Raw genomic sequence first — 114995 nt, 5'->3', positions numbered from 1 at the left:
CAAGGCCAAACAGGGTCTGTGAATCAGCGTTAACGGCGCGTCATCAAAAACCCCGGCCACGTGCCGGGGTTTTTGTGGGCGTTCATTCGATGCGCAACTCGCGCTTGATCAGGTTGAGCAACTGATCGGTATCAATGGGTTTGAGCAGAAAATCCACCACGCTCAAATGCATCGCGGCGATGGTGTCGCGCACCTCGGCATCGCCCGACATGATAATCACCGGCAAATTGGCCCATTGCGACCTGCGCACCTTGCGAACCAAGTGCAAACCGTCGCGCTCGGGCATGCGTAAATCGGTGAGGATCAAGCCAATGGTTTTTTCCGTCATCAACGCGCGAATGGCTTGTCGGGCACTGGCCGCCTTGATGGAGGGGATGCCATGCATCTGCAGCAATTCACTGAGCAGATCGCGTGCAAACTGATCGTCTTCGACAATCAATACACACTGCACAGGCTGTACCGGAGCAGGCGCTTTCATGACCTCACTCAGGGCCTCCCGCTCGGCGTCACTCAAGATGTCGTGTTCGGTCATAGGGTTCTCAAACGCGTTGTGAAAGTCGTTTATCCCACCGGTGCAGTCAGCTTTCCCTAAGCTCTGCGCCCAATGTGCACTCGCAGAGCTGTAATTCCAAGTTTTGCAACACAATAAACGGACCTGTTTTCTGTGAGGTGATTCAAAAATATTAATAGGCCATTACCCTGTAAGGCCTGCCATAGACTTACGTCCAATGGGCACGTGAGCACAGACAACCGAGCATGAAGCGCATCAAGACGACAGGGGGCACGACCCCGCCATAACAACAACGGTCAGACATGCGGTAACGGTCAATGAGTAAATCGGATGCGTTTCTCCAGGCAGGAAAAACCGCGGTGTTGCAGAACATTCACGGCACCATGCAGTTTTTGCAGCGATTCCCGCCCTTCAACCAAATGGAAAACACTCACCTGGCGTTTCTGGTCGAGCAGTGCCAACTGCGCTTCTATGGCCCCGGTGAAAGCATCATTCGACCCGCCGATGGCCCGGTCGAACACTTCTACATTGTCAAGCAAGGCCGCGTGGTGGGCGAACGTACCCATGTGGGGCGTCAGGAGGCCGAGACCACGTTTGAAATCACGGCCGGCGAGTGTTTCCCCCTCGCCGCGTTGCTGGGCGAGCGCGCCACGCGCACCGAGCATCGCGCGGCCGAAGACACGTTTTGTCTTCAATTAAACAAGCCTGCGTTTATCAAGTTATTCGCCCTGTCCGAAGAGTTCCGTGACTTCGCCCTGCGCGGGGTCAGCAGCCTGCTCGACAAGGTCAATCAGCAAGTTCAGCAAAAGGCCGTCGAAACCCTCGGCACGCAATACTCGCTCAACACCCGCCTGGGCGAACTGGCCATGCGCCATCCCGTGACCTGCCTGCCAGGCACAGCCCTGCGCGAAGCCGTGCGGCTGATGCACGAACAACAGGTGGGCAGCATCGTGGTGGTGGACGAGGACAAAGCACCGCTGGGGATTTTCACCCTGCGCGATTTGCGCCAAGTGGTGGCCGACGGTACGCAGGATTTTGAGCAAGCCATCGAACTGCACATGACGCCCGGCCCGTTCTACTTGTCCCCCGACCACAGCGCGTTCGATGCCGCCATCGCCATGACCGAACGCCACATTGCCCACGTGTGCCTGGTCAAAGAACACCGCTTGTGCGGCGTGGTGTCCGAACGTGACCTGTTCTCCCTGCAACGGGTCGACCTGGTGCACCTGGCGCGCACCATTCGCCATGCCCCGCGACTGGACAACCTGATCAACCTGCGCGGCGAAATCGGTCAACTGGTGGAGCGCATGCTGGCCCACGGTGCGTCATCGACCCAAATCACCCACATCATCACCCTGCTCAACGACCACACCGTGTGCCGTGTCATCGAGCTGGTGCTGGCCGAAAAAGGCGACCCCGGCGTGCCGTTTACCTGGCTGTGCTTCGGCAGCGAAGGGCGACGGGAGCAGACACTGCACACCGATCAGGACAACGGCATCCTGTTCGAAGCGGCCGATGCGGCGCAGGCGGCCGAGATACGTCAGCGCTTGCTGCCCATCGCCCAGCTCATCAACACGCACCTGGCGGCCTGCGGTTTTACCCTGTGCAAAGGCAACATCATGGCCGGCAACCCCGACCTGTGTTTATCCCGAGCCGAATGGGCGCGCCGCTTCGCCGCGTTTATCCGCGAAGCCACGCCCGAAAACCTGCTGGCATCGAGCATCTATTTCGACCTGCGCGCGGTGTGGGGCGACGAAAGCGGCTGCCGGCAACTGCGGCGCGGCATCCTTGAGCAGGTGGCTGACAATCGCCTGTTCCAGCGCATGATGGCCGACAACGCCTTGCGCCATCGCCCGCCCGTGGGGCGCTTCCGCGAATTTGTGTTGGAACGCAAAGGCAGCGACAAGGCCACCCTCGACCTGAAAGTGCAGGGCCTGACGCCCTTTGTGGACGGTGCCCGGCTACTGGCGCTGGCCCATGGCGTCGAGGCCATTAATACGCTGGAGCGTTTGCGCCAGCTGGTGACGCTCGGCGTGATCGAAACGCTGGACGGCGCGGCCTACGAAGAGGCGTATCACTTCATTCAGCAAACGCGTATGCAACAGCACCAATTGCAAACGCGGGAAAACCGCCCGTACTCCAACCGGGTCGACCCGGACAACCTCAACCAGCTTGACCGACGCATCCTGCGCGAAGCGCTGCGTCAGGCCCAGCGTCTGCAAAGCAGTCTGGCGCTGCGGTATCAGCTATGAGCCTGTTTTCCTGGTTGCTGCCACGCAAGACCCCGGTCTTGAGCCTTGAACAGCAACAGCGCCTGCTGCAACTGCCGCCCGCGCCGGGGCTGGGTGAGGCGTCATTGCGCCGCCAGCGTTGGGTGGTGGTGGATCTGGAGACCAGCGGGCTGAACCTCAACCGCGACCAAGTGCTGTCGATTGGCGCCATGGTGATTGAGGATGGCGCGATTGATCTGGGCCAGGCGTTTGAGCGCACTTTGCTGCGCACCCACAACCCGCTGAACCCCAGCGTGTTACTGCATGGCCTGGGCCCCGAAGCGATTGCCGCCGGGTGCGACCCCGCTGATGCCCTGCTCGACTTCATGACGTTTGTGGGCGACAGCCCGCTGCTGGCGTTCCATGCCCCGTTTGACCAGCACATGCTGGGGCGGGCCTTGAAAGACAGCCTGGGGTATCGCTTGCAGCACCCGTTCATGGACGTAGCGGCCCTGGCGCCCCTGTTGTGCCCGCACGCCGACATGCGGGATGCGGGGCTGGACCACTGGGTCCGGCACTTCAACTTGCAGGTTGAAGACCGCCATAACGCCAGTGCCGATGCACTGGCCACCGCCGAGCTGGCGCTGATCCTGTTCAGCCGCGCCCGCGCTCAACACCTCGACAGCCCCTTGGCCCTGCAACAGCGGCTCAATCAGTGGCAGCGGCGCAAGCAGATGCACAGCTTCTAACCCCCCTGCCCAAGCCTGATGTCGGGGGCGCTTGCACTGACGCCGCCTCTCTTCTTTCCCGTTGCGCGAAGGTCAGCGTGAGGGCGTTCATCCGATGAGCGTCAATTGCGCATGGCTTTTGGCTCTGACACAATCGCGAATAATTATCGTTAGTTAAAACTTGCATTCGGTGATGCCTTTGTCGTCAGTCCAAAATCCCCACAGTGAGCTGGTTGGATCGCTTTATCGCGACCATCGCGGCTGGCTGCTGGCGTGGTTGCGGCGCAATGTCGCCTGCCCGCAGCGGGCTGAAGACTTGAGCCAGGACACCTTTGTGCGCCTGCTGGGCCGACCCCAATTGCAAGCCCCCCGCGAGCCGCGCGCCTTTTTGGCGGCCATCGCCAAAGGCCTGCTGTTCGATTACTTCCGGCGCGCCGCACTGGAACAGGCCTACCTCAACGAATTGAGGCTGATTCCCGAAGCCGAGCAGCCTTCGCCTGAAGAACAGCAATTGATCCTCGAAGACCTCAAGGCCATTGATCGCTTGCTGGGCAAGCTGTCGAGCAAGTCCCGCGCCGCCTTCTTGTACAGCCGCCTCGACGGCCTGACCCACGCCGACATCGCTGAGCGCCTGGGCGTATCGGTACCCCGGGTGCGCCAGTACCTGGCCCAAGGCATTCGCCAGTGCTACATCGCGCTGTATGGCGAACCGACATGAGCCAGGCCAACAGCAAGCCGGTGTCCGCTCGCGTGCTCGACGCCGCCATTGCCTGGCAGTTATGCCTGGACTGCGGCAACGGCAGTGAGGTTGAACAGGCCGAATTCGCCAAGTGGTACGCCGCCAGTGAAGAACACGCCCGCGCATGGCTGCAGTTGGGCATGCTCGACCACCGTTTTAGCACCGCCAGCGTCCCGGCGCGCAATGCCTTGCTCAAGGCCCGTGACAGCGCCCACCACCGGATGCGCAAAATCGGCAGCGGGCTGGCCAGCCTTGCGCTGGTGGTCGGGTTGACCTTACTGGTGGGCAAAAACCACCTGCCGATGGATTACTGGATGGCCGATCAACGCACCGCCACGGGCGAGCAACGCGTGGTAACACTCGCCGACGGCACCCTGCTCAACCTCAACACCCACAGCGCGGTGGACGTGCGGTTTGACGAAACCACGCGCCTGATCGTGCTGTACGAGGGTGAAATCATGGTGCAAACCGGCCACAACGACGCCCGCCCGTTTATCGTCAAAACACGAGATGGCAGCCTGCGCGCCCTGGGCACCCGGTTTATGGTCAAGCGCGAAGACGACGGCACCCGCCTCAGCGTCCTGCAATCGCGAGTGGCTGCGCACCCCGAACACACCGCCGACGAGACTGTCTACGCCGAAGGCCAGCAAGTGGTGATGCACCGCGACGGTCTGGGCCAGCGGCTGGCGCTCAACCCCGGCGCAGACGCCTGGACCCGCGGCATGCTGGTGCTCGACAACGTGCGCCTGAGCGACATGGTCAGCGAGCTCAACCGCTACCGGCGCGGCCACCTGGGGGTTGACCCGGACGTCGCTGACCTGCGCATCACCGGCAGCTTCCCGTTGAACAACATTGAACTGGCACTCAACGCACTGCTGCCGACCCTGCCGGTGCAAATCACCCAACGCACCCCGTGGTGGGTCACGGTCAGCGGCAAACCGGAAGCCCGGTGATCGGGTAACGGCTACCGGCTATCGCCCCAAGGCCACGCGTTAGAGCAGGTTTCGCCTCTGCGGCTAAGCGCGTGCGCGCTGTTGCTCACCCCGGACACCGGCACCGCGCTGCCTTACGGGCTCAAATAACTGGCCCTACCCAAAACGCCCTTGACCTGCGGTCCGATCCCTCACTTGAACCATAGGCACACCCGCTGGCGCAGATTCTTTGCAGCCTGCGCCAACCGGTGCGCGCACACGCGATGCACATTTATTTCACTTAGCCCTATCACTTTTCCAGACTCGTTCGGCATACAGGCATTGAGAAACATTTCCATTCAGGAATCTGCCGAATGTCCCGTACCCTCGACACGTTGTTGCGCCCCAGCCTGCTAGCCGTCGCCATTGCGTTCAGCGTCCCGTTGACCAGCAGCGTGCTGGTGGCCGCCGAACACAGCACAACCGCCCGCAGCTATAACCTGCCCGCCGGCCCACTGGCCTCGACCCTGAACCAGATCGCCAGTCAGGCGGGGATCACGCTGGCCATCGACTCGTCCTTGCTTGCAGGCAAAACCTCGGCGCCGGTCAACGGCCAGTTCGAGCCGACCACCGCACTGCGCGAGGCCTTACAGGGCAGCGGTTTGCAGTTGGTGCCCGGCATTAACGGCAGTTTTACCCTGATAGAACTCCCCCAAGGTACGTTAGCCCTTGATGCCACTACGATTTCAGGTCAAGGAGGCTACGAAACGGCTTGGGGGCCAACAAGTGGATATCTTGCCCAACGTACGGCTTCAGGAACAAAGACAGACACTGCCCTGCGTGAAGCCCCGCGCTCAATATCGATCGCCACACGCAGTCAGATGCAAGACAGGGCAGTGCAAAACCTTGACGATGCAGTGCGTTACATGCCGGGAGTTACTGCAAGTAGTTATGGTAGCGATAGCCGTGCAGAGTGGTTAAAGGTACGCGGGTTTGAACCGACCCAGTTCCTTGATGGGTTGCCTTTACCAAAAGGCACATATGCCATGCCAAAACTGGAAACCTGGGACTTGGAACGTGTAGCGCTTTTGCGCGGGCCAGCGTCTTCGGTTTATGGCCAGACGCCGGCTGGAGGGCTGCTCGACATGGTCAGCCGTCGTCCTGAAGACGCTCCGGCTCATGAGCTCCAAGTTCAAATCGGCAGCTATCAACGTAAGCAAATCAGTTTTGACACTACGGGTCCAATCGATGATGAAGGCCATTTTCTGTATCGCGTCAGCGGTGTAGTACGAGACAGCAACACGACCATTGAGCATAACGAAGACAAGCGATACAACATCGCGCCCAGCCTGACTTGGAATATCAATGAAGACACAAAGCTGACATTCCTCAGCCAGTTCAATCGTGACGATACAGGTATCACCAGCCAATTCCTGCCATTGCAAGGGACTCAAGTAGCCACACCCGCTGGCCAAGTGAAATATCACAAGAACTTGGGTGATCCGACGTGGGAATTCTATGACAAAACTTATTACGCCTTGGGCTATGCGTTGGAACACAACTTTAATGACGTGTGGCAGTTTCGACAAAATGTGCGCTACACCAAAAGTGATTTAGCTTTTCAGGGCATAACGGCTGGCGGTTTTTATGGTTCTGTGGCGGACGATGGAACATTACAGCGCGGGGCGAATGTGGTTGATGAGGATATTAGCCAATTTGCTGTGGACAACAACTTTCAGGCTGATTTCAATACCGGGCTAATCAAGCACACACTGCTGATCGGGCTGGATCATCAACGCATCAACACTAATTACAAATGGGATTACGGAGCGGCGCCGACCAGCAACATCACTAATCCTATCTACGGGCAAGACTTCAGCAACGTCCAGTTCACGGCTTATAACGATTACAACCAAAAAACCCGTGACACGGGTATTTATCTGCAAGATCAGATGGCTTTAGATAACTGGCGTTTAACCTTGGGTGGCCGTCAGGACTGGCTGCATACCAACACAATTTTTTATAACTATAGCAATGCCCAAGACAAACGCGATGATAGTGCATTTACGGGCAACGCCGCACTCAGTTACGTGTTCGACTCAGGTTTTACGCCTTATGTGTCATATGCCGAGTCATTTCAGGCTGAAGCAGGGGGATTTCAGGGCAAGGCGTTCAAACCCGGCACCGGCAAACAATATGAGTTAGGCATCAAATACCAGCCTCCCGGCAGCGAAATGCTGTTCACAGCCGCGGTCTATGACCTGACTCGCAAGAATATTGTGCTAAATGACACTCTTGGCGTCAGCCGTCCTCTGGGGGAGGCAAACGTGCGAGGACTGGAGTTAGAAGCTGTAGGTAAAGTGACCGACAACTTAAAGCTGACGGCTGCTTACACCTATGCCAATAGCAAAATGACCAAAGTAGGCGATCCGCTGGACAAAAATCGTCCATTGCCACTTACTCCAGAACATCAAGCCTCCCTTTGGGCCGATTACACGTGGCATAACGGCGTGCTCGAGGGCTTTGGCGTCGGCTTCGGCGCTCGTTACATTGGTGAAACAGACAACATTGCTATAGGGAGCATGGCGTTTGTTCCAGACAAGTCCTACGGCCATAGTGAGGCTTACACTGTCTACGACGCAGCCGTCCATTACGACTTGGGGAAGTTGAACAAAAGCCTCAACGGAGCATCGGTTTCTCTCAATGCTAATAACGTTTTTAATAAGGAATACATCTCTACCTGTGATGGATTCTACTGTTATTACGGTGATCGCCGAAGCATACTCGCCAGCGTTAATTACAAGTGGTAACCACTTGTAATCGCTGCCGCAGGCTGCGAAAGGTTGTTCAGCAATTTTTATATCGGAACCGCAACCCACCCCTCGCAGCCTGCGTCATTTTTGGAATGTCATGAAAAGCAAAACCATCCGTCGCTGGTCCTTTATCCACACGTGGACCAGCCTGATTTGCACCGCGTTTTTGCTGTTGCTGGCGCTGACCGGTTTGCCGCTGATTTTTCATCATGAAATCGATCACCTGCTGGGTGACAGCCCGCAGCTTCGGGAAATGCCCGCTGATACCCCGCGCCTGAACCTGCAACAACTGGTCAAGGCCGCCGAGGCACACCGGCCCGGCGAGGTCATGCAGTACTTCGGCAGTGAAGACGACGAACCCAACGCGGTGATCGCCATCATGGCCCCCACGGCGGGCACCGAGCCTAATGCCTCGCACACGTTCATGCTCGACGCTCGTACCGGCGAAGCCCTGGAAATGCCGTCGGCCAATGGCGGCCTGATGATGGTCATGTTGCGCCTGCACGTGGACATGTTCGCCGGGCTGCCGGGCAAGCTGTTGCTGGCCTTCATGGGCATTCTGTTCGTGCTGGCGATTGTCTCGGGCGCGGTGTTGTACCTGCCGTTCATGCGCCGACACACCTTCGCCACCGTGCGCACCGACAAATCCACGCGCCTGCGCTGGCTCGACCTGCACAACCTGATTGGCGTCGTGACGCTGACCTGGGCCTTGGTGGTCGGCGTCACAGGCGTGATCAGCGCCTGCGCCGACTTGATCATTGCCGCCTGGCGCACCGACAGCCTCACGGCCATGGTCGAGCCGTACCGCAACGCACCCCCGTTGACCCAACTGGCCCCGGCCACGCACCTGCTGGACATCGCCGCCACCGCCGCCCCCGGCATGCGCCCGGACTTCATCGCCTTCCCCGGCACGCGTTTTTCCAGCGAGCACCATTACGCGGTGTTCATGAAAGGCAGCACGCACCTGACCTCGCACTTGCTCACGCCGGTGTTGATCGACGCCAGCACCCTGCACGTAACGGCCGTGGGTACGCGACCGTGGTACATGGACGCCATGGGCATGTCCCAGCCTTTGCACTTCGGTGACTACGGCGGCATGCCGATGAAAATACTCTGGGCGGCCCTCGACGTCTTGACCCTCATCGTGCTCGGCAGCGGCCTGTATTTATGGTGGGTTCGGCGCACCGCCGCGAAGGAGAACACGTGATGAAACCGCGTCAGTCGAGTTTCTGGAAAGTCTTCTCCATCCCGCTGGCCATCGGCCTGCTCAGCGCCATGGGCCTGTTCAGCGCATTGCTGGACGACGGCGCGTGGGATGCCCTGAGCTGGATCGGCCTGGGCATACCGGTGTGGCTCAGCGTGCGCGGGTTGCTTAAGCGTTGAAAGGCGTATTTTCCGATCAGAGGTCTGAAACCTATTCGTTCTGAGAGTATCCGCCTGCCCGTTAGACCTTTATTAATCACCTGAACCGGTGAAATGAGAAAAGGGTTAACGCCATGTCAAAAAAAAAGAAGACACAGACTCACAGCTATGCGTACGACCCGCTGGACCGTCACGTAATCAGTCAAGGCGCGAACGCAGATAATACCCAGCTGTTCTATTGTCGAGACCGTGTCGCAACTGAGCACCGAGGTAACGTAGGGCTTCGGATCTTCGAATGTGAAGAGGCTGTATTGAGTTATCAGGTACACCAGAACGGCACGCCTAAGGCATTACTTATTGCAGGTGAAGAAAATCGATCAACGCTAACTGTATTGAACAACAGCCAACAACATTTAATCGCCTACACACCCTATGGCCATCATCTGCAAGAAGCTGATACCCCACAGCTGCTCGGCTTTAATGGCGAACGCTTTGACCCGTTCACCGGGTATTACTTACTCGGTAATGGCTACCGGGCGTTTAACCCGGTTCTGATGCGTTTTAACAGCCCCGACAGTTGGAGCCCGTTTGGTGAGGGTGGGATTAATGCGTATGCCTATTGTGCGGGCGATCCGGTGAACCGGGAGGACCCGACCGGGCACATGCCTTGGAAATGGCTAAGACGCCTATTTCACCGCACCCCCAGTACACCGGGGTCGCAAAAAAACTTATCAGTTCTCCCCGACAAGAATAACGTGCAGCCCAAACAATCGCGTCCCTCGCGTTCTCATCAAACAAATAGCCCCCACTCAAGACAGCCTGCGCAACCCACTGAAAAGAGTGGCTGGGTTGTGGATCCGTTAAATCCAGACAGAATAATCGATGTATCGCCCGCTACCGCCAGAAAAACCTTAGGTGGCAGCGTGGAACTCAAAGAGGGAACCTGGACACTTACCTCGACTCAACCCGTTAAAAGAATGGGTCTCGTAGCTAACCCCAACGATCCAGATTGGGTATTCCGCGTAGGAGAAAGTGAAGCTAAAAAAATTTTGCGTGGCCCCGTGACATTGAAAGAAAACTCCTGGGTACTCGCTCCCCGCACCAGCACAGCCACTAAAATAGCTGCCGTTATCCGAAAGAATTAGATCAAGAGTGACGCCCCCTTAACACCCCGGCTTGTCCGCCGTATACCGGCGAGCCGGGTTGACCGCCGCGCCGAACTCACGCAGGGCCTTGGCGCCGATCAGCAGCGGGTAGTTGAAACTGCTGCGGTCGGTCAGGTTGACCTCCACGGTGCGCTTGACGTTACCCAGGCACATTTCAAGGTCAACCACCGGGCGCTTGGCGCTCGCGGGCTCTTGCTTATCGTCGTCTTCATCGGCGCGGTTTTTGATTTTGCTGATGCGCGCCACTTTGTGCTCGTACACCTTGTCGCTCGCGCCTTTGGTCGCGAGCTGGAAACGCACCCATGACTCGCCATCGCGGGTGAAGGTTTCGATGTTCTTGGCCGACAACGACGCCGTCAGCGCGCCCGTGTCCATCTTGGCCTGCAAGGTTTCACCGATTTCCGGGAGCTTGATGTATTCATAACGCCCGTACAGCGTGGGCTCGGCCGCCATCACCGGCAAAGCCAGAACGGACAACAAAACGAAAACGGATTTCATGGTGGCAGTTTCCTGTAGAGGTTGCGGGTTAGACCCCGGTTTGCGCCTTGGTTCCCGCGGGCAAAGGGCATCCGGTCGTTGGGCGTGGTCGCTGGCGATCGCACGCAGCGCGTTTGGGCGGCACGTGTTCAGGTGTGCGCGCAGCTTATTTCATCGCCTGTGAAACATTTGTCCACACTCCAATTTGGCGTTCTATGGCGTGCTGCTTATCATTGGCGACCCTCACATCGTCAAGAGTCGCTTATGCGCCGCCTGCTCACCGGCTGTTTGGTCACGTTTTTGCTGCTGTGCAACACCCTGGTTTTATTTGGTCCGCTGATGCTGTTTGCCCTGCTCAAGCTGATCTCGCCAGGGCGTCTGCGCGATTACAACTCGCGGGCGGTCATGTGGATCGCTGAAACGTGGTCCGACATCGACAAGCGCATTTTCGCCCTGTGCCTGCCCACGCACTGGGACATCCGCGGCGCCGAGGGTTTGAGCCGCGACACCTCTTATCTGGTCATCAGCAACCACCAATCGTGGGTCGACATCCCGGCGTTGATGCAGGGCCTGAATCGCCGCACGCCGTTCTTCAAATTCTTTTTAAAGAAGGAACTGATCTGGGTGCCGTTTCTCGGGCTGGCCTGGTGGGCGCTCGATTACCCGTTCATGAAGCGCTATTGCAAAGCGTTCCTGGCCAAGCACCCCGAGCTCAAAGGGCAAGACCTGAAAATCACCCGCGCCGCCTGCGAACTGTTCAAGCGCCAGCCAGTGACGGTGGTCAACTACCTGGAAGGCACGCGCTTCACCCCGGCCAAAAGCGCGCTGCAACACTCGCCCTACACCTACCTGCTCAAGCCCAAGGCGGGCGGCGTGGCGTTTGTGCTGGCGGCGATGGGTGAACAACTGGATGCCGTACTCGACGTGACCGTGGTGTACCCACAGGCCAGGATTCCGGGGTTTTGGGAGTTGATCAGCGGGCAAGTGCCCAAAGTGATTGTCGACATCCAGACCCGTGAGCTGGACCCGGCGTTGTGGCAGGGTGATTACGAAAACGACCCGGTGTTTCGTGAGGTTGTCCAGAGCTGGGTCAACCAGCTCTGGATCAAGAAGGACCAGCGCATCAGCACCTTGCGTGCCGAGCGCAACTGACCTTTAAGCGCCCCACAGCGCACTCAACGTGGTCAACAGCGGGCTGGCTACGCCCTGTTGGCCCAAGTACTGAGTGATCAACGGCGCGAACTCCTGAATCAGGCTGCTGTTCATGCCCAGCGCTTCGAACGCGCTGTTGAGCTGCGACTGATTCGTCACGTTGCTCACTGCCACTTTGGCATCTTTGCTGACCGGGTTGATCTGCCCCACGAGGGCCTGAAGCTGCGGGTTCTTGGCGCTGAACTGGCTCAGTTGGGTCAAGGCACCGGCCCCGGTGACTTTGTTGATGCCCGGCACTTGTTGCGTCAAGGCTGCGTAATCATTGGTGGTGAGCTGGTTTTTGGCCAGGCTCAACATCGCGCCCACGCCACCGGCTGCCTGCTCAGGCTTAACACCCATCTGTTGGGCTTTATTCAGCAGAGCCAAGGCCTGAACGGTCTGGTCGGACTTCGCGCTGTTGCCGCCCTGAACCTGATTCAAAATGCCTGCGGCATCGTTCAGGCTAAAGCCCCCTGCAAACACCGGGCTCGCGGCCACGGTCATCCATGTTGCCAGTGCTACGGCGCTCAACTTCTTCATTGCGTCCACCTCTTAAAAGCCAAAGACCACTCCCGGCGGAGCAGTGAAACTGTGTGTAAGACCTGCCGCCCCGGCCGTTGTTCCCAACGCCCGTCGCCGGTCCAACGGCCGGCAAGCTTAATGCAAAAGCGCTACGGCCTACAGCAATTGAGGTTTGCCGGTTGCGGGCCAGCGGCTTATAGTCCGCCGGTCGTCCTCATGACGACCGGGTTTGGCGACCTGACTACCACCATGCGAAAACTCTTGTTTAATTGCAGGACTTTTTGCACCCGCAAAGCTGCTTTATGGCAGCTGCGCGTGGGAGACCTTCGGGTCTGCCGGTGGTGTGTTTCCGGTTCGCCAACCTGCGCGCAGCTGCCACCTATTCGTTTGGCGACGGATAGGTGGGAGTTTTATCAAACACACAAAGAGCATTGTCCATGAACCGCTACATCCCGCTGACCGCCATCGACTGCCTGATCCCCAGCCTGCTGATAGACACCCAAAGCCCGCCCGACGTGCTGCATGCCAATGCGGCGGCGCGCATTCTGGCCGTGACCCAGGCGCTCGAAAGCCTTGACCGGCTCGAACTCAACGACGCTGACAGCGTCGACCTCAAACACCTCACCCACGCCTGCGCCCTCTTGCTGCGCGACGGCTGCGACCTGCTGGACGTACTGGGCCGGCGTTTGCACGTGTCAACCTGATTCAAGACAGGCCGTGACTCACGCAGTGCCCGGCAACGGGCGCTGCTGACCTATCACTTCTGCCAGCTATACACCCCCCGAATACGTATGGATGCTTGAATCGTATCCAACCACTGATTCGGCATTCACGATGAAAACATCACCCCCCACGCTTGAAGGCACTTACCAGTACGATGCACTGGACCGCCTGACCACCCGCAACGCCACGCGTCGGTTTTATCAAGATGAGCGCATTGCCACCGAGGTTGAAGGGGCCAACACCCGCCGCTTCATGGCGTTCAACGCACAGCCCTTGGCCGTACAACAAGGGCAAACCACCACCCTGCTGGCCACCGACCTGCAAACCTCGGTACTGCAACACGTCAGCGCGGCCGGCACACAAGCCTATGCCTATACCCCCTATGGCCATCACCCGGCCGAAAATGGCATCACCCGGCTACTGGCTTTCAATGGCGAGCACCCGGAAGCCGTCACCGGGCATTATCTGTTGGGTCAGGGTTATCGGGCTTATAACCCGGTATTAATGCGCTTTAATAGCCCGGACAGTTGGAGCCCGTTTGGGGAGGGGGGGGATTAATGCGTATGCGTACAGTAATAAGCCGCTTGACGAAGTGGACCCCTCTGGGCACTTCCCATTTAAATCGCTGCTAAGGGCTTTGGGCTTCGTGGAAAAATCAAAAACCAAAACCGCCAGACTATTTTTAGAACATAAAAAGAACTGGCTAAGCGCAGTAGAATTAGAAAAACAAGGCATACAACGGCCAACGTCACCTGAATACCTTCCCCATAACTTTAAGGGGGGTACTGAGAGCGCCATAAAAAATTACAAAAAACAAGTGGCCGACACTCGAAATCAGATAAGAATCCTGACATACCAAGAACCCAAAATAAAAGCCCCCCCATACTAAGAACTACGACTATGATGGTATAACACCAAAGGAACAAGCAGCACTCAATAATTACCGTCGCGACTACAACGCCCAATTTGAGCGCATTAGATTCGAGAATAAATCTGATATAAGAAACTTGAAGACCGAAGAATTAAATTACAGACACAAACTAGGTTTAGCATATGATTCCATATTAAGTCACCGCATTGCAGGAAAAGGCGATCAGTATACAGCTATACGGAAAGCAATCAGCGACATCAGACAGTCATTCTACGGTCATTAAACAAACTCATTCCTCAGCCCTCGATCAGCAAGCGCTGAACGACGAATAGTCCAGACGATGTATATAACTGCCACCGCCGACTGGGGTGGTGCGCACGGGTAATAGGGGATGTCCGCTGCTCGCCCGAGGGTGAGCAGCGCACGCGCCTGTAGCACTTGAGCCCCCCCGTGAGGCCTCATACCTATCACTTCTGCCAGCTATACAACCCCCACGCGCGTGTGGATGCTGAAAACGTATCCAACCACTGATTCGGTATTCAGCATGAAAAAGTCCCCCCCCACGCTTCAAGGCAGTTACCAATACGACGCACTGGACCGCCTGAGCAGCAACACCACCACGCGTCGGTTTTATCAAGATGAGCGCATTGCCACTGAAATTGAAGGCGAACGTAAAACCCGTTTTTTTGAAACCGACTCCCAACCGCTAGCCTTGCAACAGCATGGCAGCGGCGTGAGCACCACGTTGTTGGCGACCGATCAACAAGCGTCAGTGCTCAGTGGCGTTAGCCCCGACGGTACTCAGCACGCGCAGGTGTATACGGCCTTTGGGTATCACGTCCACGACGCTTTACTGAGCGCTATAGGGTTTAACGGCGAACGACCCGAGCTCGAGACCGGGCATTATTTATTGGGCCAAGGCTATCGAGCGTTTAATCCGGTATTGATGCGTTTTAACAGCCCGGACAGTTGGAGCCCGTTTGGCGAGGGGGGGATTAATGCGTATGCGTATTGTGATAATGAGCCGATGATGAGGCAAGACCCAACCGGGCATATGTGGCAATGGGTGAAAGCGTTTGGAAGGGGGCTAGGGATTATGAAAACGTCAAAACAAACTAATAAAATAATTATCGATCTCCAAAATACAGTGGTTACAACAATGAACAACATAAATAAAAATCACACATTCGATTTAGTAATGGGGAGCAAGGCATTTGATCAAGCAAATAATCTATCCACTGGCCAATTAATTAAGCGTAGCCGCGCCAACCTTGCAAAAGCCGATGATCTAATATCAGAGAGCAGGCAATTCATGCAAAGACAGTACATGTCTCCCAAGAGAAACTTTTTTTCTCCACCGAACCTTAAGAAGGGTAGAGGAACCGCAAAAAATCCACGCATAGATGTCGACCCTATTCAAGAGGCTCGGGGAGCTACTGACCTAAAAACATTATCAAAAGAAAAAAGTTGCAGGCAGTAGATTTGTTAGAGTCAACCTATAAGGTTTTAAGTATAACGGCGACACATCGCGGCATCAGAACTCAGTAATAGCATTAAAAATAACGCCAATTAAAACCACCTCCAAGGCGTCGATTGAGGCATTGGAGGTGTGTGTCACTCACACGTCACTAAACAACCGATGCGGATCAATCACAAACTTCTTCGGTACACCCGCATCAAACTCGCCGTAGCCGCGAGGTGCCTCATCGAGGCTGATGACTTCGACCCCGACAATGTCGGCAATTTTGATCCGGTCCCACATGATCGCTTGCATCAATTGGCGGTTGTATTTCATCACCGGGGTTTGCCCAGTATGAAAGCTGTGGGATTTAGCCCAGCCCAGTCCAAAGCGGATGCTCAGGCTGCCCATTTTGGCGGCGGCATCCACAGCGCCGGGGTCTTCGGTCACGTACAACCCCGGAATACCGATTTTGCCCGCCACCCGTACCACGCCCATCAGTGAGTTCAGCACCGTGGCCGGGGCTTCGTGTTTTACGCCGTCGTGCCCGTGGCCTCGGGCTTCAAAGCCCACGGCATCGACCGCGCAATCCACTTCGGGCTCGCCCAGCAAGTCGGCGATTTGTTCATGCAGCGGGGTGTCTTTGGACAGGTCGGCAATTTCAAAGCCCTGCGCCTTGGCGTGCGCCAAGCGAATCGGGTTCACGTCCCCCACGATCACCACGGCGGCGCCGAGCAAACGCGCGGACGCCGCCGCCGCAAGCCCTACCGGCCCTGCGCCTGCAATGTAGACCGTGCTGCCGGGGCCAACGCCCGCCGTGACGGCGCCGTGGTAACCGGTGGGCAGGATGTCGGAGAGGCAGGTCAGATCGCGAATTTTCTCCATCGCGGCGTCGCGGTTTGGGAGTTTGAGCAGGTTGAAATCCGCATAAGGGACCAATACATATTCCGCCTGACCGCCGACCCAGTCGCCCATGTCCACGTAACCATATGCGCCGCCGGGACGGGCCGGGTTGACGGTCAGGCACACGCCGGTGTTTTGCTCTTTGCAACTGCGGCACCGCCCGCACGCCACGTTGAACGGCACCGATACCAAATCCCCGACCTTCAAATGTTCCACGTCACGCCCGGCCTCGATCACCTCGCCGGTAATTTCGTGCCCCAATACCAGCCCGGTTTGCGCCGTGGTACGGCCGCGCACCATGTGCTGGTCTGAGCCGCAAATATTGGTCGACACCACGCGCAGGATCACGCCGTGGTGGATGGGCTTGCCTTGAGGATTTTGCATCTTGGGAAACGGAATGCTCTGCACTTCAACCTGGCCGTTGCCCAGGTACACCACACCGCGATTGTCCGCCATTGAGTTCACCCTTGTTGTTATGGAGCGGGATGACCGGCCAGCCGCCCGCCGATCTGCTTGCAGCTTAGTGGGCGCTGGCGTGTCACAGCACCACGGTACGACCTCCATTTAGGAAAACGCGCCGCTCTATGTGATAACCCACACCCCGGGCCAATGTCTGGGCTTCAATGTCGCGGCCTCTGGCAATCAAGTCTTCGGGGTAGTAACTGTGGTCCACGACCTCGACGCCCTGAGCGATGATCGGCCCTTCGTCGAGGTCGTTGTTGATGTAGTGCGCCGTGGCGCCCACCAGTTTCACGCCTTTCTCGTAGGCCTGGTGATACGGCTTGGCGCCTTTGAAGCCGGGCAGTAACGAGTGATGAATGTTGATCGCCTTGCCATCGAGCTTGCGGCACAGCTGGGGCGAGAGCACTTGCATGTAACGGGCAAGGATCACCAGTTCGGCACCGGTGTCTTCGATCACGCGCCAGACCCGCGCCTCTTGCGCGGGTTTGTCGTTGGGGTCAAGGGCGAAGTGGTGATAGGCGATACCGTGCCACTGCGCCAGCGGCTCCAGGTCCGGGTGATTGGAGACCACGGCCACCACGTCCATCGACAACTGCCCGATGCGCTGGCGATACAGCAAATCGTTCAGGCAGTGGTCGGACTTGGACACCATGATCAGCACTTTGGGCCGGTAATGCGGCGGGGTGAGTTCGAAGGCCATGCCGAAGGATTGACCGCGCTCGCTGAGCCCGCGGCGAAAGGCCGGTTCGTCAAAACCTTGTGGCTGACGAAATTCGACCCGGATAAAGAACCGGCCGGAACGTTGATCGTCGAAGGAGTGATGCTCGGTGACATAGCACTGGTGTTCAAACAGGTGACGCGTCACGGCGTCGACCGTGCCCAGCCTGCTGGGGCAATCGGCGGTGAGAATCCAGGTGTCCGGGGCGCGGCTCATGAAGGGCTCCTTTTAGTGTTCTGATGTGAAAAGCAAAAGCCCCTCACCCTAACCCTTTCCCCACAGGGAGAGGCTTAGGGTGAGGGCCAGCCGCGACTCAGGCCTCAACACTCAACCCATATTGCGCCGCAGCATCCTGCAACCAGAGCCACCAATAATCCGAGAAGCTGCGGCGGATCAGCAGTTCCCACGTGTCCTCGGCCGTATGCCGGATCACCAGCTGCGATTTCGCAAACACCGTGCCCACCGCTTTGCCCACCGGGAAGTTGTCAGGGTGGACGTCGTAGCTGGTGGATTTCATCAGCACCTCGCGCACGTTCGGCCCGCGCAGCTCCAGCAGTTGTTGCCCGCCGCTGACGTTCACCACGGCAATGTGCTGACCCGCCAACGCCTCGCGCAACGCCTGTTCCACCTTGAACTCTTCACCGCCCGGCACGATCAGCAGCCATTCGTCCGGGCCCATCCATTGCAAGGACGTTTCGCCGCTGGCCACCAGGCTCAGCGCCACCGGCAGTTCGAGGCCCAGCGCCTGGTGTACGCCTTCGCTGAACGCCGGATCGCGCGCGTCGCCACGCAAGGTCAGGTGGCCCAGCAGTTTTTTCTCACGCACCGTGACGCCGGGGTTTTGCCGACCCTGGCCGATGAGCGCCGACAACCGGGCGTGGTGCAAGGATGACTCAGCTTTAGCGCCCGACTCCGGACGCTGTTGGTATACGTTTGCGCTCGTCATGTGATCACCCATCAAATGTTCTGCCGTTCGCCTTTGGGGTCGAAAAACACCGAAGACACGATTTCCGCTTCGATCACGCTGCCATCGGCCAACGGGGCGAATACCCGTTCACCCATACGCTTGAGACCGTCCTTGACCACGCCCATGGCGAATGAATACCCCAGCGAGCCGCAGGTGTAACTGGAGGTCACGTGGCCGACCATGCTCATGGGGATCGCCTGCGTGGGGTCGAACACCAGTTGCGCCCCTTCAGGCAGCCATTGAGTCGGGTTCACCGGTTTGAGGCCCACCAGTTGTTTACGCGCCTCGCGCACGCAGTCTTCGCGGTTCATGCCGCGCCAGCCAATCCATGAAAATGGCTTGTTGCGGCCCACGCACCAACCCATGTTCAGGTCATCCGGGGTCATGGAGCCGTCGGTGTCCTGGCCGACGATGATGAACCCCTTTTCGGCCCGCAACACGTGCATGGTCTCGGTGCCGTAAGGGGTCAGGTTGTAGGCTTTGCCGGCCTCGACGATGGCTTCCAGCACGCCCATGGCGTAGTCGGCCTGGATGTTGACCTCGTACGACAATTCGCCGGTAAACGAGATGCGGAACACCCGCGCCGGCACGCCGGCCACCCGGCCTTCTTTCCAGCTCATGAACGGGAAGGCGTCGCGGTCCAGGTCGATGTCGGTCACTTCGCTCAGCAGTTTGCGGCTGTTAGGGCCGGACAAGGTCAGGGTCGCGTAGTGGTCGGTGACCGAGGTGAAGTACACCTTCAGCTCCGGCCATTCGGTCTGCTGGTACAGCTCCAGCCATTGCAGCACCCGCGCCGCGCCGCCCGTGGTGGTGGTCATCACGAAATGGTTGTCGGCCAGGCAGGCGGTCACGCCGTCGTCGAAGACCATGCCGTCTTCTTTGCACATCAGCCCGTAGCGCGCCTTGCCCACGTCCAGTTTGGTCCAGGCGTTGGTGTAGATACGGTTGAGGAACTCCCGCGCGTCCGGCCCCTGAATGTCAATTTTGCCCAGGGTCGAGGCATCCAGCATGCCGACGCTGTCACGCACGGCCTGGCACTCGCGCTTGACCGCTGCGTGCAGGTCTTCACCGGGGCGCGGGAAGTACCACGGCCGCTTCCACTGCCCGACGTCTTCAAACGCTGCGCCCTGTTTGACGTGCCACGCCTGCAACGCGGTGTAGCGCACGGGCTCGAAAATGTGCCCGCAATGACGCCCCGCCACCGCGCCAAAGGTCACGGGCGTGTAGTTGGGGCGGAACATGGTGGTGCCCATTTGCGGGATGCTGACGTTCAACGAACGCGCCGCAATGGCCAGCCCGTTGACGTTGCCGAGCTTGCCCTGATCGGTGCCAAACCCCAGCGCGGTGTAGCGTTTGACGTGTTCGACCGACTCAAACCCTTCGCGGGTGGCCAGTTCGATGGCGGCCGCCGTGACGTCGTTTTGCAGGTCGACAAATTGTTTCGGCGCCCGTGCCGTGCCTTTTTCGTGGGGCACGTGAAACAGCGCCAGCGTGGGTTCCTGGTGATGATTGAGGGCTTTGGGCAACACGCCTTCCACGGCTTTGAACCCGGCTTCACAGGCCGCACGCACGCCGCCTTCAAAGCCGTCCGCCAGGCTGTCGCCCAAGCGATAGACGCCATTGATCCCGCCCACGCACACGCGTTTTTGCGGTGCGTCACCGGGCACAAACCCGAGGATGTCTTCGCGCCAGACCGGTTTGCCGCCCAAGTGCGACGCCAAGTGCACCACCGGGCTGTAGCCCCCCGAGGTGGCAATCAGGTCGCAATCGAGCAGTTCGCCGGGGCTGGTGACGCGGTGGGTGTTGAGGTCGATCGCCGCCACCCGGGCACCGGTCACGTGTTTGCTGCCACGGGCTTCAATCACGGCGCTGCCGGTCAGAATGCGGATGCCCTTGGCGCGGGCTTCTTCCACCAGCGCACCACGCGGGTTGCTGCGGGCATCGGCAATGGCCACCACTGGCAGGCTGGCGTCGAGCCAGTCCAGCGCCACGCGATAGGCATGGTCGTTATTGGTGCTCAGCAGCAACGTGCGCCCCGGCGCCACGCCGTAACGCCGCACATAGGTGGACACGGCACCGGCCAGCATGTTGCCCGGCACGTCGTTGTTGCCATACACCAGTGGCCGTTCGCAGGCGCCCGTGGCCAGCACCACACGTTTGGCCCGCACCCGGTGGATGCGTTGACGCACCAGGCCAATCGGTGCGCGGTCGCCCAGGTGGTCGGTCAGGCGTTCGTGAATCGTCAGAAAGTTGTGGTCGTGATAACCGTTGACGGTGGCCCGTGGCAGCAACACCACGTCCGGCATGCCGCGCAGCTCGGCCACCACGCTGGCGACCCAGTCCATGGCCGGTTTGCCGTCCAGGCTTTCGCGGCTGTCGAGCAGGCTGCCGCCGAACTCTTCCTGTTCATCGGCCACGATCACCCGGGCACCACTGCGCGCCGCCGCCAGCGCTGCCGCCAGCCCGGCAGGCCCGGCGCCGACAATCAGCACGTCACAGTGACGGTTCATGTAGTCATAGGTGTCGGGGTCGTTTTGCGTCGGTGAACGGCCCAACCCGGCCGCCTTGCGGATGTACTTCTCGTAGGTCATCCAGAACGACTTGGGGTACATGAAGGTTTTGTAGTAAAACCCCGGCGGCATCAGTTGGCCGCCCACCTTGCCCAAGATGCCCATCATGTCGGTGTTGACGTTGGGCCAGCCGTTGGTGCTGGTGGCCACCAGCCCTTGGTACAGCGCTTGTTGTGTGGCGCGCACGTTAGGGATTTGCGTGGCCTCGGTCGCCCCGATTTGCAGCACGGCATTGGGCTCTTCGGCGCCTGCGGCATAAATGCCCCGTGGCCGGGAATATTTGAAACTGCGGCCGATGATGTGTACGCCATTGGCCAACAACGCGGCCGCCAGGCTGTCGCCTTCATAACCGGTGTAGGTGTGCCCGTTAAAGGTGAAGGTCAGCACGCGCGTGCGATCAACACGGCCGCCATGGGCCAAGCGATGGGTCTGGCTCATACCTTTTCTCCCAGCTCGCGGGGGGCCGTTGTCGAGGCTGGCGCAGGCGACTGTTCAGTGAACTGCGGCTGGCTGCCGATGCGGTAGGTCTCAAGGATTTCGTACGTCACGGTGTTGCGGGTCGCGTTGAAAAACTGACGGCACCCGGCCACGTGGTTCCACAACTCGTGGTGCAGGCCGCGCGGGTTGTCGCGAAAGAACAGGTAATCGCCCCACTCGGCATCCGTGCAGCTATTGGGGTCCAGCGGGCGCGGGATGTGTGCTTGCCCTGAGGCGTGGAACTCTTCTTCAGAGCGCAACTCGCCGCAATGGGGACAGAAGATATGCAACATAGGTCTTTCTCCTGTTAGTGAGCGACGGCAGCAGCGCCGTGTTCGTCGATCAGCGCGCCGTTGTGGAAGCGCTCAAGGGAAAACGGGGCGGCCAGCGGGTGCATCTCGCCCTTGGCCAGACTGGCGGCAAACACGTTGCCCGAGCCTGGGGTGGCCTTGAAGCCGCCCGTGCCCCAGCCGCAGTTGAAAAACAGGTTGGGCACCGGGGTTTTGGAGATGATCGGGCACGCGTCGGGCGTGGTGTCGACGATGCCGCCCCACTGGCGGTTCATGCGCACGCGGGACAACACCGGGAACATTTCCACAATCGCCTGGATCGTGTGTTCGATCACCGGGTAGGAGCCGCGCTGGCCGTAGCCGACCCAGCCGTCAATCCCCGCGCCGATCACCAGGTCGCCTTTGTCGGACTGGCTGATGTAGCCGTGGACGGCGTTGGACATGATGACGCTGTCGATGATCGGCTTGATCGGTTCGGACACCAGCGCTTGCAGCGGGTGCGACTCGATGGGCAGGCGGAACCCGGCCTGACGCGCCATGTGCCCCGAATTGCCCGCCGTGACCACGCCCACGCGCTTGGCGCCGATAAAGCCTTTGCTGGTTTCGACGCCGATGCACACACCGTTTTCCTTGCGAAAGCCCAGCACTTCGGTTTGTTGAATCAAGTCCACGCCCAACGCATCGGCTGCCCGGGCAAAGCCCCAGGCCACGGCGTCGTGACGCGCCACGCCGCCGCGACGTTGCACGGTGGCGCCCAGGACCGGGTAGCGGGTGTTTTTTGAGCAATCAAGGTACGGGATTTCATCGGCCACCTGCTGCGTGTTGAGCAGTTCGCCGTCCACGCCGTTGAGGCGGTTGGCGCTGACCCGGCGTTCCGAGTCGCGCATGTCTTGCAGGGTATGGCACAGGTTGTAGACGCCGCGCTGGGAGAACATGACGTTGTAGTTGAGGTCCTGGGACAGGCCTTCCCAGAGTTTCATCGCGTGTTCATACAAGTGCGCCGACTCGTCCCACAAATAGTTGGAACGCACGATGGTGGTGTTACGCGCTGTATTGCCGCCCCCCAGCCAGCCTTTCTCGACCACGGCCACATTGGTGATGCCGTGTGCCTTGGCCAGGTAATACGCCGTGGCCAACCCGTGCCCGCCGCCCCCGACGATGACCACGTCGTAGACCTTTTTCGGCGTCGGTGTGCGCCACATCTTCTGCCAGTTTTCGTGGTGGCTGAGGGAGTGCTTGAAGAGGCCGAAGCCTGAATACCGTTGCATAGGATCTACTCCAAAACCGCGCTCAGCGATAAACCGGGAAGTCTTTGCACAGCGCCGTCACTTGCCGCGCCACGTCCGCCTCAATGTCGGCATCGCCGAGATGATCGAGGATGTCGCAGATCCAGCCAGCCAGCTCGGTGCATTGCGCCACTTTGAAACCGCGGGTGGTGACCGCCGGGGTGCCGATGCGCAACCCCGAGGTCACGAACGGCGACTGCGGGTCATTGGGCACTGCGTTCTTGTTGACGGTGATGTGGGCGCGGCCCAGCGCGGCATCGGCGTCTTTGCCGGTCAAGCCCTGACGGATCAGGCTGACCAGAAACAAATGGTTGTCCGTACCACCGGACACCACGTCATAGCCGCGTTTGATAAACACCTCGGCCATCGCCTGGGCGTTGTCGATCACGTGCTGTTGATAGGTGGTGAACGCAGGCTCCAGGGCTTCCTTGAAGCACACGGCCTTGGCCGCAATCACGTGCATCAGCGGCCCGCCCTGCCCGCCGGGGAACACGGCGGCATTGAGTTTTTTCTCCAGAGCTTCATTGCCACGGGCCAGAATCAGCCCGCCCCGTGGCCCGCGCAGGGTTTTGTGGGTGGTGGTGGTCACCACGTCGGCGTACGGCACCGGGTTGGGATATAAGCCTGCGGCCACCAGCCCGGCGACGTGGGCCATGTCGACAAACAGATATGCGCCCACCTTGTCCGCAATCTCCCGAAAGCGTGGGAAATCCAGGGTTTTGGAGTAAGCCGAAAAACCGGCAATGATCATTTTGGGCTGGTGCTCGACGGCCAGCCGCTCCACGTCGTCGTAGTCAATCAACCCGGTCGCGGTGTCGATGCCGTACTGCACGGCGTGATAGAGCTTGCCGGAAAAACTCACACTGGCGCCGTGGGTCAAGTGGCCACCATGGGCCAGACTCATGCCCAGCACGGTGTCACCGGCATTGAGCAAGGCCAGGTAGACCGCCGCGTTGGCCTGGCTGCCCGAGTGTGGCTGGACGTTGGCGTAATCGGCGCCGAACAGTTGCCTGGCGCGGTCGATGGCCAATTGCTCGACGTTATCCACATGCTGGCAGCCGCCGTAATACCGCTTACCCGGGTAGCCCTCGGCATACTTGTTGGTCAGGCCACTGCCTTGGGCCTGCATGACGCGCTGGCTGGTGTAGTTTTCGGACGCGATGAGCTCGATGTGATCTTCCTGACGCTGATCTTCGGCATTCATGGCCGCTAACAAGGCGTCGTCGTACCCCTGTATCTGATCCTGCTTGCTGAACATCGCGTTCTCCCGGCGCCAGCGCGCCATTGGTCTGGATGAGGGCTTGCCCTGTGAGACCGATGGTAGGGCCGGCGCGGGGCGATCAAATGCCCACGCGCGCCACGCAGTGGTGCGTTTACGACATGCCGGTGAGATTGCCTGGCGAACCCGCGACGCACCGTGCAAGGCAGGCGTGCTCCTACAAGCCTGACCGGTCATTCGCCGGTTTTGGCGTAAGAGATTTCCGCGACTTAAGCAGTGCCTGTGCACCCGCAGATTTCTTGGCTAAAGTGCACGACAACTTTGACCATGGAACCGGGAAATGACTGACAAGAGCCAACAATTCGCCAGCGACAACTACTCCGGTATCTGCCCCGAAGTCTGGTCTGCGATGGAAAAGGCCAATCACGGCCACCAGCGTTCCTATGGCGATGACCAATGGACCCTGCGCGCGGCGGACGACTTTCGCAAACTGTTCGAAACCGACTGCGAGGTGTACTTCGCCTTCAACGGCACGGCGGCCAACTCGCTGGCGCTGTCGGCGTTGTGCCAAAGTTTCCACAGCGTCATCTGCTCCGAAACGGCCCACGTCGAAACAGACGAATGCGGCGCCCCGGAGTTCTTCTCCAACGGCTCCAAACTGCTGATCGCCCGCACTGAAAACGGCAAGATCACCCCTGAATCCATCCGCGAGATCGCTCTCAAGCGCAAAGACATCCACTACCCCAAGCCCCGCGTGGTGACCATCACCCAGGCCACTGAAGTGGGCAGCGTCTACACCCCTGAAGAAATCCGTGCCATCAGCGCCACCTGCAAAGAACTCGGCCTGTTGCTGCACATGGACGGCGCGCGTTTCTCCAATGCCTGCGCCTACCTGGGCTGCACCCCGGCCGAGCTGTCGTGGAAAGCGGGCGTGGACGTGCTGTGTTTTGGCGGGACCAAAAACGGCATGGCGGTGGGCGAAGCGATCCTGTTTTTCGACCACGCCCTGGCGGTGGACTTCGATTACCGCTGCAAACAGGCCGGGCAACTGGCTTCGAAGATGCGCTTTTTGTCGGCGCCGTGGGTCGGTTTGCTGGAAAACGGCGCCTGGCTCAAACACGCCAAACACGCCAACCACTGCGCGCAATTGCTCAGTGAACTGGTGAGTGACATTGACGGGGTTGAGCTGATGTTCCCGGTGCAGGCCAATGGCGTGTTCCTGCAACTGTCGGAACCGGCCGTAGCGGCACTGACCGCCAAGGGCTGGCGCTTCTATACCTTCATCGGCAAAGGCGGCGCCCGCTTCATGTGCTCGTGGGACACCGAAGAAGCCCGCGTACGGGAGCTGGCGGCGGATATTCGGGAAGTGATGGCGGGATAAGCGCCGCGGCTGCGACGCAATCGATCGCAGCCTCGTGTCTCGGGACGGCTACAGGGTCAGGAATGCCTGTGGTCGTGCACGAGTGCCGCGAGGCTGCGGTCGGCGACGTAACCCTCACCGGCAGCTCAGGGGTTACGAGCGCTGTGCACAGCATGGCGAATCGTCAGGATTGCCCGAGTGTTCGCTCTATCACATCGACCGTGGCGCTGACTTGCTCTTGATAACGGTCGAGCTCCTGTTTGTGGCTCAGTTGCAGTTCGATCTGTTGCGAACACAGATTCAAGGCTGCCAGCACCAACAGTTTGTCCCCGATCAGGCTCGGGTACTTGCGTTTCGTTTCGGCCAGGGCGGCTTTCAACATCACGGTGGCGGCCATCAGGGTTTGTTGCTCCCCTTCAGGTGCCTTGATCGTGTAGTCGTTACCCAGAATCGAGACGACATTTACACCGTCTCTGTCCACGCTCATGCGTTGACAGGGCTCACGCTCGCGCGCTCAACCAGTGCCTGAATGCGTGCTGCGGTGGCGCCTTGCTTCTCTTCGTGTTCCATCAGGCTCAGTTGCAGGCTTTCGTTTTCGTCTTTGGCCTGGGCCAGTTCAGCCGTCAGCTGAGAGTTGGCGTCCAGCAGTTCTTGCTTTTGCTGAACCAGGTCGCTGACCAGTTGTTCAAGTTTGCTAAGGGATGACTCAATCATGGGGAAGGTCTCAAGCAGTTTCAGAGGGCGCGTACGATAAAGAAAAGTCACCCTCTAAGCCAGGGTTATTCAGGCCCAAAGGCCCGATTTAGCTAGGGGCGCCGTTCATTTAGCCCCCTAAAGACTGTGGCAGGCCAACTAGGTTCCCGCCCCCGGTCGGCAAAGCCTGCGGCGCAACAATTTCGCGGACGGCATTCAAGACTTTAGTCTTATGACCGATAGGTCATATACACCCCGCATTGACGTCGCACGGACCGCGCCTCATCCCTCAGGAAACATCATGTCTTTACGCAATATGAATATCGCTCCGCGCGCCTTTTTAGGGTTTGCGCTGATCGGCACACTGATGCTGATTCTGGGGGCTGGCGCACTGCTCCAGATGGGCCAGATCCGCTCGGCAGCCGAGGACATCAGCACCAATAGCGTGCCGAGCATCCAGAACCTGGATGAGTTCACCCAACTGACGCTGCGCCTGCGCGTGTTGTCGTACCGTTTGCTGATCAACCGCGAGCCTGACGTTCAGCAAAAAACCATGGAACTGCTGGACCTGCGCAACCAAGAGATCCGTACAGCGCAAACCGAGTACGAAAAGTACATCAGTAGCCCGCAAGAGCGGGCGGTGTACGAGCGCTACCAGCAACTGATGGGCAATTACCGTCAATTGGAGGACCGCATGCGCAGCCTGTCGCGCAATGGCGACATTGATCAATTGCGTGCGTTGCTCAATACCGAGCTGCTGGAAAACTCCGAAGCGATCAACAAAGAACTCAACAGCCTGATGCGTATCAACGGTCAGCAAATTGCAGAAGCCAACCAGCTTGCCAGCGACATGTATTCGGCCGCGATCAAGCTGGTGGTGTTTTTGCTGTTACTGGCCACTGCACTGACCATCGCGTGCGCCCTGCTCCTGACCCGCAGCATCACTCAGCCCATCGCGCAGGCACTTGAGGCGGCCGAAGCGATTGCCGAAGGCAACCTCACTCGCCCGATCAAGGTCGATGGCAGCGATGAAGCCGGTCGTCTGTTGCAAGCGATGGCCAAGATGCAAGGCAAGCTGCGTGACACCCTGCAACGGATTTCGGGCTCGGCCACGCAATTGGCGTCTGCGGCTGAAGAGCTGAACTGCGTCACGGACGAAAGCGCCAAAGGCCTGACCCAACAGAACAACGAGATCGAGCAAGCCGCAACGGCCGTCAACGAAATGACCAGTGCCGTAGAAGAAGTGGCACGTAACGCCGTCAGCACCTCCGAAGCCTCGAAAAATGCCACCGCCTCGGCCGGTGATGGCCGCGACCTGGTACTGGAAACTGTCAGCGCCATCGAACGCATGAGTGGCGATGTGCAGAGCACCGCGACCCTGATTGGCAACCTGGCCGCTGAGTCGCGGGACATCGGCAAAGTACTGGATGTGATTCGCGGCCTGGCCGATCAGACCAACCTGCTGGCCTTGAACGCGGCCATCGAAGCGGCGCGTGCCGGTGAGGCTGGCCGCGGGTTTGCGGTCGTGGCCGACGAAGTGCGGGCACTGGCACATCGCACGCAGCAGTCGACCAGCGAAATTGAACGCATGATCGGCAGCATTCAGGGCGGCACCGAACAGGCCGTGGACTCGATGCGCAACAGCACCGAGCGCGCCGAATCGACGCTCAACATAGCCAAAGGCGCGGGCCTGGCGCTGGACACCATCAACACGGCGATTGTGGAAATCAACGAGCGCAACCTGGTGATTGCCAGCGCCGCCGAAGAACAGGCCCAAGTGGCCCGCGAAGTGGACCGAAACCTGGTCAACATCCGCGACTTGTCGGTGCAATCGGCGACGGGTGCCAGCCAGACCAGCTCGGCGAGCAATGAGCTGTCGCGCTTGGCGGTGGACCTGAACAGCATGGTTTCGCGCTTCAGTTTGTAAGCCAGACGCCAAAAGCCCCTCTCCCAAAGGGAGAGGGGCCTAGCCACCCTAAAACTCGATGCGCACATCCCCCTTCGGCACACTGCAACACGACAGGATGTAGCCCTCGGCCACGTCTTCATCGGTGATGCCGCCGTTGTGCTCCATCTCCACGTCCCCACCCAGCTTCAACACTTTGCACGTCCCGCAGATCCCCATCCCGCATGCCTTGGGAATCATCAGCCCCAACTTGGCCGCCGCCGCATGCACGGTTTCCGCCGGGCCCACGCGGATGCTTTTGCCCGACGCCGTGAACTCCACCTGATTAAGCTCGGACGCGTCCAGTTCAGGGGCATCGGCCGCCTGCTCGGCCTGCTCTTGCGCATCGGCCCGCACGCCGGGCGGCGTCGCGCCGAATGACTCTTCGTGGTAACGGCTCATGTCAAACCCGTTGGCTTCAAGCAACCGTTTGACCGCCGTCATGTACGGCGTGGGGCCGCAGCAGAACACTTCACGCTCCAGAAAATCAGGGGCCATCAGTTCCAGCATTTTGTGATTCAAATACCCGCGATACCCCGCCCAGGGTTCGCCCAGGCCGTGCTTTTCGCAGATCAGGTGCAGGCTGAAATTGTCGATGCGCGAGGCCATGTGCTCCAGCTCGCGGTGGTAAATGATGTCTTTGGGGGACCGCGCGCTATGGATAAACACCATGTCGACATTGGCATTGGTGTCGTAAAACCAGCGCGCCATCGACATCACCGGGGTAATCCCCACGCCGCCACTGAGGTACAGCACTTTGGGGCTCGGCGCATCGATGGCGTTGAACAGGCCCACCGGGCCATGCACGGCCAGCTCCTGACCTTCCTGCAAGGTGTCATGCAGCCAGTTGGACACCCGCCCGCCGGGGACGCGCTTGATGGTGACGGAAAAACTGTACGGCACCGAGGGTGAGCTGGAGATGGTGTACGAGCGCATCACTTGCTCGCCGTCGATGTCCAGTTCCAGCGTCACGAACTGCCCCGGCTTGAAAAAGAACAGGATCGGCTGGTCGGCCATAAAACAGAACGTGCGCACGTCCCAGGTTTCCTGAATCACTTTCACGCAGCGAACGGTGTGGCGGCCGTTGGCCCAGGTCTGGGTGGTTACCGGGTTCAGAAAGCTGTTGGACATGCGCTTCTCCACGGCCGACTGCCGGCCTCTTGCTGGCGATTCTGCGCATGCACCGTGAGCGCCATTTATCTATTCGCGACATTCACATGCTTATCGCGACCAGCCCCTGAAAACGGGCGCCCGGGCGTCGGGAACAGATTGGGCCATGTCGCTCACAGACAGGGCCGCCGCGCGCTTGAAACGCACACTCAGCGCCAATGGCTTGACCTTGCGTCGCACCCTTGACCCGCCACTTGAAGGCCGCCTCCCATGGCCATGAGGACCACACGATGGACGTCACCGCAACCCTGAGCCTGGGCGATCCACTGGAACCCGCACGCAAGGCCACCGCCGAAATGCTGCACACCCGCGAACGGACGTTTTCCCTGCCCCAGCCGTTCTACAACGATGAGCGGTTGTTCGCCATCGACATGCAGGAGATTTTTCAGAAGGAATGGCTGATCGCAGGCATGACCTGCGAGATCCCGAGCAAGGGCAACTTCCTGACCCTGCAAGTGGGCAACAACCCGATCATCGTGATTCGCGGCGCCGAAGGCCAGGTGCATGCCTTTCATAACGTGTGCCGCCACCGGGGGTCCAGGCTGTGTACCAGCGAGAAAGGCAAAGTCGCCAAGCTGGTGTGCCATTACCACCAGTGGACCTACGAGCTGGACGGGCGCCTGCTGTTTGCAGGCACTGAAATGGGCGCTGACTTCGACATGAAGCAGTACGGCCTCAAACCGGTGAACGTGAAAACCGCGGGCGGTTACGTCTTTATCAGCCTGGCCGAGCACCCGCCGGCCATTGATGAGTTCCTCGCCACGCTCGATCACTACATGGAACCCTACGACATGGAAAACACCAAAGTGGCGATCCAGACCACGCTGGTGGAGAAAGCCAACTGGAAACTGGTGCTGGAAAACAACCGCGAGTGTTACCACTGCAACGCCTCGCACCCGGAACTGCTCAAAACCTTGCTGGAATGGGACGACGTCACCGACCCGCGCGCCGATCAGGCGTTCAAGGACCACGTTGGCGCCTCGGCCGCTGCGTGGGATGCCGAACACATCCCCTATGCCCACCAAAGTTTTGGCCTGCGCAACCGCATCGTGCGCATGCCCCTGCTCAAGGGCACGGTGTCGATGACGCTGGATGGCAAACAAGGCTGTGCAAAACTCATGGGGCGCATCAAAAACCCGGACTTGGGTTCAATGCGCATCCTGCACCTGCCGCATTCGTGGAACCACTGCATGGGCGACCACATCATCGTGTTCACCGTCTGGCCGATCAGCGCGCAGGAGACCGTGGTCACCACCAAATGGCTGGTGCACAAGGAGGCAGTCGAAGGTGTGGATTACGACGTGCAGCGCATGCGCACCGTGTGGGACGCCACCAACGATCAGGACCGGCGACTGGCCGAAGAAAATCAGCGCGGGATCAACTCCACCGCTTACCAGCCGGGGCCATACTCCAAAACGTACGAATTTGGCGTGATCAACTTTGTGGACTGGTACAGCGAACGGATGCTCAGCAACCTCGGTGCCGCGCCTGCGCCTTACCTTAAAGAAGTGAGCGCGCCCTGACGCCCGCCTTCGACAGCCTCGGCGCACGCGCCGTCGAGGCTGTCGATCCAGCCCAAAGCAACCGTTACCGGGCAACAGGCCTACTCATCAGAAAGGCCTTCCCCGTCACGCGAATCAGCGGATGAGGCGTTATCTGGCAGGTTTTGACAATGCTAAAACCGTGGCGCTCATAAAAGCGTCGAGCCCCGGTATTGGCGGCGTAATCGATCAGGCTCAGGCCTTTGAGCCCCAGCGCCTCACAACGCGCCTGGGCCGCTTGCAAAAATGTCGCCCCCAGCCCTTTGTTGCGCCAGCCATCGTCCAGCGCCAGGCTTGAGATATAGAGCGTGTCCGGTATTTCCATGTCGGCATAGGGCGCTAACACGGGGTCCGTCACCGGCTCGGCGTGCGGGTCGTGGCGCGTCACGTAGCTGTGCATCATGCCGATCACGCGCCCCTGTTGCTCCGCGATCAGGCAGTTCTCGTACGAAAAGTTCACCCCCTCACGGGCGTAACGCGCCGCGCCCACCTCCAGTAAGTCCTCACCGGGTTGTGCAATCAGGCTCCAGATGTAATCCGCCCCACCTTCGGAGCTGATCTGGAAAAAACGGGCAATTTCGCGCGCGTCGTCACGTCGAGCCGGTCTGAATAAAACAGTCATGGGTGTCTCTTGCGCCTGGAGTGGACCGTTTTTTTAGCCCACGACGTTTGCTGTCACAACGGCTGCTTGCAGGCTATGTATAACGAGGTATTTCCATCCAGTGATCATTATTTGATCAAGCGCACGCACCCCGTGCCTACAAAGGCGCGTAGCCAAGCACGAACACGTTATCCACAGGCACACCCACAGCAATTGTGGGGAAGTGGACACATCATCCACCCAACGGCCATTGATCAATTTTTGTACAAAATCCTGCACGTCACGTCCTGCGTGGCCTACAGCGGAAAGCGAACACGTTATCCACACATCCGCCAACAGAGAATGTGCGCAACTTATGCACGGTGCCTGCGGCTGTGGAAAAGCCCTTCAAAGCGCCGATATTCAAGGCTTTAGCGAGCGAGCCGTGGATAAACCCGATATTTGGCTATTTTTTGACCAAAATCCTGCAAGCCACGTTTTGCAAGGCTTGCAGCGGATAGCGAACATGTTATCCACACAAGCGCTAACAGACTTTGTGGGCAAGTCTCACCGCACCACCCCTTCTTCGATCAGCAACGTCAAAATCGCTTGCGCGCCTTCTTCAGCACTCACGCCGCTGAGGACGCGTCCGCTGCCGCCTGCGGCCTTGGCTGTCGCGGCTTTCATGCGGTCGGCGCCGCTCTTGGCCTTGATCACCTTGAGGCGTTTGGGTCGGGGCTTGGCAGGCGATAACGTGGCTGCTGTGGATAACTGATCGTCAACCACCTCAACGTCTTGCGCGTCAATCTCCCCCCGCATGGCCGGGCCATAAGCGCTTTGTCGGCCAGTGGGTGCGGCATTATCCACAGTGGCCATAAAGGGCAAGCGCACGTGCAGGCGTCGACGCTGCCCACTGGGCAAGGCTTGCAACACGCTGGCCACGCCGTCGTGGACAGACTCGATCTGCGCCACCCCTGCCACCAGCGGCCAGCCCAGTTGCTCAGCCAACAGGTACGGGAGCATGCCGGAGCCCTCGCCGGTTTCTGCCTGATTGCCGGTGAGCACCAACTGCACACCCGCCTCACGCAGATAGTCGCGCAGCACGGGCACGGCATCGGCCTGTGGGGGTTGTTCGAGCACCTGCAACTGCGCCAGCCCCATGCCCAGATACGCGCGCAATGCGGGCTCATGGGGGTTGCCCGCGTGCAGCACGTGCAGGTCATCGCCGGCCAGTTGCAGGCCCATTTCTACCGCGCGGGCATCTTGTTCGGCGCGGCGTGGGCGCTGTGAGGCGGGGTGGATACCGATGGATACCAATACGACGGTGGGGATGGTCATGAATCACACTCCAAATCAAAAGCCCTCACCCTGGCCCGCTCGCAGAGGGAGAGGGTTGGGGGTGTGGGCGCGGTTAAGCTGCATCCCGCACGTTGTCTTGCCGCCACTTATCCACAGCCGCCAGCAACGCCTCAAGCACTAACGCCGCATCCCCAATCACCGACAAGTCGGCGCGTTTGATCATGTCGCAAGCCGGGTCGAGGTTGATCGCCACGACTTTGTCGCACGCCCCCATGCCTTGCAGATGCTGAATGGCGCCACTGATCCCGACCGCCACATACACGCGGGCGGTCACCCAAGTGCCGCTGGCGCCAACTTGCCGCTCACGCGCCATAAAGCCTGCGTCCACAGCCACCCGGGATGCACCTTCAGTGGCGCCCAACGCCGCAGCGGTCCTGTGGAAAAGCCCCCAGTCTTTGACCCCATTGCCGCCACTGAGAATGAACGGCGCTTCAGCCATCGGGATCACCGACGGATCGACTTCAACCGGCCCCAAGTCTTCTATGCGCGGCAAGTTGGCGACAACGGGTGTGGATAACTCAACGACCAACGCTTGGTGGCGGGTCTCGCTCACCGCATCGGCGCATTCGGCCGCCGCCAAAATCAACCGGGGCACGGGTTGTTGCAGGTCTTGCACACCCGCGCCCGCACGGCCGATGCACAGACCGTCCTTGACCTGCCAGACCCGTGTTGCAGGACGCTCACCGATGCGCGCGGCAAACCGCCGACCCCGCTCACCGCCCCCTTCGCGGCTGTCGGGCAACACCCAATGCCGGGGGGAAAATTGGTTATCCACAGCCTGGAGCGCCAACACTAGCTGCTCCGGTGCATAACCTTGATGGTCGAGCATCAGCAATCGATCCACCCCGGCCTCTGCAAAAGCACGCTCCTTATGCTCCCCGAATACCACGGCCAACACCGCGCCTTCGCTGCCTGCCAAGACATGCGCCAAGCCAAGCACGTCGCGATCGTGAGCACTCAACCGGCCGCCAGGCAGGTCGGGCACGACGGCGATGTAGAACGCAGGACTCGGCACCTGATGCAACGGCCGTTGAGCCTGCACACTGACCGCACGCCGGGTCGACCCGCCTTGCTGGCCGCCACTGCGGTCAATGCGCTTGAGCCCCTGCGGGCCGATAAACCCCACGCCGTGGACATTTTTGCGCAGCACGCCGTTGGGCCCCATCCAGCGTTCAGGTCGCGGTTGCAAGGCCGCATGCAGCGGGTGCAGACGATTACGGGCAATCCACTCGGCACGCGGGTCACGACGAAGCACGTCACTCATGCGATCACCTCCTGGGTGTTGTGCTTCGCGAGGCGGGGCGCTGTGGCTCGCTCCACCAATGCATCGGCCACCAGTTCGGCCAGGTCTTTGATCTGCGGGCGCGGCGCGACCACCCCTTCGAGCATGGCCGTGCATTGCGGGCAGCCCACGGCCACCCGTTCGACGCCGGTTTCGCGGATGTCGGCCATGCGCATGTCAGGGATGCGCTGTGTGCCGGGGATGTCGGTAATCGGCGCCCCGCCCCCGCCGCCGCAACAGCGGGAACGGAACCCCGAACGTTGCATGTCCTGAACCTCAAGCCCCAGTGCACGCAGCACCTGACGCGGAGCCTCGTATTCGCCGTTGTAGCGGCCCAGGTAACACGGGTCGTGGTAGGTCACGCGGCCTCCGGTGTCCGGTTTAAGCTCAAGCAGCCCGCCCTCGATCAACTCGGCCATGTAGGTGCTGTGATGCTGCACCCGGTAATCACCGCCCAAGGCGCCGTATTCGTTTTTCAACACGTGAAAGCTGTGGGGGTCGCAGGTGACGATGCGGCTGAAGGCGTACTGCGCCAGGGTCTGGATATTGCGCGTGGCCAACGCTTGAAACGTGGCTTCGTCGCCCAGACGCCGGGCCACGTCGCCACTGTCGCGTTCTTCAAGCCCCAGGACGGCGAAATCAACACCCGCCGCCTTCAGGACGCTGACAAAAGCACGCAGGGTGCGTTGATTGCGCAGGTCGAACGCGCCGTCACCGACCCAAAACAGCACGTGCGCCGAACGCTTGTCGCGCATCAGCGGCAGGTTCAAATCGGCGGCCCAGTTCATGCGCCCGCCTGGTGCGAACCCGCCGGGGTTGTCCGTGGCGATCAGGTTGTCCAGCACCTGCGCACCGGTATTGGGCGTGGCGCCTTTTTCCAACGTGAGAAAGCGCCGCATGTCGACGATGGCGTCCACGTGCTCGATCATCATCGGGCACTCTTCGACACAGGCTCGGCAGGTGGTGCAGGACCACAACGTGTCAGCGTCCACCAAGCCGTTGACGATGGGCTGATGCGCAGTGCCCCCGTGCTCACCGAGGGGCTTGCCGGGGTAAGGGCTGCCTGCAAAGTGAGCATCGGTGCCCCCCGCCATGCCCACCACCATGTCTTGAATCAACTTCTTGGGGTTCAGCGGCTGGCCTGCAGCAAAGGCCGGGCACGCGGCTTCGCACTTGCCGCATTGCACACAGGCGTCAAACCCCAGGAGCTGGTTCCAGGTGAAGTCTTCAGGTTTTTCTACGCCCAAAGGGGCGCGGCGATCGGACAGGTCCAGGGCTTTCAAGCCGGTGGAACGCCCACCGCCAAATCGCTCGGGGCGGCGGTGCCAGGCCAGGTGCAAGGCGCCAGCAAACGCATGCTTCATCGGCCCGCCCCAGGTCATGCCGAAGAACAATTCACCCAGGCCCCAGACCACGCCCACGCCCAACAGCGCCGCCAGCGACCACCCCCCAAAGCCTTCAGGCAAAACCCCCGCCACGGGCAGGGTCAGGATGAAAAAACTCGCGGCAAACACCAGCAGGCTTTTCGGCAGGCGCATCCACGGGCCTTTGGACAGACGGCTCGGCGGGTTGAGGCGACGTTTGAAGACAAACAGCGCCCCCACACCCATCAGCGCCGTGGCGCACAGCAAGGCGTAGGCAAGGACGCGCTGATGCACGCCCACCCCATGAACCAGAATCGCCAGCACCGCCGCCAGCACAAAGCCGCCCGCCGTGGCCACGTGGGTGTTGGCCATGTAGCGGTCGCGGGCCACGACGTGGTGCAGGTCGCTCATGTAGCGCTTGGGCATGGCCAGCAGGCCGCCCAACAGATCGACGCGGGATGGGCGGCCCTGACGCCAGAGGTGGATTCGCCGAAACGCGCCGATGAGGGTCAGACCCAGTGCCGCGAAGATCAGGAGGGGAAGAAGGATGTTCAGCATGGGTGGCTCCCATCAAGATTCGGTTTGAGCACATGCCCTCACCCCCGACCTCTCCCTCCGGGGGAGGTGGAGGCCCGGGGGTTTACCTCAGAAGTCCTTGCACAACCTGAGCGCGTCATAGATCGCCGCATGCACATTGCGTTGCGCCACGCAGTCGCCAATGCGGAACAACAAGTACCCATCACCCGCCTCGCTCAGGCACGGCTGCGGCTGGATCGCGAACAACGCTTCAACGTCGATCTGCCCTTTATTGCGCGAACCGGGCTTGAGCGCGTAGTACAACGCTTCGTCCGGGCGCACGCCGTTTTCCACCACCACCTGGTCCAGCACGCGCTCTTCCCGGGCCCCGGTGTATTCGTTTTCCAGCACGGCAATCAGCGTGTCGCCTTCGCGGTACACCTGCTCCAGCATCATGTCGCCGGTCATGATGACTTCTTTGGGGTACAGGCTGCGGTAGTAGGTGGGGAACGAGGTGCCGCCAATCGCCACGCCGGGTTTGATGTCGTCGGTGACGATCTCGACCTGCGCGCCTTTCTCGGCCAAAAAGTCGGCTACCGACATGCCCGTGAATTCGCAAATGGTGTCGTACACCAGCACGTTTTTACCCGGCGCCACCTTGCCGTCCAGGACGTCCCAACTGCTGACCACCAACCCTTGGGCGGCGCCCCAGTGTTCGTTCTGTTCCACATACGCGTGCCCGCCCACGGCCAGCACCACGATGTCAGGGCGCAGGTCTAAAATCGTGGCCTCATCGGCCGCCGTTCCGAGCCGCACGTCTACGTTCAGGCGCGCCAGTTCCAGCTGAAACCAACGCGTGATGCCGGCCATCTGGTCACGCTGCGGGGCTTTGGCGGCCAGGCTGATTTGCCCGCCCATGGCCTCGCGTTTTTCAAACAGGGTCACGTGGTGCCCGCGTTCGGCCGCCACTCGCGCCGCTTCCATGCCCGCAGGGCCAGCGCCCACAATCACCACACTGCGTTTGGGGCCGGTGGACTTCTGGATGAGGTGCGGCACGCCCATGTATTCACGGGAGGTGGCGGCGTTCTGGATGCACAGCACGTCCAGCCCCTGGTACTGACGGTCGATGCAGTAGTTGGCACCCACGCATTGTTTGATCTGATCGACCTGGCCCATTTTGATTTTGGCGATCAGGTGCGGGTCAGCGATGTGGGCACGGGTCATGCCGACCATGTCCACATAACCGCCTTCCAGGATGCGCGTGGCCTGGGTCGGGTCTTTGATGTTTTGTGCGTGCAGCACCGGCGCCTTGACCACCTCCTTGATGCCCGCCGCCAGGTGCAGGAACGGCTCCGGCGGGTAGCTCATGTTCGGGATGACGTTGGCCAGCGTGTTGTGGGTGTCGCAGCCCGAGCCAACCACGCCGATGAAGTCCAGCATGCCGGTGTCGTCGTAATATTGTGCAATCTGCTTCATGTCCTCGTGGCTCAGGCCATCGGGGTGAAACTCGTCGCCGCACAGGCGAATGCCCACACAAAAATCCGGGCCGACTTCGGCACGCACCGCTTTGAGCACTTCAAGGCCAAAACGCATGCGGTTTTCAAAACTGCCGCCCCATTCGTCGGTGCGTTTGTTGACGCGCGGGCTCCAGAACTGGTCGATCATGTGCTGGTGCACCGCCGACAGCTCCACGCCGTCCAGCCCACCTGCCTTGGCCCGGCCCGCGGCGCTGGCGTAGTTGCCGATGATGCGCCAGATTTCTTCGGGTTCGATGGTTTTGCAGGTGGCGCGGTGCACCGGTTCGCGCACGCCTGACGGCGACATCAGGGTCGGCCAGTTAAAACCGTCCCACCGCGAGCGACGGCCCATGTGGGTTATCTGGATCATGATTTTGGCGCCGTGCTTGTGCATCGCATCGGCCAGGTTCTGAAAGTGCGGGATGATGCGGTCGGTGCTCAGGTTGACCGAACTCCACCACGCTTGCGGGCTGTCGATGGCCACCACCGATGAACCGCCACAAATGGCCAGCCCGATGCCGCCCTTGGCCTTTTCTTCGTAGTACTGCACGTAGCGCTCGGTGGTCATGCCGCCGTCGGTGGCATACACCTCGGCATGGGCCGTGCTGAGCACACGGTTACGGATGGTCAACTTGCCGATTTGAATCGGCTCAAACATCGCTTCGAACGCCATATCCCGATCCTCGACTTACAACGGCTTGACGGTAAACAGGCCGTGGTCATGGCCTTCTTGCGATCCGCTGTAGACCTGCTCGGCCACGGTGCGTAACTGACTGCCCCGCGCGTGCAGAATCTGGTCCATCGCCCCGGCAAACCAACCGGTGAACATGTAGTCGACCTTGCGCCCGACCTTGCCGTACACGTACACGAAGCACGAGTGTTGGAGCGCGACCGTGGCCGTCCCCGTGTCGAGGTCAATGGCCTGGATGTTGAACAGCCCCCAGCCGCGCTGCGACAGGCGTTTCATGTAGTGCTCGAACACCGCGACGCCTTCAAGGCCGTGGCATTGGGCTTCTTTTTCGCACCAATGCCAGGCGGATGTGTAACCGGCCTTGTAGAGAATATCGGCGTACGCCTCGGCCCCCAGCACGTCCTCAATGCCCCGGTGGTTGTTGACGAAAAAATGGCGCGGCACGTACAGCATCGGCAAGGCGTCGGAGGTCCAGACGCCGGTTTCGCTGTCGACTTCGATGGGCAGTTGCGGGGCGATTTTAGCCATGGGTACCACTCCAGAAATTGATTCACAGTGTTGCGTGGCGCTGGCGCCTTTACCGGTGAGCGCAGCAGGTGTGAGCGCGCGTCACTCGCCCCACACGTCCTTGAGCACGTTGACCCAGTTTTCCCCCATGATCTTGCGCACCAGGCGTTCGCTGTGGCCGCGCTTGAGCAGTGTTTCGGTGAGGTTGGGGAACTCGCCCACGGTGCGGATGCCCAGCGGGTTGATGATTTCGCCGAAGCGGGTCAGGCGCCGGGCGTAGCCTTTGTCGTGGGTCAGCATTTCGAAAAAATCCTGCCCATGGCCCTGGGTAAAGTCGGTCCCGATTCCGATGGCGTCTTCGCCCACGAGGTTGAGGGTGTATTCGATGGCCTCGGCGTAATCGTCGATGGTCGAATCGATGCCCTTGGCCAAAAACGGCGCGAACATGGTCACGCCGACAAAGCCGCCATGGTCGGCAATGAACTTGAGTTCTGCGTCGGATTTATTGCGCGGGTGTTCTTTAAGACCGGACGGCAAGCAGTGCGAATAGCAGACCGGTTTGGTGGAGGCCATGATCACCTCTTCAGAGGTTTTGGCGCCCACATGGGACAGGTCGCACAGGATGCCGGCGCGGTTCATTTCGGCCACCACTTCATGCCCGAACCCCGACAGCCCGCCATCGCGTTCGTAGCAACCGGTGCCCACCAGGTTCTGCGTGTTGTAGCACAGCTGCACCACGCCGACGCCGAGCTGCTTGAATATCTCGATATAGCCCAGTTGGTCTTCGAACGCATGGGCGTTCTGGAAGCCGAAAATGATCCCGGTCTTGCCCTGCTCCTTGGCGCGGCGGATGTCGGCCGTGGTCTTGACCGGGATGACCAGGTCACTGTTCTCGCGGATCAGCGTCTGGCTGGCGACGATGTTATTGATCGTCGCCTGAAACCCTTCCCACACTGACACGGTGCAGTTGGCCGCCGTCAGGCCGCCCTTGCGCATGTCTTCGAACAGGTCGCGGCTCCATTTGGCAATGATCAGCCCGTCGATAACGATGCTGTCGGCGTGCAACTCGGCTGGGCTCATCAGGCGTCCCCTTGGTGGCGATTGCGGCGCCGAATCGTCTGCCGGCGCTGTGGGGCCAGCATAGGCCGGGGGTTGAAAGCGGCCGGGTGCAAAAGCGACAGCGCGATTGCCGAAAGCGTCAATCCACGACAAAGCGCATCGCCGCCGCTTGATGGCCTATGCTGCCTGACTGTTATTTAGGGGGCGGTTCAGCCAGAATCGGTCCCAACTCTGGATTAGGAAGGCGCAATGAAATCGATTCTCCTGGCCTTGGCGTTGATCACAAGCGGCGCCTACGCGGCCGATGATGCCGACTTCAACCCCTGTGACGCGGTCGAAAACGACCAGCAAACCCTGGCGTGTTCGGTGTTCAGCCGCAACGCTGCCGAGCAGTTGCTGACCGATAACTACGAAGCCCTGCAAGCTCGCATGACCTCGTTGTATGGCAGCAACCCGACCCAACTCAACAACATCACCAGCAAAATCAAAACCGCCCAATCCTTGTGGTTGCACCAGCGCGACGCCGATTGCGCGGTTGCCGTGTTCCCGGCCACGGCAGGCACCGAGGCGTTCAACATTGCGCAGAACGACTGCATTGCCCGCGTCAGCGATGATCGGTCGGAGTTTTTGGAATCGATTGGGCAGGAGTGAACAACAACAGCCAACCCCTTGGCCACAGCGCAAAGGCGCAAGCTGTAGCGAGAGCCTTAGTCAACAATCTCGATGTTCAGTTCAGCCGATTTTTCTTGACCGACCGTGTACATCACCGTTGCCTTTTTGCCTGAAAACTCGCTGTACCAGCCTGACTCCAGACGTAGCCTCAGTGGCGTAGTGCCGCTCGTCGTGTCTTTAACAGACCGATCATGCCCTTCTACCAGAAAGTGGGCGGTCAGCTCGGTTTTGTCGGGCAGACCCGCGATGACCACATTCACATGGGTCCCGTTGCCTTTTATGGAAATTTCCTTCAGTTCAATATTTTGAGAGTTTTGAACGGTGGGCGCTGGCAGATTTTGACGTTTAGAGCTCATATCAATACATCCTTTGTGTTGAGTTAATACATCAGGAAGTTCAACGTGCACGCTGACACTCACGCACTGCTCAGCACTTATCCGTGAATACGGCCCCCTTAAATACTGTCAGAAATAACAGTCTCGACGACTGGTTCACGTCACTCACTCAACACAGGTTTTTTATGACTATTTGCGGCATTGATATCAAAGGCAGTGAAGCCATTTTCGCCGTGGCCACCCAAGGCGCCCACGGTCTGGAGCACGTGGCCATTGCCACTAAAAAGATTGCCCTGGACGACGATGAAAACGCCGCTCATGTCAAAGCGTTTGCTGCCTCGATCGCGGCCTTCGTGAACACCCACGCCATCACGCGCATCGCCATTAAAAAACGCAGTAAAAAAGGCGAGTTTGCCGGTGGCCCGATCACGTTCAAAATCGAAGGCATCATCCAGTTGCTGAACAACTGCGAGGTGCAATTGCTCTCGCCGCAAACCCTGAGCGCCCAATTCAAAAAACACGCGTTCGACCTGCCCGCGTCGCTCAACAAATACCAACATGATGCTTACAAAACCGCGTGCGCCGCCTTGTTAAAAGCCTGAAAACGACCTGCTTTTAGGCAAACCAGACATCCGCTCAGCGTGCGCTTGCCCATCGCTATGAGCACGACCAGACTCTGTTCACGTTCATGCCCTGCACAAGGATAAAAATATGATGCACGCAGACTTGATTGATGAAGTGGACCTGGTCAACCAGTTGCGCTCGCTGGGGTTTGAGGTGTCGGGCAGCGCAGAGCAGGCCTGCAAGAGCGCGGTGTGCGGTTTGAGTGAAACCGGCGCGCAGGCACTCAAGCAGATGGTCGAAAAACTCTACACCGGCAACGCCACACTCTTGCCAGCGGTGCGCCAAGCCATCGACCAACAACTGCTACCGGGGCTGGTGCGTTTCAAACGCACCTGATTGCCCCCGACCCAGGCGTGCGGTTACAGCCGCACGCTGGCAAACGTCGATTCATTGCGCGCCTGGTTCAACGCCGACAGCGGCCCCGCCAGCGGGCTGAGCAGCAACGACTGCGGAATCGGCACCAGCGTGGTCTGTTGCGCGGTGTTGGAGCCTACTCGCTCATCGCGCGGCGGAATGCCAAAATACTCGCGGTAACATTTCGAAAAGTGCGGCGTTGATACAAACCCGCACACCGCCGCCACTTCGATAATCGACATCGGCGTTTGCTTGAGCAGTTGCCGGGCCCGGACCAGCCGCAGCTTGAGGTAATAACGCGACGGCGAACAATGCAGGTATTTCTGGAACAGCCGCTCCAGTTGGCGACGCGACACCGTCACGTACTCGGCCAGCTCGTCAAGGTCGATGGGTTCCTCAAGGTTGGCCTCCATCAACGCCACAATTTCCTGCAACTTGGGCTGATTGGTGCCGAGCATGTGCTTGAGCGGCACGCGCTGATGGTCTTGCTCGTTGCGAATACGCTCGTACACAAACATCTCGGAAATCGCCGCCGACAACTCGCGGCCATGATCGCGGCTGATCAGGTGCAGCATCATGTCCAGCGGCGCCGTGCCGCCCGAGCTGGTAAACCGGCAACGGTCCAGGGTGAACAAACGGGTGCTCATCGACACCCGCGGGAAGGCTTCCTGCATCGACGCCAGGCACTCCCAATGCACGCTGCAATCAAACCCGTCGAGCAAACCGGCGTACGCCAGCGCCCAACTGCCGGTGCACACCGCGCCCAACCGGCGCGACTGACGCGCCTGACTTTGCAACCATGAAACGTGTTCGCGGGTAACAGTGCGTTGAATACCGATACCGCCGCACACAATCACCATGTCCAGCGCCGGGGCCTTGTGCATGCTGGCATCGGGCGTGACTTGCAGGCCGTCACTGGCCCACACCTGGCTGCCATCGGCGGTGAGCGTGGACCAGCGATACAACTCGCGGCCGGACAACTGATTGGCCATGCGCAAGGGCTCTATCGCGGAGGCCAGGGAAATGAGCGTGAAATTGTCCAGCAGCAAAAAGCCGATGGATTGAGGCGCACGGTTCTGGGGTTGAGCCCCGGAGTTGAACGACGTCATCGCAGTATCTCCTCACACAATGCAGAGAATGGCCCAGGCGCAGGCTCTTGTTATTGCCCACTTGGCTGGGGGCTTGGCGAAGACAACGCAAATGCCATGCCTAAACTTGAATAGCCATTCAATAAAGCCTGAAAACGACGTCGCAATGAGGCTGGGCGGGCGGTGACGCAAACGGGGTGAACAGACGTGGCGCAACGCGAACTGTGGTCTTGAGCAAATCGGTAGCACGTGCGCGAAACACCAAAGACGAAGCCATGCCAACCAAAATGCAGGTGAGGGATGTGCGCTGAAACAGGGCGGGTGCCCTTAAACCATGCACACCGCTCCCCTACGGCTCAAGAATCGCGTATTCGTGAAGAGGCAGATGCTTGGGGAAAGAACACTTCGCGGTGATAAGTCAGCTCACTTTCAGGTACTAGTGTAATCAAGCCAGGTTTCTTGACACGGTTTACCGTGATTTTCGAGCCGACATCGCCTTTAAAGCCCGCACTTTTTAAAGCTAGACCAACATCTGAAGACCAGATCATGCCTTTGTAAGCTTTGACAGGCAGCCCTGTTAAATTAGCCATTTGCTGAGGAAATGCACCCTCCGCCAAGTGACAACTTATCAACTCAACCTCATCGAACTTCCGAAAATCAACTCCACGTCCCTCCAACTTCCTAACCAGATCCTCAGCACCGAAATGGTTTTTACCTGAAAACATAGCTGTATCACCGTTCGGAAGTTTATCCCCATGCGCTTGTACTACCAACGTAGCGCCCCGCTTAGACGGATATTCATACTGATACATTCCCTCGGCCAACTTCTGCACATTAAAAGCCCGTTTCACTTTAGCTCCCATTATCCTGAAAACCCTCTTGTCCAGGGCAAACGTCAGGTTTTTAATCAGGGAACCCAAGCCAAAAAAATGCCCATTACGATCTACTCTATTAATGGGTTCCCCCCCACAATACCCGTAACTATTAATCCCGCCTCTTCCAAATGGGCTCCAACTGTCCGGACTATTAAACCGCATCAATACCGGATTAAAGGCCCGGTAGCCATTGCCCAATAAATAATGCCCGGTCACCGGGTCAGCACGCTCGCCATTAAACCCCAATAGACTGACCACGCCATTTTCTGCCGGACGATGGCCATAAGCGTTATAAGCCATCGAATGATGTTTATCGGCACCCACTACGTGCAACACCGACTGCTGTAAATCCGTGCCCAATAAGTGGCACTCATCTTTCGTAGGGTCATGTCGCCGTTGAGCCAATAACCGCCCGTCCTGTTGGAACACGCTATAACGCTGCGTGCCGTCAATCTCCGTCGTCATTCGCGATTGATTGTAGAAGCGTTGAATACCCGCCGTTTGGATCAGGCGATCAAGGGGGTCGTAGTGGTAATGGAAAATAGTCATTTTTATTTCCTATTGACTCTGGCACGAACCTAGCGATTGAACGGTTACATTCAAACTTCCTACGGGCCGATCTGCGACGCCATCACCCTTAAGTTTGGCTTATCCGCATCGTCTCATCGCAGGCATTGTCGCCCCCACTTTCATGCACGCCTGATATCTATATGTTTGGCCTGACGGGTGGGGAAAAAGGTCACAGGATCGTAATTTCGCCGAAGTTCTGGAATCATCCTAAGCATGCCGGTATTACGATAAACAGCCATTTCAACGGTTGGCTGATAAATCTTATTGATCTCCATATTAGGGATTAACGCATGAAGATGGCTTGCTGCCACCGTCCCTCTAAATCCTTTAGTCTTAAGCCCTGTCAAGTTGGCTACTTGTTGAGCAAAATCCCTCTCTGCACTGCGACAGATCATTAATTTTACTGAGTCGTACAATTCAAATTTAACGCCACTTTCACGCGCCAAGTTAACTAACCGCTCAGAATCAACAGGATTTATTTTTGACCCCACCATCAACTTACTATTTACGAAGAAAGAATGAGCATCCAGCACGATTTTACGTTCACCTTTTTTTGTAAATAGGTCATACGCATACACATCAAGGTCAGCCATGATCTTCTTCACGTTAGAAATCGACTTGATATGCCTTCCTAATAGTGCATTTTTATGCCCCCACATCATGTTCGCAACCCCCCTCAACGCAGCCCAAAAAAAATGCCCACTGGGATCTATTCGATTAACGGGGTCCCCGCCAACATACCCATAACTATTTACCCCCCCTCGTTCAAATGGGCTCCAACTGTCAGGACTATTAAACCGCATCAATACCGGATTAAAGGCCCGGTAGCCATTGCCCAATAAATAATGCCCGGTCACCGGGTCAGCACGCTCGCCATTAAACCCCAACACACTGATTAAGCCATTCTCTACCGGGCGATGGCCGTAAGGGTTGTAAGCCATTACGTGCCGTTTATCGGCACTCACTGCGTGCAACACCGACTGCTGTAAATCCGTGCCCAATAAGTGGCACTCATCTTTCGTACGGTCACGTCGCTGTTGAGCCAATAACCGCCCGTCCTGTTGGAACACGCTATAACGCTGCGTGCCCTCAATCTCTGTCGTTATTCGCGATTGATTGTAGAAGCGTTGAATACCCGCCGTGTGGATCAGGCGGTCGAGGGGGTCGTAGTGGTAATGGTAGGTTGCCATCGGCTTAGGCTCGGTTCAGGGAGACCATCAGATTGCGCTCGCTCGCCCACGTTGAACACTGGCAACGTTGACAGGTTGGCGGGGGTTGCTGGCGGGTGAAATCAGGCGATTCGTACGACGCATCCCTTTCATTCCGAGGAAACTTCCGAGAAAATCCCGCTCGCTTGCGCCGCTCACATTCGGGGTCTAGTCTCGCCCCGTCGCTGCCAAATCAGCGACCCGGTTTAGTAGCCTGAATATCACACGGCGCAATGCGCCACCTCCGCGAGGCGCTTTTTTTCGGCCTCCGCTTTATGGTGGCCGTGCGCAGGGCGCCTTCGGGCGCGCCGGTTTCCGTGTGCTCCGGTCTACTAACCTGCGTACGGCTGCCACCCATTCGTTTAGTAGCGAACGGTGACAGCTCCACTAATGCACACGGAGTTGTTCATGAAAAAAATTGTTCCCGATCCGCCCGCTTTCACCCTGCCGGATGCGGCTGGGTGCACGCCCGAGTCACTGGACCGTGCAGCCGCCAATCGCGCGCTCGACTACTACCTCACCGACCATCGGCCTGTTCGTATTGCGGGCAGTTGCACGTATGCCATCCCCAGCGGCGTTAATTTAGAAGCGGCTTTGGCCCAAGCGTCAGACTTGTTGCGCTGCATGGGGGCAACGGCGAACGAGGCGGGGAATGGTTTGCACGGGGCGCAGCGCGATGTGGTGCTGTCGATTGTGCACCTGGCGGAGCTGGCCAGAGCGTATGTCGATAAATCGCTGGATTGTCTGGTGACGCACTAAGCCGCACGCGCCTGCTTGGCGACAGGCGCGTCAAACCGTCCTTGGCCCCGCCGCCGGGGCATTCAGCACTCCACGGCACTCACCGCCAGCCCGCCGCGTGAGGTTTCTTTGTATTTGTCGTGCATGTCGGCGCCGGTGTCGCGCATCGTGCGGATCACCCGGTCCAGTGAAATAAAGTGCTGGCCATCCCCGCGCAAGGCCATTTGCGCCGCATTGATGGCTTTCACCGCCGCGATGGCATTGCGCTCGATGCACGGCACTTGCACCAACCCGCCCACCGGGTCGCAGGTCAGGCCCAGGTTGTGTTCCAGGCCAATTTCTGCGGCATTGCACAGTTGCTCGGGCGTCGCGCCGAGGATCTGCGCCAGCCCCGCCGCCGCCATGGCGCAGGCCGAACCGACCTCTCCCTGGCAGCCCACTTCGGCGCCGGAGATCGAGGCGTTCTTTTTGCACAAAATGCCGATGGCCGCCGCGCTTAATAAATAGTCGACCACGTGGGCCTCGCTGACGTCCTCGCTGAATTTCATGAAGTAGTGCAACACCGCCGGGATGATGCCCGCCGCGCCGTTGGTGGGTGCCGTGACCATGCGCCCGCCTGCGGCGTTTTCTTCGTTGACCGCCAGTGCAAACAGGTTGACCCATTCCATCGCGCTGAGGGTTGAGCCGATGACGTTGGGTTTGCCCAGCTCCAGCAGGCTGCGGTGCAACCGCGCGGCGCGGCGGCGCACGTTTAACCCGCCGGGCAGGATGCCTTCGTGGGTGAGGCCCTGTTCGACACAGTCTTGCATGGCGCGCCAGAGGGTCATGAGCCCGCAGCGGATGTCGTCTTCGCTGCGCCATGTGCGTTCGTTGGCCATCATTAGGGCGGCCACGCTCAGGTGGTGCGTGCGGCACAGCTCAAGCAACGCCACGGCGCTGTCAAAGTCATAGGGCAATTGGCTGCGGTCGGCATCGGCCAGGCCGCTGGCGGCTTGCGCTGCGTCCACCACAAAACCGCCGCCCACCGAGTAATAGGTGTCGCGGTGCAGTTCGCCGTGGTGGGTAGACGCGATCAGGGTCATGGCGTTGGGGTGAAACGGCAGGTTCTGCTCGATCAAGCGCATGTCCCGCGTCCATTCAAAGGCAATGGGTAGGTCGCCGTTGAGCAACAGGGTGTTGCAATCGCGCACGTGCGCGATGCGCGGGGCGATGCAGGCCGGGTCTATGGTGTCCGGCCATTCGCCCATCAGCCCCATGATGACGGCGTTGTCGCTGCCATGGCCCACGCCGGTGGCGGCCAACGAGCCGTACAACTGCACTTCGACGTGTTGCACCTGTTGCAGTTGATCGCGCTCGCGCAGCCCTTGCACGAACAACGCCGCCGCCCGCATCGGCCCTACGGTGTGGGAGCTGGAGGGGCCAATGCCAATCTTGAACAGGTCAAACACGCTGATAGCCATGTGCACAAACCTCGGGGGATGAGTGCGCCCATCATCAGCCCTCTTGCGCCGCGCAAAACGTCCACCTGCGACCCACGGTTGCCCGCCAGCGCCTTCGCCGTTTTAAACGCGGGCGCGGCGCCAAAGACGCGGTTTTCAGGCGATAAATTTCCAGATACGACCTCGCAGGCATCAGATACGACCCTCCCTGTACTGGATGCGACGCTCCCTGTAGGCGTTTGAATTTGACTGTTACATGATCGTTCTTGACTCGATTGCACGATGCCCGGTCAGCCCGGCATTGCCCAACCGCAACTGATACGTACGGTTTCACGCTCGAAACCGCCCCACGAACGCCAGGAGTCGAACCATGAACCACACCCGATCAGTGTTGTTGGCTGCACTGTTGAGTCTGCCGGTCATCACCCACGCCGCCGAACCTGCGCAATGCGCCACGGTGAACTTCTCGGATGTCGGCTGGACAGACATCACCGTCACCACCGCCGTCGCCAGCACGTTGCTGGACGCACTCGGTTACACGACTAAAACCACCATGATTTCGGTGCCGGTCACCTACAAGTCGCTGGCGGACGGTAAGAACATGGACGTGTTTTTGGGCAACTGGATGCCGACCATGGAGAACGACATCAAGCCGTATCGCGACGCCGGGACGGTGGAGACCGTGCGCGCCAACCTGGAGAACGCCAAGTACACGCTTGCCGTCCCTGAAGCGCTCTACAACAAGGGCTTGAAGGACTTTGCCGACTTGCCGAAGTTCAAGCAGGAACTGGGCGCGAAGATCTATGGCATCGAGCCCGGCAATGACGGCAATCGCATGATCCAGACCATGATCGACAAGAACGCGTTCGGCTTGAAAGACGCCGGGTTCAAAGTGGTGGAATCCAGCGAGGCGGGGATGCTGTCGCAGGTCGACCGCGCGCAGCGCCGTGGCACTGACGTGGTGTTTCTGGGCTGGGAACCGCACCCGATGAACACCCGTTTCAAAATGAAATACCTCACCGGCGGTGACGATTTCTTTGGCCCCAATTATGGGCAGGCCACCATCTACACCAATACCCGCAAGGGCTATTCCGAGGAGTGCAGCAACGTGGGTCAGTTGCTGAAAAACCTGGTGTTCAGCCTGGACATGGAAAGCACCTTGATGGGCGAGGTGTTGGATAACAAGATCAAGCCAAACGTGGCCGCCAAGGCGTGGCTCAAACAGAACCCGCAGGTGCTCGACACGTGGTTGGCGGGCGTGACAACGCTGGATGGCAAACCGGGTCTGGAGGCCGTGAAAGCCAGCCTTGCGCAGTAACTGCGGGCGCCGGGCAACGGGTTTGCCGGGCGCCGTTTCCATTCCCCCTGCATGCGGACGTTCACTACCATGCTGATCGATCAAAAAATCCCTTTAGGCCAGTACATTGCGGGCTTTGTCGACTGGTTGACGCAACACGGCGCCAGCACGTTCGATGCCATCGCGACGTCGCTGGAAACGATGATCCACGGCGTGACGTTTGCGCTGACCTGGTTCAACCCTTTTGTCTTTATCGGGCTGATCGCCCTGCTGGCGCATGTCATCCAGCGCAAATGGGCGCTGACGGTGTTTGTGGCGCTGTCGTTTCTGCTGATCCTGAACCTGGGCTATTGGCAGGAGACCATGGAGACCCTGGCGCAGGTGCTGTTTGCCACGTTCGTGTGCGTGATTATCGGGGTGCCGCTGGGGATTCTCGCGGCGCACAAACCCATGTTCTACACTTTTATGCGACCGGTACTGGATCTGATGCAGACCGTTCCTACGTTCGTTTACTTGATCCCCACCTTGACCCTGTTTGGGCTCGGGGTAGTGCCGGGGTTGATTTCAACCGTTGTGTTCGCCATTGCGGCGCCGATCCGCCTGACCTATCTGGGCATTCGCGACGTGCCACACGAACTGCTGGATGCGGGCAAGGCGTTTGGCTGCTCGCGACGCCAACTGCTGACCCGCATCGAACTGCCCCATGCCATGCCGAGCATCGCGGCGGGCATCACGCAATGCATCATGTTGTCGTTGTCGATGGTGGTCATCGCCGCGCTGGTCGGGGCTGACGGCCTGGGCAAGCCGGTGGTCAACGCGCTCAACACCGCTGACATCGCGCTGGGCTTTGAAGCCGGGCTGGCGATTGTGTTGTTGGCCATCATGCTCGACCGGATCTGCAAGCAGCCGGACGCCAAGAAAGGAGCCGACGCATGAGCATTATTCGCTTCGATAACGTAGACGTGATTTTCGCCAAAGACCCGCGTGAGGCGCTGGGTTTGCTGGATCAGGGGATGACCCGTGACCAGATCCTGAAAAAAACCGGTCAGATTGTGGGCGTCGAAAAGGCCAGCCTGGACATCGACAAGGGTGAAATTTGCGTGTTGATGGGCTTGTCCGGCTCGGGCAAATCCAGCTTGCTGCGCTGTATCAATGGCCTGAACACGGTCAGCCGTGGCCATTTGTACGTGGAGCATGAAGGCAAGCAAATCGACATCGCCTCGTGCAGCCCGGCCGAGCTGAAGATGATGCGCACTCAACGGATTGCCATGGTGTTTCAGAAGTTCGCGTTGATGCCGTGGCTGACCGTGCGCGAGAACATCAGTTTTGGGCTTGAGATGCAGGGTCGCCCGGAGAAAGAGCGGCGCACGCTGGTGGATGAAAAACTGGAGCTGGTGGGCCTGACCCAATGGCGCAATAAAAAACCGGATGAGCTGAGTGGCGGCATGCAGCAGCGGGTCGGGCTGGCGCGCGCCTTGGCGATGGACGCCGACATTTTGCTGATGGATGAGCCGTTTTCAGCGCTCGACCCGTTGATCCGCCAGGGGTTGCAGGACGAACTGCTGGAGCTGCAACGCAAGCTGAGCAAGACCATTGTGTTTGTCAGCCATGACCTGGATGAAGCGCTGAAGCTGGGCAGCCGCATCGCGATCATGAAAGACGGGCGCATCATCCAGTACAGCAAACCTGAAGAGATCGTCCTCAACCCGGCGGATGATTACGTGCGCACCTTCGTCGCCCATACCAACCCGCTGAACGTGTTGTGCGGGCGCAGCCTGATGCGTTCGCTGGACAACTGCAAACGGGTCAATGGTTCGGTGTGCATTGATCCGGGGGATGATTCCTGGATTGACCTGGCGCAGGGCAACACCATCAAGGGTGTGCGCCAGGGGGCGACGTCACTGAATTTGCAGCAGTGGCAGCACGGGCAGGCCGTGGAAGGACTGGGCCGCGGCCCGACGCTGGTGGACAGCAACATTGGCATGCGTGACGCATTGCAGATTCGTTACCAGACGGGCAACAAACTGGTGCTGCATGACAATCAGCAAGTGGTGGGGATTTTGGGGGATACGGAGCTGTATCACGCGTTGTTAGGCAAGAATTTAGGTTAGACGCGGGCCTTCACCCCCAGCCCTCTTCCAAAGAGAAAGGGCTGGGGTGGCCAGACGATTTAACTGAATGAACGGGCTCTCGCGAACGCCTCAATCAGCCCCCTCTCCCTGCGGGAGAGGGTTGGGGTTGGGGTTGGGGTGAGGGCCAACACGGCCGACCCTGCCTTGCACCCCGCTCCACTCAGCTATACACCCGGCCAAGGAGTTGGCGATGGCTTTCGAACTGGTCGAGCACGTCACGGGTGATCTGGTCATCCGTGAAGCCCATCAAGTCGTACTCCTGACTGCCGTTGTGCAAATACACTTCGGCACGGTAGTAACGGCTGCGCACTTCTTCGCTGCTCGCCGCGTTTTGCTCCGACTCGCTTGGGGCCGCCAGGTAGCCGTCCAGGCTGACTTCGTAAACGAACGGGTTGCCCTCGTCCATTTCAACCCGCACACCCATGCAACGCTTGGCTTTGCCCAGCAGGGTTTGTACGTCCAGGCCCTGACTGCGCAAATGCACGGCCGCTTCTTCCAGCGCGGGCGTCACGTGTTTGTCCATAAAGCGCTGAACCACCGCTTGGGTCGGTTGCAGCTCTTGGGCGGTCAAGCGCTCGCTGAAGAAACCACGACGTCCACGCGCCGCCAGTTCGGCCTGTTCCAGTTCCATTTGGGCGTCCTGACGCATCGCTTTGTGCAGGCCGAACATGAACAGGATCAGCACCACCGAGAACGGCAGGCCCGCCAACACCACCATGGTTTGCATCGCCGCAAAGTTACCGGCGAACAACAGGCCGATGGTCACCAGCGTAATCACCACCGACCAGAAGATTCGCAGCCAGTGCGGGGCGTCTTCGTCGACGTCGCCGCCTTTGCAGGACAGGTTGGCCATCATCACGGCGCCCGAGTCGGCGGGTGTCAGGAACAACACAAAGCCGACAAAGATCGACACGCCGATCACGATTTTCGACGCCGGGTAATGCTCAAGCAGTTGGTAAATCGCCATCGAGGGCTGTTCCAGCGCGGTTTTGCCCAGTTCCACTGCGCCCTGGTTGACCACCAGATCCAGCGCCGAGTTACCGAAGATCGACAGCCATGCCAGGGTGAAGCCCAGCGGGATCAGCAGCACGCCCGCCACCAGCTCACGCACGGTGCGGCCACGGGAAATACGCGCGATGAACATGCCGACAAACGGGGCCCAGGAAATCCACCAGGCCCAGTAGAACAGGGTCCACAGGCCCAGCCAGCCTTCGGTTTTGCCGGTGTCGCCTGCATACACGTACAGGTCGAAGGTTTTCATGATCAACCCGTTGAGGTAGTCACCGGTGTTCTGCACAAAGCCGTTGAGCAGGTGCAGGGTCGGGCCGAACAACAACACAAAAATCAGCAAGCCACTGAACAGCACGATGTTCAGGTTCGACAGGCGACGAATGCCGTTTTCAACACCGGAGACCGCCGCGATGGTGGCCACGGTGCTCATCACGATGATGACGATCAGCAGGTTGGTGTTGCTGTGTTCCATGCCGAACAGGTTTTCCAGCCCGGAGGACACTTGCATCGCACCAATGCCCAGGTTGGTCACCAGGCCGAGCAAGGTGACGAACATGCCGAAACCGTCCACCGCGTGGCCCGCAGCGCCTTTGACCCAACGCTCGCCCATCAACGGGTACAGCGCCGAACGCAAGGCCAGTGGCTGGTTGTGACGGTACGCAAAGTACGCCACGGCCAACCCGACCAACGCGTAGATCGCCCAGCCGTGCAGGCCCCAGTGCAGGAAGGTCAGTTGCAGCGCCTGACGCGCCGCTTCATGGCTGCCCGACACGCCTTGCGGCGGATTGAAGTAGTGGTCCAGCGGCTCGGAGGCGCCGAAGTACAGCAAGGAGATGCCGATGCCCGAGGAGAACAGCATCCCGGCCCAGGCGCCGTAGCTGAAATCCGGGGTGTCTTGCTTGGTCCCCAGTTTCAGTTTGCCGTACGAGGAGAACGCCAGCCCGACCACAAAAATCAGGTAAGCGGCGATCACCACCATGTAGTACCAACCGAAGGTCCGCGACAGCCACTCTTGGGCAACGCCCAACACGCGGCCGGCTTCTTCGGGAGCGGCGATCAGGATGGCAGTCAACAACAGTATCAAGGCAGTGGAGGTGTAAAACACCCAACCGTTGACCGTCACCTTTTGCGGTGGGGTCTTTATAAGAGAGGCAGAACTCATTGCACGGATGCTCCAGGCAGTGCGAGAGAAGAACGATCAACAACGCACCACCCGACTATTCGCTTAGATAGCGACCAACGGTCGGGTGATATAAAGACACCGCAAAAAAACCGGCCCCTGTGAACACAGCCTTTGTCGCAGCACGCAGGCTGGCGAAAATCCCAAGAGCGCCGCGCCTGTGCCTCTGGCGCGTCTATCGGTCATGACCTTCGCGAGCCGGTGTGCTCCAGCAAAATCAGGGGGTTTGGTGATGTTTGCCGTGCCGAATTGCGCCATTCATGCGTAGGAAACCGGCATCAATCGCGACGAATTGTCGCAGATAGTATTCTTTGTTGATTGAACGTTCAATCAAAACAAAATAGACTGGCCGCCGTTCAGTGAGCTTCCCTGCACTGTCCGCCGGCCCAAGGAGATGAGCAAAAATGCCCAAGGTCGGTATGCAACCCATACGCCGTCAGCAGTTGATTGAAGCCACGTTACAGGCCGTCGATCAGGTTGGTATGGCGGATGCCAGCATTGCGCTGATTGCCCGTTTGGCCGGCGTGTCGAACGGCATCATCAGCCACTACTTTCGAGACAAGAACGGTCTGATTGCCGCCACCATGCGGTACTTGATGAACGTCTTGATCGACAACGTCACCGAGCGCCGCCAAGCGTTGGGTGACGACAGCCCCAGGGCGCACTTGCAGGTCATCGTTGAAGGCAACTTCGACGCCAGCCAGGTCAGTGGCCCGGCAATGAAAACCTGGCTGGCCTTTTGGGCCGCCAGCATGCATCAGCCGTCGTTGCGCAGATTGCAGCGGATCAACGATCACCGCCTGTATTCCAATCTGTGCTGCCAGTTCCGTCGTGTATTGCCGTTGGCGCAAGCCCGCTCGGCAGCCCGCGGACTGGCGGCTCTCATCGATGGTCTTTGGTTGCGGGGTGCCCTGTCGGGAGACGCTTTCGACACCGAGCAGGCGCAACGCATCTGCTACGAATACATGGATCTACAACTGGCGAAACAGGTGAGTTAGGCCTCAATGACTGCTTAACCCCTGAACTGTCGTGAATCTGAGTTGCCCCAATCAGATGGCATCCAGTGACACGATCAACGCCAACCACTTATGCACTTGCGAGGATTTTATGGCCCGTTTCGAACTGCAAAAACTTTACATCGACGGCGGCTACACCGACGCCAGCAGCGATGCAACCTTCGATGCCATCAACCCGGCTAACGGCGAAGTCCTCGCCCAAGTGCAGCGTGCGACCAAAGAAGACGTCGAACGCGCCGTTGTCAGCGCTGAAAAAGGCCAGAAGATCTGGGCCGCCATGACCTCCATGGAGCGTTCGCGCATCCTGCGCCGTGCCGTGGACATCCTGCGCGAGCGCAACGATGAACTGGCCGCACTGGAAACCCTGGACACCGGCAAGTCGTACTCCGAAACCCGTTACGTCGACATCGTGACCGGCGCCGACGTACTGGAATACTACGCAGGCCTGGCCCCAGCCATTGAAGGCGAGCAAATCCCGCTGCGTGACACCTCGTTCGTCTACACCCGTCGCGAGCCGCTGGGCGTTGTGGCCGGTATCGGCGCGTGGAACTACCCGATCCAGATCGCCCTGTGGAAATCGGCTCCGGCATTGGCCGCGGGCAACGCGATGATTTTCAAGCCAAGCGAAGTGACGTCGCTGACCACCCTGAAACTGGCTGAAATCTTCACCGAAGCCGGCCTGCCGAACGGTGTGTTCAACGTTCTGACCGGCAGCGGCCGTGAAGTCGGCACCTGGCTGACCGAGCACCCGCGCATCGAGAAGATCTCGTTCACCGGCGGCACCGACACCGGCAAAAAAGTAACGTCCAGCGCCACCAGCTCTTCCTTGAAGGAAGTGACCATGGAACTGGGCGGCAAGTCGCCGCTGATCATTTTCGACGACGCCGATCTGGACCGCGCTGCCGATACCGCAATGATGGCCAACTTCTACAGCTCGGGTCAGGTCTGCACCAACGGCACTCGCGTGTTCGTACCGACGGCGCTCAAAGCCGCCTTCGAAGCCAAAATCCTGGAGCGCGTTGCGCGCATCCGCATCGGTAACCCGGAAGACGAGAACATCAACTTCGGCCCGCTGGTTAGCTTTGCTCACATGGAAAGCGTGCTGGGCTACATCGCCAAGGGTAAAGAAGAAGGCGCCCGTCTGCTGTGCGGCGGCGCACGTCTGACCGAAGGCGCACTGGGCAAAGGCGCCTACGTGGCCCCGACCGTGTTCTCCGATTGCACCGACGAGATGACCATCGTTAAAGAAGAAATCTTCGGCCCGGTGATGAGCATCCTGACGTACGACACCGAAGAGGAAGTCATCCGTCGCGCCAACGACACCGAGTTCGGTCTGGCCGCCGGTCTGGTGACCAAGGACCTGAACCGTGCGCACCGCGTGATTCATCAGCTGCAAGCCGGTATTTGCTGGATCAACGCCTGGGGCGAGTCCGACGCAAAAATGCCAGTAGGCGGCTACAAGCAGTCGGGCATTGGCCGCGAAAACGGCATCAGCTCGCTGGCGCAGTACACACAGATCAAATCGGTACAGGTCGAGCTGGGCGATTACGTTTCGGTGTTCTAAGCCTGGCACAAGGCTGCGAGCACGCCTGTACGGCCTCTGCAAAAACGGGTTGGCGCACAACCCTTCGCAGCCTTGGGCAGCGACTTCGGTTTATCTATTTCAAAGAGGGTGCATTTTATGTCCCAAGAATTCGACTACATCATTATTGGTGCCGGTTCTGCCGGTAACACCCTGGCGACCCGTCTGACGGAAGACCAGGGCGTCACCGTGCTGCTGCTTGAAGCGGGCGGCCCGGACTACCGTTTCGACTTCCGTACCCAGATGCCTGCGGCACTGGCGTACCCGTTGCAAGGCCGTCGCTATAACTGGGCGTTCGAAACCGATCCAGAGCCGCACATGGACGGTCGCCGCATGGAATGTGGCCGTGGCAAGGGCCTGGGCGGCTCGTCGCTGATTAACGGCATGTGCTACATCCGTGGCAACGCGATGGACTACGACGGCTGGGCGAAAAATCCGGGCCTGGAAGACTGGAGCTACCTGGATTGCCTGCCGTATTTCCGCAAGGCAGAAACCCGTGACATCGGCCCGAACGACTACCACGGTGGCGACGGCCCGGTGAGCGTGACCACGCCAAAAGCCGGTAATAACGTGCTGTTCCACGCCATGGTTGAAGCCGGTGTGCAAGCGGGCTACCCGCGCACCGAAGACTTGAACGGCTATCAGCAGGAAGGTTTCGGCCCGATGGACCGTACCGTGACGCCGAACGGCCGTCGCGCCAGCACCGCACGCGGCTACCTGGACACGGCCAAACAGCGTTCGACGCTGAAAATCGTCACCCATGCCCTGACCGACAAAATCCTGTTCGAAGGCAAGCGCGCAGTGGGCGTGGCGTACATGGTGGGCGACAGCGATACGCGCATTGAAGCCAAGGCACGCAAAGAAGTCCTGCTGTGCAGCGGCGCCATTGGTTCCCCGACCGTGTTGCAACGTTCCGGTGTGGGCCCCGCCGAGCTGTTGAACAGCCTCGACATACCCGTGGTGCATGACCTGCCGGGCGTTGGCCGCAACCTGCAAGACCACCTTGAGCTGTACCTGCAATACGCGTGCACGCAGCCGGTTTCGCTGTACCCGTCGCTGTTGTGGTGGAACCAGCCGGCGATCGGTGCCGAGTGGCTGTTCATGGGCAAAGGCATTGGCGCGAGCAACCAGTTCGAAGCCGGTGGTTTTATCCGCACCCGCGAACATTTCGAATGGCCGAACATTCAGTACCACTTCCTTCCGGTCGCGATTAACTACAACGGCAGCAATGGCGTGAAAGAACACGGTTTCCAGGCACACATGGGTTCCATGCGTTCGCCAAGCCGTGGCCGGATCAACGTGAAGTCCAAGGACCCGCGTGAGTACCCGAGCATCCTGTTTAACTACATGTCCACCGAGCAGGATTGGCAGGAGTTCCGCGACGGCATCCGCCTGACCCGTGAAATCATGCAGCAGCCGGCACTGGACGCGTACCGTGGCCGCGAAATCAGCCCCGGTATCGACAAGCAGACGGACGAAGAGCTGGACACGTTCATCCGCGAACACGCCGAGACCGCGTTCCACCCGTCGTGCTCGTGCAAGATGGGCACCGACGAGATGGCGGTTGTAGACGGCGAAGGCCGCGTGCACGGCATGCAAGGTCTGCGTGTGGTCGATGCCTCGATCATGCCGCTGATCACCACCGGCAACCTGAACGCGCCAACGATCATGATCGCCGAGAAAATCGCCGACAAGATCCGTGGCCGCGCACCGTTGCCACGCAGCACCGCCGATTACTACGTGGCAGGCGACGCACCAGTGCGTGGCAAGCCGCTGCGTGACGTGAGCCGTACGGCGCAGTAAGCAAGCCTGAACCTGCAACCGCTGGCGCAACCTGTGCCAGCGTTTGCAGGTTTTTTCCCGCATGTGTTTCATCTTCCCCCGCTTGCCCCGGCCTCAACGCAGGCCTACTCTAGTGCCTCGTTTCGCGCCACACCCCCCCGCCCCACCCGACATGCCAGCACCTGCCTGGCCACGAGGTTTTCTATGTTTGATGTTGTTTCTTCGAGCAAATGGCCAACCGGCTTCCTGATTAATCCAAACGCAGAACCTCTCGATCCGAAGTGGCTGACCGAGTTCAGCAAAATCCCTGCCGCCGCCGTGAGCGACTGCCTGGGCCGCAATGTCGGCGGTCTGGGCCTCAAGTCTTTCCACGGCAACCGCCCGATGCTGGGCAGCGCGTTGACGGTGCGCGTGCGCCCCGGCGATAACCTGATGATCCTCAAGGCCATGCAAATGGCGCGTCCCGGCGATGTGCTGGTGATCGACGGCAGCGCTGACCTGACCCGCGCCGTGTTCGGCGGCATCATGCGCGCCATGGCACTCAAGGCTGGCATCGTCGGGGTGGTCATCAACGGCGCCCTGCGTGACCTGGACGAGTGGCAAACCGGCGAATTGCCCGCCTACGCCATCGGCGGCGTACACCGTGGCCCGAGCACCGACGGCGGCGGCGAAATCAACGTGCCGATCTCGTGTGCCGGGATGCTGGTGATGCCTGGCGACCTGATGATTGGCGATGGCGACGGTGTGGTTGCCGCGTCGCGCAGCGAACTGCCTGAACTGCTGATCCGCTGCCATGACCTGCTGGCGCGTGAGCAAGCCACGCTCAAAGCCATCGAAGAAGGCACCCTGGACCCGGACCGTTTCGACGCCATCCTGCGCGCCAAGGGCTGCCCGGTTTAAAACGCTACGCTGCGTTGTCCTGACCCTCGCCGGCGCGAGAGGGTCGGGGTGAAGGCCGGTTCGCGCTCAGTCAGGAGTTCTGTGCATGTTCGATTTCTACCCTCAGCTCAAGCGATGCTTTGCCGCGTTGCACACCCGGGCCGAGTTCCATTCGTTGCGGTATGTGCGCGAATCCGGGCAGTTTTTGTCGGTGCGCAAGAATGTCGCAGAACCTCCTTACTTCAGTCAGGACCAGGGCGTGATGCTCACGGCGCGGGTCAACGGGGTCGAGGCCTATGCGGCCACTCATGACTTGACGCCCGCCGGGTTGCAGGCAGCGCTCGAACGCGCCGAGCAACTGGCGCGCCTGATCGCCAGCCACGCCCTGCTCGATTTGACGCAGGAGCCGGTTTCCAGCGAGTGCGCCGATTACTGCTCGCCCGACCTCCATCAGCCCTTCCCTTCCCTGAGCGATTGCTACGCGCTGCTGGGCGCCGAGTCCGCTGCGGTGCCGAAGGACGAGCGACTGGTGAGTTGGGACGTCAGCCTGGGGCTTACCCACGTCGAGCAGATCTACCTCAACAGTGCGGGGGCCGAGGTGCGCCAGGCGCAGCGGTTTGTCTATCCGGGGATGTCAGTCACGGCGTTCGACGGCCACGACAGCCAGACCCGCAGCCTGGGCCGCGAGAACTTTGGCCAGCAGGGCGGCGCCGATGTCATCCACCGCAGCGGGCTGGTGGGCGCTGCGCCCAACGTGGCGGATCAAGCGCTGCAACTGCTGTTGGCACCCAACGCGCCTCAAGGCAAACGTGACCTGCTGCTGATGCCAGACCAAATGATCCTGCAAATCCACGAATCCATCGGCCACCCGCTGGAACTGGACCGCATCCTGGGTGACGAGCGCAATTACGCGGGCACCAGCTTTGTCAAAACCAGCGACTTCGGGCAACTGCAATACGGCTCGCCGTTGTTGAACGTGACCTTCGACCCCACCCTGGCGGAGCAACTCGCCAGCTACAGCCACGATGACGACGGCACCCCGGCTCACAAGGCATTCCTGATCCGCGAAGGGCTGTTGCTGCGCCCGCTGGGCGGTGCGCTGTCGCAGTTCCGCTCCGGGCTGGAGGGCGTGGCCAACAGCCGCGCTTGCAGCTGGAACCGACCGCCGATTGACCGCATGGCCAACCTCAACGTGGAGCCCGGCGACCAAAGCCTGCCCCAACTGATTGGTGGCATTGAGCGCGGCATTCTCATGGCCACCAACCGCTCGTGGTCGATTGACGATGCCCGCAACAAATTCCAGTTCGGCTGCGAATGGGGCCAGTTGATCGAAAACGGCGAACTCAAGGGCGTGGTGAAAAACCCCAACTACCGGGGCATTTCCGAACAGTTCTGGCGCAGCCTCAGCGCGGTGGGCGACCTCAGCACATTCAAAGTGCTGGGCACCCCCAACTGTGGCAAAGGCGAACCCAATCAGGTCATCCGCGTCGGGCATGCTTCGCCAGCGTGTGTATTCAGTGATATCGATGTCTTTGGAGGGGATGCCTGATGGATCAATCAATGCGTGAAGCCGGGCATTTCGAAGGGCTGGTCGACGGGTTACGGGCAGCGTTGCGCGGCCCTGAGCGGTTCACCCTGAACTACAACGCCGAAACTTCGACGTTCATCCGTTTCAACAAGGGCAAGGTGCGACAGGCCGGAAACGTGCAACAGGCCAGCCTGAGCCTCAAGTTGATTAACGACGGCCGTCATGCCGATATCCGCGTGACCCTCAGCGGTGAGGCCGAGGTTGACCAATCGCGTCTGGCCCTGGCGTTGCAGCAACTGCGCGAGACCTTGCCGCTGCTGCCGGTGGACCCGTATTTGCTGCTCAGCGCCGAGTCCTGGCAGAGCCGCAACGTACAAGACTCGCCTTTGCCGGACACCGCACAGGTGCTGGACGAAATCCGCAGCGCCTCGCACGGTGTCGACCTGGTGGGCTTCTACGCCAGCGGGCCGATCAGCTATGGCTATGCCAGCTCCGAAGATGCGTTTGGCTGGCATCAGGCCAACAGCTTCAATTTCGACTGGAGCCTGTTCCACAGCAACGGTCAGGCGGTGAAAGCCAGTTACGCGGGCGCCCAATGGGACAGCCAACGCTTCGCCCGGCGCATGCAACTGGCGCGCGAGCAACTGGCGTTTCTTGGCCGCCCGGCCCACGTGTTGGCCCCCGGCCAATACCGTGCCTACCTGGCCCCGGCGGCGCTGGAAGAAGTCATGAGCATGCTGAGCTGGGGCGGGTTTTCGGCGCAGGCGTTGGCCAGCAAGGCCAGCCCGCTGCAAAAGCTCTACGCCGGTGACGCCCGCCTCAGCCCGCTGGTGTCGCTGGACGAACAGGTGAGCCAATCCCTGAGCCCGGCGTTTTCCGGGGAAGGGTATCCGCGCCAGGACTTGTCACTGGTCAGGCACGGCATGGCCGATCAACAACTGGTGGGCTCACGCAGCGCGGCCGAGTATGGCTTGCAGGTTAACGGTGCACTGCCGGGCGAGTCCCCGAGTGCGCTGACGATGGCGCCGGGCACGCTGGAACAGGCCGATATCCTCACGCAACTGGGCACCGGGCTGTACATCAGCAACCTGTGGTACTTGAACTACTCGGACCAGCCTGCCGCGCGCATGACCGGCATGACCCGTTTCGCGACGTTCTGGGTCGAAGACGGCCAGATCATCGCCCCGGTGAACACCATGCGTTTTGATGACAGCGTCTATAGTCTGCTGGGTTCGCAACTGGAAGCGCTGACGGTGGAGCGCGAATGGCTGGTGTCGGCCAGCACGTACGACCAACGCCAGACGGCATCGAACCTGTTGCCCGGCGCACTGGTCAAAACACTCACGTTGACGTTGTAACCTTCCGCGCCATCGCTGCCGCTGGCCCATGCCGCCTGCGGCAGCGACGAAACCGCTGACTTTTCACACGACGAGGTCTTATGCCCGCTCGCCCGGTTCTCAGTCCTGAAACATTGCGCTGGTTGCCGTGGGTGGTCGCCATCGCGTTCTTCATGCAGTCACTCGATGGCACGATCCTCAACACGGCGTTGCCCGACATGGCCCGCGACCTCGATGAGAACCCCTTGCGCATGCAGGGCGTGATCGTCGCCTACATGCTCACGGTGGCCTTGCTGATCCCGGCTTCCGGCTGGATTGCCGACCGCTTCGGCACCAAGAAAATCTTCTTCAGTGCCATCCTCCTGTTCAGCCTCGGCTCTTTGCTGTGCGCGTTGTCCGGCACCCTCAATCAACTGATCGGCGCCCGCGTGATTCAAGGGCTGGGCGGCGCCCTGATGCTGCCGGTGGGGCGGCTGGTGGTGCTTAAGGCGTATCCGCGCTCGGAGCTGGTGCGGATCATGGGCTTCATCACCATTCCCGGCCTGCTCGGCCCGTTGATCGGTCCGACCATGGGCGGCTGGATGGTGCAGTACCTGAGCTGGCACTGGATCTTCCTGATTAACCTGCCGGTCGGCGCGTTCGGCTGTTGGGCGGTCTGGCACTTCATTCCGGATTTGCGCGGCGACGAACGCACCCGCTTCGATGGCCTGGGCTTTTTGCTGTTTGGCGCGGCAATGGTGTTCATCACCATTGCCATGGAGGGGTTGGGCGAACTGCACATGCCGCACTTGCGGGTGATGTTGCTGCTGTTCGCGGGCATGGCGTGTCTGGCGGCGTATTGGCTGCGCGCCGGTAACATCGCCAACCCGCTGTTTTCCCCCAGGCTGTTCAAGACCAAGACCTTTGCCGTGGGCATCCTCGGCAACCTGTTTGCGCGTCTGGGCAGTGGCGCGCTGCCGTTTCTGGTGCCGTTGCTGCTGCAAGTGGCGTTGGGGTATTCGCCTTCTCAGGCCGGGATGAGCATGCTGCCGCTGGCAGGCGCCGCGATGCTGGCCAAATGGGTCGCGCGGCCGCTGATCGAGCGCCTCGGCTATCGCAAAGTACTGACCTTCAACACCTTCGCGCTGGGCATCATGCTGGCCAGCATGGGGTTGGTGACGGCACATACGCCGTACCCGCTGTTGCTGTCGATGCTGGCTGTGCTCGGGGCCATCAACTCGTTGCAGTTCACGGCCATGAACACCGTGACCCTGATCGACCTCGACGACGCCAGCGCCAGCAGTGGCAACAGCTTGCTGTCAGTGGTGGCGCAATTGTCGCTCAGCCTGGGCGTGGCCTGTGCCGGCGCGCTGCTCGGCGGTTTCACGGGCGATGGCGGCGGGGATGGGGTCGACACGGTGCTGGGGGCGTTCCAGTTGACCTTCCTGACAGTGGGCATCATGGCCATGCTGGCGGCGGCGATCTTCCTGCAACTGTCGCCTCAGGATGGCCGTAAGCCCAAAGCCCACTCCGAGCACGAACTGGAACACTGATCGTTGCCGCAGGTTCTGGGCGACAACTCGTCCAGAATCTTCAGGCGAAGGGCCTTGGGCTGTTACACTGCGCGACATTTTGTTTTGCAGGCCAGTCCCGTGACCACCATCGCCACCGCTTTTAATACTTTGCCCTTGTCCGCCGCCATGTTGGCTAACCTCGACTCCCTCGGTTATGCCCAGATGACGCCGATTCAGGCGCAGAGCTTGCCGGTGATCCTCAAAGGCATGGACCTGATCGCTCAGGCCAAGACCGGCAGCGGCAAGACCGCCGCCTTTGGTATCGGCCTGCTGAACCCGATCAACCCGCGCTTCTTCGGCTGTCAGGCGCTGGTGATTTGCCCGACCCGCGAACTGGCTGACCAGGTCGCCAAAGAAATCCGCCGTCTGGCCCGCGCCGAAGACAACATCAAAGTGCTGACCCTGTGTGGTGGCGTGTCCTTCGGGCCGCAGATCGGTTCGCTGGAGCACGGCGCGCACATCATCGTCGGCACCCCGGGCCGCATCCAGCAGCACTTGCGCAAAGGTTCGCTGGTCCTCGACGGCCTGAACACGCTGGTGCTGGACGAAGCCGACCGCATGCTCGACATGGGCTTCTACGACGCCATCGAAGACATCATCGTGCAAACCCCGGAGCGCCGTCAGACCTTGCTGTTCTCGGCCACGTACCCGGTTGGCATCAAGCAGTTGTCGTCCAAGTTCATGCGCAACCCGCAGCAGGTCAAGGCCGAGGCGTTGCACACTGACAGCCAGATCGAGCAGCGTTTCTACGAAATCTCCCCTGAAGAACGCATGAGCGCCGTGACCAAGGTGCTGGGCCATTTCCGCCCGCAATCGTGCGTGGCCTTCTGCTTCACCAAGCAGCAGGTTCAGGAAACCGTCGACCACCTGACCTCCAAAGGCATTTCGGCGGTCGGCCTGCACGGCGATCTGGAACAGCGCGACCGCGATCAGGTACTGGCCATGTTCGCCAACCGCTCGACGTCGGTGCTGGTGGCCACGGACGTAGCCGCCCGTGGTTTGGACATCGATGCCCTGGACATGGTCATCAACGTCGAACTGGCGCGCGATTCCGAAATTCACATTCACCGTGTAGGGCGTACCGGCCGTGCCGGTGAAAAAGGCATCGCCATCAGCCTGGTCGCCCCGTCCGAAGCGCACCGCGCCCAGGCCATCGAACAATTGCAGAAAGCCCCGCTGAACTGGGACACCCTCGACACCCTCACCTCGCAGGGTGGCGCGCCGCTGCTGCCGGCCATGAGCACGTTGTGCATCGGTGCCGGTCGTAAAGACAAAGTGCGTCCGGGCGATATTCTTGGCGCGCTGACAGGCGACGCCGGAATCCCGGGCGCTCAGGTCGGCAAAATTGCGATTTTCGACTTCCAGGCGTACGTGGCCGTGGATCGCACCATCGCCAAGCAGGCCGCTCAGCGCCTGAGCGACGGCAAGATCAAAGGCCGTTCGCTGCGCGTTCGGGTGTTGTAAAACGCTTTAAAAAACTCCCTCGCCCCAACCCTCTCCCGGAGGGCGAGGGGGCAGAATTCAAGATCGTCTCATCTCAGGCCTCCCCCACCGGGAGAGGCCGGGGTGAGGGTAGCTTTTAGTGAGGACTGCGCTGTGCGTTCTACCGACGTTGTAATCATTGGCGCTGGCGCCGCAGGCTTGATGTGCGCGCTGACCGCTGCCGGACGTGGGCGCAAGGTGATGTTGATCGACCACGCCAACAAGGCGGGCAAAAAAATCCTCATGTCCGGCGGTGGACGTTGCAACTTCACCAATATGTACACCGAACCCAACAATTTTCTGTCGCAGAACCCGCACTTCTGCAAGTCGGCATTGGCCCGTTACACGCAGTGGGATTTCATCGCGATGGTGGCCAAGCATGGCGTGCCGTACCACGAGAAAAAACTCGGCCAACTGTTTTGCGACAACAAGTCCAGCGACATCCTTGAGATGCTCCTGGACGAATGCCAGCACGCGGGGGTCAGCCTGCACCTGGACACGTCCGTCGAGCAGATCGAGAAAACCGAAGCCGGTTACACCGTGAACACCACGCTCGATGCGTTGCAGTGCCAATCGCTGGTGATCGCTACCGGCGGCTTGTCGATCCCGACCCTCGGTGCGACCGGTTTCGGCTATCAAGTGGCCAAGCAGTTCGGGCATACCCTGCTGCCGACCCGCGCCGGGCTTGTGCCGTTTACCATCACCGACCAGTTGAAAGCAATCTGCACCGAACTGTCCGGCACCTCGGTGGATTGCCTGGTGAGCTGCAACGATCAGAGCTTTCGCGAGAACATCCTGTTCACTCACCGTGGCTTGAGCGGCCCGGCGATTTTGCAGATTTCATCGTTCTGGAACCCTGGCGATACGGTTGAAATCAACCTGCTGCCCGACCTCGACGCCCTCGACTGGCTGCACAGCCAGCAGGCCGAACGCCCGAACAGCGAGCTGAAAACCCTGCTGGGCGAGATTTTCACCAAGAAGATGGCCAACCTGCTGGCCGAACACTGGTTTGTGTCCAAGCCAATGAAGCAATACACGCCCGGTGAGCTGGCGGACGTGGCGGACAAACTGGCGAGCTGGAAGGTCGTACCGGCGGGCACCGAAGGCTACCGCACCGCCGAGGTGACGCTGGGGGGTGTGGACACGCGCGAAGTGTCGTCCAAAACCATGGAATCGCTGAAAAGCCCTGGCCTGTATTTCGTGGGCGAGGTGCTGGATGTCAGCGGCCACTTGGGCGGCTTCAATTTTCAGTGGGCCTGGGCTTCGGGCTACGCGGCAGCGCAATACGTCTGACCGCGTTGACAGCCCCTGAATTTTTTTGGGGGCGATGTGAACAGTGTCATTGCACTGTCGTCATAACTGGCTCAATTTAGCGAAACGACTCGCAAGGCAACGCCACTTCAATGTCATCGAAAACCGTTCGACAGTCTCTGCGCCGCCTGTGGGCACAGGACAAGTTCAGTTACAGCGTGCGGGTGTTTATCGCCCTGACCGGCAGCATGGCCTTTTGCTGGTATCAGAATGAAATGAAGCTGCTGATCCCGCTGTTTTTGGGGATCATCGCCAGCGCCCTGTCCGAAACCGATGACAGCTGGCAAGGCCGTCTGAATGCCTTGCTGGTGACGCTGGTGTGTTTCACCGCCGCTGCGACCACGGTTGAACTGTTATTCCCCTACCCGCTGTTGATGGTGTGCGCGCTGGCGTTGGCCAGCTTTGGCCTGACCATGCTCGGGGCCTTGGGTGAGCGCTATGGCGCCATTGCCTCTGCCACGCTGATTCTGGCGGTGTACACGATGATCGGTGTCGATCAGCGTGGCGGCGAAGTGACCGACTTCTGGCACGAACCGCTGCTGCTGGTGGCGGGCGCCGCCTGGTATGGCGTGCTGTCGGTACTGTGGCAGGCGCTGTTTTCCAATCAGCCGGTGCAGCAAAGTCTGGCGCGGCTGTTTTGGGAATTGGGGCTGTACCTCAAGCTCAAATCGTCGTTGTTCGAACCGATCCGCACGCTGGACGTGGAAGCCGGCCGCCTTGAGCTGGCCCGTCAGAACGGCAAGGTGGTGGCAGCGCTGAACACCGCCAAGGAAATTATCCTGCACCGGGTCGGCAACTCGCGGCCGGGCTCCACCCTCAGTCGCTACTTGAAGCTGTACTTCCTGGCCCAAGACATTCACGAGCGCGCCAGCTCCTCGCACTACCCTTACAACGCGCTGGCCGATGCCTTCTTCCACAGTGACGTAATGTTCCGCTGTCAGCGCCTGCTGCGCCAGCAAGGGGTCGCCTGCCAGCGGTTGTCCGAATCGATCAAGCTGCGCCAAGCCTTTGTCTATGACGACAGTTTTGCCGAAGCGCTGGGCGACTTGCATGCCTCGCTCGAACACTTGCGCATCCAGAGCAATCCGGCCTGGCGCGGGCTGTTGCGCTCCCTGCGGGCGCTGGCCGCCAACCTCGGCACCCTCGACCGGTTGCTGAGTGACGCCAGCAACCCCGACACCTTGGCGGACGCCACCGACAGCAGCTTGCTGGACCGCTCGCCGCGCAACCTGAAGGATGTGTGGTCGCGTCTGCGCCAGAACCTGACGCCCACGTCGCTGATTTTTCGTCACGCCCTGCGCCTGCCGTTGGCACTGTGCATCGGCTTTGCCATGGTGCACTGGATTCACCCGACCCAAGGCTACTGGATCATCCTGACCACATTGTTTGTGTGCTCGCCCAGCTACGGGGCTACGCGGCGCAAGTTCAGCCAGCGCATCATCGGCACGGCCATCGGCCTGGCGGTGGGCTGGGCGCTGTTCGATCTGTTTCCCAACCCGCTGATCCAGTCAATGTTTGCAGTGGCGGCCGGGGTGGTGTTCTTTATTAACCGCACCTCGCGCTACACCTTGAGCACCGCGGCCATCACCTTGATGGTGCTGTTTTGCTTCAATCAGGTGGGCGACGGCTACGGGTTGTTCCTGCCACGCCTGTTCGACACCCTGGTGGGCAGCGTGATTGCGGCTGCCGCCGTGTTCCTGTTCCTGCCCGACTGGCAAGGGCGGCGCCTGAATAAAGTGCTGGCCAACACCTTGAGCTGCAACAGCCAGTACCTGCGCCAGATCTTGCAGCAATACGCGCAGGGCAAGAGCGACGACCTGGCCTATCGGCTGGCCCGACGCAACGCCCACAACGCGGATGCCGCGCTGTCGACCACGCTGGCCAACATGCTGATGGAACCGGGGCACTTCCGTAAGGATGCGGACATGGGCTTCCGCTTTCTGGTGTTGTCGCACACGCTGCTCAGTTATCTGTCAGGGCTGGGTGCGCACCGCGACACGCAGTTACCGGCCGAGGTGCGCGAACAGTTGATCGAAGGGGCCGGGCGCACGATAGCCGACAGCATTGACCTGATCGCCCAAGGGCTGGTCAACCGTCAACCGGTGGCGGTGCAGAGCGATGACGAGGAAGCACTGGCCAGCGCGCTGGAGCAGATGCCGGATGACATCGACGAAAGCCAGCGACTGGTGCAAACCCAACTGGCGCTGATCTGCCGCCAGCTCGGGCCTTTGCGCACACTGGCCGCGCACTTGATCAAAACCCCGTAAAGCCGTTTAGCGCCTCGGGCGATTAATACGGCCTACATGCCATGGGCTTTGAGCAGGCGTTCAAAACTGCCGTCGGCTTTCATGGCAGTGATTTCACGGTCGAAATCCGAGACGATTTTGGCGTGATCGGGGTTTTGCAGGCTGACCAGAATATGCAGCTGGTTTTCGCTCAAGGCCTTGGGCATGAACTCCACCGCGTTGCGCACCCGCGCCGATTCGCGCGACAGCCGATAGCGCGCCACATACTCGTCTTCCAGCGTCAGGCTCACCCGGCCCGCCACCAGCATGCGCACGGCCATCGCAAAGTTATGCACAGGGACTTTGTTGAGCTGGGTGCTGTTGTCGAACGCGGGGGTATAGGCGTAACCGGGCACATAGGCGATGGCATAACCGGTCAACTGCCCTAGCGTGTCGTATTCAACGGGGGAGTCTTTGCGGCGGATAAAACGCAGGCGGTTTTGCAGATACGGCGCTGAAAACTGCCCGATTTTCTGACGATCTTCATGGAACCAGGCGTTAACCAGCACGTCGTAACGACCGTTTTGTATCCCTTGCAACGCCCTGGCCCACGGCACTTGCTCAAAAGCGCTGGGGTACCCGGCCCGCGCAAGGGCTGTGCTGACCAGATCGGTGGCCAGCCCGCCATTGACCAGCGTGCCATCGGTAAACGGCGGCCAGTGATCGCCCACCAGACGCAGCGTGTCGGCGCTGGCGTGATGAGCCCATAAGGTCAATCCGGACACAATCAAAGCTCTGCGCAAGCGAGACATGCAAGATCCTTAAGGGGCTGCCCACTATTATTTAGCTGCCATTTATTGGGGCCCATCCTGATCAGCGTCAAGGGATGAAGGCCCGGGCCACTTAAAGATAACTCCCAATCGCAGTAGGTTGATATCAAAAAGCCTTATCTGCTGACACTTTTACGCTTGGCCTGCTTTGCCATTCGCGCCTAGTATCTGGCGATCGCCACTCTTTCAGGACAACACCGTGACCACTGACTGGATCTGTAAACACCACTCTGACCTGGGTAAAGAACAGCTGTACGCCATTTTGAAGCTGCGCTGCGAAGTGTTCATCGTTGAACAGGAATGCGCCTATCTGGACATCGACGGACAGGATCTGGAAGGTGACACGCTGCACCTGATGGGCTGGCAAAACGATCAACTGGTGGCGTATGCGCGCTTGCTCGACCCAGAGTCCCATGCCGGGGACGTGGTGATTGGCCGGGTGATTGTTGCACCGCAGGCACGTGGGCATAGCCTGGGCCATGATTTGATGGACCAAGCGCTGCATAACATCAAAGAAAACTGGCCGCAGGAGCCTGTCTTTCTGTCCGCCCAGGCGCACCTGCAATCGCTGTACGCCAAGCACGGTTTTAACGCCGTGGGCGAGCCCTACTTCGAAGACAACATCCCGCATATCGGCATGCGCCTGAACGTAGACGCTCAGGGGTAATTCAATACCTGCTTGATCTGCTCCACATGCCGGGCGACCCAACTTTTATCAATCGGGCCCCAACTGCGGATCACATAGCGCCCAGCGTGATTGCGGGCGCCGTCCTCTTGTTCGAATTCGCACAGGATGTCCAGGTCAGCGAGCGCTGCAAGGGTGTCCTGCGCCGTGCGACGGGGCATGCCGGTCACTTCGGTGAGCGCCGGCACATTACTGGCCCGTTGGGTATCAATCAACCAGGCCACATACAGGCGCCGGTAAAAGCTGCTTTTGGTTTTACTGACGTCCATTGATCACTCCTGTCACACGTTGGATTGCCGACTGCGCGAACCGGTGCGCGGCCGCCGGTCAAGTCAGGGTTTGCCCTGCATGTCACGCCACGTCAGGTACACCCGCAAGTCGAATTCCAGCTGGTGGTAGTCGGGCAGCATGTACTCGCACAGCTTGTAGAACGCTTTGTTGTGGTCCGATTCCTTCAAGTGGGCCAATTCGTGGACCACGATCATCTTCAGGAATGCGGGTGCGGTGTCCTTGAACAAAGAGGCCACGCGCAGCTCTTTCTTGGCCTTGAGCTTGCCGCCCTGCACCCGTGAAATGGTGGTGTGCAAGCCCAGTGCGCGGTGGGTCAGGTCGAGGCGATTATCGAACAGCACCTTGTCGAAGGACGGCGCATTGCGCAGGTGTTCCTGCTTGAGTTCAAGCGCGTACGCGTACAGGGCCTTGTCGCTCTGCACGGCATGTTTACCGGGGTAGCGTTCGTTCAGGTACGCGCCTAACTGATCGCGTTCGATCAATTGCCGCACTTGATCCTGCAAGGTCTGAGGGTATGCCTGGAGGTATTTGAGAACAGTCATGGGGCCCGCGCGACGCGTAAAAGTGCGCCAGTGTAGCGGCGCACCAGCCCTTACTTCCAGTGAACAGGGCTGAGCAGCGCCTGGGTGCTGATCAGCGCGTCATAAAAACGGTACTGCTGACGCCCTGCCCGCTTGGCTTCATACATGGCCGCATCGGCTGCGCGCATCAGGGTTTCAAGGCCGGTGCCGCCGCCGGGGTCAACCGCAATGCCGATGCTGACGCCGAGGCTGACATCCAGCCCCTGGATGAGCTGATGCACTGCGATACGCTCGATCAGTTGCTCTGCGATCTGCGCGGCTTCCTGCGGCTCATCGACGCTCAACAACAGGGTGAATTCATCCCCGCCGATGCGCCCCAGAATATCGCCGGGGCGTGCGCACTGCTCCAGCTGTTCGGAGACCCAGCTCAGGGCGTGGTCCCCGACCTCATGCCCAAGCGAGTCGTTGATGCGCTTGAACCCATCCAGGTCCAGGTACAACAACACGCGCAGTTGCGCATCGACGTCATCGCGCATCAGTAACGCTTCGACGGCCCGTTGAAAGCCGCGCCGGTTCAACAACCCCGTCAGCGAATCGGTGATGGCTTGCAGTTCGAGCTGCTGATGCAGATGGCACACTTCGGACATGTCCAGCACCGTCACCACCATGGCGTGTTGTTGCCCGGAAAGCGGCGCACAGGACAAGGTCACGGGGAGCAACTGGTCGTGGGCCGAACGCAGGATGGCGTCATGCACCCGGTAGGTTTCGCCCCGCTGATAACCGTGATAAATGGCAGATTCATACCAGCGCGGCACGTGGGGCTTTTGCAGAAAATCCAGCAAGGGCACGCCTTCGAGCCCGGCCACCGAAACCTTGAGCAGGCGCGAAATGGCCGGGTTGGCAAAGCGGATGCAGCCGTCTTCGTTGACCACCAAAATCCCTTCGGCCGCGTTTTCCAGCACTGAGGCATTGAACGCTTGGGCAATTTCCAGATCGCGGCTCAGGCGACGCAACGCCCTGGCATTGCTTTGATGCTCCAGCAGCGCCTGCACTTTGGGTTTGAGAATTTGGGAATCAAAAGGCTTGAGCAGGTAGTCCACGGCACCGCATGCGTAGCCCTCCAGGACGGCATCCCGGGATAGCGCGTTGGCGGTCAGGAAAATGATGGGGGTAAAACGCGTGCGCTGGCTGCCGCGCATAAAACGTGCAACTTCAAACCCGTCCATGACGGGCATCTGAACGTCCAGCAACACCAGGTCGACCTCGTGGCGCAGTAACATATCCAGGGCTTCAACACCTGAAGCGGCGGTCAGAATGTGCCAGTCGGGGCGCTGCAACAACGCCTGCATGCTGATCAGATTTTCAGGGTAATCATCCACTACCAAAAGAACTGAACCAGCCTCAGCCGGTTTCTCGGGCACGCATTCCATGCTGCTTCTCTATTTGACTGTCCTGAACTCAGGTGAAAACCGGACAAAAACTGAAACTCAACTCTAAACCCGGGCACTGCAAAGCAGAAGCGACCTTGCGCCACACAATTAGACATAATCGGATCCAACCGACTAACGGTATGCCCGTTTATCGCCACATGTAATGCGGGCTTTACGGTTATAAGGTTTTTTTGACGTCAAATAAAAGTGCCATCATTTAACTGGCCATACCGTTCGTCCTATAAAGACCTCCCGTCAAAGCCTTGGTCCAGACACCACTCCGGTGTGTGTGGCCTGTAAGCGCAGCAGCACAAGGCCCGAAACATGATCGATCTGTCAACCTGGAACCTGAGCGTTCCTGTCGGCTCCACACCGACGACCATCGACACTCCCCGCCTGCTTAAGGGTTTCAAAAATGTGTATTTCCATGCCGATTCCGGCACGCTTTTTTTCTGGGCGCCGGTGACCGCAAGCACCACCGTCAACGCCATTTACCCGCGCAGCGAATTACGTGAAACCCGCGCCGATGGCTCTTTGCGCAATTGGCTATACCCCAGCGCCAACCATTTTTTGAACGCCACGCTGGCCGTCAATCAAGTGCCCTCCTCCGGCAAGGTCGTGATCGGGCAGATCCATGCGTTTCAAAGTCAGCAGCCCCTGCTCAAGCTGGAATACCAATACAAGACCAGCAAACTCAGCGGCAACCTGGTGGCCAAGGTGCGCATACGGCCCAACGACACCACCATCAAGACCGTAACGGTGGCCGAGAATGTGCCTCTGCAAAAGAGCTTCACCTATGTCATCAACCTGACACCCGACGGCACCTTGAACGTCAAGGGCGCCAATAAAGTCTGGAACACGCCCATCAGCGCTACATGGCGCGACAAACCGCTGTACTTCAAGGCCGGGGCGTACGTGCAGGACAACACGGGCAATAGCAAAGAAGGCGGGCAAGTCACGTTCAGCAAGCTGGACATCGACCACAACGCGCCCTGAGTAAAGCGCAGAGCCGCACTGGCGGCTCTGTCTTCAATGCATCACTGGCCGAATGGCACGGGGTGCGGGGTGTGTGCAGAGGACGGCGGCAACTGCGGCAACATAAAGCTCGGCTGATCGCCCGTCAGGGTTTTAAGGAAGGCCACTATCTGCCCCACTTCCTCCTGGCTCAGTTTGCGACCCAATTGCAGACGGGCCATCACATCCACCGCTTCCTCCAGATTCCAGTACGCACCGTCATGGAAGTACGGATAAGTCAGCTCGACGTTGCGCAAGGTGGGCACCTTGAACAGCATGCGGTCGGTGTCTTTTCCCGTCAGCCCGGCGACACCTTCGGATGGGTTCTTGGTGACATAGGGCTCGATCATCCCCATTTTCTGCATCGATGCTCCGCCCACGGCCTCGCCGTTATGGCAAGCAATGCAGCCCGTGTTTTTAAACAGTTCATACCCTTTAACCGCGGCCGGGCTGATGGCGTCTTTTTCACCTTTTAACCACCGGTCAAACGGCGCATTGGGTGTGACCAGCGTCTCCTCGAATGCCGCCAGTGCATCGGTGATGTGGTCGATACTGACCGTGTCATCGCCATACACCGCTTTGAATGAATCGCGATATTGCGGGATCGAGCGCACCACGTCAGAGGCCAGGTTGTGGGTAAACCCCATTTCACCGGGGTTGGCAATCGGCCCGCCCGCCTGTTCCTTGAGGGTCTTGGCGCGCCCGTCCCAAAACTGCACGACGTTCAGGCTCGAGTTAAGCACCGTGGGCGAATTGATCGGCCCTTGATGCCAGTTGTGACCAATGGACGTCGGTAAATTATCGCTACCGCCCATGCTCAAGTTGTGGCACGAGTTGCAGGAAATAAATCCGGACTTGGACAACCTCGGGTCAAACCACAACTGCTTGCCCAGTTCCACCTTCGCCGGGTCAGTTATTTTTGCCGGTTGTATCGGCTGTATCGGTTCATTGATCGGCGCGGCGGCCCACGCCTGCACCCCCAGCATCAAACTGCACAGTGCAACCCACGGTTTAATCACGGTGTTCTCCTTCACGTTATGGTTTTTTAACCACTATGGGTTACGTAACGTGATGGCCAGATGATGCGAGTCAACGGATCCATCCCCGGTCAAAAGTGGGATGTTTCCGTATGTAAGTGAAGGGCACTTCTGAGATGACGATCCCCCGGCAGGCACTGCTTGCGGCCCTGAAAGTCACAGGGCTATCTTCTTGAGTCGCCAAGCGGCCTGGCCCAATTGATGCTCCCAGTGGAATCGACATGAAGAAAAAGCGCGACGATCACCAGCACGATGAAAAAACGCGACGCCTGCTTGATGACCTCAACGCTGCACCCGCCCCGCTGGACGAACTCAAACCGACTCAACCCGCCGAAGTCAGCCCGGCCTCGCCTTTCGCCGTGCGCGGTGACGTGCGGGCGCTGGAAGCCTTGAAGCATATGTCGATCATGCTCAAAAGCACCGAGGAGGTTTCGGACGAGATCACCGAGCGCGCCAGCGGCATAGAGCGAGGGCTGATCTGGTCGATGCTGCATTCCGTCGAGATGACCCGCTCGCTGGTGGACGCACTGCTCAGGGGCAATGGCGTGGACCCTGATTCGTTGTAGGCAGGCAGATCCAGAGCCTTTTAGCCTCAACTCAAAACCAGTTGCGCTGGCGGTGCTGTCAACCTTGAGCAACGATCACCCTCTGCTCACTGACCGTCACTCATTGGGTCTTTTTTTCGGCCGTCAGGGGCAAGGTGAGCCCCTGACCGTCAGGCTCAGAAGTCCCAGCGCGTGGTCACCATAAAGTTGCGTGGCTCGCCATAAATCGCCGAGTTATAGAACCCGATGTTGGTGTAGTAGTACTTGTCGAACACGTTATTGACGTTAAGGGTGGTCGACAGGTTTTCCGTGAATTGATAACGGGTCATCAGGTCGACCAGCCAATAGGGCTTCTGCGAGAAATCCTCGTAGCGGTTTTTCGGGCCGTTGTACATTTCTTGCCAGGCCGTGCTCTGCCAACGGGCACCACCGCCCACGGAGACTTTGCTCAGGTCGCCCTTGAGTTTGTAAATGGTGTAGAAGCTGAGCTGGTCTTCGGGCTCAAACGTCGAGATTTTCTTGCCCGTGTCATCGCGTACCACCTTGTGCGTGTAGCCACCTTGCAAGCTCCAGCCGGGGCTCAGCTCCCCGGATATTTCCAGCTCATAGCCCTTGGTCCTCGCGGCAGTGCCCTTGAAGGCATAGTTGGGTGGCGTGGGCGACAGGTTGTTCCAGGCGTCGTCGGGGATGGGGCGATTGCTTTCCTTGATCTCAAAGTACGCCAGGCTGGCATTCAGGCGGCCGTCGAACATTTCGCTCTTGAGGCCGATTTCATAGTTTTCACCCTGGTCCGGGTCGAGCATCTTGCTGTGGCGATCCAGGTTGTAGAACTCCTGCGGCATGAACACGTCGGTGTAGCTGGCGTACGCCGTGAGGGAGTCGGTCAGGTCATACGTGATGCCCGCATAGGGGATCACGCGGCCAGATTCATGGTAGGTCGTGGTGGTGCCGGTCAGGGTGTAGTCCACCACTCGCGCACCGAGAAACACATTCAGGTCGTCGGTGATAGAGAGCCGGGTGGTCCCGTACATGCCCGTCTGACGCACCGTGTCATCGCTGATTTGTGATGCCCTGCCCCAATCAGGTTTGGCCAGGTGCCCGTTCCAGTTGAAGTAATCGACCAGGTTGGGCGTGGAGAACTTAACGTCCCAGAAACCTTTGCCTTGCCAGTTTGCTTTGCTGATCGAGCCGCCCAGCACCAGTTGGTGTTCACGCCCCATCATGCTGTAAGGGCCACTGATATAGAGGTCAGCCGCATCGCTGGTGGTTTCACCCTTGTAGCGTTGCGCATTGATGGTCGCTGTGCCATCGGCTGCCGGCTGGTTGAACTGGATGGCGCCCAACTGGGCGTCGTAGCCATTGAGCTTGTGATCGAGTTGCAGCTTGCCGACCCAACCACCGCCGAGGTCTTGTTCCAGCGTGGCAAAGACGGTGCGGGTGTATTGCTGCCAACTGCTCCAGTCGGTGGCATTGCTGAATGAACGCTTGGCGTCGTTGATCTCGCCAGCGTAGTTGTACAGCGGAAAACTCCCCGACCAGGTTGACCCCTGAGGCCGGTTGTCCTGATAGTCGGCGCCCACGGTCAGCAATGTGTCAGGCGTGAGGTCGGCTTCGAGGATGCCGTAGAACACCGAACTCTGGTTGGAGTAGCGGTCGATATAGGACTGGCGGTCCTGATAGGCCGCCACTGCGCGGCCACGTACGTTGCCGCTGTCGGTCAACGGTCCGCTGACGTCCGCTTCCGTGCGGTAGTTGTCCCAGGAGCCGGCGCCCGTGGTGATATGGCCATGAAAATCATGGGTGGGCTTCTTGCGCACCAGGTTGATGGTGCCGCCCAGCGAACCGGCGCCGCTCAACAATCCGGAAGCCCCCTTGAGCACCTCGATACGGTCATAGATCGCCATGTCGCTCAGGGTGTTGCCCGCCGAATAGGCAACGTTGCGCACCGCCGAAGGAATGCCGTCGTACTGGAAGTTGTTGATCGAGAAACCGCGCGAGTAGTAATTGGTCCGGTCCGTGTCGTACGCCGAGACGGTAATGCCAGGGGTGTGACGCATCACATCGTCAACGTTGTCGAGCGCGAAATCATCCATATGCTGGCGGGTGATGACGCTGATCGATTGCGGTGTCTCGCGGGGCTTGAGCACCATGCGCGTGGCCGTGGCGATGTAGCCCGGCGTGTAAGAGCCAGTGCCTTCGGTCACTGAACCCAACTGGTTGGTCACCACTTCAGTGGCACCCAGCTCCAGGCCGGACTGAAGGCTGCGCGCGACCAGCACATAGCCCCCGTTCGTCTGACGCTCGGCGTGCAACCCGCTGCTGGCCAGCAAGCGGTCCAACGCCTCTTCAATGCTGTATGACCCTTCAAGCCCGGCCGTGGTGAGCTGACGAGCCTGCTCGGTATCAAACGAAATCGTCACCCCCGCTTGCACGCCAAATTGGGTCAAGGCGCTGCCCAGCGGGCCAGCCGGTATCTGGTAGGTCGTTTGGCTGTGCGCATAACTCAGCGCGGGCATCATCGCCAGCGCAGACAGGCTGGCCAGGGACGCGCCCAGCAGCGACAGGCGCACAGCGCGGGTGATTTTATGGGTGGCAGTGAGGGGGAGCGGGTGCATTGGGTGATCCTTGCGTTGTCATGGCAGTAACTCGCTGCGATCGCGGCTTATGTCATTGACGGATGAGAATCAAAATCAGCAAGGTTCAACAGAAAACCTTTTAAGCGGGCTCGATGCTGGCCCAATAGCGGGTCATGAAACGCACCTTTACCGGCAGGGTTTTACTCAGGTTCTCCAGTACGGTTTCGGTGTCATCGATACGAAAAGCGCCCGATATACGTAGGTCCTGAACCGCTGTCGCACACTGCAACACGCCGGGCCGATAGCGGTTCAGTTCCTCGACAAAGTCCCCCAGCCGCCAGTCGTCCACACGCAGCATGCCGTGGACCCAGGCCGTCGACCCTGCTGCTAAAGGGCTAATGCCCTCGATCGCCTCGGGATCAAACGTCACTTGCTGCCCAGCCTCCACCCGCACAGGCTGACCGGATGACCGACGGGCCGTCACTTCAACAGCGGCCTGCAACACGCCGACACGGGTGCGCCCGGGCAGTTGGCGCACGCTGAATTGCGTGCCCAGTGCCCGCACGCGCCCTTCTCCGGTATCCACAATAAAAGGCCGCAGGGCCGAGTCCTTGGCGGTCTGAACCAGAATTTCCCCACCGTGCAGCTGGATCAGGCGCTGGGTTGAATCGAAGCGGATGTCCAGCGATGTGTGGGCATTCATCTGCACCTGCGAGCCATCGTCCAGGCGCAGCGAACGCCGCTCGCGGCTGCCCGTACGTTGCCCGGCGAGCATCGAACGGTATAGGGCAGCTCTTCAACCGCCAGCCAGGAACAGGCACCTGCGGCCAGCAGCAGACTGAGTATTTTCAAGACCTCCCGGCGCTGCGCCTTGGCTGCACTAAGGCTGGACAAGGCCGTTTGACGGGGCACGCGGGCCCATTGTTGCTGAAGTTTCTCGACACGTGCCCACGCCGCCGCATGCTGAGGGTTGGCGTGCAACCAGGTTTGCCAGGCGCGGGACGTGGCGTCGCAGCATGTGTCGTCATTCAATTGCACGTACCACGTTGCGGCGGCCTCAAGGACCTTGAGGTCCGGAGCACCGCTCATTCGTGCTCCATCAGCAACAGGCAGCGGGTCATGGCCCGAATCAAATGATTTTTCACTGTGGTGACGGATACGCCGTAGCGTTCGGCCGTCGCCACGTAGCTGAGTCCTTCAAGTTGTACCGCGAGGAAAATATCCCGTGTCCGGCTGCCCAGTTCATCGAGCAGCGTATCGATTGAGACCAGCATTTCGATGATCGACAGCCGCGTTTGCGGCGAAACATCGACCGGTTCAGGGCGCAGCGATAAAGCCTGCAAATAGGCCTGCTCGATGGTGCGGCGACGGGATTTATCGATTAACAGCGACCGCGCGATGGCGCTCAGATAACCGCGTGGCTCGCGGATTGGCGTGTCGATCCGGGCAGTCATGACCCGCACAAACGTATCCTGCGCCAGATCGGCGGCATCGGCCGCATTGCCCAACCGAACCCGCAACCAGCCCTTCAGCCAACTGTTGTGGTCGCTGTACAACTGATGAAGTGCTGAGCGATCAAGCGCCGACATGAACATGCCACCCATGCGTAAATGGTAATCGCTCGCATTGTCGTGATGACAAGCTGATTATGCAAGGGTCATTTGATGGCAGGGTGACTTGAGGCAGTGGCCAGAACGCCGCTGATGAAACGCTACGGGTTGGGTAAAACCCGAACAACAGGCAAAAAAAATCCGGCGCCCCTGAGAGACGCCGGATGTTTTTGCTGACTGAGCACGGACCAACCGGCCTTCACTCAACAGCAGGACGCGCAGGTCTTAGTTGACCTTGGCGTTCAGCTCACCTTTGAGGTAACGCTGGTACATGGCTTCCAGAGAGATCGGCTTGATCTTCGAAGCGTTACCGGCGGTGCCGAAGGCTTCGTAACGGGCGATGCAGACATCACGCATGGCCGTTACTGTGGCGCCGAAGAATTTGCGCGGGTCAAACTCGCTCGGGTTGGTGGCCATCAGGCGGCGCATGGCGCCCGTCGATGCCAGACGCAGGTCGGTGTCGATGTTCACCTTGCGCACGCCGTGCTTGATGCCTTCAACGATTTCTTCAACCGGCACGCCGTAGGTTTCTTTGATGTCGCCGCCGTACTCGTTGATGATTTTCAGCCACTCTTGCGGCACCGAGGACGAACCGTGCATCACCAGGTGAGTGTTCGGAATGCGCTTGTGGATTTCTTTGATGCGATCAATCGCCAGCACGTCGCCAGTCGGCGGCTTGGTGAATTTGTACGCGCCGTGGGACGTACCGATGGCAATCGCCAGGGCGTCCACTTGGGTGCGTTTTACAAAGTCAGCGGCTTCTTCAGGATCGGTCAGCATTTGGCTGTGATCCAGCACGCCTTCCGCGCCGATGCCGTCTTCTTCGCCGGCCATACCGGTTTCCAGCGAACCCAGGCAGCCCAGCTCGCCTTCTACCGACACACCACAGGCGTGAGCCAGGGCCACGGTTTGCTGAGTCACGCGCACGTTGTAGTCGTAGTCAGTCGGGGTCTTGCCGTCTTCACCCAGCGAGCCGTCCATCATCACCGAGCTGAAACCCAGCTGGATCGAACGCTGACACACGTCAGGGCTGGTGCCGTGGTCCTGGTGCATGCACACCGGGATATGCGGGAATTCTTCGATCGCGGCCAGGATCAGGTGACGCAGGAACGGAGCACCTGCGTATTTGCGCGCACCGGCCGAAGCCTGAACGATCACCGGGGAGTCAGTCTTGTCAGCGGCTTCCATGATGGCGCGCATCTGCTCAAGGTTGTTGACGTTAAAAGCTGGAACGCCGTAGCCGAATTCGGCGGCGTGGTCCAGCATCTGGCGCATGCTGATAAGTGCCATTGTGCGTGTCTCTCCCGGACGAGGGTCGTTAATCGTGCAAGCCTGCCGGAGCGGCGGCTGCTATTCAAGTTTTTGCAGATCGGGGGTAACCGCTCTGCGCGTCATTAGCATCATCTGTAGTCGCTGCCGCAGTCGGCTCAAAGCCCATCACTGAATCAGCCACGCCTACAGCTCAAAGCGTCACGGGCACCCGCGCTCTTTAGAAGGCGTGGGTGACTCGTATTTCTCCAGTGCCTCAGGCCCTGATCGTTTATTGACCAATGGCACACTCTGCGCCTGCCAGTCAGCCTGGTAACAGCCGCTCTCTTCAGGCGTGGCCGCTTCAGGCGCGGGCTTGTTCGAGCCGGAACACCCGGCCACCAAGCCTGCAATCATCAACAGCGGTAACAACTTGAGCATGTCCATGCTTCCTTTCAGGGCCTGATTCACGTTCAGGCTTTCGCGCGGCTTTCCAGAACGTCCACGGCAGGCAATACCTTGCCTTCAACGAATTCCAGGAACGCACCGCCACCGGTCGAGATGTAAGAGATTTTGTCAGCAACGCCGTACTTGTCGATGGCGGCCAGTGTGTCACCGCCGCCTGCAATCGAGAATGCAGCGCTGTCAGCGATGGCGTGGGCCAACACTTTGGTGCCATTGCCGAACTGGTCAAACTCAAAAACGCCGACCGGACCGTTCCACAGAATAGTCTTGGATGATTTCAGCAGCTCGGCGAAGTGCGCAGCCGTCTGCGGGCCGATGTCCAGAATCATGTCGTCTTCTGCCACGTCAGCAATCAGTTTGACAGTGGCTTCAGCGCTTTCAGCGAATTCCTTGGCCACCACCACGTCGGTCGGCAACGGCACATTGACCTTGGCGGCGATGGCGCGCGCGGTGTCCAGCAGGTCGGGTTCGTACAGCGACTTGCCCACCGGGTGGCCGGCCGCCGCGAGGAACGTGTTGGCAATGCCGCCGCCCACGATCAGCAGGTCGCAAATCTGGCTCAGGCTGTTCAGGACGTCGAGTTTGGTCGACACCTTGGAGCCCGCGACAATCGCAGCCATGGGTTTGGCCGGGGCGCCCAGGGCTTTGCCCAGCGCTTCCAGCTCGGCAGCCAGCAACGGACCTGCCGCTGCAACCTTGGCGAACTTGGCCACGCCGTGGGTCGAACCTTCGGCGCGGTGCGCGGTGCCAAAAGCGTCCATCACAAACACGTCGCACAAGGCCGCGTATTGCTTGGCCAGTTCATCGGCGTTCTTCTTTTCGCCCTTGTTGAAGCGCACGTTCTCGAACAACACGATGTCGCCGGCGTTCACGTCGACGCCATTGAGGTAGTCGCTCACCAGCGGCACTTCACGGCCCAGCGCCTTGCTCAGGTAGTCAGCCACGGGCTTGAGGCTGTTTTCGGCCGAAAATTCGCCTTCAGTCGGACGGCCCAGGTGCGAGCAGACCATGACCGCCGCGCCTTTTTCCAACGCCAGCTTGATGGTCGGCAGCGAAGCAAGGATGCGCGCATCGCTGGTGACAACACCGTCCTTGACTGGGACGTTGAGGTCTTCGCGGATCAGTACGCGCTTACCTTGCAGATCGAGGTCGGTCATCTTCAACACGGTCATGGGTCGCAGTTCCTGAGTTTCTAATGTGAGAGAACGGTTTTTGGGTGAGTTACATGCAGATAGTGCTCTGCCACATCGATCATTCGATTGGCAAAGCCCCATTCGTTGTCGAACCAGGCCAGCAAGTTGACCAACCGGGGGCCGGACACGCGGGTCTGGCTGGCATCGACAATCGCCGAATGCGGGTCATGGTTGAAGTCACAGCTGGCATGGGGCAATTCGGTATACGCCAACAAGCCTTTGAGCGGGCCGCTGGTCGCGGCCTCGCGCAACATCCGGTTCACTTCCACCGCGGTGGTGTCGCGCGCGGTGACCAACGTGATATCCAGGCACGACACATTCAAGGTCGGAACCCGTACGGCTTTGGCTTGAATTCGGCCCGCAAGTTCCGGCAGCAAACGTTCAATGCCTTTGGCCAGACCGGTGGACACCGGAATCACTGACTGAAACGCCGAGCGAGTACGACGAAGGTCTTCGTCATGGTAAGCATCAATCACCGGCTGATCGTTCATCGCCGAGTGAATGGTGGTGATCGATACGTACTCCAGACCAAACGCCTGATCCAGCAGACGCAACAGCGGCACGCCGCAGTTGGTGGTGCATGACGCGTTGGAAATCAGGCGCTCGGTGCCGGTCAGGCTGTGCTGGTTCACGCCGTACACGATGGTGGCGTCGGCATCGGCCTCGCTGGCCATCGGTTGCGAAAACAATACAGCGGGGGCCCCGGCGTCGAGAAAACGCTGGCCGTCCGTACGGGTGTTGTAGGCACCGGAGCATTCCAGAACCAGATCAACGCCCAGCGCGGCCCAGTCAATTCCTTCAGGGGTGGCACTGCGGAACACTTTCACGCAGTCGCCATTGATATGCAGGCAGTCGCCTTCGATCCGTATCTCGCCGGGAAACCGGCCATGCGTGGAGTCGAAGCGCGTCAAATATTCGAGGCTGGCCATATCGGCCAGGTCATTGAGGGCAACAATTTCAAACCCGGCAGCCGCTCCCCGCTCACACAACGCACGCAAGACGCAACGACCAATGCGGCCGTAGCCGTTGAGTGCAACTTTGTAAGGACGCGGTTGAGGCATGGGGTTCTCTTATTCTTCAAAACCTGCAGTCGCTGCCCAAAGCTGCGATCAGGCCCGCAGGCCTTCAGCAAAGGGTTGCACAGCGCCCCTTCACAACCGTGGGCAACGACGACGGGAAGCGCGGCAGCCAAAGGGCCGCCGCGTCGGGCGTTTAGTCTTCGAGCAGTTCTTCAGCCTGACCCAGGATGTTTTCCAGGGTGAAACCAAACTCTTCGAACAAGGCAGGCGCAGGCGCCGACTCGCCGTAGGTGGTCATGCCGATGACGCGACCTTCCAGGCCAACGTACTTGTACCAGTAGTCTGCGTGGGACGCTTCGATGGCAATACGCGCGCTGACCTGCAACGGCAGAACCGATTGCTTGTAGCCTGCGTCCTGCGCTTCATACACGCTGGTGCACGGCATCGACACAACACGTACCTTACGGCCCTGCTCGGTCAGTTTGTCGTAAGCCTGAACCGCCAGACCGACTTCCGAACCGGCCGAGATCAGGATCAGCTCAGGCTCGCCTGCGCAATCTTTGAGCACGTAGCCACCGCGGTTGATGTCGGCAATTTGCGCGGCATCACGGGTTTGGTGGTTGAGGTTCTGACGCGAGAAGATCAGCGCCGACGGACCGTCTTTACGCTCCAGTGCGAACTTCCAGGCCACTGCGGATTCCACCGCGTCCGCCGGGCGCCAGGTGTCCAGGTTCGGCGTGGTGCGCAGGCTGGTCAGTTGCTCGATGGGCTGGTGGGTCGGGCCGTCTTCGCCCAGACCGATGGAGTCGTGGGTGAACACATAAATCACGCGCTGCTTCATCAAGGCCGACATGCGAATGGCGTTGCGGGCGTATTCCATGAACATCAGGAAAGTCGCGCCGTAAGGCACCAGACCGCCGTGCAGGGCGATGCCGTTCATGATCGCGCTCATGCCGAACTCACGTACACCGTAGTACACGTAGTTACCGCTGGCGTCTTCAGCCGTAACGCCTTTGCAGCCTTTCCACAGGGTCAGGTTAGAACCGGCCAGGTCGGCCGAACCGCCCAACAGTTCTGGCAGCATCGGGCCATAGGCATTCAGTGCGTTCTGGCTGGCTTTACGGCTGGCGATCGTTTCGCCTTTGGCCGCGACCTCAGCAATGTATTCGTTCGCACGGCGATCAAAATCGAGGGGCAAGTCACCGTTCATACGGCTGCCAAACTCATTGGCCAGCGCCGGGAACTCGGCCGCATAGGCAGCAAAACGCTTGTCCCATTCGGATTCAGCTTCAGCACCGGCTTGCTTGGCGTCCCACTCGGCGTAGATATCAGCCGGGATTTCAAACGGGCCGTGGTTCCAGTTCAGCGCTTGGCGGGTCAGGGCGATTTCGTCGTTACCCAGCGGAGCACCGTGGCAATCTTCTTTACCCTGCTTGTTCGGCGAACCGAAACCGATGGTGGTCTTGCAGCAGATCAGTGTTGGCTGATCGCTTTTGCGAGCGGTTTCAATGGCGGTCTTGATCTCTTCCGGATCGTGACCGTCAACGTTACGGATCACTTGCCAGTTGTAGGCCTCGAAACGCTTTGGCGTGTCATCGGTGAACCAGCCTTCGACTTCGCCGTCGATGGAAATGCCGTTGTCGTCATAGAACGCGATCAGCTTGTTCAGGCCCAACGTACCGGCCAGCGAGCCGACTTCGTGGGAGATGCCTTCCATCATGCAGCCATCACCCATAAACACGTAGGTGTGGTGATCAACGATGGTATGGCCTGGGCGGTTGAACTGCGCGGCCATGACTTTTTCAGCCAGTGCAAAACCTACGGCGTTGGCAAAACCCTGACCCAAAGGACCGGTGGTGGTCTCAACGCCCGGGGTATAGCCCAGCTCCGGGTGGCCCGGGGTACGGCTGTGCAACTGGCGGAAGTTTTTCAGGTCGTCGATCGACAGGTCGTAGCCGGTCAGGTGCAGCAACGAGTAGATCAGCATCGAACCATGGCCGTTGGACAGCACGAAGCGGTCACGGTCAGCGAACGACGGGTTGCTCGGGTTGTGCTTCAGATAATCGCGCCACAGTACTTCGGCGATATCCGCCATGCCCATCGGGGCACCCGGGTGGCCGCTGTTGGCTTTTTGCACGGCATCCATGCTGAGTGCACGAATGGCGTTGGCACGCTCACGACGGCTGGGCATCGCTGTTCTCCTGGGAATGGGTAAATAAAAACGAATCGGAAAAAGGCGAGCATTTTCCCTCAGGCAGCGCCCTCGGGCAATGACAGATAGTCACTTGAATCATTTTTCCTGTGCTTAACCGTTCAATCTGTTGAGGATTGGACCGCTGCGCTCGTCATTACACTTAAGCCGTCCGACCAACGTGCCAGTTATCGACCAATATCAAAATGTTTTGATATTGGCCTTGCGACGACAGAACGGGGTAACTAGACTGCGACCCCATGAACTTACGCGTGCCTTCAATTCGCCATGACGATTGCGATGAGCTCTCCGCCTTGTGCAAGGCTGGAGGCGACCCGCTGCGACTGAATGTGCTGCGCGCGTTGGCCAACGATTCATTTGGTGTGCTGGAACTGACCCAGATTTTCGCGACCGGCCAATCTGGCATGAGCCATCACCTCAAGGTGCTGTCCCAGGCCGGGCTGGTGGCTACACGGCGTGAAGGCAACGCGATCTTTTATCGCCGCGCCCTGCCCCACACCGAACAATTGGGCGGCACGTTGCACGCCGCGTTACTGGGTGAGGTCGACAACCTGACCCTGCCCGCCGACGTACAGGCACGCATCAGCGCCGTACACGGGCAACGCGCTGCCGCGAGCCAAGACTTTTTCTCGCGCATTGCCGAGAAATTTCGCGCCCAGCAAGACCTGATTGCAGGCTTGCCGCAGTACCGGGACAGCGTATTGGCATTGCTCGACAAACTGAGCTTCACTGCGCCCGCCACTGCGTTGGAGGTCGGCCCCGGCGATGGCAGCTTCTTGCCTGATCTGGCCCGACGCTTTGACCAGGTCACGGCACTGGACAACAGCCCGGCGATGCTTGAACTGGCGCGTCAGGTGTGTGAGCGCGAATCACTGAACAACGTCAGCCTGATCCTGGCCGACGCGCTCAACGGTTCGCAGATTCAAGTCGATTGCGTGGTGGTGAACATGGTCCTGCACCATTTCGCCGCACCGGCCGAAGCAGTGAAGCAACTGGCCACCTTGCTGCAACCTGGCGGTAGCCTGCTGGTAACAGAGTTGTGCAGCCATAATCAGGCGTGGGCCCGCGAGGCGTGCGGCGATTTGTGGCTAGGTTTTGAACAAGATGATCTGGCCCGTTGGGCCACCGCTGCGGGACTCGTTCCCGGGGAAAGCCTCTATGTAGGCTTACGTAATGGTTTCCAGATTCAGGTCCGCCACTTTCAGCGACCTTCTGGCGACACTCACCATCGGTAAATATTAGGAAACCGTCGAGATGAGCGAATACTCCATTTTCACCTCCGAGTCCGTGTCTGAAGGGCATCCGGACAAAATCGCCGACCAGATTTCTGACGCGGTGCTGGACGCCATCATTGCTGAAGACAAGTTCGCCCGTGTGGCGTGCGAGACTCTGGTGAAAACCGGCGTAGCGATCATCGCCGGCGAAGTGACCACGTCGGCCTGGGTTGACCTGGAGCAGATCGTTCGTGACGTGATCACCGACATCGGCTACACCAGCTCTGACGTCGGCTTCGACGGCGCTACCTGCGGCGTGATGAACATCATCGGCAAGCAGTCCCCTGACATCAACCAGGGTGTTGACCGCGCCAAGCCTGAAGATCAGGGCGCCGGCGACCAGGGCCTGATGTTCGGCTACGCCAGCAACGAAACTGACGTGCTGATGCCAGCGCCGATCACCTTCTCGCACCAGCTGGTTCAGCGCCAGGCCGAAGCCCGTAAATCCGGCCTGCTGCCTTGGCTGCGTCCGGACGCAAAATCCCAGGTCACGTGCCGTTACGACAATGGCAAGGTGGTGGGCATCGACGCAATCGTGCTGTCGACCCAGCACAACCCGGACGTCAGCGCTGCCGACCTGCGCGACGGCGTGATGGAGCTGATCGTCAAGCACGTACTGCCTGCCGAACTGCTGCACAAAGACACCCAGTTCCACATCAACCCGACTGGCCAGTTCATCATTGGCGGCCCGGTGGGTGACTGCGGCCTGACCGGTCGCAAGATCATCGTTGACACCTACGGCGGCATGGCCCGTCACGGCGGTGGCGCATTCTCGGGTAAAGATCCTTCCAAGGTTGACCGTTCGGCGGCTTACGCGGGTCGTTATGTGGCCAAGAACATCGTGGCTGCCGGTCTGGCCGAGCGTTGCGAGATTCAGGTTTCCTACGCAATCGGCGTCGCTCAACCGACTTCGATCTCGTTGAACACCTTCGGCACTGGCAAAATCTCTGACGAAAAAATCATCAAGTTGGTGCGTGACGTGTTCGACCTGCGTCCTTATGCCATCACCAAGATGCTCGACCTGCTGCACCCGATGTACCAGGAAACCGCCGCTTACGGCCACTTCGGCCGCACGCCGCAGACCAAAACGGTCGGCGACGACACCTTCACCACGTTCACGTGGGAGCGCACTGACCGCGCTGAAGAGCTGCGCGCTGCCGCTGGCGTGTAACCGCGCCCCGCTGCACCCAAAAGCCCCGGACAGGCAACTGTCCGGGGCTTTTTTGGTGCTGCGCCCGGTGAACGTGTTGCCCGCGAAACATGCGGTAAAGCTGCGGCACGGTCCGACTGAGAACCTGCACTAGCCTTAAGCATTCTTACCGGGCAAGGACGCTCATGATGCTGGTCACACTTCGTCTTCTAAGCGGGCTTGCGCTCGCGTTTCTCACGACCTCTGCAGGCGCCGCCGCCTGCCCCGACGGGTCACCGGCCCAGGCCAACCTGTCCATCAGCCGTCTCGAACAACAAGTGCAGATCTGGGATGACAGCTACCATCGCCTAGGCGTTTCCCTCGTGACGGATGCTCAATACGATCAAGCACGAGCGCGCCTGGAACAGTGGCAACGTTGCGTCGGCGCAACGCCTGCGAGTGACCCGCTGCACACAGCACGGGGCAAGGTGGCGCACCCCGTGCCCCACACCGGTCTGAGCAAACTGCCCGACGACCAGGCCGTTAAACGCTGGCTGGCCAACCGCCGGGGGATTTGGGTGCAACCCAAGGTCGACGGCGTGGCCGTGACGCTGACCTATCGTGAAGGCCAACTGCAACACGTGATCAGCCGGGGGGACGGAGAGAAAGGTCAGGACTGGACCGCCTCGGCCCTTACCCTCAATGCCATTCCCCGCACCTTGGCGCACCCTGTCACGCTGGTGCTGCACGGCGAACTCTACTGGCGCTTGCCCGGCCATGTCCAAGCCACCTCTGGCAGCCTGAATGCGCGCAGCCTGGTTGCAGGCCTGATGGCACGCCACACCCTCGCCCCTGAGCATGCCGAGCGTATTGGCCTGTTTGTCTGGGACTGGCCCGACGGCCCGGCCACGCTGATCGAGCGTTTGCAGCACCTGACCCGCCTGGGGTTTGTCGACAGCCAGACCTACAGCCAGCCGGTCGAACACTTCGAACAGGCGCGAGATTGGCGCCAGCGCTGGCACACCACGGCGTTGCCGTTTGCCACCGATGGCGTTGTGTTACGCCAGAGCGAACGCCCCGACGCCAAGCGCTGGCAGGCAACCCCCCCGAACTGGGCCGTCGCCTGGAAATACCCCCACGCCCAAGCCATCTCCGAAGTGCGCAGCGTGACGTTCAATATCGGCCGCACCGGGCGCATCACGCCGATGCTGACGCTGGCCCCCGTGACACTCGACGACCGGCGCATCCAGCGCATCAGCGTCGGCTCACTGCAACGCTGGCAAACCCTGGATATTCGCCCCGCAGACCACGTGGCTATCAGCCTCGCAGGCATGACCATTCCACGCCTGGACAGCGTGGTGCTGCGCGCACCCGAGCGCCTTGAAGTCAACGCCCCCAACCCCCAAAACTTCCACAGCCTGAGCTGCTGGCAGCCGACGCCGGGCTGCGAAAGCCAATTTTTGGCGCGACTGAACAGGTTGAGCAGCAAGCAGGGTCTGGCCCTACCGTTTGTCGGGCCCGGAACGTGGAAAAAGTTGATCCAGAGCGGACAAATCAACAGCCTGACCGATTGGTTGACCCTGGATGCTTCCCGGCTTGTTAAGATTGCGGGCTTCGGCGAGCGCAGCAGTGAACGTTTATTGACCAGTTTTCAGCGCGCCCGGCAACAACCGTTCGAGCGCTGGGTCAAAGCAATCGGGTTGCCACCCACGGGGGACGCGGCGTTGGGCCACTCGTGGCAGGCGCTGGTTGCGCGTGATACCGACGCCTGGCGGGCAGAGCCGGGCATTGGCCCACGCCGTGCCGAACAATTGAGTGCGTTCCTGCAAGACCCGAACGTACGGGCAATAAGCGAAACATTACGGGCTGCTGCAGTGCCGGGCTTCGACTAGCCTGCTTCAGACTTATTCAACACCCATGCTGCGTTTCGCATTTTTGAACTGTGTGTATTGTCACTTTTTGTTATGGAGCTATTCATGAAATTTCTTTCACCGCTCGCCCTGTTTACTGTTTGCGGCCTGATGGCTGCCCCGCTGATGGCTGCGGATCAAGCGCCTGAGTTGACGGGATGTGCCGCCAAGATAAAAAACATTGAAACTCAGCTGGAATACGCCCGCGCTCACAACAACAGCGGGCAGATTGCCGGTCTTGAAACAGCCCTGGAAAAAGTCAAAAAGTATTGCACCGATTCAAGCTTGAAGAAGGAGCGCGAAAGCAAGGTGCTCGATGCCAAGCATGAAGTCAGCCGGCGTCAGGCCGATCTGGACAAAGCCATGAAGAAAGGCGACCCGGAAAAAATCAACAAGCGCAAAGACAAGCTGGCTGAGTCGCGCAAAGAATTGCAAGAAGCGCTGGATCAACTGGACCAGTAAGCCTCACGCCAGCCTCGCACGGCCCTTTCACGCAATGAGAGGGCCGGGCAAGCTGGGAATGTGAAGGCGTGATCAGTGGTTGCGAAATTCCTTGTGACACGCGCTGCACGTGTCTTCGACTTTCTGCACCGCAGGCGCGAGGTTGCTGGCCTTGTACGGTTGAACCTGACTGGCAATGACCAACTCCCCCGTGGCCGCTTCCAGTTGACGGGCCAGGTCTTGAAAACGTGCCTGTTTTTGCCACACATCATCGGTCGCGCTGGTCTGGTCGGACTCTTTCACCTGCGGGAAATGCTTCCACGGCTCATGGGCCAATGCATCCAGCTTGATCGCGCCCTCGGTAAAACGCGGGCCATCAAACGGAATTCGCCCACGCAACATGCCGCCCAGGTCTTCGCTGGTCTTGAGCATTTGTTTGAAAATCGCTTTGCGCTGGCCCAGCGGCGAATTGGGATCAACCCCACCACACGCCGACAGCGTCAGGCAGGCCAGCAGTACAACAGTCAATCGTTTCAGAGTCATGGTCGCTTCACATCACGAAAATCGGTCGCCAGTATCCTCGCGTCACCTGTAAAGACCAATACCCCTAATGAATATAAGGATTGCCCTGACGGTTCTCGAACCCCGGCAACCGCAAAGGAACATCGCAGATGAGTCGTCTTTTAAAGCCATGGGTGTGGGCCTTGCCCGTCGTCATGTTGTTGGCCGGCTGCAACGGCACCGATCAGGACGCCAAACAGCCTGAAGCCCCTCACACCACGTACAGCAAAGCTGACTGGAGTGCATTGCCCGAAGTGACCGGTACGGATCTGCAAGGCGGGTTCGCCTCTTGGCGCAGCGCCTGCACCCGGCTCAAGGCCGACGCCAACTGGGGTCGCATTTGCAGCGAGGCGGCCCAATTACCGGCCAGCCCGAGCGTGGCCCAGATCAGCGATTTTCTGCAAACCCACCTGGATGTCTACAGCCTGCGTTCGGCGCAGGGCAGCAGCGACGGCCTGATTACCGGTTATTACGAACCCGTCTACCCCGGCAGCCTGACAGCCAACGAGGTCGCCAAGGTGCCGGTTTACGGCGTGCCGTCCGACTTGATCGTGGTCAACCTCGACAGCCTCTACCCGGAACTCAAGGGCAAGCGTCTGCGCGGTCGCCTTGAAGGCCGTGTGATCAAACCCTACGACACCGCGGCCACCATCAATGCCCAAGGCCTGAACGCGCCTGTGATTGCGTGGTTGACCGACCCGATGGACCTGCAATTCCTGCAGATCCAAGGTTCGGGCCGCGTGCAACTGGATGACGGCCGCCAATTGCGCATTGGCTACGCCGACCAGAATGGCCATCCCTACAAACCGATCGGCCGTTGGCTGGTGGAACAGGGGCAATTGAAGAAAGAAGACGTGACCATGGGCACCATTCACGCCTGGGCCATGGCGCACCCCGAGCGCGTCAACGAACTGCTGGCCAGCAACCCGAGCTACGTGTTCTTCACCCAAAACCCCGACAGCAACGAAGGCCCGCGCGGCTCGCTGAACGTGCCCCTGACCGCAGGCTACAGCGTGGCGGTGGACCGCAAGGTGATTCCACTGGGTAGCCTGTTGTGGCTCTCCACCACTCAGCCAGATGGCCAGCCCATCGTGCGCCCGGTAGCCGCACAAGACACCGGCGGTGCGATAGCAGGTGAAGTACGTGCCGACTTCTTCGTCGGCACAGGCCCCGAGGCGGGCAAACTGGCGGGCGACATGAAGCAGAAAGGCAATATCTGGCTACTGTGGCCCAAAGGTGCAGCGCTGCCGGAGTGAAACCGGCGTTGACCCACCGTCTGTATCGCTGTCGAGCACTCGCTGATGCCGCTCGACAGCGACAGATCGGCGTTACTCCACCGGATCACTCACGGGCTTGGCAATGATTTGCTTGAGTTCTGCGGTCATCGGGAACTCCAGGTTCAAGCCATTGGGCGGGATCGGTTGCTCGAACCAGCGCTGATAAATACCCGTGATGTCACCTGAGCTGTAGAGGTCGGCCAGGGTTTGATTCACCACCGCCAGAAATTGCGGGTCATCTTTGCGCACCATGCAGCTGTAGATTTCCCGCGATTGTTCGTCCCCGACCACCACCCAGTTATGCGGGTCACGCGCCTTGGCGCGTTCGCCGTACAGCAATGCATCATCCATATAAAACGCCACGGCACGGCCGGTTTCGAGCATTTTGAACGCTTCGCCATGGTCTTTGGCGCTGATGACGTTCATGCCCATTTTGTGATCGGCGCTGTAGCTTTTGATGAAACGCTCATTGGTGGTGCCCGCGGTGGTCACTACGTTTTTCTCGCGCAGGTCATCAAACCCCTTGATGCCACTGTCCTTGGCGGTCAGCAACTGGCCTTTGACGTAGATAAACCCGTAGGAAAACGCCACCTGCTTCTGGCGTTCAGCCGTAACGCCGGTTGAGCCGCACTCCAGATCCACCGTGCCGTTTTGCACCAGCGGGATGCGGGTTTGCGACGTCACCAGGTTGTATTTGATGTTCAGGGGCTTGTCGCCCAGCTTCTTTTGCACGTTTTCGACGATTTTATTCGCCAGATCCACGGAGTAGCCCATGGGCTTGCCCGAATTGTCGCCGACATACGAGAACGGCACCGAAGCGTCCCGATAGCCGAGGGTGATGCGCCCCGAATCCGCGATCTTTTTCAACGTGCCCTGCAACGGTGCGTCATTGGCGGATACTGCCTGACTGATCAACAGGCCCAGCGTGCAACTGATCAAGGTGAGTTTTTTCATCTTCTTATTTCCCCTTTAAAACAGATTAACGACGTACAGCAATCACGCTGATTTCCACCAGCACTTCGGGCCGCGCCAGCTCGGCTTGCAGCGTGGTACGGGTCGGCGCCTTGCCAGCCGACAGCCAGGCCGACCACACCGCATTCATGGCCGCAAAATCACGCTGGATGTTTTGCACATAAATAGTGGCGTTGAGAATGTGGTCTTTGTCACTGCCTGCTTCGGCCAACAGCGCATCAATCTTGCCCAGCACTTCTTCGGTTTGCGCGGCAATGTCCTGAGTGTGCGTGGGAACTTGCCCGGACAAAAACACCAACGCCTCAAACGTCGCGGCGGCGCTCAAACGGTCATTGCTGTTAATTCGGTGAATCGTCATCGGGTGATTCCTTGTTGTGGGTACAGATTCAAGCGGCATGGGGCGCAAGGCCCTGCATGTCGATGGAAGGTTGGCGCTGCGCGATCAATTCCGTCAGCAACCGGCCGCTGCCACAGGCCAGCGTGAAGCCCAGGGCGCCGTGCCCCAGGTTGAGCCACAAGTTGCGATAGCCGCTGACCCCCAGGATCGGCACACCCGTCGGTGTTGCAGGGCGCATGCCAGCCCATTCGATGGCGTCGCCATAGTCACCGGCCTCAGGGAAGGTGCTTTGCGCCAACTGGCGCATTTGAGCCAGGCGCTTGGGGTCCGGCGCTGCGTCGAACCCGACGATGTCGACCATCGCGGCGATACGCAACTGGTCGCCAATGCGTGCGTACACAATCTTGCGGTCGTAGTCGGTGAGGCTCACATCCGGGGCTTTTTTCACATCGGCCAAGGGCAAGGTCAGGCTGTAGCCCTTGAGCGGGTACATCGGCAGGTCCAGTCCGGGCAAGCGCAGCGCAGGGCTGTTATGGCCCGCAGCCAGTACCAGCTGACTGACCGGCAACACGTCATGCCCCATCTCCACCGCGGTCACGGCGCCCTGATGGTGCACGAGACGCGTCACGGTTTTGCCCAACAAAAACGTGCAACGGCCAGAGGCGTGCAAGCGCGCCACCAACTGCTGACAAAACAGATGGCAATCGCCCACCTCCTCGTCCGGGGTGTAAATACCGCCGACAAAGGGAGCGCCTTGCAGACCCGGCTCCAGCGCCGCGCACTCACTGGCTGACAGCGCCTGTTGAAACGAGCTGTGGATAACCTTTTGCCGGGCCTTATCGAAGTGCGCGGGTTCACGAAAGGCCACGAGTTTGCCATTGCGCCGCCACTCGAAGCCGTCGAGCTGATCTTCTTCGCGCCACTGCTGCAAGGTGGCCTGGCTAAGCAGCGCCAAGCGCAGCAGGTGCGCACCGTTGCGCTGATTGACCGAGCCCCGGCAAGCGCCGACAAACGAGGCCAGCCAACGCCATTGAGCCGGGTCCATGCGCGGGCGAAGTTTGAGTGGCGAATCGGCGCGCAGCATCCACCCCAAGGCTTGCCACGGCACCCCGGCATCGGCCAGGGGCGCCACATAGCGATACGACAACTGGCCACCATTGGCGAAACTGGTCTGACTGCCGAGGGTGGGCTGGGCTTCGATCAGCGTCACGTCAAAACCTTCGCGCACCAGCGCATACGCTGTTGCCAGCCCGATAACGCCGCCGCCGATGATGCAAACCCGCTGTGCCATGTCAGTCCTTAACCCAAAGTTATGCGGCTTTCAGATTAGGGGCAGGTGACAGGCCACGAACAATGAATAAAGATGCTCACCCCATAAACAAAGGTTATGGACGACTGCCATGCGTTTGCGACATATCGAGGTTTTTCAGGCCATCCGCCAAACCGGCTCGGTGAGTGCCGCTGCCCAGTTGCTGCACGTCTCGCAACCGGCGGTCAGCAAGGTGTTGCAGCACGCCGAATTACAACTGGGGTTTGCGTTATTCCTGCGGGTACGCGGCAAACTCCAGCCCACGCCCGAAGCGCTGCTGCTGGAGCGTGAGGTTGATAAAGTCACCGAAAGCCTGCAAGGCGTGCAGCGCCTGGCCGCCAGCCTGCGCCGCGAGCCGGGGCATCGTTTGCGCATCGGCAGCACCCCGGCGCTGGCCCTGTCGCTGATGCCGCCGGTCATCAATGAATGGACCCGGCGCTACCCCGACACACGGTGCGAACTGGCCAGCGCGCATACCCGCGAATTGGTGCAAAACCTGCTGATGCGCGAACTCGACGTCGCCCTGACCTTCAAACAACCCGATCACCCCGGCATCAAGGCGCAGGCGCTGGCCCACGGCGTGCTGGTGGCACTGGCACCACGGGATTACTGGCCCGACGCCGAGCTCGGGTTGCCGCTGGCACTGGATGAGTTGGCGAATGCACCACTGATTGGTCTGAGCAGTGCAGACCCGCTGTTTGCGCGATTTGAACGTTACCTGCAAGCCATCGAACCGCCGCCCCGTATCCGGCTGGCGGTGCAGACCTATTCACTGGCCAGCGCCATGGTGGAATCGGGTGCCGGGCTTGCCGTGATTGACCCGTTTACCGCTTTGGGGGCATCACGCGAACGCACCAGGATCCGGCCCCTGACACCCGCCCTGCCCATCACGCTGTACGCCCTGACCCGAGCCGACGAACCGGGCCCGCATACGCTGGAGGGATTGCTGCAATTGTTCGCGCAACACGCCAGCGAACAGTTGCAGCGTTTGTCGCTGTAGACGTACTGCCACCCCGCGACGGGCTTTAAACCTCAAAGCCCGCCGCAGGGCGGCAGCCACTGCGCATGCAGGTGTCAGGCATTACTTGGGCAATGCGTACACCACCACCTGATCGCCCACTTGATCCTTGAGGATCGAGTTGCCCCCCGCGACGAAGGCCACGTATTGCCGGCCTTTGTATTCGTACACCGCAGGGTTGGCCACGGCGGGGGCCATGACGATGTCGGACCACAGTTCCTTGCCGTCATCCAGCGCGTAGGCACGGACTTTGGCGTCCATCGAGGCACCGATGAAGATCACGCCGCCCGCCGTCACCGCCGGGCCACCGATGGTGGGTGAGCCCATGTCTTGCGGCATGTACCAGCCCCACTGCTGAACCGCGCCCATCGGGCGACGCCACTTCACGTCGCCGGTGCGCATGTCCAGGGCCACGATTTCGCCGAACGGCGGCGCCCAGCACGGCATGCCGGCCCAGTTCTGCGCGTTCAGCAAGGACATGCCATACGGCGCGCCGATCTGCGGGTAGAAGCCGTTTTCGTTACCGGCGTCCTTGGGCTGTTTGTCGTACGCGGCGCGGTCCCACAGTTTGATCATCTGCACGATGTGCGAGGTGTTCACGATGGCCACCTGGTTGACCGGGTCAAACGCAACCCCGCCCCACTGCACGCCACCGGCACTGTCCGGGTAGGCGAGCACGCCATTGCCTTTGGTGCTCGGCGGCGAGTACATGCCGTTGTATTCCAGACCGTCCCACATCTTCGAGCACTGGCCAAAGCCAACGATGTCCGCGACTTTCCAGATCGCCGGTTTCTTGGACTGGTCCATCAACGGCGCAGGTTTGGTCGGGAACGGCTGGGTCGGTGAGTACACTTCGCCATCGGCATCGCCCTGCGGCACCGGACGCTCCTCGATCGGCCACACGTCTTCGCCGGTACGCCGGTCAACCGTGAACAGGAAGCCCATCTTGGTCGCTTGCACCAAGGCAGCCACCGGTTTGCCATTCACCGTAATGTCCATCAACGTCGGTGCCGAGTTGATGTCGTAATCCCACAGGTCATGGTGAACCCACTGACGCGACCAGACGACTTTGCCGGTGTTGATATCCAGCGCGGTGGTAGATGTGCCCAACGGGATCGGCTTGGTGCGGTTGCCGCCCCAGTAGTTGGGCGACGGCGAGGACACCGGGATGTACAGCAATCCCAGCGCCGGGTCGTAAGACATGGCCGTCCAGATGTTGGCCGTACCGGTTTTGCCCTCTTCTTCAGGCGGAATCGGTTTGAACTCCCATTCCAGCTCGCCGGTGCGGGCGTTCAGGGCGAACAGCGAGCCCGGTGATTCGACTTCGTATTCCCAGTCTTTGCCCGCCCAGCCCACGATCAGTTTGTCGCCAATCACGGTAGGCGGTTGCAGGACCGACAGCGGCCATTTGGCGTTGAGGGTGTTCCACTGGTTGATGTCTACGACGCCATTTTTGCCGAAGTTTTCGCACGGCTTTCCGGTGTCGGCATCGACCGCAAACAGCTGCGCCGTCATGTTGCCCAGGTACACGACTTTCTGGCAGGCCACGCCCGCTTGCGGGGTTTTCTCCTGCCAATAGGCCACGCCCCGGGATTTCAACGCGGGCTGGGTTTCGGCCACCAGAGGCGACTTGGTATCAAACATCCATTTCTCTTTGCCGGTCTCGGGTTCGAGGGCAATGATTCGGTAAAACGGCGTGCCGATGTACAAGGTGTCATTGGCAAAAATCGGCGTGGCCGACCAGACAGACGGCGGGATTTTGCCGGTGCCGGTGGACATGTCCCCGGTGAAGTACTGCCAGACTTTGGTCAGGTTGCCGACGTTGTCCTTATTGATTTGCGTGAGGGGCGAATACTTTTGCGCACTCAACTGACCGTGAAAGCTGTCCCATTCCTTGCCGTTCGGCGTCGGCAGCTTGGCGCTCTCGGCCGATACGTTCGACGGGGCCAGCAGCGGCGCGGGTACGGTGTAGGTGTCGGCCTGGGCCGTGGAAATGCCCGCGAGCATGCACAAGGCAGGGGCGCTCAAAAGGTGTTTTTTCATTCCAGTCATGTCACGCGCTCCTGGTTGCCGGGGTGAAGGTTTCAATCACGACACCCACCGCGCCCACTGCCAGCACGGCGGCAGTCCACCACCCGTGCAAAAACAGGGCGGCGATAAAGGTCCCGATAATCCCCGCCCAACTCAAAAACAGGAGAAAGCCTCGCAGCCCGCCTGCATGGCTTTTGAGCAGTAACAGCCCGAGTACAACCATCACCAGCTCGGCAAACATCGCCGTCATCGCTCCGCCCGAGCCATCAATGCCCGACAGCGGGGTGAAGAAGCGCCACGCCGTGATGACCAGTGCCACCAGTGCCGCGACGATCAAAATATAAGCACCCACGTGACGCCTGGGCGTTGCCGCGGGTGACGCATAAGCAGCAGATGTACTCATCCCTTTCCCCTTTTCCGTTATGTACACATTGGGTATGTAAGGAAAACCCGAACGAACAGGCGCACTCAGGCCATTGCCGAAAGCGCCTTCAGCCAAACGAGATTCAGTGTAGTCAACGTGCAGGGAAGCACCCACAAGGATGCAAGAAAGGTCTTACGTAGTCGCTGTTGAGGGGCGAGGCTGCATTGGCAGCCTCGCACGGCTCGTCAGCGCCCAGAGGGTCTGTGCCGGGTGGCGGGGTTAATGCGCGCTGTCGGCCGCGGCGGGGGCAGGCGCATCTTGGGTCACGTGTCTGACCAGTTTGCCGATGGTCAACCCTTGGAACAGGATCGACGACAGCACCACGATGTAGGTGATACTCAGGATCAGGTCGCGCTCCGGGCCCAGCGGCAACGCCAGTGCCAGAGCAACCGACACCCCGCCCCGCAGGCCGCCCCAGGTCAGGATGCGGATGGTGCCCCGGGGCACGGCGCGCCAGCGGCGCAGCAACACAATGGCCGGGGCGACGGTCAGCAGGCGCGACAGCAGAATCGCCACGGCCAACGCACTGGCCGCCAGCAAATGCAGCCACGAGAACGGCAGCAGCAACAACTCCATGCCGATCAGCGCAAACAGCAGCGCGTTGAGCATGTCATCCAGCAACTCCCAGAAACCGTCCATGTAACGACGGGTCATCTCGTTCATGGCTTTGTTACGGCCCAGATTGCCGATAATCAGACCGGCCACCACCATCGCAATCGGCGCCGACACGTGCAGCTCGCTGGCCATGGCCGAGCCGCCGATCACCAGCGCCAGGGTCAGCATGACTTCGATCTGGTACTGCTCAATGCTTTTGATCATCCGGTACACCAGATAACCGATCAGCCCGCCAAACACCACGCCGCCAATGGCTTCGTGGGCGAACATCATGGCCGTGGCGCTGACACTGGGGGTTTCGCCCAACTGGACAATGCCCAGCAACACGGTGAACACCACAACGGCGGTGCCATCATTGAACAGCGACTCGCCCACGATGGTGGTTTTCAGGGGTTTGGAGGCGTTGGCGGTGCGCAGCACACCGAGTACTGCAATCGGATCGGTGGGGGAGATCAGCGCGCCGAACAGCAGGCAGTAGAGGAAGCTGATGTGCCAGCCGAACAGGCCAAAAATCCAGTACGCCAGGCTGCCGATCACGGTGGTAGCAATCAAGACACCCACGGTGGCCAACAAACCGATTGGCCAGCGGTAGCTGCGCACGTCGTTGAAGTTAACGTGCAAGGCGCCCGCAAACAGCAAAAAGCCCAGCATCCAGTTCATGAGCAGATCGCCAAAATCGATCTGGCCGATCAACTGTTGCACGCGGTCTTCGAGGCCCGGATAGCCGAGTACGCTCAACCCTTGCAACAGCAGGGAAAATAAAAGGGCGGTGACCATCACGCCAATCGTGGGCGGCAGGCCGATAAAACGGTAATTCACATACGTCAGCAACGACGTCAGGCAGATAAACGCAGCAACAAGCTCAAGCATCCGAGTTCCTGTGGTGGCGAGATGGAGGGAGGCCCGATCAGGCCGGGCGTTGGTTTGATGCAAAAGCCGGGTGCAGCGGCACATTGCCGAGCGTGACAAACCGACGCAACGCCCGGCCAGCATTGACCACAAAAGGCGTGCCAGGTTGCACGATCAGCCGGATTTACGGTTCTTTGTGCAAGTCGGCCAGCCAGCGCAACACTTCGGCCGTGGGCTCGATCAAATCGGCCGGAATGTACTGATCCACATGACCGCCCTGATACAACGCGCGCGCCAGCGGGATGCGCTGCAAAACCGGGATGCCTTCTTCCTCGGCGATGCGCCGCACCTGAAGCGCTTGGGCGTCGGTGTATTTGAGGGTAATCAGCGGCAACGGCGTCTCGCCCCGCACATATCGAATGCCAATGGCGATGTGCGTAGGGTTGGCGACGATGACCGACGAGCGCTGCACGTCAGCGCGCAGGTTGCTGGTCTGCAGCTCCTGGTGAAACTGCCGCCGTTTGCTCTTGATCTCGGGGCTGCCTTCCATTTCCTTGTACTCACGCTTGATCTCGTCCTTGCTCATGCGCAACTGTTTGTTGTGCTGATAGCGCTCAAACGCATAGTCCGCGGCTGAAATCAGCACAAAGCCGACACCGCACACCAGCATCAACTGCTCAAGCATCAGGCCGATGACCGGTGCAATGCAGCCCAGGCCGCAGGCGGGCAAGCGAATCAACGCGTTGAGGTTGCCCTCCAGGGTGACCCACACCAACAGCGTCAACAGCGCAACCTTGAGGGTGGACTTGAGAAACTCCACCAGGCTGCGAACCGAAAAGATCTTCTTCGCCCCTTCCACCGGGTTGATCTTTTTAAGGTCGGGCTTGATCGCGTCGCCACTGAGCAGAAAGCCGTATTGCGCCAGGTGCGAGGCGATCACCACCAGCGCGGCCACGGCCAGTATCGGCAGGCACAGGTACACCAGCTCCTGCATGAGGTTTTCCAGCACCAGCTCGAAGGCCTGGCCAAAGGGCAGGTTCAGGTAGGTGGCGGGCATCAGCATCAGGCCGCCCAAGTGTTCCATGTAGTACGACGAGGCGCCCATGAACAACGCGACCAAGGCCAGAATCAACGCCGTGGACACCACTTCACGGCTTTTGACCACCTGCCCCTTGACCCGCGCATCGCGCAGTTTCTTGGGCGTGGGCTGTTCGCTTTTTTCGCCGCTCATCGCCCCTCCAGCACCGGCGTCAGTAACTGCACCGGGTCCAGCGCCAGCAACAGGCTGTCATAGGCGTGGGTCATCAGGACGTTGAGGTAAATCACCAGCAAAAAACTGGCGATGATGCTTTTGATCGGCATGGCCAGAATGAACACGTTGAGCGACGGCGCAAATCGGCTGATCAGGGCCAGTCCGAACTCTGCCAGAAACATCGCGATCAACAGCGGCGCGGCCAGCAGCACGCACAGGCTGAGCAACTGGCTGAACTGGCTGTAGAAAAAAACCACCCATTGCTCGCCCACGTACGGAAAAAACGTCGCCACCGGCCAGCTCACGTAGCTCTGGAACAGCGCCCCGAGCAACATCAAAAACGCGCCGCCGGAGAAAAACAACGTGATCAGGGTTTGCGTCAGCAATAACCCGGTGGGGCTGGTCTGGCTGCCCAGCGTCGGGTTCAGGGTCGAGGCAATCGAGGCACCGCGCTGGTTGTCGATGATGAAACCGGTGGCCTCAATGGCCCAGAACGGAATGGTCGCCACAAAGCCGATCAACAGCCCCAGCAGGATTTCCTTGCCGATCACCAGCGCCAGCTCCAGCCCCGTCAGGGTCGCAGGCAGCGTGCCGGCCACGGCCGGGTAGATGAACAGCGCCAGCGAACAGGCCACGCCGTTGCGCACCAGCCCGCCACCGAGCATCTGTTTGCTCAGGATCGGCATCACCACAAAACAGCACAGGATGCGCGGCAACAGCAGCGTGTAGGCCAGCAGCAGCTGTTGCAGGTCCTGAATGCTCATCGGACCAGCGCCACCTTGTGCAGCGTCATGTCCGCGAACGTGAACAGCTCGTTGCCCATCCAGCCCGCCGTGGCAAACAAGGTCACCACCACCGCCACCAGCTTGGCGACGAAGCCCAGGGTTTGTTCCTGGATTTGCGTCAGGGCTTGCAGCAGCGACACCAGTGTCCCGACGGCGGCGGCAATCAGCACCGTGGGCAGCGACAACACCAGCACCAGCCACAGGCTCTGGCTGGTGAAGTGCAGGATGTCGGCGTTGTTCACGGCCACACCCCGTAACTGATGACCAGCCCATGGGTCAGGCGCGCCCAGCCGTCGAGCAATACAAACAGCAACAGTTTGAACGGCAGCGAAATGGTCATCGGCGACACCATCATCATCCCCATCGCCAGCAGGATGTTGGAGATGATCAGGTCGATGGCAATAAACGGCAGGTAGATCAAAAAGCCGATTTCAAACGCGCGGGTCAGCTCACTGACGGTGAACGCAGGCAGCAGGATCAGCAGGCTGTCGGGTTCCAGACGGTCGGCGTATTCGGCGGGCCAGATCTGCCGCGTGCTGTCGACGAAAAACGCGTGCTCGCGGGTCTGGATCTGACGCTTGAGAAAATCGCGGTACGGCTGCATGCCTTCATCGAGAAACAACTCGACCGATTCGGTTTTACTCAGGCTCACCTCATGGGTTTTCAGGTAGTCGCGGGTGGCGAACCCCACGGGGGCCATCACGTACACACTCAAAATAATGGCCAGCCCGTACATCGCCATGTTGGGCGGGATTTGTTGCACGCCCAGCGCGTTGCGCAACAGCGAAAACACCACCGTCATTTTGATAAACGATGTGGCCATCACCGCGATAAACGGCAACAGGGCCAGCAAGGCCAGCCCCATGATGAGGCTGAGTTCGTCCGGTAACTGAATCATGCGGCGCTGCCCGGCAACAGGCGGGTGACGCGCACCCCCAACCGGTCCTGAATGCGCACCAGCTCACCGGTGCCGACGCAGCGCTGATTGGCCAGGATGCGCACCTCGCCTTCCAGCCCGCAGGCCAGATCAATCAGCGCGCCCGGCTCCAGCGCTGCTAGCGTGTGCAGGTCGAGGGTTTGACGACCCACCTCAAAACTGACCTGCACGTCTAGTTGATCGAGACCCGCCAGGGCGTGGTCGGGGTCAGTCGGGGGCGGTGTGTGCATGGCGAGTACCTTGAGGTGAGAGTCTTCAGGAAGAACGTGCGCCCACGGGCGCCCTTCGATATGGGCCAGCAACGGGCTTTGCGCGTCGTGGTGCGGGGGCAACAGCAGCACATCGCCGGGGCAGACCGAATTCAACAGCGCGGGGGTCAGCGCCACGGGGCCCCACTGCAACGACAACACCAGCGCCACAGGCTGCATTTCGCGCAATGGCCGGGGCGCGAGCATGGCCAGCAGCGCGCCGGGATCTCCCTCAAGCCACCCCACTAACTGCTCGCTGCCACGGGACAGGCTGAGGCTCAAGCAAGGGGTTCGTGCGGTCGGCACACACGGCTCGACGGCCTCCCACACCAGGCCGGTGAACGACGCCGCTTCCACTTCCAGCAACGCCAGTTGCAGGGCGGGGGGCAAACTGGCGAAAGCCGCCTCCTGCAAGCGCGGCGCCAGCCATTGCGCCAGACAGGCGCGGTGACACAACCAGCGCAGCGGCACGCCGCGCCAGTGAACCCGCAGCGCCATATCAAGACCCGCCGCAGGATGGCTGACCGCCAATTGCGCGTGCCCGTCCTCAAACGGGTAGCGGCTGCGGCACACCGCCAGGCGTTGCTGCAACGCCCACTCCTGCGGCTCGACCGCCTTAAGTCCCAAGCCGTTCATGGCTGCGGCTCCCACTCGTCATACACACTGCGCCGCTGACGCGAGCGCTGATCGCCGTCCTGGGCATTGCTGAATGACAGGTGCACCGGTTGCTCCGGGCTGACCCGTTGCAGACGCTCCAGCAGCTCATGGCGCGCCAGTTGCAACTGCAACAGGCTGCCGGGGCTGGCCTGAATATCGACTTGTAACTGACCGTGAATCGTCACCAACTGCACCTCCACATGCCCGAGCTGCGGCAAATGCACCTGCACCACACTGGCGCTGCCGGTGGGGGTGACAGCGCACTGGATGTGCGGCTGCAACGCGCTGAGCAACTGCTGCACGTCCCGCGTCAAAACGGGGACGGCCGGGGTGGGCTGTAAACGGGCGAGCAGCTTGTCGCCGGGGGTCATCAAAGCGGCGAACGCGTCAGGCGGGTCGTCCACCAGGGGCAGGTCGCGAGCCGGCTCGTCCTGAGGCGCGTCATCCTGAGCGCGGTTGTCGTTCGCAGGCGCAACCGGGGTCGCTGCGCCGTGGGAATCGACAGGGGGTGCGTCACCTGCGGCGGTGGACACGCCGGTGTTCAACACCTCCGGCAGCGTCGGCGGTGCGGCGGTGAGCGGCTGGGTATCGCCTTCAGGCTTGACGTGCTTCGCCGGTTCGGCAGCGACGGCAGCGGTGTTAAAGGGCGGTATCTGCGCCGGTTGTTGGGCAGCAAAAGGGAGGCTAACGCCCTCGGACATGACGTGTCTGGCAGGTTCGGCAGCGTCCGCAACGGTGTTTAACGTGTCGATGGCAGGGTGTCGGGCAGGCAGTTGCGCGGCGGTGGGGGGCTGAGCATGATCGTGCGTCTTGGCGTGTACCGCTGCAGGTTCGCAGCCCTCGGCAACGTCGACAGCAGGTTTTAAGGTCTCCATCGCACGCACGGGCGGGCGCTGCGCCCTGTCCTCAACATTGAACGCTTCTGCAGCGTGCTGCCTGTGCTGTTCGTCGGCCGGGGGCGCAGGTGTCGCCTGGGGTTCAGGCCCTCTGAGCAACTGGGCGAACGCGTGATGAGCCTGTTGAAAGGAACTGCCCAGCGCCGACAGCGTCGGGCGCATCGGTGTCGGCACGTTCACTCGCGGTGCAAACAGTGCCTGTTCAAAGTGCTGTTGCAGCGCTTTTTCAGGGGTCATCGGGGTTGGCGCCTCACCCGGCAGCGAAGGTTCGACCGGGCTGATGCGGGTCATGACACCACGTCCGGACGACGGAATTCATCGAGTTCCATTTCTTCTTTCAACTCATTCATGTGGCGTTCTTCGTCCAGTGCATGGCGGCTCAATTCGGTGAATTTTTCCACCTGTTGCTGCGCGTCCAGCAGCTTGCGCTGGCTCAAGCGCCACAACTCGCGCTCTTGCACCAGCACGTGGGTGCGCTCGGCAATCGCTTGTTCGAGGCGGGCTTCTTCTTCACGCAACAGGGCCACCTGTTGTTGCCATCGCTCCAGTTTTTGCCGGTTGAACGGCTGCTCCTTGCACTGCTCGAACAGGCGCGCTTCCTCGGCCTGACGCCACTGCTGGTACTGCTGATGCTCGGTCACGCTCAGGGCCTGGGCGTGTCGGCAGGCCTGTACCCGCAGTTGATGGCGATGCTGTTCCTGCTCCGCCCGCCGGGCGCGCAAGGACTTGATGGTTAACAGCGTGTGCAAGGTCACTGGGCAAGGGCCTCCAGTTGGGCAAGGCTGTGCGGCAAGTTGCTGAGTTCGTGAGTCCCCTGACGCAACCAGTCCCGGATCGCAGGCATCTTGTCGATGGCGCGGTCGGCAATCGGGTCCTGGCCTTTCTGGTACTCACCGATCTTGAGCAGCAATTCCACTTCTTCGTATTTGGCCATCCACTCGCGCACCTGACTGGCCGCGTGCCGATGACCGGGGGTCACAATCTGATTCATTACCCGGCTCACCGAGCGCAACACATCGATGGCCGGGTAGTGATTGGCCGCCGCCAGCTTGCGCGACAGGATGATGTGCCCGTCGAGGATGGAGCGGGTTTCATCGGCCACCGGCTCGGTCATGTCGTCGCCCTCCACCAGCACCGTGTACAGCGCGGTGATCGAGCCGGTGTCCGATTGCCCGGCGCGCTCCATCAACCGCGGCAAGGCGGCAAACACGGACGGTGGATAGCCACGGCGCGTGGGCGGTTCGCCCGCTGCCAGACCGATCTCCCGTTGGGCACGGGCAAAGCGGGTGACCGAGTCCATCAGCAGCAACACCCGCTTGCCCTGATCGCGAAAGTACTCCGCGATGCTGGTCGCCACGAAGCCCGCCTTGGCCCGTTCCATGGCGGGCCGGTCGGAGGTCGCCACCACCAGCACCGAACGCCGCAGGCCCTCTTCGCCCAGGTCGGACTCAATGAATTCGCGCACTTCGCGCCCGCGCTCACCCACCAGCGCGAGTACGATCACGTCCACTTCAGCGTTACGCATCAGCGTCGCCAGCAACGTGCTTTTGCCGCCGCCCGCCGCTGCAAAAATCCCCATGCGCTGGCCTTCGCCGCAACACAACAGCCCGTCCAGGGTGCGCACGCCCAATGAAATCGGGCGGGTAATCAGTTGGCGGCTCATGGGCGCGGGCGCGTCGCGATACACCGGATACCAGGCGGCCGGTTCGCCCAAGGGCGCGCCTTGCAAAGGCTGACCCAAGCCATCGAGCACCTGCCCGAGCAAATGTTCGCCCACGCCCACTTGGTGCATGGTGCCGGTCGGGCTGACCTCGGTGTTTGAAGAAATCCCGTGCATTTCTCCCAGCGGTGTCAGCAACGCCTGATGCTGCTGAAAACCAATGACCTCCGCCATCAATGACAACGAATGGTCCGGGTTGCGCAGGTGACACAACTCGCCAATGCGCACGCCCGGCACCACGGCCTTGAGCAGCGTGCCGGTGACTTGCGTCACCCGGCCACGGATCTGAATCAGCCGGCATTGCTCAATGACGTGCTGCATCTGATCGGCGATGGGGTCAAAAGAGAGGGGCATGGTCGGCTTGGGTGTGGGGCTGGCCGCCATTTTAAAGAGAAGCTTCTGTAGGAAATTTCAGTCTCGGCCGAGAGTTTTTATAAATTGGTTGGGCCAGTCGTTTAAACGGGCAGCCTAAAAAAATGCGACGGATTTTGGCAGCCGCCGCCAGCCGCGCATTTTTACAATGGCGCTCTTCTTCACAGCTGCACGAGAGCGAGTGCCTCTATGGCCAACATCCAGAACCTGCTGGCACCCACCGCGCCACGGGATCGCGAGGTCGAACCGTCGCGCAGCCCCGACCCACGCTTGAGCGGCAGTTTTCAGGGCGAGCGGGTGCACTACGTGTCCACCAGCCAGTCGATGGCCGATGCCGCTGAAGAACTGACGTTCGCGTTTTCCGAGCGGGTGGAAAAGTCACTGGCCAAACGCAAGATCAGCGACGGGCAAGCGCGCCTGAGCGAAGTTCAGGAGATGCTCGAAGAGTACCTGCACAAGGTGCCCGACCTCGACCGCCAGCAAAAACTCGACACCCTGGTGGCGCAACTGTCCAGCGGGCAGCTCACCCACATGGCGCAGCTCAAGGCCTACCTCAACAGCTTTTCCGGCGAGGTCAGCCACCAGTTTGTGGCGCTGTCGTTTGCGCGTCAGACGCTGGCCGCCAAAACCGACGCCCGCGCGCTGTTGGCGTTGATCGATCAAGCCCTGTTGCAGATGGCCGAAGAACACGGCGCCGCAATTGAAACCGGCCTGAGCATCGGCCCGCTGGCCTGTGAGGCACACGCCCAAGGGCTGGGCGAAGTGCAGGCGCTGCGCGACACCTACCGCGATGCCGTCCTTGATTACAAAGGCCTGTCTGCGGCCTGGCAGGACATTCAGACGCGCTTCGCCAGCTCCGCCATCGAAGGCGTGACGGGGTTCATGATGAAAGCCCTGAGTGCCGATCTGGACAGCCAGCAAGCTCACCTCGACCCGGTCAAGCTGGAGCGGGTGATGAGCGACATGGCCAAGCTGCGAGTGCTGTGCGGCCTGTCAAATCAGGTTCATGCGCTATGGAAAGCGTTGGTCACGGGAGAGCAAGGGCATGGCATACGGGCCTTCTGAACTGATGGGCGATCTGGTCTCACTGGTGGATAAACGCTGGGTCACGGTGCAGGACATTCAGCGCATGGGCCAGTCGATGCCGCTGCACAGCGTGGCCGAACTCATCACCTTCTACCGTGAAATCAAACGCCTGCTGCGCCTGTTGCCCATCGAAACATTTGCCGATGAGGAACAGCGGCACAACCTGCTCAACGCCTGTCAATTGGCCATGGATCTGGCCATCGATCAGGAAGAGGACGAATGGCAAGCCCAATGAGAACACAGCATGCAGTGGATTGATCAGGCGCTGACCCGGTTCTGTCAGGACATGGGCGTGGCGTTGCCGTCGCCGTTGAGTGACCTGGTGCAGCTGGAATTCGAGCACGCAGGCACCCTGCAACTGGAGCGGCATGCCCACGGGCTGACGCTCTGGCTGGCGCTGGAGCTGCCGTGGCATCAGGCGCATCAGGGCATGCTGCGCGCCCTGTCGCGCTGTTACAGCCGGGCCGCCCCCCCGTTGCCGCTGCGCTGTGGCTGGGCGGGCGAATCGCGCCTGCTGCTGTTTATCTCCCTGGAGGCGCGGCGGGTCACGGTGCCGGTGTTGCATCAAGCACTGCGCACGCTGATCGCCGTGCGTGAAGAAGTGCTGGCCCCGTGAGTCGCATCAGCGGCCTGCATATCGGGATCGAGCACCTCAGCGAAGTCGACAGCGCCCATGACCTGGCCGGGCTGCCCGAGCGCTATGTGTTGCCGCCGGACGGCCACAGTGTGCAGGCGCATTTCGATGCCTTGTACCCGGCCCGTCGTGCCGAACAGCAATGGCTGGATCTGGCACGCCCCTCCGGGCATTTTCACGAACTGCTGCGCCCCCAGGCGTTTCGCCAGGCCCTCGCCCAATTACGCCAGACCCTGGAAGCGTCGCCGGACCCCCACCTGCACGCGGCGGCACAGCTGATTGCCGCGCGCAGTGACGACGAGCAACTGCTGCACGTGGCGCTGAATTTGTTGCACAAGGTATGAGTGACATGAGCTTGAAACCGGTTGAGCAAACCCTGCTGTTGCTGCTCGGATGGGTGCAACTGCAATGCGCCCAACCGGGCCGCGCCCGCACGTTTTTTGAAGCCCTGCTCAGTGCAGAACCCCGCCAACGCGACGCGCGCAAGGCGCTGGTGGTGGCATTGCTGCAACTGGACCTGGGCGCCCAGGCCCAACAGCACTGCGAGCAATTGCTGGCCGACGGCGAACAGGACCCGGCACTCTGGGCCTGCCTGAGCCGTGCGCGCCAGCTGCAGGGCCAACTGGAACAGGCCCGCGCCGATTACGAGCACTTCCTTGCCCTGCGGGATACCCATGCCTGAACTCACGGAGTTTCTGACCCGCCTCGGCGCCCGTAAAGACATCATGCTGGCAATCATGCTGCTGGCGGTGGTGTTCATGATGGTGTTGCCGCTGCCGCCGTTTTTGCTGGACATCCTGATCGCGATGAACATCACCATTTCGGTGGTGCTGATGATGATGTCGGTCTACATCAACTCGCCCTTGCAGTTCTCGGTGTTCCCGGCAGTGCTGCTGATTACCACGCTGTTCCGGCTGGCGCTGTCGGTCAGCACCACGCGGATGATCCTGCTCGAAGCGGACGCCGGGAAGATCGTCGAAACCTTTGGCAACTTCGTGGTCGGCGGCAACCTCGTGGTGGGCTGCATTCTGTTTTTGATCATCACCATCGTGCAGTTTCTGGTCATCACCAAAGGCGCGGAACGCGTGGCCGAAGTGAGCGCACGCTTCTCGCTGGACGCCATGCCCGGCAAGCAAATGAGCATCGACGGCGACATGCGCGCCGGGGTCATCGACGTCAACGAAGCCCGCGAGCGGCGCTCGATGATCGAGAAGGAAAGCCAGATGTTCGGCTCGATGGACGGCGCCATGAAGTTCGTCAAAGGCGACGCCATCGCCGGGCTGATCATCATCTTCGTCAACATCCTGGCCGGCATCACCATCGGCGTCACACAAAAAGGCATGACCGCCGCCGATGCCTTGCAGCTGTACTCGGTACTGACCGTGGGCGACGGCATGGTCACGCAGATCCCGGCGCTGTTGATCGCCATCACGGCGGGGATCATCGTCACCCGCGATTCGTCAGACACGTCAACCGATCTGGGCAGCGACATCGGCGATCAGGTCGTGGCGCAGCCCAAGGCATTGATGATCGGGGGCGTGCTGTTGGTGCTGTTCGGGCTGATTCCGGGCTTCCCGACCGTGACCTTTTTCGCCCTGGCATTACTGGTGGGCGGCGGCGGTTACTGGATGGTGCTGCGCCAGCGCCGTGCCGCGGCGGCAGGCGAAGCCCACGACCTGCCCACGCTGCTGGCACAAGGGGCGGGCGCGCCTTCGGTCAAGCCTCGCGGCAAGCCTTCGCCCGGCAAAACCAAGGGCGGGCGCCTGAGTGACAAGGAAGAGTTCGCCATGACCGTGCCGTTGCTGATCGACGTCGACGCCAGCCTGCAGCAGAGCCTGGAAGGCTACTCGCTCAATGAAGAACTGGTGCGGGTACGGCGCGCCCTGTACCTGGATTTCGGGGTGCCGTTTCCAGGGATTCACCTGCGTTTCAATGAAGGTTTGAAGGACGGTGACTACCTGATCCAGCTTCAGGAAGTGCCTGTCGCGCGGGGCCGCCTGCGCCCGGCGCAGCTGTTGGTGCAGGAACGCAGCAGCCAGTTGGAACTGCTGGGGGTGCCGTTCGAAGAAGGCGACCCGGTGCTGCCGGGCCAGCCCACGCTGTGGGTTGGCGAAGAACACCGGCCACGCCTTGAGCGGGCGGGTTGCAGCGTGTTGAGCATGGACCAGGTGCTGACCTGGCACTTGTCCCACGTGCTGCGCGAATACGCCGAAGACTTTATCGGGATTCAGGAGACCCGCTACCTGCTCGAACAGATGGAGCACAGCTACGCCGAACTGGTGAAAGAAGCCCTGCGCATCATCCCCTTGCAGCGCATGACCGAAATCCTCCAGCGGCTGGTGGGCGAAGACATTTCCATCCGCAACCTGCGTTCGATCCTCGAAGCCATGGTGGAGTGGGGACAGAAGGAAAAGGATGTGGTGCAGCTCACCGAATACATCCGCAGCAGCCTCAAGCGCTACATCTGCCACAAGTACTCGAGCGGCAACAACATCTTGCCCGCCTACTTGCTCGACCAGCAGGTGGAGGAACAGATTCGCGGTGGCATCCGCCAGACCAGTGCGGGCAGTTACCTGGCGCTGGACCCGGCCGTGACCCAGGCATTTTTACAGCAAGTGCGCCAAACCGTGGGCGACCTGTCCGGCATGCAGAGCAAGCCGGTGCTGATTGTTTCAATGGACATTCGCCGCTACGTACGCAAGTTGATTGAAAGCGATTATTACGGGTTGCCGGTGCTGTCGTATCAGGAGCTGACGCAGCAAATCAACATTCAGCCCTTGGGCAGGATTGCCCTGTGAACCGCGACCCGCTGTGTGACTGGTTCGAGCAAAGCGGCCGGGGCGTGCGCCCGCATTTTCTGCGCAACACAGGCCTTCAGTTGGGCTGGCAATTTATGTCTGGCGGTTGCGAAGTCGCGTGGCGCTGCGAGGGCGCGCGGGTGTGGATTGTGATGTTTCGCCGCCTCGACGAACGCCTCGGCCTGGCCAACCCCTTTGCGCCTTTGTATCTGCTGGCCGAAGCGGCGCGCTGCGTACTACCGCCCCCGGCCTCGCTGTACGGGAATGTCGAGGTACTGGCCCACAGCCCGCTGGCGGCTGCGCGCCTGGGCCGTTTCTATCAGCGCTGGGCGGGCGCGCATCAACCGCAACCCGGCTGGTTCGAGCTGGACGTAAGCCGCGTGTGCTCGCTACAGCACATGCGAAAACGACAAAAACTCGACCGTGCCTGACAGGAAGCCGTGCGCGCTATCCCTACTATAGAGCGCATGAACAAAGACCCTGCCCCCCTCGCCACGACCGTCCAGGCCGCCCGGCTGGCCATTGAAAACAATGCCCAGCGCGGCCGCCTGCTGTCTGAAATGTGGGAAGGCCTGGGGCTGTCTCCCGAGGTGCGTGACCGGGTTTTTCGTCCCGGCCACGACCGTTTGATACAGGCCGCCGAGCAAGAGCTGCTCAAGGAAGTCGAGCGCATGCGCGCCGCCCAACGACCTGTCGCCCAAGCAGGCAGCCGCGTGCGGCGCCCTGCCCGGATGCGCGGGCTTATGGTTTAAGGACTCAGCATGAGCATTTCCCATTACAGCAAAACCACGCCGTTTCTCAGCGACCTGAACGGTACGTCGCTGGACCAATTGCGCGGCAAAGACACCCGCGCGCTGGCCGACCTGCAACAGACACTGGGCAGGCTGAATATCCGCGTCACCCATGACGGCACGCCCCTGACCCCGGAGCAGATGACCAAAGTGCTGGCGTATCTGTTGCCACCCCAGGCGCAGGTTGCCAACGGCTGGTACGCGAGCCAGACCCAAAGCGGGCTTGAGGCGGTGAAAAAGACCCTGGCCGCTTACGCCAAGGCACACCCTGCCACGCCATGGCCGTTGAGCGATTTTCTGGCGCTGACCCATGCCGACCTGACATCCGACACGCTCGACGATGACGTGATCGACGTGTACGTCGCCGTCATGGAGCAACAGGACGCCAAGCGCCTCACGCTGCGCGACGAGTTGACATCGCTGACCGGCGAGCTGTCGATCTACAGCGTGGTGCAGGCGCAGATCAACGCGCGCTTATCCTCCAAAAGCGCCATCAACATTGAAGACACCTCAGCCACAACCGGCCTGAACCTGCTGGACAAGACGCTGTACGGCTACAGCGAGGACAGCCGCTGGCTGAAAAGCGCCGAGTACGCCTTGTTGACCGGGATGGACACCGGCAAAGGCAAGACCCGCATCAGCATCAAGGACTTTTTGAGCGGCGTGCCCAAAGAAAGCGGCGCCATCAAGGCCGTCGATTTGAAGCGCGACTACCCCTTCGAAAAAGACAACAACCCGGTCGCCAACCTGGCCACGACGGTGGGTGATCGCGCGCGGCCGCTGAACGACAAAGTGAGCGAAAAAACCACCCTGCTCAATGATGTCAGCTCGCGCTACAACGCCGCCATCGAAGCGCTCAACCGCTTTGTGCAAAAGCACGACAGCCTGCTGCGCGACATTCTCAATGCCATTTAAAGGAACGCCCATGACCCAGCCCACCCAAGACGCCTGCGAGCAGGAAATGGAAGCGTTTTTGCGCGACGGCGGCACCCTCGCCATGCTCAAGGACGTGTCGGCCGACAGCCTGGAGCAACTCTATTCGCTGGCGTTCAACGACTATCAGGCCGGCAAATGGGACAGCGCCCACAAGGTGTTTCAGGCGCTGTGCATGCTCGACCATTACGACGTGCGGTTCTTCCTCGGGCTGGGCGCATGCCGTCAGTCCATGGGGCAGTTCGAGCTGGCGTTGCAGAGTTACAGCTATGGCGCGGTGATTGACGTCAACGAGCCACGATTCCCGTTTCACGCTGCTGAGTGCCACCTGCAACTGGGTGATCTCGACGGAGCCGAAAGTGGCTTCTATTCGGCCCGGGCCCTGGCCGCAGCCCAACCTGCACACGCGGCGCTGGCCGAGCGTGCAGGCGCATTACTGGAAGCCGTCCTCATCAGAAAGGATCAACACCATGATTCCATCAGCGATTGATCGCGTCGGGCTTAATCCGGGGGCAGTTCCGGCTGCCGAACCGGTCAGGCCCCCACGTGCAGAACGCGAACACGACGTCACCGTCAGCCGGATCCAGGCTCAGGCTTGGTCCGCTGTCCCGTCGCAGGGTGTGCAATTGCCCGCCCCTGCTCCCGGCGTTGCCCAAAGCCTGCAACCGCAGACGCTGGCCAACATCAAACAGTTGGTCAGCACGGTCATTCACGACAGTAGCCGCCTGACACAACACCTGCTTGTCGAAGTACCCCGCCTGGCCGCGGCGCACCTGAGCTCGCCGCAAGCGTTCGAGATTGAACTGTCACGCATCACCGGCGAGCTGGAAAGCGCGCAAAAAGCCAACAAACTGGAAGACATCAAGCGGGCGCGCGAGCAGAACCTGCAGAAGATGGATGACAACCAGAAGAAGATTCAAGAGTCGCAAGACGCTGCCAAAGAAGCCCAGAAATCGGGCCTTGCAGCCAAGATTTTTGGGTGGATCAGCGCTGTGGCCTCGATCATCGTGGGCGCAATCATGGTCGCCACCGGCGCGGGCGCAATCGCCGGCGCCTTGATGATCGCCGGCGGGGTCATGGGCATGGTGTCCCAGTCCGTGCAGGCCGCTGCGGCGGCGGGCTTGATCAGTAAAGAGGTGATGGAAAAGCTCGGCCCGGCGTTGATGGGCATTGAAATCGCCGTGGCCCTGATGGCCGCCGTGGCCAGTTTTGGCGGCACAGCAGTGGCGGGCGTGGCCAAACTGGGCGCCAAGATGGGCACCAAAGTGGCAGAACTCACGGCCACGATTGCCAGCAAAGTCACTGAATTTGGCGGCAAGTTCGGCACCGTGGCGAGCCTGTCCATGTCCCATGGCGCCAAGCTCGGCGTGCAAGTGGCCGACGTCACGCTGGACGTGGCCAACGGCGCCTCTCAGGCCGTCAACAATGGCTATCAGGCCCACGCAGCCTTGCGTCAGGCCGACGTGCTGGAGAACCGCGCAGAGCTGACCGCGTTTCAAGCTGCGATCGACACCCTGCGCGAAGAACTGACCCGCATGATCGAGGCGTTTACCCAGGTCATGGAACAGATTTTCCAGATGATCAACGCCAAGGGCGACCTGCTGCATAACTTGTCCAGCCGCCCTGCGGCCATTTGAGGAGCCCCCATGATGATTGATATGAGTGTCAGCCCTCGGGCATTGAGTAACGTCGCTTCCAGCGGCCCGGTTGAAAAGAGCGCTGCCCCGGTGAGCCGCGAGACGGCTCACCGGGCCGCCGATGTGTCGGCCCCTGCCACCTCACCGGCGGGCAGCATCGAGCTGGTCAAACCCGCACAACAATTCAACCCGGCCACGTTGGGCAAAGTCACCCGCGAACTGGACACCACCATTGAGCTGATGGTGTTGCTGTTTCGCATCGCGCAAAAGGCCCGGGAACTGGGCGTGCTGCAACGCGACAGCGAAAACACCGCGATTATCGAGGCACAGAAATCCCAGGTCGCCGAAATGCGTTCGGGCGCCAGCCTGATGATTGCCATGGCAGTGATCTCCGGGATCATGGCCGTCGGCACCGCGATCATCGGCGCGGTGGGCGCGAGCAAAAATGGCAAGGCCATCAAGCAGGAAGGGCAACTGGAAAAGTCCATTGCCGGACGCAACGAACTGATTGACGCCAAGATGCAATCGCTGGGCAAAACGTCGGACGCCGATCGCAAAACCGTCGGCGCTGTTTGGGCGCAGGCCCAAGAGTTCGATAGCAGCCTGCTGACTAAAACCGGGAAAAAAATAGACACCCGCAATACCACATACCAGGCGATGAACAGCGTTAATCAGTCACTGGGGCAGATGGCCAATACTTCGGTACAAGTCAGGCAAGGTGAAGTTCAGGCCAACGCCAAAGAAGACGAAGTTGAGGCTACAATTGCACAAAGTCGCAAACAGATAGTTGATGAACAATTGAGTTATAACTCTAACTCCATGAAAGAGCTGATTCAGACACTTCATGAACTTTCTCAGAACTACGTAGCCGCCTGGAAAGCCGCGGCGGCGATTGTTTGATCGATTGATGCGAGTAAGAAAAAAGCCACTGAGATGTGGCTTTTTTCTTAAAAGATAAGTCTACCAGTGACAAAATCAGGTTGTGGCCTGGTGCTAGCATTCGCCTGGTACGAGGAGACAAGCATGGATTTAACGATCAGGGTTAATCG

107 protein-coding genes and 3 pseudogenes (2 of these 110 cut by a window edge) are annotated in these 114995 nt (G+C 60.1%); 56 read left to right on the top strand and 54 right to left on the bottom strand.

Translation table 11 applies throughout. The features are described from left to right. On the top strand, window positions 1-22 hold the end of the coding sequence (locus TU74_RS05400) for a malate synthase G (RefSeq protein ID WP_048375468.1). 2156 nt of this gene lie to the left of the window's left edge; 22 of the gene's 2178 nt are visible here — the last part of the coding sequence; its start codon lies beyond the left edge, outside the window; it ends in the stop codon at window positions 20-22. A 60-nt stretch (window positions 23-82) separates the two neighbouring features. Here TU74_RS05400 and TU74_RS05395 read toward each other — a convergent pair whose 3' ends face one another. Continuing rightward, on the bottom strand, window positions 83-532 hold the full coding sequence (locus TU74_RS05395; RefSeq protein WP_048375466.1) for a response regulator: 450 nt from the start codon (window positions 530-532) through the stop codon (window positions 83-85). 296 nt (window positions 533-828) lie between these two features. On the opposite strand from TU74_RS05395, the gene TU74_RS05390 reads away from it, so the two are divergent. The 8 genes from TU74_RS05390 to TU74_RS23315 all read left to right on the top strand — a co-directional run bounded on the left by TU74_RS05390 (window position 829) and on the right by TU74_RS23315 (window position 10419). After that, window positions 829-2763, top strand: a complete 1935-nt coding sequence (locus tag TU74_RS05390) for a putative nucleotidyltransferase substrate binding domain-containing protein (RefSeq protein ID WP_048375464.1) — start codon at window positions 829-831, stop codon at window positions 2761-2763. After that, window positions 2760-3470: a 3'-5' exonuclease gene (locus TU74_RS05385; RefSeq protein ID WP_048375462.1), complete on the top strand. Its 711-nt coding sequence runs from the start codon at window positions 2760-2762 to the stop codon at window positions 3468-3470. Before TU74_RS05390 ends, TU74_RS05385 begins: the two co-directional genes overlap by 4 nt. A 172-nt stretch (window positions 3471-3642) precedes the next feature. Then, the gene (locus TU74_RS05380) at window positions 3643-4167 is read left to right on the top strand and encodes an RNA polymerase sigma factor (RefSeq protein ID WP_162199706.1); all 525 of its coding nucleotides are present in this window, start codon (window positions 3643-3645) and stop codon (window positions 4165-4167) included. Next, the gene (locus TU74_RS05375) at window positions 4164-5141 is read left to right on the top strand and encodes a FecR family protein (protein ID WP_048375460.1); all 978 of its coding nucleotides are present in this window, start codon (window positions 4164-4166) and stop codon (window positions 5139-5141) included. The genes TU74_RS05380 and TU74_RS05375 overlap by 4 nt, the downstream gene beginning before the upstream one ends. 332 nt (window positions 5142-5473) lie before the next feature. Further along, entirely contained in the window at window positions 5474-7909 is a 2436-nt protein-coding gene (locus TU74_RS05370) for a TonB-dependent siderophore receptor (protein ID WP_048375458.1), read from the top strand. Between the two features lie 100 nt (window positions 7910-8009). After that, window positions 8010-9119, top strand: coding sequence for a PepSY-associated TM helix domain-containing protein (locus tag TU74_RS05365; protein ID WP_048375456.1), 1110 nt, complete (start codon window positions 8010-8012; stop codon window positions 9117-9119). Further along, entirely contained in the window at window positions 9119-9295 is a 177-nt protein-coding gene (locus TU74_RS24420) for a hypothetical protein (protein ID WP_088500185.1), read from the top strand. The genes TU74_RS05365 and TU74_RS24420 overlap by 1 nt, the downstream gene beginning before the upstream one ends. A 113-nt stretch (window positions 9296-9408) precedes the next feature. After that, window positions 9409-10419, top strand: a complete 1011-nt coding sequence (locus TU74_RS23315; protein WP_082149822.1) for an RHS repeat-associated core domain-containing protein — start codon at window positions 9409-9411, stop codon at window positions 10417-10419. An 18-nt stretch (window positions 10420-10437) separates the two neighbouring features. Here TU74_RS23315 and rloA2 read toward each other — a convergent pair whose 3' ends face one another. Beyond that, window positions 10438-10938 carry a retropepsin-like aspartic peptidase RloA2 gene (rloA2, locus tag TU74_RS05360; RefSeq protein WP_048375454.1) on the bottom strand — a complete coding sequence of 167 codons (501 nt, stop codon included), beginning with the start codon at window positions 10936-10938 and terminating at the stop codon, window positions 10438-10440. A 243-nt stretch (window positions 10939-11181) separates the two neighbouring features. On the opposite strand from rloA2, the gene TU74_RS05355 reads away from it, so the two are divergent. Further along, on the top strand, window positions 11182-12069 hold the full coding sequence (locus TU74_RS05355; protein ID WP_048375452.1) for an acyltransferase: 888 nt from the start codon (window positions 11182-11184) through the stop codon (window positions 12067-12069). 3 nt (window positions 12070-12072) lie between these two features. Here the strand turns inward: TU74_RS05355 and TU74_RS05350 are convergent, their stop codons facing one another. Continuing rightward, the gene (locus tag TU74_RS05350) at window positions 12073-12648 is read right to left on the bottom strand and encodes a DUF2780 domain-containing protein (RefSeq protein WP_048375451.1); all 576 of its coding nucleotides are present in this window, start codon (window positions 12646-12648) and stop codon (window positions 12073-12075) included. Window positions 12649-13067: 419 nt separating this feature from the next. Here TU74_RS05350 and TU74_RS05345 point away from each other — a divergent pair, with 419 nt between their 5' ends. The 3 genes from TU74_RS05345 (at window position 13068) to TU74_RS23065 (ending at window position 15704) form a co-directional block, all read left to right on the top strand. After that, complete coding sequence (locus TU74_RS05345; protein WP_048375449.1) at window positions 13068-13334, top strand: hypothetical protein; 267 nt, start codon at window positions 13068-13070, stop codon at window positions 13332-13334. A 130-nt stretch (window positions 13335-13464) separates the two neighbouring features. Continuing rightward, window positions 13465-13911: an RHS repeat-associated core domain-containing protein gene (locus tag TU74_RS24635; protein WP_053069963.1), complete on the top strand. Its 447-nt coding sequence runs from the start codon at window positions 13465-13467 to the stop codon at window positions 13909-13911. Window positions 13912-14768: 857 nt separating this feature from the next. Beyond that, window positions 14769-15704, top strand: coding sequence for an RHS repeat-associated core domain-containing protein (locus tag TU74_RS23065; RefSeq protein WP_082149824.1), 936 nt, complete (start codon window positions 14769-14771; stop codon window positions 15702-15704). Between the two features lie 138 nt (window positions 15705-15842). Here the strand turns inward: TU74_RS23065 and fdhA are convergent, their stop codons facing one another. The 7 genes from fdhA to glyA all read right to left on the bottom strand — a co-directional run bounded on the left by fdhA (window position 15843) and on the right by glyA (window position 24614). Continuing rightward, window positions 15843-17042 (bottom strand): formaldehyde dehydrogenase, glutathione-independent, encoded by a 1200-nt coding sequence (gene fdhA, locus TU74_RS05330; RefSeq protein ID WP_048375447.1) that lies wholly within the window; start codon window positions 17040-17042, stop codon window positions 15843-15845. 82 nt (window positions 17043-17124) lie between these two features. Then, window positions 17125-17982 carry a formyltetrahydrofolate deformylase gene (purU, locus tag TU74_RS05325; protein ID WP_047291801.1) on the bottom strand — a complete coding sequence of 286 codons (858 nt, stop codon included), beginning with the start codon at window positions 17980-17982 and terminating at the stop codon, window positions 17125-17127. Window positions 17983-18079: 97 nt separating this feature from the next. Continuing rightward, window positions 18080-18712: a sarcosine oxidase subunit gamma gene (locus TU74_RS05320; RefSeq protein WP_047279162.1), complete on the bottom strand. Its 633-nt coding sequence runs from the start codon at window positions 18710-18712 to the stop codon at window positions 18080-18082. Window positions 18713-18723: 11 nt separating this feature from the next. Beyond that, window positions 18724-21741: a sarcosine oxidase subunit alpha gene (locus tag TU74_RS05315; protein ID WP_048375444.1), complete on the bottom strand. Its 3018-nt coding sequence runs from the start codon at window positions 21739-21741 to the stop codon at window positions 18724-18726. After that, window positions 21738-22073, bottom strand: coding sequence for a sarcosine oxidase subunit delta (locus TU74_RS05310; RefSeq protein WP_047291804.1), 336 nt, complete (start codon window positions 22071-22073; stop codon window positions 21738-21740). Before TU74_RS05310 ends, TU74_RS05315 begins: the two co-directional genes overlap by 4 nt. A 14-nt stretch (window positions 22074-22087) precedes the next feature. Next, window positions 22088-23338, bottom strand: a complete 1251-nt coding sequence (locus TU74_RS05305; RefSeq protein WP_047291806.1) for a sarcosine oxidase subunit beta family protein — start codon at window positions 23336-23338, stop codon at window positions 22088-22090. A gap of 22 nt (window positions 23339-23360) precedes the next feature. Then, window positions 23361-24614, bottom strand: coding sequence for a serine hydroxymethyltransferase (gene glyA / locus TU74_RS05300; RefSeq protein WP_048375442.1), 1254 nt, complete (start codon window positions 24612-24614; stop codon window positions 23361-23363). Window positions 24615-24915: 301 nt separating this feature from the next. Between glyA and TU74_RS05295 the strand changes: the two genes are divergently transcribed. Continuing rightward, window positions 24916-25956, top strand: a complete 1041-nt coding sequence (locus tag TU74_RS05295; RefSeq protein ID WP_047291810.1) for a threonine aldolase family protein — start codon at window positions 24916-24918, stop codon at window positions 25954-25956. A 163-nt stretch (window positions 25957-26119) separates the two neighbouring features. Here TU74_RS05295 and TU74_RS05290 read toward each other — a convergent pair whose 3' ends face one another. Together TU74_RS05290 and TU74_RS05285 are read right to left on the bottom strand one after the other, a co-directional pair. Next, a complete protein-coding gene (locus tag TU74_RS05290; protein ID WP_047278128.1) occupies window positions 26120-26422 on the bottom strand; it encodes a cell division protein ZapA in 303 nt (100 codons plus the stop codon). Next, on the bottom strand, window positions 26419-26649 hold the full coding sequence (locus tag TU74_RS05285) for a hypothetical protein (protein ID WP_047291812.1): 231 nt from the start codon (window positions 26647-26649) through the stop codon (window positions 26419-26421). The genes TU74_RS05290 and TU74_RS05285 overlap by 4 nt, the downstream gene beginning before the upstream one ends. 211 nt (window positions 26650-26860) lie before the next feature. On the opposite strand from TU74_RS05285, the pseudogene TU74_RS25030 reads away from it, so the two are divergent. Together TU74_RS25030 and TU74_RS25025 are read left to right on the top strand one after the other, a co-directional pair. Further along, window positions 26861-27700, top strand: a pseudogene (locus TU74_RS25030) (MCP four helix bundle domain-containing protein); the annotation flags it as partial. Continuing rightward, entirely contained in the window at window positions 27683-28555 is an 873-nt protein-coding gene (locus TU74_RS25025) for a methyl-accepting chemotaxis protein (RefSeq protein WP_371057938.1), read from the top strand. The pseudogene TU74_RS25030 and the gene TU74_RS25025, both read left to right, overlap by 18 nt. 48 nt (window positions 28556-28603) lie before the next feature. Here TU74_RS25025 and gbcB read toward each other — a convergent pair whose 3' ends face one another. Next, entirely contained in the window at window positions 28604-29704 is a 1101-nt protein-coding gene (gbcB, locus tag TU74_RS05275) for a glycine-betaine demethylase subunit GbcB (protein WP_047279362.1), read from the bottom strand. Window positions 29705-29973: 269 nt separating this feature from the next. Between gbcB and gbcA the strand changes: the two genes are divergently transcribed. Further along, complete coding sequence (gbcA, locus tag TU74_RS05270) at window positions 29974-31266, top strand: glycine-betaine demethylase subunit GbcA (protein WP_048375438.1); 1293 nt, start codon at window positions 29974-29976, stop codon at window positions 31264-31266. Between the two features lie 64 nt (window positions 31267-31330). Here the strand turns inward: gbcA and TU74_RS05265 are convergent, their stop codons facing one another. From TU74_RS05265 to TU74_RS05235, 7 genes are all read right to left on the bottom strand, one after another. Next, the gene (locus TU74_RS05265) at window positions 31331-31906 is read right to left on the bottom strand and encodes a GNAT family N-acetyltransferase (protein WP_048375436.1); all 576 of its coding nucleotides are present in this window, start codon (window positions 31904-31906) and stop codon (window positions 31331-31333) included. A gap of 525 nt (window positions 31907-32431) precedes the next feature. Next, window positions 32432-33202: an electron transfer flavoprotein subunit beta gene (gene etfB / locus TU74_RS05260; RefSeq protein WP_048375435.1), complete on the bottom strand. Its 771-nt coding sequence runs from the start codon at window positions 33200-33202 to the stop codon at window positions 32432-32434. Window positions 33203-33275: 73 nt separating this feature from the next. Next, window positions 33276-34487 (bottom strand): electron transfer flavoprotein subunit alpha, encoded by a 1212-nt coding sequence (etfA, locus tag TU74_RS05255; RefSeq protein ID WP_048375432.1) that lies wholly within the window; start codon window positions 34485-34487, stop codon window positions 33276-33278. Further along, a complete protein-coding gene (dgcB, locus tag TU74_RS05250; RefSeq protein WP_048375430.1) occupies window positions 34484-36427 on the bottom strand; it encodes a dimethylglycine demethylation protein DgcB in 1944 nt (647 codons plus the stop codon). The genes etfA and dgcB overlap by 4 nt, the downstream gene beginning before the upstream one ends. Before the next feature lie 87 nt (window positions 36428-36514). Next, a complete protein-coding gene (gene dgcA, locus TU74_RS05245; protein WP_047291827.1) occupies window positions 36515-38575 on the bottom strand; it encodes a dimethylglycine demethylation protein DgcA in 2061 nt (686 codons plus the stop codon). A 15-nt stretch (window positions 38576-38590) separates the two neighbouring features. Then, entirely contained in the window at window positions 38591-39121 is a 531-nt protein-coding gene (locus TU74_RS05240; protein ID WP_048375427.1) for a DUF5943 domain-containing protein, read from the bottom strand. Between the two features lie 81 nt (window positions 39122-39202). After that, window positions 39203-40180 carry a dipeptidase gene (locus tag TU74_RS05235; protein WP_048375425.1) on the bottom strand — a complete coding sequence of 326 codons (978 nt, stop codon included), beginning with the start codon at window positions 40178-40180 and terminating at the stop codon, window positions 39203-39205. Window positions 40181-40408: 228 nt separating this feature from the next. Here TU74_RS05235 and TU74_RS05230 point away from each other — a divergent pair, with 228 nt between their 5' ends. Further along, window positions 40409-40810 (top strand): lysozyme inhibitor LprI family protein, encoded by a 402-nt coding sequence (locus TU74_RS05230; protein WP_047278154.1) that lies wholly within the window; start codon window positions 40409-40411, stop codon window positions 40808-40810. A gap of 56 nt (window positions 40811-40866) precedes the next feature. Here TU74_RS05230 and TU74_RS05225 read toward each other — a convergent pair whose 3' ends face one another. Next, window positions 40867-41187, bottom strand: coding sequence for a hypothetical protein (locus TU74_RS05225; RefSeq protein WP_048375422.1), 321 nt, complete (start codon window positions 41185-41187; stop codon window positions 40867-40869). A 164-nt stretch (window positions 41188-41351) separates the two neighbouring features. Here TU74_RS05225 and TU74_RS05220 point away from each other — a divergent pair, with 164 nt between their 5' ends. Then, the gene (locus TU74_RS05220; RefSeq protein WP_048375420.1) at window positions 41352-41768 is read left to right on the top strand and encodes a DUF3010 family protein; all 417 of its coding nucleotides are present in this window, start codon (window positions 41352-41354) and stop codon (window positions 41766-41768) included. Between the two features lie 109 nt (window positions 41769-41877). After that, window positions 41878-42126 carry a hypothetical protein gene (locus tag TU74_RS05215; RefSeq protein WP_047278159.1) on the top strand — a complete coding sequence of 83 codons (249 nt, stop codon included), beginning with the start codon at window positions 41878-41880 and terminating at the stop codon, window positions 42124-42126. A 23-nt stretch (window positions 42127-42149) separates the two neighbouring features. On the opposite strand, the gene gbdR is transcribed toward TU74_RS05215, so the two are convergent. The 3 genes from gbdR to TU74_RS23055 form a co-directional block, all read right to left on the bottom strand. Continuing rightward, a complete protein-coding gene (gene gbdR, locus TU74_RS05210; RefSeq protein ID WP_047278161.1) occupies window positions 42150-43253 on the bottom strand; it encodes a choline metabolism transcriptional regulator GbdR in 1104 nt (367 codons plus the stop codon). Between the two features lie 335 nt (window positions 43254-43588). After that, entirely contained in the window at window positions 43589-44656 is a 1068-nt protein-coding gene (locus tag TU74_RS23060; RefSeq protein WP_053069961.1) for an RHS repeat-associated core domain-containing protein, read from the bottom strand. Between the two features lie 140 nt (window positions 44657-44796). Beyond that, a complete protein-coding gene (locus tag TU74_RS23055; RefSeq protein ID WP_053069960.1) occupies window positions 44797-45867 on the bottom strand; it encodes an RHS repeat-associated core domain-containing protein in 1071 nt (356 codons plus the stop codon). Between the two features lie 426 nt (window positions 45868-46293). On the opposite strand from TU74_RS23055, the gene TU74_RS05195 reads away from it, so the two are divergent. After that, window positions 46294-46644 carry a DUF6124 family protein gene (locus TU74_RS05195; protein WP_048375418.1) on the top strand — a complete coding sequence of 117 codons (351 nt, stop codon included), beginning with the start codon at window positions 46294-46296 and terminating at the stop codon, window positions 46642-46644. A 62-nt stretch (window positions 46645-46706) separates the two neighbouring features. Here the strand turns inward: TU74_RS05195 and TU74_RS05190 are convergent, their stop codons facing one another. Then, a complete protein-coding gene (locus TU74_RS05190; protein WP_048375416.1) occupies window positions 46707-48083 on the bottom strand; it encodes an L-serine ammonia-lyase in 1377 nt (458 codons plus the stop codon). 349 nt (window positions 48084-48432) lie between these two features. Between TU74_RS05190 and TU74_RS05185 the strand changes: the two genes are divergently transcribed. From TU74_RS05185 to choV, 3 genes are all read left to right on the top strand, one after another. Then, window positions 48433-49380 (top strand): choline ABC transporter substrate-binding protein, encoded by a 948-nt coding sequence (locus tag TU74_RS05185; RefSeq protein WP_048375414.1) that lies wholly within the window; start codon window positions 48433-48435, stop codon window positions 49378-49380. 69 nt (window positions 49381-49449) lie between these two features. Further along, window positions 49450-50295 carry a choline ABC transporter permease subunit gene (gene choW, locus TU74_RS05180; RefSeq protein ID WP_047279166.1) on the top strand — a complete coding sequence of 282 codons (846 nt, stop codon included), beginning with the start codon at window positions 49450-49452 and terminating at the stop codon, window positions 50293-50295. Next, complete coding sequence (gene choV / locus TU74_RS05175; RefSeq protein ID WP_047278170.1) at window positions 50292-51470, top strand: choline ABC transporter ATP-binding protein; 1179 nt, start codon at window positions 50292-50294, stop codon at window positions 51468-51470. Before choW ends, choV begins: the two co-directional genes overlap by 4 nt. 181 nt (window positions 51471-51651) lie before the next feature. Here choV and TU74_RS05170 read toward each other — a convergent pair whose 3' ends face one another. Further along, window positions 51652-53607, bottom strand: coding sequence for a BCCT family transporter (locus tag TU74_RS05170; protein WP_241485541.1), 1956 nt, complete (start codon window positions 53605-53607; stop codon window positions 51652-51654). Window positions 53608-54086: 479 nt separating this feature from the next. Here TU74_RS05170 and betI point away from each other — a divergent pair, with 479 nt between their 5' ends. The 10 genes from betI (at window position 54087) to yccS (ending at window position 68419) form a co-directional block, all read left to right on the top strand. Continuing rightward, complete coding sequence (betI, locus tag TU74_RS05165) at window positions 54087-54680, top strand: transcriptional regulator BetI (protein WP_047295983.1); 594 nt, start codon at window positions 54087-54089, stop codon at window positions 54678-54680. Between the two features lie 109 nt (window positions 54681-54789). Then, window positions 54790-56262 (top strand): betaine-aldehyde dehydrogenase, encoded by a 1473-nt coding sequence (gene betB, locus TU74_RS05160; protein WP_048375412.1) that lies wholly within the window; start codon window positions 54790-54792, stop codon window positions 56260-56262. 117 nt (window positions 56263-56379) lie between these two features. Further along, a complete protein-coding gene (gene betA, locus TU74_RS05155) occupies window positions 56380-58083 on the top strand; it encodes a choline dehydrogenase (protein WP_047278178.1) in 1704 nt (567 codons plus the stop codon). A gap of 183 nt (window positions 58084-58266) precedes the next feature. Continuing rightward, window positions 58267-58962 carry an RraA family protein gene (locus TU74_RS05150; RefSeq protein WP_047278180.1) on the top strand — a complete coding sequence of 232 codons (696 nt, stop codon included), beginning with the start codon at window positions 58267-58269 and terminating at the stop codon, window positions 58960-58962. 85 nt (window positions 58963-59047) lie between these two features. After that, window positions 59048-60490 carry a TldD/PmbA family protein gene (locus TU74_RS05145; protein WP_048375410.1) on the top strand — a complete coding sequence of 481 codons (1443 nt, stop codon included), beginning with the start codon at window positions 59048-59050 and terminating at the stop codon, window positions 60488-60490. Then, entirely contained in the window at window positions 60490-61827 is a 1338-nt protein-coding gene (locus tag TU74_RS05140; protein ID WP_048375408.1) for a TldD/PmbA family protein, read from the top strand. The genes TU74_RS05145 and TU74_RS05140 overlap by 1 nt, the downstream gene beginning before the upstream one ends. An 80-nt stretch (window positions 61828-61907) precedes the next feature. Then, a complete protein-coding gene (gene mdtD / locus TU74_RS05135) occupies window positions 61908-63338 on the top strand; it encodes a multidrug transporter subunit MdtD (protein ID WP_047278187.1) in 1431 nt (476 codons plus the stop codon). A gap of 147 nt (window positions 63339-63485) precedes the next feature. Next, a complete protein-coding gene (dbpA, locus tag TU74_RS05130; protein ID WP_231740598.1) occupies window positions 63486-64823 on the top strand; it encodes an ATP-dependent RNA helicase DbpA in 1338 nt (445 codons plus the stop codon). 132 nt (window positions 64824-64955) lie between these two features. Then, window positions 64956-66134: a BaiN/RdsA family NAD(P)/FAD-dependent oxidoreductase gene (locus tag TU74_RS05125; protein ID WP_047278189.1), complete on the top strand. Its 1179-nt coding sequence runs from the start codon at window positions 64956-64958 to the stop codon at window positions 66132-66134. Window positions 66135-66244: 110 nt separating this feature from the next. After that, window positions 66245-68419, top strand: coding sequence for a YccS family putative transporter (gene yccS / locus TU74_RS05120; protein ID WP_048375406.1), 2175 nt, complete (start codon window positions 66245-66247; stop codon window positions 68417-68419). A gap of 32 nt (window positions 68420-68451) precedes the next feature. Here the strand turns inward: yccS and TU74_RS05115 are convergent, their stop codons facing one another. Beyond that, a complete protein-coding gene (locus TU74_RS05115; RefSeq protein ID WP_047279383.1) occupies window positions 68452-69189 on the bottom strand; it encodes a substrate-binding periplasmic protein in 738 nt (245 codons plus the stop codon). Between the two features lie 217 nt (window positions 69190-69406). Between TU74_RS05115 and TU74_RS05110 the strand changes: the two genes are divergently transcribed. After that, a complete protein-coding gene (locus TU74_RS05110) occupies window positions 69407-69874 on the top strand; it encodes a GNAT family N-acetyltransferase (protein WP_047279384.1) in 468 nt (155 codons plus the stop codon). Here TU74_RS05110 and TU74_RS05105 read toward each other — a convergent pair. From TU74_RS05105 to TU74_RS05095, 3 genes and pseudogenes are all read right to left on the bottom strand, one after another. Beyond that, window positions 69865-70161 carry a winged helix-turn-helix domain-containing protein gene (locus TU74_RS05105; protein ID WP_047279385.1) on the bottom strand — a complete coding sequence of 99 codons (297 nt, stop codon included), beginning with the start codon at window positions 70159-70161 and terminating at the stop codon, window positions 69865-69867. The genes TU74_RS05110 and TU74_RS05105 overlap by 10 nt on opposite strands. 63 nt (window positions 70162-70224) lie before the next feature. Continuing rightward, complete coding sequence (locus TU74_RS05100) at window positions 70225-70725, bottom strand: M48 metallopeptidase family protein (RefSeq protein WP_048375404.1); 501 nt, start codon at window positions 70723-70725, stop codon at window positions 70225-70227. Window positions 70726-70823: 98 nt separating this feature from the next. Then, a pseudogene (locus TU74_RS05095) lies at window positions 70824-72134 on the bottom strand (diguanylate cyclase domain-containing protein); the annotation flags it as partial. Between the two features lie 324 nt (window positions 72135-72458). Here TU74_RS05095 and TU74_RS05090 point away from each other — a divergent pair. Beyond that, window positions 72459-73130, top strand: a complete 672-nt coding sequence (locus TU74_RS05090) for a polysaccharide lyase family 7 protein (protein WP_048375402.1) — start codon at window positions 72459-72461, stop codon at window positions 73128-73130. Between the two features lie 41 nt (window positions 73131-73171). On the opposite strand, the gene TU74_RS05085 is transcribed toward TU74_RS05090, so the two are convergent. Further along, window positions 73172-74167, bottom strand: a complete 996-nt coding sequence (locus TU74_RS05085) for a cytochrome-c peroxidase (RefSeq protein ID WP_277620519.1) — start codon at window positions 74165-74167, stop codon at window positions 73172-73174. A 239-nt stretch (window positions 74168-74406) separates the two neighbouring features. On the opposite strand from TU74_RS05085, the gene TU74_RS05080 reads away from it, so the two are divergent. Further along, entirely contained in the window at window positions 74407-74751 is a 345-nt protein-coding gene (locus tag TU74_RS05080; RefSeq protein WP_047296004.1) for a hypothetical protein, read from the top strand. A 155-nt stretch (window positions 74752-74906) separates the two neighbouring features. On the opposite strand, the gene TU74_RS05075 is transcribed toward TU74_RS05080, so the two are convergent. The 8 genes and pseudogenes from TU74_RS05075 to tkt form a co-directional block, all read right to left on the bottom strand. After that, window positions 74907-77345, bottom strand: coding sequence for a TonB-dependent siderophore receptor (locus tag TU74_RS05075; RefSeq protein WP_048375399.1), 2439 nt, complete (start codon window positions 77343-77345; stop codon window positions 74907-74909). Window positions 77346-77445: 100 nt separating this feature from the next. Beyond that, a pseudogene (locus TU74_RS05070) lies at window positions 77446-78395 on the bottom strand (FecR domain-containing protein). Further along, the gene (locus TU74_RS05065) at window positions 78392-78895 is read right to left on the bottom strand and encodes a sigma-70 family RNA polymerase sigma factor (protein WP_048375504.1); all 504 of its coding nucleotides are present in this window, start codon (window positions 78893-78895) and stop codon (window positions 78392-78394) included. Before TU74_RS05065 ends, TU74_RS05070 begins: the two are co-directional and overlap by 4 nt. Before the next feature lie 246 nt (window positions 78896-79141). Beyond that, window positions 79142-80206, bottom strand: a complete 1065-nt coding sequence (gene fba, locus TU74_RS05060; protein WP_047278209.1) for a class II fructose-bisphosphate aldolase — start codon at window positions 80204-80206, stop codon at window positions 79142-79144. A 180-nt stretch (window positions 80207-80386) separates the two neighbouring features. After that, window positions 80387-80605: a hypothetical protein gene (locus TU74_RS05055; RefSeq protein ID WP_048375396.1), complete on the bottom strand. Its 219-nt coding sequence runs from the start codon at window positions 80603-80605 to the stop codon at window positions 80387-80389. 32 nt (window positions 80606-80637) lie between these two features. Continuing rightward, the gene (locus TU74_RS05050) at window positions 80638-81801 is read right to left on the bottom strand and encodes a phosphoglycerate kinase (protein ID WP_047278213.1); all 1164 of its coding nucleotides are present in this window, start codon (window positions 81799-81801) and stop codon (window positions 80638-80640) included. A 20-nt stretch (window positions 81802-81821) separates the two neighbouring features. Then, window positions 81822-82883, bottom strand: coding sequence for an erythrose-4-phosphate dehydrogenase (epd, locus tag TU74_RS05045; RefSeq protein ID WP_047278215.1), 1062 nt, complete (start codon window positions 82881-82883; stop codon window positions 81822-81824). A gap of 151 nt (window positions 82884-83034) precedes the next feature. Then, window positions 83035-85032, bottom strand: a complete 1998-nt coding sequence (gene tkt, locus TU74_RS05040) for a transketolase (RefSeq protein ID WP_047296015.1) — start codon at window positions 85030-85032, stop codon at window positions 83035-83037. Between the two features lie 260 nt (window positions 85033-85292). On the opposite strand from tkt, the gene TU74_RS05035 reads away from it, so the two are divergent. The 4 genes from TU74_RS05035 to TU74_RS05020 all read left to right on the top strand — a co-directional run bounded on the left by TU74_RS05035 (window position 85293) and on the right by TU74_RS05020 (window position 89828). Continuing rightward, the gene (locus TU74_RS05035) at window positions 85293-86288 is read left to right on the top strand and encodes an ArsR/SmtB family transcription factor (protein WP_047279390.1); all 996 of its coding nucleotides are present in this window, start codon (window positions 85293-85295) and stop codon (window positions 86286-86288) included. A 19-nt stretch (window positions 86289-86307) separates the two neighbouring features. After that, window positions 86308-87498: a methionine adenosyltransferase gene (gene metK / locus TU74_RS05030; RefSeq protein WP_047296017.1), complete on the top strand. Its 1191-nt coding sequence runs from the start codon at window positions 86308-86310 to the stop codon at window positions 87496-87498. Window positions 87499-87665: 167 nt separating this feature from the next. Further along, window positions 87666-89348: an NAD-dependent DNA ligase LigB gene (ligB, locus tag TU74_RS05025; protein ID WP_048375394.1), complete on the top strand. Its 1683-nt coding sequence runs from the start codon at window positions 87666-87668 to the stop codon at window positions 89346-89348. Between the two features lie 84 nt (window positions 89349-89432). Beyond that, window positions 89433-89828 carry a DUF1090 domain-containing protein gene (locus TU74_RS05020; RefSeq protein WP_047296021.1) on the top strand — a complete coding sequence of 132 codons (396 nt, stop codon included), beginning with the start codon at window positions 89433-89435 and terminating at the stop codon, window positions 89826-89828. Window positions 89829-89900: 72 nt separating this feature from the next. On the opposite strand, the gene TU74_RS05015 is transcribed toward TU74_RS05020, so the two are convergent. Further along, on the bottom strand, window positions 89901-90350 hold the full coding sequence (locus TU74_RS05015) for a c-type cytochrome (protein WP_047283220.1): 450 nt from the start codon (window positions 90348-90350) through the stop codon (window positions 89901-89903). Between the two features lie 128 nt (window positions 90351-90478). Here TU74_RS05015 and mltA point away from each other — a divergent pair, with 128 nt between their 5' ends. Beyond that, window positions 90479-91624 (top strand): murein transglycosylase A, encoded by a 1146-nt coding sequence (mltA, locus tag TU74_RS05010; protein ID WP_047279394.1) that lies wholly within the window; start codon window positions 90479-90481, stop codon window positions 91622-91624. 72 nt (window positions 91625-91696) lie between these two features. Here mltA and TU74_RS05005 read toward each other — a convergent pair whose 3' ends face one another. The 3 genes from TU74_RS05005 to TU74_RS04995 are packed head-to-tail and all read right to left on the bottom strand — an operon-like array spanning window position 91697 to window position 94245. Further along, window positions 91697-92599 carry a transporter substrate-binding domain-containing protein gene (locus TU74_RS05005; RefSeq protein WP_047296025.1) on the bottom strand — a complete coding sequence of 301 codons (903 nt, stop codon included), beginning with the start codon at window positions 92597-92599 and terminating at the stop codon, window positions 91697-91699. A gap of 25 nt (window positions 92600-92624) precedes the next feature. Then, complete coding sequence (locus TU74_RS05000) at window positions 92625-92975, bottom strand: RidA family protein (RefSeq protein ID WP_047278234.1); 351 nt, start codon at window positions 92973-92975, stop codon at window positions 92625-92627. A 28-nt stretch (window positions 92976-93003) separates the two neighbouring features. Continuing rightward, a complete protein-coding gene (locus TU74_RS04995; RefSeq protein WP_048375391.1) occupies window positions 93004-94245 on the bottom strand; it encodes a D-amino acid dehydrogenase in 1242 nt (413 codons plus the stop codon). A gap of 109 nt (window positions 94246-94354) precedes the next feature. On the opposite strand from TU74_RS04995, the gene TU74_RS04990 reads away from it, so the two are divergent. After that, on the top strand, window positions 94355-95263 hold the full coding sequence (locus TU74_RS04990; RefSeq protein ID WP_048375389.1) for a LysR family transcriptional regulator: 909 nt from the start codon (window positions 94355-94357) through the stop codon (window positions 95261-95263). A gap of 81 nt (window positions 95264-95344) precedes the next feature. On the opposite strand, the gene TU74_RS04985 is transcribed toward TU74_RS04990, so the two are convergent. From TU74_RS04985 to sctN, 11 genes are all read right to left on the bottom strand, one after another. Next, window positions 95345-97333, bottom strand: a complete 1989-nt coding sequence (locus tag TU74_RS04985; RefSeq protein ID WP_048375387.1) for a pyrroloquinoline quinone-dependent dehydrogenase — start codon at window positions 97331-97333, stop codon at window positions 95345-95347. 1 nt (window position 97334) lies between these two features. Continuing rightward, a complete protein-coding gene (locus tag TU74_RS04980) occupies window positions 97335-97715 on the bottom strand; it encodes a hypothetical protein (RefSeq protein ID WP_047296032.1) in 381 nt (126 codons plus the stop codon). Window positions 97716-97955: 240 nt separating this feature from the next. After that, complete coding sequence (locus TU74_RS04975) at window positions 97956-99221, bottom strand: cation:proton antiporter (protein WP_047281453.1); 1266 nt, start codon at window positions 99219-99221, stop codon at window positions 97956-97958. A gap of 163 nt (window positions 99222-99384) precedes the next feature. Next, on the bottom strand, window positions 99385-100431 hold the full coding sequence (gene sctU, locus TU74_RS04970) for a type III secretion system export apparatus subunit SctU (RefSeq protein WP_047278247.1): 1047 nt from the start codon (window positions 100429-100431) through the stop codon (window positions 99385-99387). Next, complete coding sequence (gene sctT / locus TU74_RS04965; RefSeq protein WP_047279423.1) at window positions 100428-101216, bottom strand: type III secretion system export apparatus subunit SctT; 789 nt, start codon at window positions 101214-101216, stop codon at window positions 100428-100430. The genes sctU and sctT overlap by 4 nt, the downstream gene beginning before the upstream one ends. Continuing rightward, window positions 101213-101479: a type III secretion system export apparatus subunit SctS gene (gene sctS, locus TU74_RS04960; protein WP_047279175.1), complete on the bottom strand. Its 267-nt coding sequence runs from the start codon at window positions 101477-101479 to the stop codon at window positions 101213-101215. Before sctS ends, sctT begins: the two co-directional genes overlap by 4 nt. Further along, the gene (sctR, locus tag TU74_RS04955; protein ID WP_047278251.1) at window positions 101476-102135 is read right to left on the bottom strand and encodes a type III secretion system export apparatus subunit SctR; all 660 of its coding nucleotides are present in this window, start codon (window positions 102133-102135) and stop codon (window positions 101476-101478) included. The genes sctS and sctR overlap by 4 nt, the downstream gene beginning before the upstream one ends. Continuing rightward, entirely contained in the window at window positions 102132-103058 is a 927-nt protein-coding gene (sctQ, locus tag TU74_RS04950; protein WP_048375384.1) for a type III secretion system cytoplasmic ring protein SctQ, read from the bottom strand. Before sctQ ends, sctR begins: the two co-directional genes overlap by 4 nt. Then, the gene (locus TU74_RS24525; RefSeq protein ID WP_169775905.1) at window positions 103055-104266 is read right to left on the bottom strand and encodes a type III secretion system needle length determinant; all 1212 of its coding nucleotides are present in this window, start codon (window positions 104264-104266) and stop codon (window positions 103055-103057) included. The genes sctQ and TU74_RS24525 overlap by 4 nt, the downstream gene beginning before the upstream one ends. Then, the gene (gene sctO, locus TU74_RS04940) at window positions 104263-104730 is read right to left on the bottom strand and encodes a type III secretion system stalk subunit SctO (RefSeq protein ID WP_047279425.1); all 468 of its coding nucleotides are present in this window, start codon (window positions 104728-104730) and stop codon (window positions 104263-104265) included. Before sctO ends, TU74_RS24525 begins: the two co-directional genes overlap by 4 nt. Continuing rightward, on the bottom strand, window positions 104727-106049 hold the full coding sequence (gene sctN, locus TU74_RS04935) for a type III secretion system ATPase SctN (protein WP_047296281.1): 1323 nt from the start codon (window positions 106047-106049) through the stop codon (window positions 104727-104729). The genes sctO and sctN overlap by 4 nt, the downstream gene beginning before the upstream one ends. A 207-nt stretch (window positions 106050-106256) precedes the next feature. On the opposite strand from sctN, the gene sctW reads away from it, so the two are divergent. The 13 genes from sctW to TU74_RS04870 form a co-directional block, all read left to right on the top strand. Next, the gene (sctW, locus tag TU74_RS04930; RefSeq protein WP_048375382.1) at window positions 106257-107132 is read left to right on the top strand and encodes a type III secretion system gatekeeper subunit SctW; all 876 of its coding nucleotides are present in this window, start codon (window positions 106257-106259) and stop codon (window positions 107130-107132) included. Beyond that, a complete protein-coding gene (locus TU74_RS04925) occupies window positions 107113-107388 on the top strand; it encodes a TyeA family type III secretion system gatekeeper subunit (protein ID WP_047278258.1) in 276 nt (91 codons plus the stop codon). Before sctW ends, TU74_RS04925 begins: the two co-directional genes overlap by 20 nt. Window positions 107389-107397: 9 nt before the next feature. Next, window positions 107398-107769 (top strand): type III secretion chaperone SycN, encoded by a 372-nt coding sequence (sycN, locus tag TU74_RS04920; RefSeq protein ID WP_048375380.1) that lies wholly within the window; start codon window positions 107398-107400, stop codon window positions 107767-107769. Further along, entirely contained in the window at window positions 107766-108131 is a 366-nt protein-coding gene (gene sctX, locus TU74_RS04915; RefSeq protein WP_048375378.1) for a type III secretion apparatus assembly protein SctX, read from the top strand. Before sycN ends, sctX begins: the two co-directional genes overlap by 4 nt. Window positions 108132-108136: 5 nt before the next feature. After that, window positions 108137-108469: a type III secretion apparatus assembly chaperone SctY gene (gene sctY / locus TU74_RS04910; RefSeq protein WP_047278264.1), complete on the top strand. Its 333-nt coding sequence runs from the start codon at window positions 108137-108139 to the stop codon at window positions 108467-108469. Beyond that, entirely contained in the window at window positions 108462-110585 is a 2124-nt protein-coding gene (gene sctV, locus TU74_RS04905) for a type III secretion system export apparatus subunit SctV (RefSeq protein ID WP_048375377.1), read from the top strand. Before sctY ends, sctV begins: the two co-directional genes overlap by 8 nt. Next, a complete protein-coding gene (locus TU74_RS04900; RefSeq protein WP_047278268.1) occupies window positions 110582-111016 on the top strand; it encodes an LcrR family type III secretion system chaperone in 435 nt (144 codons plus the stop codon). The genes sctV and TU74_RS04900 overlap by 4 nt, the downstream gene beginning before the upstream one ends. Before the next feature lie 36 nt (window positions 111017-111052). Then, entirely contained in the window at window positions 111053-111337 is a 285-nt protein-coding gene (locus TU74_RS04895; protein ID WP_048375375.1) for an LcrG family type III secretion system chaperone, read from the top strand. Window positions 111338-111346: 9 nt separating this feature from the next. Further along, window positions 111347-112291: a virulence-associated V antigen gene (locus TU74_RS04890; RefSeq protein WP_048375372.1), complete on the top strand. Its 945-nt coding sequence runs from the start codon at window positions 111347-111349 to the stop codon at window positions 112289-112291. A 10-nt stretch (window positions 112292-112301) separates the two neighbouring features. After that, window positions 112302-112799: a SycD/LcrH family type III secretion system chaperone gene (locus TU74_RS04885; protein ID WP_047296042.1), complete on the top strand. Its 498-nt coding sequence runs from the start codon at window positions 112302-112304 to the stop codon at window positions 112797-112799. Then, window positions 112780-113946 (top strand): type III secretion system translocon subunit SseC family protein, encoded by a 1167-nt coding sequence (sctE, locus tag TU74_RS04880; protein ID WP_048375371.1) that lies wholly within the window; start codon window positions 112780-112782, stop codon window positions 113944-113946. Before TU74_RS04885 ends, sctE begins: the two co-directional genes overlap by 20 nt. 9 nt (window positions 113947-113955) lie before the next feature. Beyond that, a complete protein-coding gene (locus TU74_RS04875) occupies window positions 113956-114846 on the top strand; it encodes a YopD family type III secretion system translocon subunit (protein ID WP_277620518.1) in 891 nt (296 codons plus the stop codon). 123 nt (window positions 114847-114969) lie between these two features. Next, window positions 114970-114995 carry the start of a type III secretion system chaperone gene (locus TU74_RS04870; protein ID WP_048375369.1) on the top strand. Its footprint extends 418 nt past the window's final position, so 26 of the gene's 444 nt are visible here — the first part of the coding sequence; the start codon lies at window positions 114970-114972; its stop codon lies beyond the right edge, outside the window.

The sequence above is a fragment of the Pseudomonas lundensis genome (assembly GCF_001042985.1).
In the GTDB taxonomy this organism is placed as follows: domain Bacteria; phylum Pseudomonadota; class Gammaproteobacteria; order Pseudomonadales; family Pseudomonadaceae; genus Aquipseudomonas; species Aquipseudomonas lundensis.
This window is presented reverse-complemented; position numbering and strand designations above follow the sequence as displayed.

Bases quoted from the DNA above. Each gene is read 5' to 3' on its own strand.
- TU74_RS05065 (WP_048375504.1), bottom strand. From the start codon at position 78,895: ATGTCGGCGCTTGATCGCTCAGCACTTCATCAGTTGTACAGCGACCAC.
- TU74_RS05365 (WP_048375456.1), top strand. From the start codon at position 8,010: ATGAAAAGCAAAACCATCCGTCGCTGGTCCTTTATCCACACGTGGACC.
- TU74_RS23055 (WP_053069960.1), bottom strand. From the start codon at position 45,867: ATGGCAACCTACCATTACCACTACGACCCCCTCGACCGCCTGATCCAC.
- betI (WP_047295983.1), top strand. From the start codon at position 54,087: ATGCCCAAGGTCGGTATGCAACCCATACGCCGTCAGCAGTTGATTGAA.
- etfB (WP_048375435.1), bottom strand. From the start codon at position 33,202: ATGACCATCCCCACCGTCGTATTGGTATCCATCGGTATCCACCCCGCC.
- TU74_RS05295 (WP_047291810.1), top strand. From the start codon at position 24,916: ATGACTGACAAGAGCCAACAATTCGCCAGCGACAACTACTCCGGTATC.
- choV (WP_047278170.1), top strand. From the start codon at position 50,292: ATGAGCATTATTCGCTTCGATAACGTAGACGTGATTTTCGCCAAAGAC.
- sctE (WP_048375371.1), top strand. From the start codon at position 112,780: ATGATTCCATCAGCGATTGATCGCGTCGGGCTTAATCCGGGGGCAGTT.
- TU74_RS05345 (WP_048375449.1), top strand. From the start codon at position 13,068: ATGAACCGCTACATCCCGCTGACCGCCATCGACTGCCTGATCCCCAGC.
- TU74_RS05370 (WP_048375458.1), top strand. From the start codon at position 5,474: ATGTCCCGTACCCTCGACACGTTGTTGCGCCCCAGCCTGCTAGCCGTC.
- TU74_RS04980 (WP_047296032.1), bottom strand. From the start codon at position 97,715: ATGAGTACATCTGCTGCTTATGCGTCACCCGCGGCAACGCCCAGGCGT.
- sctV (WP_048375377.1), top strand. From the start codon at position 108,462: ATGCCTGAACTCACGGAGTTTCTGACCCGCCTCGGCGCCCGTAAAGAC.
- TU74_RS04990 (WP_048375389.1), top strand. From the start codon at position 94,355: ATGCGTTTGCGACATATCGAGGTTTTTCAGGCCATCCGCCAAACCGGC.
- glyA (WP_048375442.1), bottom strand. From the start codon at position 24,614: ATGTTCAGCAAGCAGGATCAGATACAGGGGTACGACGACGCCTTGTTA.
- fba (WP_047278209.1), bottom strand. From the start codon at position 80,206: ATGGCACTTATCAGCATGCGCCAGATGCTGGACCACGCCGCCGAATTC.
- TU74_RS04995 (WP_048375391.1), bottom strand. From the start codon at position 94,245: ATGGCACAGCGGGTTTGCATCATCGGCGGCGGCGTTATCGGGCTGGCA.
- TU74_RS05385 (WP_048375462.1), top strand. From the start codon at position 2,760: ATGAGCCTGTTTTCCTGGTTGCTGCCACGCAAGACCCCGGTCTTGAGC.
- mltA (WP_047279394.1), top strand. From the start codon at position 90,479: ATGAGTCGTCTTTTAAAGCCATGGGTGTGGGCCTTGCCCGTCGTCATG.
- TU74_RS05350 (WP_048375451.1), bottom strand. From the start codon at position 12,648: ATGAAGAAGTTGAGCGCCGTAGCACTGGCAACATGGATGACCGTGGCC.
- TU74_RS05395 (WP_048375466.1), bottom strand. From the start codon at position 532: ATGACCGAACACGACATCTTGAGTGACGCCGAGCGGGAGGCCCTGAGT.
- TU74_RS05290 (WP_047278128.1), bottom strand. From the start codon at position 26,422: ATGAGCGTGGACAGAGACGGTGTAAATGTCGTCTCGATTCTGGGTAAC.
- TU74_RS04895 (WP_048375375.1), top strand. From the start codon at position 111,053: ATGAACAAAGACCCTGCCCCCCTCGCCACGACCGTCCAGGCCGCCCGG.
- dgcA (WP_047291827.1), bottom strand. From the start codon at position 38,575: ATGGCGTTCGAAGCGATGTTTGAGCCGATTCAAATCGGCAAGTTGACC.
- yccS (WP_048375406.1), top strand. From the start codon at position 66,245: ATGTCATCGAAAACCGTTCGACAGTCTCTGCGCCGCCTGTGGGCACAG.
- TU74_RS05305 (WP_047291806.1), bottom strand. From the start codon at position 23,338: ATGCAACGGTATTCAGGCTTCGGCCTCTTCAAGCACTCCCTCAGCCAC.
- TU74_RS05355 (WP_048375452.1), top strand. From the start codon at position 11,182: ATGCGCCGCCTGCTCACCGGCTGTTTGGTCACGTTTTTGCTGCTGTGC.
- TU74_RS05075 (WP_048375399.1), bottom strand. From the start codon at position 77,345: ATGCACCCGCTCCCCCTCACTGCCACCCATAAAATCACCCGCGCTGTG.
- TU74_RS04975 (WP_047281453.1), bottom strand. From the start codon at position 99,221: ATGCTTGAGCTTGTTGCTGCGTTTATCTGCCTGACGTCGTTGCTGACG.
- TU74_RS05035 (WP_047279390.1), top strand. From the start codon at position 85,293: ATGAACTTACGCGTGCCTTCAATTCGCCATGACGATTGCGATGAGCTC.
- TU74_RS05265 (WP_048375436.1), bottom strand. From the start codon at position 31,906: ATGACTGTTTTATTCAGACCGGCTCGACGTGACGACGCGCGCGAAATT.
- TU74_RS05115 (WP_047279383.1), bottom strand. From the start codon at position 69,189: ATGTCTCGCTTGCGCAGAGCTTTGATTGTGTCCGGATTGACCTTATGG.
- mdtD (WP_047278187.1), top strand. From the start codon at position 61,908: ATGCCCGCTCGCCCGGTTCTCAGTCCTGAAACATTGCGCTGGTTGCCG.
- TU74_RS05320 (WP_047279162.1), bottom strand. From the start codon at position 18,712: ATGACGAGCGCAAACGTATACCAACAGCGTCCGGAGTCGGGCGCTAAA.
- TU74_RS04885 (WP_047296042.1), top strand. From the start codon at position 112,302: ATGACCCAGCCCACCCAAGACGCCTGCGAGCAGGAAATGGAAGCGTTT.
- gbdR (WP_047278161.1), bottom strand. From the start codon at position 43,253: ATGACGTCGTTCAACTCCGGGGCTCAACCCCAGAACCGTGCGCCTCAA.
- tkt (WP_047296015.1), bottom strand. From the start codon at position 85,032: ATGCCCAGCCGTCGTGAGCGTGCCAACGCCATTCGTGCACTCAGCATG.
- dgcB (WP_048375430.1), bottom strand. From the start codon at position 36,427: ATGCTGAACATCCTTCTTCCCCTCCTGATCTTCGCGGCACTGGGTCTG.
- TU74_RS05310 (WP_047291804.1), bottom strand. From the start codon at position 22,073: ATGTTGCATATCTTCTGTCCCCATTGCGGCGAGTTGCGCTCTGAAGAA.
- TU74_RS04925 (WP_047278258.1), top strand. From the start codon at position 107,113: ATGGCATACGGGCCTTCTGAACTGATGGGCGATCTGGTCTCACTGGTG.
- metK (WP_047296017.1), top strand. From the start codon at position 86,308: ATGAGCGAATACTCCATTTTCACCTCCGAGTCCGTGTCTGAAGGGCAT.
- TU74_RS05005 (WP_047296025.1), bottom strand. From the start codon at position 92,599: ATGAAAAAACTCACCTTGATCAGTTGCACGCTGGGCCTGTTGATCAGT.
- TU74_RS23060 (WP_053069961.1), bottom strand. From the start codon at position 44,656: ATGACTATTTTCCATTACCACTACGACCCCCTTGATCGCCTGATCCAA.
- TU74_RS05050 (WP_047278213.1), bottom strand. From the start codon at position 81,801: ATGACCGTGTTGAAGATGACCGACCTCGATCTGCAAGGTAAGCGCGTA.
- TU74_RS04875 (WP_277620518.1), top strand. From the start codon at position 113,956: ATGATGATTGATATGAGTGTCAGCCCTCGGGCATTGAGTAACGTCGCT.
- etfA (WP_048375432.1), bottom strand. From the start codon at position 34,487: ATGAGTGACGTGCTTCGTCGTGACCCGCGTGCCGAGTGGATTGCCCGT.
- TU74_RS05285 (WP_047291812.1), bottom strand. From the start codon at position 26,649: ATGATTGAGTCATCCCTTAGCAAACTTGAACAACTGGTCAGCGACCTG.
- TU74_RS05230 (WP_047278154.1), top strand. From the start codon at position 40,409: ATGAAATCGATTCTCCTGGCCTTGGCGTTGATCACAAGCGGCGCCTAC.
- fdhA (WP_048375447.1), bottom strand. From the start codon at position 17,042: ATGGCGGACAATCGCGGTGTGGTGTACCTGGGCAACGGCCAGGTTGAA.
- TU74_RS24635 (WP_053069963.1), top strand. From the start codon at position 13,465: ATGAAAACATCACCCCCCACGCTTGAAGGCACTTACCAGTACGATGCA.
- TU74_RS05105 (WP_047279385.1), bottom strand. From the start codon at position 70,161: ATGGACGTCAGTAAAACCAAAAGCAGCTTTTACCGGCGCCTGTATGTG.
- TU74_RS05240 (WP_048375427.1), bottom strand. From the start codon at position 39,121: ATGGCTAAAATCGCCCCGCAACTGCCCATCGAAGTCGACAGCGAAACC.
- TU74_RS25025 (WP_371057938.1), top strand. From the start codon at position 27,683: ATGGCCAAGATGCAAGGCAAGCTGCGTGACACCCTGCAACGGATTTCG.
- dbpA (WP_231740598.1), top strand. From the start codon at position 63,486: ATGTTGGCTAACCTCGACTCCCTCGGTTATGCCCAGATGACGCCGATT.
- gbcB (WP_047279362.1), bottom strand. From the start codon at position 29,704: ATGTCCAACAGCTTTCTGAACCCGGTAACCACCCAGACCTGGGCCAAC.
- TU74_RS05195 (WP_048375418.1), top strand. From the start codon at position 46,294: ATGAAAAAAATTGTTCCCGATCCGCCCGCTTTCACCCTGCCGGATGCG.
- TU74_RS05145 (WP_048375410.1), top strand. From the start codon at position 59,048: ATGTTCGATTTCTACCCTCAGCTCAAGCGATGCTTTGCCGCGTTGCAC.
- TU74_RS05100 (WP_048375404.1), bottom strand. From the start codon at position 70,725: ATGACTGTTCTCAAATACCTCCAGGCATACCCTCAGACCTTGCAGGAT.
- TU74_RS05235 (WP_048375425.1), bottom strand. From the start codon at position 40,180: ATGAGCCCAGCCGAGTTGCACGCCGACAGCATCGTTATCGACGGGCTG.
- TU74_RS05225 (WP_048375422.1), bottom strand. From the start codon at position 41,187: ATGAGCTCTAAACGTCAAAATCTGCCAGCGCCCACCGTTCAAAACTCT.
- rloA2 (WP_048375454.1), bottom strand. From the start codon at position 10,938: ATGAAATCCGTTTTCGTTTTGTTGTCCGTTCTGGCTTTGCCGGTGATG.
- sctW (WP_048375382.1), top strand. From the start codon at position 106,257: ATGGCCAACATCCAGAACCTGCTGGCACCCACCGCGCCACGGGATCGC.
- sycN (WP_048375380.1), top strand. From the start codon at position 107,398: ATGCAGTGGATTGATCAGGCGCTGACCCGGTTCTGTCAGGACATGGGC.
- TU74_RS05020 (WP_047296021.1), top strand. From the start codon at position 89,433: ATGAAATTTCTTTCACCGCTCGCCCTGTTTACTGTTTGCGGCCTGATG.
- betA (WP_047278178.1), top strand. From the start codon at position 56,380: ATGTCCCAAGAATTCGACTACATCATTATTGGTGCCGGTTCTGCCGGT.
- TU74_RS05220 (WP_048375420.1), top strand. From the start codon at position 41,352: ATGACTATTTGCGGCATTGATATCAAAGGCAGTGAAGCCATTTTCGCC.
- TU74_RS05055 (WP_048375396.1), bottom strand. From the start codon at position 80,605: ATGCTCAAGTTGTTACCGCTGTTGATGATTGCAGGCTTGGTGGCCGGG.
- TU74_RS05185 (WP_048375414.1), top strand. From the start codon at position 48,433: ATGAACCACACCCGATCAGTGTTGTTGGCTGCACTGTTGAGTCTGCCG.
- TU74_RS05315 (WP_048375444.1), bottom strand. From the start codon at position 21,741: ATGAGCCAGACCCATCGCTTGGCCCATGGCGGCCGTGTTGATCGCACG.
- TU74_RS05000 (WP_047278234.1), bottom strand. From the start codon at position 92,975: ATGACGATTCACCGAATTAACAGCAATGACCGTTTGAGCGCCGCCGCG.
- TU74_RS23315 (WP_082149822.1), top strand. From the start codon at position 9,409: ATGTCAAAAAAAAAGAAGACACAGACTCACAGCTATGCGTACGACCCG.
- TU74_RS24525 (WP_169775905.1), bottom strand. From the start codon at position 104,266: ATGACCCGCATCAGCCCGGTCGAACCTTCGCTGCCGGGTGAGGCGCCA.
- TU74_RS05150 (WP_047278180.1), top strand. From the start codon at position 58,267: ATGTTTGATGTTGTTTCTTCGAGCAAATGGCCAACCGGCTTCCTGATT.
- TU74_RS05190 (WP_048375416.1), bottom strand. From the start codon at position 48,083: ATGGCTATCAGCGTGTTTGACCTGTTCAAGATTGGCATTGGCCCCTCC.
- TU74_RS05375 (WP_048375460.1), top strand. From the start codon at position 4,164: ATGAGCCAGGCCAACAGCAAGCCGGTGTCCGCTCGCGTGCTCGACGCC.
- TU74_RS24420 (WP_088500185.1), top strand. From the start codon at position 9,119: ATGAAACCGCGTCAGTCGAGTTTCTGGAAAGTCTTCTCCATCCCGCTG.
- sctU (WP_047278247.1), bottom strand. From the start codon at position 100,431: ATGAGCGGCGAAAAAAGCGAACAGCCCACGCCCAAGAAACTGCGCGAT.
- epd (WP_047278215.1), bottom strand. From the start codon at position 82,883: ATGCCTCAACCGCGTCCTTACAAAGTTGCACTCAACGGCTACGGCCGC.
- sctT (WP_047279423.1), bottom strand. From the start codon at position 101,216: ATGAGCATTCAGGACCTGCAACAGCTGCTGCTGGCCTACACGCTGCTG.
- sctN (WP_047296281.1), bottom strand. From the start codon at position 106,049: ATGCCCCTCTCTTTTGACCCCATCGCCGATCAGATGCAGCACGTCATT.
- betB (WP_048375412.1), top strand. From the start codon at position 54,790: ATGGCCCGTTTCGAACTGCAAAAACTTTACATCGACGGCGGCTACACC.
- TU74_RS23065 (WP_082149824.1), top strand. From the start codon at position 14,769: ATGAAAAAGTCCCCCCCCACGCTTCAAGGCAGTTACCAATACGACGCA.
- TU74_RS05140 (WP_048375408.1), top strand. From the start codon at position 60,490: ATGGATCAATCAATGCGTGAAGCCGGGCATTTCGAAGGGCTGGTCGAC.
- TU74_RS05090 (WP_048375402.1), top strand. From the start codon at position 72,459: ATGATCGATCTGTCAACCTGGAACCTGAGCGTTCCTGTCGGCTCCACA.
- sctQ (WP_048375384.1), bottom strand. From the start codon at position 103,058: ATGAACGGCTTGGGACTTAAGGCGGTCGAGCCGCAGGAGTGGGCGTTG.
- TU74_RS05390 (WP_048375464.1), top strand. From the start codon at position 829: ATGAGTAAATCGGATGCGTTTCTCCAGGCAGGAAAAACCGCGGTGTTG.
- sctY (WP_047278264.1), top strand. From the start codon at position 108,137: ATGAGCTTGAAACCGGTTGAGCAAACCCTGCTGTTGCTGCTCGGATGG.
- TU74_RS05215 (WP_047278159.1), top strand. From the start codon at position 41,878: ATGATGCACGCAGACTTGATTGATGAAGTGGACCTGGTCAACCAGTTG.
- TU74_RS05380 (WP_162199706.1), top strand. From the start codon at position 3,643: ATGCCTTTGTCGTCAGTCCAAAATCCCCACAGTGAGCTGGTTGGATCG.
- TU74_RS05015 (WP_047283220.1), bottom strand. From the start codon at position 90,350: ATGACTCTGAAACGATTGACTGTTGTACTGCTGGCCTGCCTGACGCTG.
- gbcA (WP_048375438.1), top strand. From the start codon at position 29,974: ATGGACGTCACCGCAACCCTGAGCCTGGGCGATCCACTGGAACCCGCA.
- TU74_RS05080 (WP_047296004.1), top strand. From the start codon at position 74,407: ATGAAGAAAAAGCGCGACGATCACCAGCACGATGAAAAAACGCGACGC.
- choW (WP_047279166.1), top strand. From the start codon at position 49,450: ATGCTGATCGATCAAAAAATCCCTTTAGGCCAGTACATTGCGGGCTTT.
- TU74_RS04985 (WP_048375387.1), bottom strand. From the start codon at position 97,333: ATGACTGGAATGAAAAAACACCTTTTGAGCGCCCCTGCCTTGTGCATG.
- sctR (WP_047278251.1), bottom strand. From the start codon at position 102,135: ATGATTCAGTTACCGGACGAACTCAGCCTCATCATGGGGCTGGCCTTG.
- TU74_RS04890 (WP_048375372.1), top strand. From the start codon at position 111,347: ATGAGCATTTCCCATTACAGCAAAACCACGCCGTTTCTCAGCGACCTG.
- purU (WP_047291801.1), bottom strand. From the start codon at position 17,982: ATGAGCCGCGCCCCGGACACCTGGATTCTCACCGCCGATTGCCCCAGC.
- ligB (WP_048375394.1), top strand. From the start codon at position 87,666: ATGCTGGTCACACTTCGTCTTCTAAGCGGGCTTGCGCTCGCGTTTCTC.